The organism is Streptomyces poriticola (assembly GCF_036689765.1).
Taxonomy (GTDB): Bacteria; Actinomycetota; Actinomycetes; order Streptomycetales; family Streptomycetaceae; genus Streptomyces; species Streptomyces poriticola.
The window spans coordinates 1-114,063 of the sequence record NZ_JBAGKH010000009.1 but is presented as its reverse complement, the minus strand read 5'-3'; the positions used below and the strand labels follow the sequence as shown (position 1 = coordinate 114,063).

General features: G+C 72.0%; 104 protein-coding genes, 5 tRNA genes, 1 pseudogene and 1 riboswitch (1 of these 111 only partly in view). Of the genes and pseudogenes, 78 read left to right on the top strand and 32 right to left on the bottom strand.

Annotated elements, in window-relative coordinates; all coding sequences use genetic code 11:
• Positions 1 to 585 carry the 3' portion of a 3-isopropylmalate dehydrogenase gene (locus V5O46_RS15785; protein WP_332885225.1) on the top strand. Its footprint begins 459 nt before the window's first position, so the window shows 585 of its 1,044 coding nt (coding positions 460-1,044); its start codon lies off the left edge, out of view; the stop codon is at positions 583 to 585.
• Between the two features lie 259 nt (positions 586 to 844).
• Positions 845 to 1,933 carry a branched-chain amino acid aminotransferase gene (locus tag V5O46_RS15780; RefSeq protein WP_332885224.1) on the top strand — a complete coding sequence of 363 codons (1,089 nt, stop codon included), beginning with the start codon at positions 845 to 847 and terminating at the stop codon, positions 1,931 to 1,933.
• Positions 1,934 to 1,947: 14 nt separating this feature from the next.
• Here V5O46_RS15780 and V5O46_RS15775 read toward each other — a convergent pair whose 3' ends face one another.
• On the bottom strand, positions 1,948 to 3,399 hold the full coding sequence (locus tag V5O46_RS15775) for a cytosine permease (protein WP_332885223.1): 1,452 nt from the start codon (positions 3,397 to 3,399) through the stop codon (positions 1,948 to 1,950).
• 146 nt (positions 3,400 to 3,545) lie between these two features.
• Here V5O46_RS15775 and ureA point away from each other — a divergent pair, with 146 nt between their 5' ends.
• The 7 genes from ureA (at position 3,546) to V5O46_RS15740 (ending at position 12,066) form a co-directional block, all read left to right on the top strand.
• Positions 3,546 to 4,250: an urease subunit gamma gene (gene ureA, locus V5O46_RS15770; RefSeq protein WP_332885222.1), complete on the top strand. Its 705-nt coding sequence runs from the start codon at positions 3,546 to 3,548 to the stop codon at positions 4,248 to 4,250.
• Positions 4,247 to 5,956 (top strand): urease subunit alpha, encoded by a 1,710-nt coding sequence (locus tag V5O46_RS15765; protein ID WP_332885221.1) that lies wholly within the window; start codon positions 4,247 to 4,249, stop codon positions 5,954 to 5,956. Before ureA ends, V5O46_RS15765 begins: the two co-directional genes overlap by 4 nt.
• A gap of 60 nt (positions 5,957 to 6,016) precedes the next feature.
• Positions 6,017 to 7,054 (top strand): agmatine deiminase family protein, encoded by a 1,038-nt coding sequence (locus V5O46_RS15760; RefSeq protein WP_332885220.1) that lies wholly within the window; start codon positions 6,017 to 6,019, stop codon positions 7,052 to 7,054.
• Between the two features lie 19 nt (positions 7,055 to 7,073).
• Positions 7,074 to 7,700 (top strand): TetR/AcrR family transcriptional regulator, encoded by a 627-nt coding sequence (locus V5O46_RS15755; RefSeq protein ID WP_332885219.1) that lies wholly within the window; start codon positions 7,074 to 7,076, stop codon positions 7,698 to 7,700.
• Between the two features lie 603 nt (positions 7,701 to 8,303).
• Positions 8,304 to 9,908, top strand: coding sequence for a citramalate synthase (gene cimA / locus V5O46_RS15750; protein ID WP_332885218.1), 1,605 nt, complete (start codon positions 8,304 to 8,306; stop codon positions 9,906 to 9,908).
• Positions 9,909 to 9,984: 76 nt separating this feature from the next.
• A complete protein-coding gene (locus V5O46_RS15745; protein WP_332885217.1) occupies positions 9,985 to 11,334 on the top strand; it encodes a hypothetical protein in 1,350 nt (449 codons plus the stop codon).
• A gap of 528 nt (positions 11,335 to 11,862) precedes the next feature.
• Entirely contained in the window at positions 11,863 to 12,066 is a 204-nt protein-coding gene (locus V5O46_RS15740) for a hypothetical protein (protein ID WP_332885216.1), read from the top strand.
• Here the strand turns inward: V5O46_RS15740 and V5O46_RS15735 are convergent.
• On the bottom strand, positions 12,053 to 12,616 hold the full coding sequence (locus V5O46_RS15735) for a YceI family protein (RefSeq protein WP_332885215.1): 564 nt from the start codon (positions 12,614 to 12,616) through the stop codon (positions 12,053 to 12,055). The two genes, V5O46_RS15740 and V5O46_RS15735, sit on opposite strands and share 14 nt — an antisense overlap.
• 161 nt (positions 12,617 to 12,777) lie before the next feature.
• Between V5O46_RS15735 and V5O46_RS15730 the strand changes: the two genes are divergently transcribed.
• Positions 12,778 to 14,082: a glycosyltransferase gene (locus tag V5O46_RS15730; protein ID WP_332885214.1), complete on the top strand. Its 1,305-nt coding sequence runs from the start codon at positions 12,778 to 12,780 to the stop codon at positions 14,080 to 14,082.
• A 219-nt stretch (positions 14,083 to 14,301) separates the two neighbouring features.
• Here V5O46_RS15730 and V5O46_RS15725 read toward each other — a convergent pair whose 3' ends face one another.
• Entirely contained in the window at positions 14,302 to 15,192 is an 891-nt protein-coding gene (locus tag V5O46_RS15725; RefSeq protein ID WP_332885213.1) for a DMT family transporter, read from the bottom strand.
• Between the two features lie 13 nt (positions 15,193 to 15,205).
• A complete protein-coding gene (hpnR, locus tag V5O46_RS15720; protein ID WP_332885212.1) occupies positions 15,206 to 16,702 on the bottom strand; it encodes a hopanoid C-3 methylase HpnR in 1,497 nt (498 codons plus the stop codon).
• A gap of 216 nt (positions 16,703 to 16,918) precedes the next feature.
• Between hpnR and V5O46_RS15715 the strand changes: the two genes are divergently transcribed.
• The 3 genes from V5O46_RS15715 to V5O46_RS15705 all read left to right on the top strand — a co-directional run bounded on the left by V5O46_RS15715 (position 16,919) and on the right by V5O46_RS15705 (position 19,831).
• The gene (locus V5O46_RS15715) at positions 16,919 to 17,725 is read left to right on the top strand and encodes an SDR family NAD(P)-dependent oxidoreductase (protein ID WP_408649003.1); all 807 of its coding nucleotides are present in this window, start codon (positions 16,919 to 16,921) and stop codon (positions 17,723 to 17,725) included.
• A gap of 267 nt (positions 17,726 to 17,992) precedes the next feature.
• Complete coding sequence (locus V5O46_RS15710) at positions 17,993 to 19,576, top strand: acyl-CoA carboxylase subunit beta (RefSeq protein WP_332885211.1); 1,584 nt, start codon at positions 17,993 to 17,995, stop codon at positions 19,574 to 19,576.
• Positions 19,577 to 19,633: 57 nt separating this feature from the next.
• The gene (locus tag V5O46_RS15705; RefSeq protein ID WP_332885210.1) at positions 19,634 to 19,831 is read left to right on the top strand and encodes an acyl-CoA carboxylase subunit epsilon; all 198 of its coding nucleotides are present in this window, start codon (positions 19,634 to 19,636) and stop codon (positions 19,829 to 19,831) included.
• 386 nt (positions 19,832 to 20,217) lie between these two features.
• Here the strand turns inward: V5O46_RS15705 and V5O46_RS15700 are convergent, their stop codons facing one another.
• The 8 genes from V5O46_RS15700 to V5O46_RS15665 form a co-directional block, all read right to left on the bottom strand.
• Positions 20,218 to 20,799 (bottom strand): GTP-binding protein, encoded by a 582-nt coding sequence (locus V5O46_RS15700; RefSeq protein WP_031224757.1) that lies wholly within the window; start codon positions 20,797 to 20,799, stop codon positions 20,218 to 20,220.
• Positions 20,780 to 21,352 (bottom strand): DUF742 domain-containing protein, encoded by a 573-nt coding sequence (locus tag V5O46_RS15695; protein ID WP_332885209.1) that lies wholly within the window; start codon positions 21,350 to 21,352, stop codon positions 20,780 to 20,782. Before V5O46_RS15695 ends, V5O46_RS15700 begins: the two co-directional genes overlap by 20 nt.
• A gap of 94 nt (positions 21,353 to 21,446) precedes the next feature.
• The gene (locus V5O46_RS15690; protein WP_004983065.1) at positions 21,447 to 21,860 is read right to left on the bottom strand and encodes a roadblock/LC7 domain-containing protein; all 414 of its coding nucleotides are present in this window, start codon (positions 21,858 to 21,860) and stop codon (positions 21,447 to 21,449) included.
• Positions 21,861 to 21,870: 10 nt separating this feature from the next.
• Positions 21,871 to 25,113 (bottom strand): sensor histidine kinase, encoded by a 3,243-nt coding sequence (locus V5O46_RS15685; protein WP_332885208.1) that lies wholly within the window; start codon positions 25,111 to 25,113, stop codon positions 21,871 to 21,873.
• 413 nt (positions 25,114 to 25,526) lie between these two features.
• Entirely contained in the window at positions 25,527 to 26,102 is a 576-nt protein-coding gene (locus tag V5O46_RS15680; protein ID WP_332885207.1) for a GTP-binding protein, read from the bottom strand.
• Complete coding sequence (locus tag V5O46_RS15675) at positions 26,083 to 26,481, bottom strand: DUF742 domain-containing protein (RefSeq protein ID WP_003973454.1); 399 nt, start codon at positions 26,479 to 26,481, stop codon at positions 26,083 to 26,085. The genes V5O46_RS15680 and V5O46_RS15675 overlap by 20 nt, the downstream gene beginning before the upstream one ends.
• Before the next feature lie 111 nt (positions 26,482 to 26,592).
• Entirely contained in the window at positions 26,593 to 27,006 is a 414-nt protein-coding gene (locus V5O46_RS15670; protein WP_332885206.1) for a roadblock/LC7 domain-containing protein, read from the bottom strand.
• A 9-nt stretch (positions 27,007 to 27,015) separates the two neighbouring features.
• Positions 27,016 to 30,726, bottom strand: a complete 3,711-nt coding sequence (locus V5O46_RS15665; RefSeq protein WP_332885205.1) for a sensor histidine kinase — start codon at positions 30,724 to 30,726, stop codon at positions 27,016 to 27,018.
• Positions 30,727 to 31,281: 555 nt separating this feature from the next.
• Between V5O46_RS15665 and V5O46_RS15660 the strand changes: the two genes are divergently transcribed.
• The 3 genes from V5O46_RS15660 to gltX all read left to right on the top strand — a co-directional run bounded on the left by V5O46_RS15660 (position 31,282) and on the right by gltX (position 33,905).
• The gene (locus V5O46_RS15660; protein ID WP_332885204.1) at positions 31,282 to 31,479 is read left to right on the top strand and encodes a hypothetical protein; all 198 of its coding nucleotides are present in this window, start codon (positions 31,282 to 31,284) and stop codon (positions 31,477 to 31,479) included.
• Positions 31,480 to 31,642: 163 nt separating this feature from the next.
• Positions 31,643 to 32,428 carry a fumarylacetoacetate hydrolase family protein gene (locus tag V5O46_RS15655; protein WP_332885203.1) on the top strand — a complete coding sequence of 262 codons (786 nt, stop codon included), beginning with the start codon at positions 31,643 to 31,645 and terminating at the stop codon, positions 32,426 to 32,428.
• Complete coding sequence (gene gltX, locus V5O46_RS15650) at positions 32,421 to 33,905, top strand: glutamate--tRNA ligase (protein WP_332885202.1); 1,485 nt, start codon at positions 32,421 to 32,423, stop codon at positions 33,903 to 33,905. The genes V5O46_RS15655 and gltX overlap by 8 nt, the downstream gene beginning before the upstream one ends.
• A gap of 60 nt (positions 33,906 to 33,965) precedes the next feature.
• On the opposite strand, the gene V5O46_RS15645 is transcribed toward gltX, so the two are convergent.
• The gene (locus tag V5O46_RS15645) at positions 33,966 to 34,250 is read right to left on the bottom strand and encodes a hypothetical protein (RefSeq protein WP_332885201.1); all 285 of its coding nucleotides are present in this window, start codon (positions 34,248 to 34,250) and stop codon (positions 33,966 to 33,968) included.
• Positions 34,251 to 34,717: 467 nt separating this feature from the next.
• Between V5O46_RS15645 and V5O46_RS15640 the strand changes: the two genes are divergently transcribed.
• From V5O46_RS15640 to V5O46_RS15620, 5 genes are all read left to right on the top strand, one after another.
• A tRNA-Gln gene (locus V5O46_RS15640) sits at positions 34,718 to 34,789 on the top strand.
• Positions 34,790 to 34,810: 21 nt separating this feature from the next.
• Positions 34,811 to 34,883: transfer RNA gene (locus V5O46_RS15635), tRNA-Glu, on the top strand.
• 29 nt (positions 34,884 to 34,912) lie between these two features.
• Positions 34,913 to 34,985, top strand: a tRNA-Glu gene (locus tag V5O46_RS15630).
• Positions 34,986 to 35,005: 20 nt separating this feature from the next.
• Positions 35,006 to 35,077 (top strand) — tRNA-Gln (locus tag V5O46_RS15625).
• A 28-nt stretch (positions 35,078 to 35,105) separates the two neighbouring features.
• Positions 35,106 to 35,178 (top strand) — tRNA-Glu (locus V5O46_RS15620).
• An 81-nt stretch (positions 35,179 to 35,259) separates the two neighbouring features.
• Here V5O46_RS15620 and V5O46_RS15615 read toward each other — a convergent pair.
• A complete protein-coding gene (locus tag V5O46_RS15615) occupies positions 35,260 to 35,904 on the bottom strand; it encodes a MerR family transcriptional regulator (RefSeq protein ID WP_332885200.1) in 645 nt (214 codons plus the stop codon).
• A gap of 82 nt (positions 35,905 to 35,986) precedes the next feature.
• Between V5O46_RS15615 and V5O46_RS15610 the strand changes: the two genes are divergently transcribed.
• A complete protein-coding gene (locus V5O46_RS15610; RefSeq protein ID WP_332885199.1) occupies positions 35,987 to 36,511 on the top strand; it encodes a DUF4188 domain-containing protein in 525 nt (174 codons plus the stop codon).
• A gap of 114 nt (positions 36,512 to 36,625) precedes the next feature.
• Here the strand turns inward: V5O46_RS15610 and ndgR are convergent, their stop codons facing one another.
• Positions 36,626 to 37,342 carry an IclR family transcriptional regulator NdgR gene (ndgR, locus tag V5O46_RS15605; RefSeq protein WP_332885198.1) on the bottom strand — a complete coding sequence of 239 codons (717 nt, stop codon included), beginning with the start codon at positions 37,340 to 37,342 and terminating at the stop codon, positions 36,626 to 36,628.
• A 196-nt stretch (positions 37,343 to 37,538) separates the two neighbouring features.
• Here ndgR and leuC point away from each other — a divergent pair, with 196 nt between their 5' ends.
• From leuC to V5O46_RS15585, 4 genes are all read left to right on the top strand, one after another.
• The gene (gene leuC / locus V5O46_RS15600; protein ID WP_332885197.1) at positions 37,539 to 38,969 is read left to right on the top strand and encodes a 3-isopropylmalate dehydratase large subunit; all 1,431 of its coding nucleotides are present in this window, start codon (positions 37,539 to 37,541) and stop codon (positions 38,967 to 38,969) included.
• Between the two features lie 6 nt (positions 38,970 to 38,975).
• The gene (gene leuD, locus V5O46_RS15595) at positions 38,976 to 39,569 is read left to right on the top strand and encodes a 3-isopropylmalate dehydratase small subunit (protein ID WP_332885196.1); all 594 of its coding nucleotides are present in this window, start codon (positions 38,976 to 38,978) and stop codon (positions 39,567 to 39,569) included.
• A 265-nt stretch (positions 39,570 to 39,834) separates the two neighbouring features.
• Entirely contained in the window at positions 39,835 to 40,065 is a 231-nt protein-coding gene (locus V5O46_RS15590; protein ID WP_332885195.1) for an SCO5555 family protein, read from the top strand.
• 136 nt (positions 40,066 to 40,201) lie between these two features.
• Complete coding sequence (locus V5O46_RS15585) at positions 40,202 to 40,861, top strand: HU family DNA-binding protein (protein WP_332885194.1); 660 nt, start codon at positions 40,202 to 40,204, stop codon at positions 40,859 to 40,861.
• 135 nt (positions 40,862 to 40,996) lie between these two features.
• On the opposite strand, the gene V5O46_RS15580 is transcribed toward V5O46_RS15585, so the two are convergent.
• The gene (locus V5O46_RS15580) at positions 40,997 to 41,200 is read right to left on the bottom strand and encodes a hypothetical protein (protein ID WP_332885193.1); all 204 of its coding nucleotides are present in this window, start codon (positions 41,198 to 41,200) and stop codon (positions 40,997 to 40,999) included.
• 9 nt (positions 41,201 to 41,209) lie between these two features.
• Positions 41,210 to 41,851: a 2-phospho-L-lactate guanylyltransferase gene (gene cofC, locus V5O46_RS15575; protein ID WP_332885192.1), complete on the bottom strand. Its 642-nt coding sequence runs from the start codon at positions 41,849 to 41,851 to the stop codon at positions 41,210 to 41,212.
• 154 nt (positions 41,852 to 42,005) lie between these two features.
• On the opposite strand from cofC, the gene V5O46_RS15570 reads away from it, so the two are divergent.
• From V5O46_RS15570 to V5O46_RS15560, 3 genes are all read left to right on the top strand, one after another.
• Complete coding sequence (locus V5O46_RS15570; protein WP_332885191.1) at positions 42,006 to 42,824, top strand: lysophospholipid acyltransferase family protein; 819 nt, start codon at positions 42,006 to 42,008, stop codon at positions 42,822 to 42,824.
• On the top strand, positions 42,821 to 43,831 hold the full coding sequence (locus tag V5O46_RS15565) for an NAD(P)H-dependent glycerol-3-phosphate dehydrogenase (RefSeq protein ID WP_332885190.1): 1,011 nt from the start codon (positions 42,821 to 42,823) through the stop codon (positions 43,829 to 43,831). The genes V5O46_RS15570 and V5O46_RS15565 overlap by 4 nt, the downstream gene beginning before the upstream one ends.
• 94 nt (positions 43,832 to 43,925) lie before the next feature.
• Positions 43,926 to 45,083 (top strand): D-alanine--D-alanine ligase family protein, encoded by a 1,158-nt coding sequence (locus V5O46_RS15560; protein ID WP_332885189.1) that lies wholly within the window; start codon positions 43,926 to 43,928, stop codon positions 45,081 to 45,083.
• A 223-nt stretch (positions 45,084 to 45,306) separates the two neighbouring features.
• Here V5O46_RS15560 and V5O46_RS15555 read toward each other — a convergent pair whose 3' ends face one another.
• Entirely contained in the window at positions 45,307 to 45,540 is a 234-nt protein-coding gene (locus V5O46_RS15555; RefSeq protein WP_053137604.1) for an Lrp/AsnC family transcriptional regulator, read from the bottom strand.
• Positions 45,541 to 45,784: 244 nt separating this feature from the next.
• Here V5O46_RS15555 and V5O46_RS15550 point away from each other — a divergent pair, with 244 nt between their 5' ends.
• Both V5O46_RS15550 and thiD read left to right on the top strand, forming a co-directional pair.
• Positions 45,785 to 46,753 (top strand): thiamine-phosphate kinase, encoded by a 969-nt coding sequence (locus V5O46_RS15550; protein WP_332885188.1) that lies wholly within the window; start codon positions 45,785 to 45,787, stop codon positions 46,751 to 46,753.
• Positions 46,750 to 47,547 (top strand): bifunctional hydroxymethylpyrimidine kinase/phosphomethylpyrimidine kinase, encoded by a 798-nt coding sequence (gene thiD, locus V5O46_RS15545; RefSeq protein WP_332885187.1) that lies wholly within the window; start codon positions 46,750 to 46,752, stop codon positions 47,545 to 47,547. Before V5O46_RS15550 ends, thiD begins: the two co-directional genes overlap by 4 nt.
• Positions 47,548 to 47,705: 158 nt before the next feature.
• Here the strand turns inward: thiD and rpmB are convergent, their stop codons facing one another.
• Positions 47,706 to 47,891 carry a 50S ribosomal protein L28 gene (rpmB, locus tag V5O46_RS15540; RefSeq protein WP_003993230.1) on the bottom strand — a complete coding sequence of 62 codons (186 nt, stop codon included), beginning with the start codon at positions 47,889 to 47,891 and terminating at the stop codon, positions 47,706 to 47,708.
• A gap of 266 nt (positions 47,892 to 48,157) precedes the next feature.
• Between rpmB and V5O46_RS15535 the strand changes: the two genes are divergently transcribed.
• The 9 genes from V5O46_RS15535 (at position 48,158) to mutM (ending at position 57,431) form a co-directional block, all read left to right on the top strand.
• The gene (locus tag V5O46_RS15535; protein ID WP_332885186.1) at positions 48,158 to 49,927 is read left to right on the top strand and encodes a DAK2 domain-containing protein; all 1,770 of its coding nucleotides are present in this window, start codon (positions 48,158 to 48,160) and stop codon (positions 49,925 to 49,927) included.
• 81 nt (positions 49,928 to 50,008) lie between these two features.
• A complete protein-coding gene (gene recG, locus V5O46_RS15530) occupies positions 50,009 to 52,270 on the top strand; it encodes an ATP-dependent DNA helicase RecG (RefSeq protein ID WP_332885185.1) in 2,262 nt (753 codons plus the stop codon).
• Positions 52,271 to 52,426: 156 nt separating this feature from the next.
• A complete protein-coding gene (gene rsmD / locus V5O46_RS15525; protein ID WP_332885184.1) occupies positions 52,427 to 53,014 on the top strand; it encodes a 16S rRNA (guanine(966)-N(2))-methyltransferase RsmD in 588 nt (195 codons plus the stop codon).
• Positions 53,015 to 53,040: 26 nt separating this feature from the next.
• The gene (coaD, locus tag V5O46_RS15520; RefSeq protein ID WP_332885183.1) at positions 53,041 to 53,520 is read left to right on the top strand and encodes a pantetheine-phosphate adenylyltransferase; all 480 of its coding nucleotides are present in this window, start codon (positions 53,041 to 53,043) and stop codon (positions 53,518 to 53,520) included.
• A gap of 122 nt (positions 53,521 to 53,642) precedes the next feature.
• Positions 53,643 to 54,707, top strand: coding sequence for a cell division initiation protein (locus V5O46_RS15515; protein ID WP_332885277.1), 1,065 nt, complete (start codon positions 53,643 to 53,645; stop codon positions 54,705 to 54,707).
• A gap of 125 nt (positions 54,708 to 54,832) precedes the next feature.
• The gene (locus tag V5O46_RS15510) at positions 54,833 to 55,477 is read left to right on the top strand and encodes a YceD family protein (RefSeq protein ID WP_332885182.1); all 645 of its coding nucleotides are present in this window, start codon (positions 54,833 to 54,835) and stop codon (positions 55,475 to 55,477) included.
• Between the two features lie 2 nt (positions 55,478 to 55,479).
• On the top strand, positions 55,480 to 55,653 hold the full coding sequence (gene rpmF / locus V5O46_RS15505) for a 50S ribosomal protein L32 (protein ID WP_332885181.1): 174 nt from the start codon (positions 55,480 to 55,482) through the stop codon (positions 55,651 to 55,653).
• A 7-nt stretch (positions 55,654 to 55,660) separates the two neighbouring features.
• Complete coding sequence (rnc, locus tag V5O46_RS15500) at positions 55,661 to 56,485, top strand: ribonuclease III (protein ID WP_332885180.1); 825 nt, start codon at positions 55,661 to 55,663, stop codon at positions 56,483 to 56,485.
• Between the two features lie 85 nt (positions 56,486 to 56,570).
• Entirely contained in the window at positions 56,571 to 57,431 is an 861-nt protein-coding gene (mutM, locus tag V5O46_RS15495) for a bifunctional DNA-formamidopyrimidine glycosylase/DNA-(apurinic or apyrimidinic site) lyase (protein ID WP_332885179.1), read from the top strand.
• A 25-nt stretch (positions 57,432 to 57,456) separates the two neighbouring features.
• On the opposite strand, the gene V5O46_RS15490 is transcribed toward mutM, so the two are convergent.
• Positions 57,457 to 58,674 carry a CAP domain-containing protein gene (locus tag V5O46_RS15490; protein WP_332885178.1) on the bottom strand — a complete coding sequence of 406 codons (1,218 nt, stop codon included), beginning with the start codon at positions 58,672 to 58,674 and terminating at the stop codon, positions 57,457 to 57,459.
• A gap of 251 nt (positions 58,675 to 58,925) precedes the next feature.
• Here V5O46_RS15490 and V5O46_RS15485 point away from each other — a divergent pair, with 251 nt between their 5' ends.
• The 4 genes from V5O46_RS15485 to V5O46_RS15470 all read left to right on the top strand — a co-directional run bounded on the left by V5O46_RS15485 (position 58,926) and on the right by V5O46_RS15470 (position 65,344).
• Entirely contained in the window at positions 58,926 to 59,207 is a 282-nt protein-coding gene (locus V5O46_RS15485) for an acylphosphatase (RefSeq protein WP_332885177.1), read from the top strand.
• Between the two features lie 379 nt (positions 59,208 to 59,586).
• Positions 59,587 to 59,790, top strand: coding sequence for a hypothetical protein (locus V5O46_RS15480; protein ID WP_184764132.1), 204 nt, complete (start codon positions 59,587 to 59,589; stop codon positions 59,788 to 59,790).
• Positions 59,791 to 60,067: 277 nt separating this feature from the next.
• Complete coding sequence (gene smc, locus V5O46_RS15475; RefSeq protein ID WP_332885176.1) at positions 60,068 to 63,703, top strand: chromosome segregation protein SMC; 3,636 nt, start codon at positions 60,068 to 60,070, stop codon at positions 63,701 to 63,703.
• A 225-nt stretch (positions 63,704 to 63,928) separates the two neighbouring features.
• On the top strand, positions 63,929 to 65,344 hold the full coding sequence (locus V5O46_RS15470; protein ID WP_332885175.1) for a sugar porter family MFS transporter: 1,416 nt from the start codon (positions 63,929 to 63,931) through the stop codon (positions 65,342 to 65,344).
• Between the two features lie 76 nt (positions 65,345 to 65,420).
• On the opposite strand, the gene V5O46_RS15465 is transcribed toward V5O46_RS15470, so the two are convergent.
• Together V5O46_RS15465 and V5O46_RS15460 are read right to left on the bottom strand one after the other, a co-directional pair.
• Positions 65,421 to 66,392, bottom strand: coding sequence for an LLM class flavin-dependent oxidoreductase (locus V5O46_RS15465; protein WP_332885174.1), 972 nt, complete (start codon positions 66,390 to 66,392; stop codon positions 65,421 to 65,423).
• A gap of 70 nt (positions 66,393 to 66,462) precedes the next feature.
• Positions 66,463 to 67,932: a cytosine permease gene (locus V5O46_RS15460; protein WP_332885173.1), complete on the bottom strand. Its 1,470-nt coding sequence runs from the start codon at positions 67,930 to 67,932 to the stop codon at positions 66,463 to 66,465.
• A 191-nt stretch (positions 67,933 to 68,123) separates the two neighbouring features.
• Between V5O46_RS15460 and ftsY the strand changes: the two genes are divergently transcribed.
• Positions 68,124 to 69,332: a signal recognition particle-docking protein FtsY gene (gene ftsY, locus V5O46_RS15455; RefSeq protein ID WP_332885172.1), complete on the top strand. Its 1,209-nt coding sequence runs from the start codon at positions 68,124 to 68,126 to the stop codon at positions 69,330 to 69,332.
• A 200-nt stretch (positions 69,333 to 69,532) separates the two neighbouring features.
• On the opposite strand, the gene V5O46_RS15450 is transcribed toward ftsY, so the two are convergent.
• Positions 69,533 to 70,198: a bifunctional DNA primase/polymerase gene (locus V5O46_RS15450; RefSeq protein WP_332885171.1), complete on the bottom strand. Its 666-nt coding sequence runs from the start codon at positions 70,196 to 70,198 to the stop codon at positions 69,533 to 69,535.
• Positions 70,199 to 70,655: 457 nt separating this feature from the next.
• Between V5O46_RS15450 and nsdA the strand changes: the two genes are divergently transcribed.
• From nsdA to ffh, 5 genes are all read left to right on the top strand, one after another.
• Complete coding sequence (gene nsdA, locus V5O46_RS15445) at positions 70,656 to 72,149, top strand: transcriptional repressor NsdA (RefSeq protein WP_332885170.1); 1,494 nt, start codon at positions 70,656 to 70,658, stop codon at positions 72,147 to 72,149.
• A gap of 317 nt (positions 72,150 to 72,466) precedes the next feature.
• Positions 72,467 to 73,759, top strand: a complete 1,293-nt coding sequence (locus V5O46_RS15440) for an ammonium transporter (protein ID WP_332885169.1) — start codon at positions 72,467 to 72,469, stop codon at positions 73,757 to 73,759.
• A complete protein-coding gene (locus V5O46_RS15435; RefSeq protein WP_006346309.1) occupies positions 73,756 to 74,094 on the top strand; it encodes a P-II family nitrogen regulator in 339 nt (112 codons plus the stop codon). The genes V5O46_RS15440 and V5O46_RS15435 overlap by 4 nt, the downstream gene beginning before the upstream one ends.
• 23 nt (positions 74,095 to 74,117) lie before the next feature.
• Positions 74,118 to 76,676: a [protein-PII] uridylyltransferase gene (locus V5O46_RS15430; protein ID WP_332885168.1), complete on the top strand. Its 2,559-nt coding sequence runs from the start codon at positions 74,118 to 74,120 to the stop codon at positions 76,674 to 76,676.
• A 221-nt stretch (positions 76,677 to 76,897) separates the two neighbouring features.
• A complete protein-coding gene (ffh, locus tag V5O46_RS15425; protein ID WP_332885167.1) occupies positions 76,898 to 78,448 on the top strand; it encodes a signal recognition particle protein in 1,551 nt (516 codons plus the stop codon).
• Between the two features lie 296 nt (positions 78,449 to 78,744).
• Here ffh and V5O46_RS15420 read toward each other — a convergent pair whose 3' ends face one another.
• Positions 78,745 to 79,362 (bottom strand): hypothetical protein, encoded by a 618-nt coding sequence (locus V5O46_RS15420; protein WP_332885166.1) that lies wholly within the window; start codon positions 79,360 to 79,362, stop codon positions 78,745 to 78,747.
• Positions 79,363 to 79,460: 98 nt separating this feature from the next.
• Positions 79,461 to 80,318, bottom strand: a complete 858-nt coding sequence (locus V5O46_RS15415) for an SAM-dependent methyltransferase (RefSeq protein ID WP_332885165.1) — start codon at positions 80,316 to 80,318, stop codon at positions 79,461 to 79,463.
• 209 nt (positions 80,319 to 80,527) lie between these two features.
• On the opposite strand from V5O46_RS15415, the gene proS reads away from it, so the two are divergent.
• From proS to V5O46_RS15325, 18 genes and pseudogenes are all read left to right on the top strand, one after another.
• On the top strand, positions 80,528 to 81,943 hold the full coding sequence (proS, locus tag V5O46_RS15410) for a proline--tRNA ligase (protein ID WP_332885164.1): 1,416 nt from the start codon (positions 80,528 to 80,530) through the stop codon (positions 81,941 to 81,943).
• A 261-nt stretch (positions 81,944 to 82,204) separates the two neighbouring features.
• Positions 82,205 to 82,801 carry a hypothetical protein gene (locus V5O46_RS15405; RefSeq protein WP_332885163.1) on the top strand — a complete coding sequence of 199 codons (597 nt, stop codon included), beginning with the start codon at positions 82,205 to 82,207 and terminating at the stop codon, positions 82,799 to 82,801.
• 229 nt (positions 82,802 to 83,030) lie between these two features.
• Complete coding sequence (gene rpsP, locus V5O46_RS15400) at positions 83,031 to 83,447, top strand: 30S ribosomal protein S16 (protein WP_332885162.1); 417 nt, start codon at positions 83,031 to 83,033, stop codon at positions 83,445 to 83,447.
• A gap of 2 nt (positions 83,448 to 83,449) precedes the next feature.
• The gene (locus tag V5O46_RS15395) at positions 83,450 to 83,689 is read left to right on the top strand and encodes an RNA-binding protein (RefSeq protein ID WP_003973401.1); all 240 of its coding nucleotides are present in this window, start codon (positions 83,450 to 83,452) and stop codon (positions 83,687 to 83,689) included.
• Between the two features lie 79 nt (positions 83,690 to 83,768).
• Complete coding sequence (gene rimM / locus V5O46_RS15390; protein WP_332885161.1) at positions 83,769 to 84,320, top strand: ribosome maturation factor RimM; 552 nt, start codon at positions 83,769 to 83,771, stop codon at positions 84,318 to 84,320.
• A complete protein-coding gene (trmD, locus tag V5O46_RS15385; protein WP_332885160.1) occupies positions 84,320 to 85,153 on the top strand; it encodes a tRNA (guanosine(37)-N1)-methyltransferase TrmD in 834 nt (277 codons plus the stop codon). The genes rimM and trmD overlap by 1 nt, the downstream gene beginning before the upstream one ends.
• Before the next feature lie 135 nt (positions 85,154 to 85,288).
• Positions 85,289 to 85,639 (top strand): 50S ribosomal protein L19, encoded by a 351-nt coding sequence (rplS, locus tag V5O46_RS15380; RefSeq protein WP_189700817.1) that lies wholly within the window; start codon positions 85,289 to 85,291, stop codon positions 85,637 to 85,639.
• A gap of 45 nt (positions 85,640 to 85,684) precedes the next feature.
• Positions 85,685 to 86,398, top strand: a pseudogene (lepB, locus tag V5O46_RS15375) (signal peptidase I); the annotation flags it as partial.
• Positions 86,399 to 86,582: 184 nt separating this feature from the next.
• Positions 86,583 to 87,671: a signal peptidase I gene (gene lepB / locus V5O46_RS15370; protein ID WP_332885159.1), complete on the top strand. Its 1,089-nt coding sequence runs from the start codon at positions 86,583 to 86,585 to the stop codon at positions 87,669 to 87,671.
• Positions 87,559 to 88,563, top strand: a complete 1,005-nt coding sequence (gene lepB / locus V5O46_RS15365) for a signal peptidase I (RefSeq protein WP_332885158.1) — start codon at positions 87,559 to 87,561, stop codon at positions 88,561 to 88,563. Before lepB (V5O46_RS15370) ends, lepB (V5O46_RS15365) begins: the two co-directional genes overlap by 113 nt.
• 86 nt (positions 88,564 to 88,649) lie before the next feature.
• Positions 88,650 to 89,420: a signal peptidase I gene (gene lepB / locus V5O46_RS15360; protein ID WP_332885157.1), complete on the top strand. Its 771-nt coding sequence runs from the start codon at positions 88,650 to 88,652 to the stop codon at positions 89,418 to 89,420.
• Positions 89,410 to 89,934 carry an NUDIX hydrolase gene (locus V5O46_RS15355; RefSeq protein ID WP_332885156.1) on the top strand — a complete coding sequence of 175 codons (525 nt, stop codon included), beginning with the start codon at positions 89,410 to 89,412 and terminating at the stop codon, positions 89,932 to 89,934. The genes lepB (V5O46_RS15360) and V5O46_RS15355 overlap by 11 nt, the downstream gene beginning before the upstream one ends.
• 56 nt (positions 89,935 to 89,990) lie before the next feature.
• Positions 89,991 to 90,299 carry a DUF2469 domain-containing protein gene (locus V5O46_RS15350; RefSeq protein WP_003993268.1) on the top strand — a complete coding sequence of 103 codons (309 nt, stop codon included), beginning with the start codon at positions 89,991 to 89,993 and terminating at the stop codon, positions 90,297 to 90,299.
• A 109-nt stretch (positions 90,300 to 90,408) separates the two neighbouring features.
• Positions 90,409 to 90,780 carry a YraN family protein gene (locus V5O46_RS15345; RefSeq protein WP_332885155.1) on the top strand — a complete coding sequence of 124 codons (372 nt, stop codon included), beginning with the start codon at positions 90,409 to 90,411 and terminating at the stop codon, positions 90,778 to 90,780.
• Complete coding sequence (locus V5O46_RS15340; protein WP_332885154.1) at positions 90,780 to 92,411, top strand: YifB family Mg chelatase-like AAA ATPase; 1,632 nt, start codon at positions 90,780 to 90,782, stop codon at positions 92,409 to 92,411. Before V5O46_RS15345 ends, V5O46_RS15340 begins: the two co-directional genes overlap by 1 nt.
• Positions 92,408 to 93,586, top strand: coding sequence for a DNA-processing protein DprA (gene dprA, locus V5O46_RS15335; RefSeq protein ID WP_332885153.1), 1,179 nt, complete (start codon positions 92,408 to 92,410; stop codon positions 93,584 to 93,586). Before V5O46_RS15340 ends, dprA begins: the two co-directional genes overlap by 4 nt.
• Positions 93,587 to 93,861: 275 nt before the next feature.
• The gene (gene whiG / locus V5O46_RS15330; RefSeq protein ID WP_332885152.1) at positions 93,862 to 94,704 is read left to right on the top strand and encodes an RNA polymerase sigma factor WhiG; all 843 of its coding nucleotides are present in this window, start codon (positions 93,862 to 93,864) and stop codon (positions 94,702 to 94,704) included.
• Between the two features lie 105 nt (positions 94,705 to 94,809).
• Entirely contained in the window at positions 94,810 to 95,367 is a 558-nt protein-coding gene (locus V5O46_RS15325; protein WP_332885276.1) for a TetR/AcrR family transcriptional regulator, read from the top strand.
• 97 nt (positions 95,368 to 95,464) lie between these two features.
• On the opposite strand, the gene V5O46_RS15320 is transcribed toward V5O46_RS15325, so the two are convergent.
• Positions 95,465 to 96,118 (bottom strand): murein hydrolase activator EnvC family protein, encoded by a 654-nt coding sequence (locus V5O46_RS15320; RefSeq protein ID WP_332885151.1) that lies wholly within the window; start codon positions 96,116 to 96,118, stop codon positions 95,465 to 95,467.
• Positions 96,119 to 96,389: 271 nt separating this feature from the next.
• Between V5O46_RS15320 and rpsB the strand changes: the two genes are divergently transcribed.
• The 9 genes from rpsB to V5O46_RS15275 all read left to right on the top strand — a co-directional run bounded on the left by rpsB (position 96,390) and on the right by V5O46_RS15275 (position 106,413).
• Positions 96,390 to 97,313 (top strand): 30S ribosomal protein S2, encoded by a 924-nt coding sequence (gene rpsB, locus V5O46_RS15315; RefSeq protein WP_332885150.1) that lies wholly within the window; start codon positions 96,390 to 96,392, stop codon positions 97,311 to 97,313.
• 162 nt (positions 97,314 to 97,475) lie between these two features.
• Positions 97,476 to 98,312: a translation elongation factor Ts gene (tsf, locus tag V5O46_RS15310; protein ID WP_332885149.1), complete on the top strand. Its 837-nt coding sequence runs from the start codon at positions 97,476 to 97,478 to the stop codon at positions 98,310 to 98,312.
• A gap of 201 nt (positions 98,313 to 98,513) precedes the next feature.
• The gene (pyrH, locus tag V5O46_RS15305; RefSeq protein WP_332885148.1) at positions 98,514 to 99,272 is read left to right on the top strand and encodes a UMP kinase; all 759 of its coding nucleotides are present in this window, start codon (positions 98,514 to 98,516) and stop codon (positions 99,270 to 99,272) included.
• Positions 99,273 to 99,413: 141 nt separating this feature from the next.
• Positions 99,414 to 99,971 carry a ribosome recycling factor gene (gene frr, locus V5O46_RS15300; RefSeq protein WP_189981158.1) on the top strand — a complete coding sequence of 186 codons (558 nt, stop codon included), beginning with the start codon at positions 99,414 to 99,416 and terminating at the stop codon, positions 99,969 to 99,971.
• A complete protein-coding gene (locus tag V5O46_RS15295) occupies positions 99,971 to 101,179 on the top strand; it encodes a phosphatidate cytidylyltransferase (RefSeq protein ID WP_332885147.1) in 1,209 nt (402 codons plus the stop codon). The genes frr and V5O46_RS15295 overlap by 1 nt, the downstream gene beginning before the upstream one ends.
• A 107-nt stretch (positions 101,180 to 101,286) precedes the next feature.
• Entirely contained in the window at positions 101,287 to 102,393 is a 1,107-nt protein-coding gene (rlmN, locus tag V5O46_RS15290; protein WP_332885146.1) for a 23S rRNA (adenine(2503)-C(2))-methyltransferase RlmN, read from the top strand.
• Between the two features lie 41 nt (positions 102,394 to 102,434).
• A riboswitch (TPP riboswitch) is annotated at positions 102,435 to 102,540 on the top strand.
• Positions 102,541 to 102,665: 125 nt separating this feature from the next.
• Positions 102,666 to 103,709, top strand: coding sequence for a thiamine ABC transporter substrate-binding protein (locus V5O46_RS15285; RefSeq protein ID WP_332885275.1), 1,044 nt, complete (start codon positions 102,666 to 102,668; stop codon positions 103,707 to 103,709).
• Positions 103,685 to 105,355: an ABC transporter permease gene (locus V5O46_RS15280; RefSeq protein WP_332885145.1), complete on the top strand. Its 1,671-nt coding sequence runs from the start codon at positions 103,685 to 103,687 to the stop codon at positions 105,353 to 105,355. The genes V5O46_RS15285 and V5O46_RS15280 overlap by 25 nt, the downstream gene beginning before the upstream one ends.
• 2 nt (positions 105,356 to 105,357) lie before the next feature.
• Positions 105,358 to 106,413, top strand: coding sequence for an ABC transporter ATP-binding protein (locus V5O46_RS15275; protein WP_332885144.1), 1,056 nt, complete (start codon positions 105,358 to 105,360; stop codon positions 106,411 to 106,413).
• 125 nt (positions 106,414 to 106,538) lie between these two features.
• On the opposite strand, the gene V5O46_RS15270 is transcribed toward V5O46_RS15275, so the two are convergent.
• The 6 genes from V5O46_RS15270 to V5O46_RS15245 all read right to left on the bottom strand — a co-directional run bounded on the left by V5O46_RS15270 (position 106,539) and on the right by V5O46_RS15245 (position 112,379).
• On the bottom strand, positions 106,539 to 107,255 hold the full coding sequence (locus V5O46_RS15270) for an LAETG motif-containing sortase-dependent surface protein (protein WP_332885143.1): 717 nt from the start codon (positions 107,253 to 107,255) through the stop codon (positions 106,539 to 106,541).
• 222 nt (positions 107,256 to 107,477) lie between these two features.
• Positions 107,478 to 107,885, bottom strand: a complete 408-nt coding sequence (locus tag V5O46_RS15265) for a VOC family protein (protein ID WP_332885142.1) — start codon at positions 107,883 to 107,885, stop codon at positions 107,478 to 107,480.
• A 106-nt stretch (positions 107,886 to 107,991) separates the two neighbouring features.
• The gene (locus V5O46_RS15260) at positions 107,992 to 109,530 is read right to left on the bottom strand and encodes a hypothetical protein (protein ID WP_332885141.1); all 1,539 of its coding nucleotides are present in this window, start codon (positions 109,528 to 109,530) and stop codon (positions 107,992 to 107,994) included.
• Complete coding sequence (locus tag V5O46_RS15255) at positions 109,512 to 110,279, bottom strand: ABC transporter ATP-binding protein (protein ID WP_332885140.1); 768 nt, start codon at positions 110,277 to 110,279, stop codon at positions 109,512 to 109,514. Before V5O46_RS15255 ends, V5O46_RS15260 begins: the two co-directional genes overlap by 19 nt.
• Before the next feature lie 208 nt (positions 110,280 to 110,487).
• Positions 110,488 to 111,879, bottom strand: a complete 1,392-nt coding sequence (locus tag V5O46_RS15250; RefSeq protein WP_408649002.1) for an aspartate aminotransferase family protein — start codon at positions 111,877 to 111,879, stop codon at positions 110,488 to 110,490.
• Positions 111,864 to 112,379 carry an Lrp/AsnC family transcriptional regulator gene (locus V5O46_RS15245; protein ID WP_332885138.1) on the bottom strand — a complete coding sequence of 172 codons (516 nt, stop codon included), beginning with the start codon at positions 112,377 to 112,379 and terminating at the stop codon, positions 111,864 to 111,866. Before V5O46_RS15245 ends, V5O46_RS15250 begins: the two co-directional genes overlap by 16 nt.
• Positions 112,380 to 112,544: 165 nt before the next feature.
• Here V5O46_RS15245 and V5O46_RS15240 point away from each other — a divergent pair, with 165 nt between their 5' ends.
• On the top strand, positions 112,545 to 113,984 hold the full coding sequence (locus V5O46_RS15240) for a gamma-aminobutyraldehyde dehydrogenase (RefSeq protein ID WP_332885137.1): 1,440 nt from the start codon (positions 112,545 to 112,547) through the stop codon (positions 113,982 to 113,984).
• Positions 113,985 to 114,063: the final 79 nt, after the last annotated feature.

The following is a 114,063-nucleotide window of genomic DNA, read 5'->3' as shown; positions in this document are numbered from 1 at the left end:
GTGTCCGTCAACACCGCCTACGGCGTCGAGCGTGTGGTCCGGGACGCCTTCGCCCGGGCGCAGGCCCGCCCGCGCAAGAAGCTCGCCCTGATCCACAAGAACAACGTGCTGACCTTCGCCGGGCACCTCTGGACGGACGTCTTCAACCGGGTGGCCGCCGAGCACCCCGAGGTCACCACCGAGTACATGCACGTCGACGCGGCCACCATCTACCTGGTCACCCAGCCCGAGCGGTTCGACGTCATCGTCACCGACAACCTCTTCGGTGACATCGTCACCGACCTCGCCGCGGCCGTCTCCGGCGGCATCGGCGTCGCCGCGAGCGGGAACATCAACCCGTCCGGCGAGTTCCCGTCCATGTTCGAGCCCGTGCACGGCTCGGCCCCGGACATCGCCGGCCGGGGCAAGGCGGACCCCACCGCCACGGTGCTGTCCGTCGCCCTGCTGCTGCGCCACCTCGGCCTCGACGCCGAGGCGGCCCGCATCGAGGACACGGTCGCCGCCGACCTCGGCGAGCGCGTCGGAAAGCCGGCCCGCTCCACCTCCGAGATCGGCGACGCCCTCGCCGTACGAGTAGCCGGCTGACACCCGCCGCGCACTCGATCGACAACCAATCGAAGCCGTCGGGTTCCAAAAACAAGGCGCCCGGCGGCTTTCACCTGTCCCCGCCGGGTGCGACCATCGACCTGGGCCGCATTCACCCCGTTTCACCCGTCACGGGCCTCGCGCGATAATCGGACGCGGAGCCGCGACATCAGGGAATGCTCGGACGTCCTAGTACTGGCCACCGGCCGTACGGGTGTGACCGCGGCCAGTCACGACAACCGGTGAAGGACATCAATCCATGACGACGCCCACGATCGAGCTCAAGCCCTCCGCCCACCCGCTCTCGGACGCCGAGCGCGCAGCGGTCCTGGCCAATCCCGGATTCGGCCGCCACTTCACCGACCACATGGTGACGATCAAGTGGACCGAGGGCCGGGGCTGGCACGACGGCCAGCTCGTTCCGTACGGCCCGCTCTCCCTCGACCCGGCCACCATGGTCCTGCACTACGCGCAGGAGATCTTCGAGGGGCTGAAGGCCTACCGCCGGCCCGACGGGTCCGTCGCCACGTTCCGTCCGGAGAAGAACGCCCAGCGCTTCCAGGCCTCCTCCCGCCGGCTCGGCATGCCCGAGCTGCCGGTGGAGACCTTCATCGAGGCATGCGACGCGCTGGTGCGGCAGGACCAGGCCTGGGTTCCGGCGCACGGTGGCGAGGAGTCCCTCTACCTGCGGCCTTTCATGATCGCGACCGAGGTCGGGCTGGGCGTGAAGCCCGCCAACGAGTACCTGTTCCTGGTCATCGCCTCCCCGGCCGGCGCCTACTTCCCCGGTGGCGTCAAGCCGGTCTCCATCTGGGTCTCCGAGGACCGGGTCCGTGCCGTCCCCGGGGGCATGGGCGACGCCAAGACCGGCGGCAACTACGCCGCGTCCCTGCTGGCCCAGGCCGAGGCCGCCGCCAAGGGCTGCGACCAGGTCTGCTACCTCGACGCGGTCGAGCACCAGTGGGTCGAGGAGCTCGGCGGCATGAACCTGTACTTCGTGTACGGCGACAGGATCGTCACCCCCTCCCTCACCGGCTCCATCCTGGAGGGCGTCACCCGCGACTCCCTGCTCACCGTCGCCCGCGACCTCGGCTACCGGGCCGAGGAGGGCCGCATCTCCGTCGAGCAGTGGCAGCGGGACGTGGAGAACGGCAGCCTCACCGAGGTCTTCGCCTGCGGTACGGCCGCCGTCATCACCCCGGTCGGCACCGTCAAGCGGGCGGGCGCCGAGTGGCAGCAGAGCGGCGGTGAGCCCGGCGAGGTCACGATGAGGCTCCGCCGGGCCCTGCTCGACATCCAGCGCGGTACGGCCGAGGACAGGCACGGCTGGATGCACACGCTGGGCTGAGCCCCCGAAGGCACTCAGGTCCCGCCGGCGACGGCAGTGAGGGCCGCCCCGGACCCGGAACCCGGTTCCGAGGCGGCCCCGCCGCTTTCCCGGGGCGGGGTCAGCAGCAGATACAGCGCCCCGCCCACCAGCCCCGACAGCAGGAAACTGCAGTCCACCCCGCCGGTGAGCGCCAGCAGCGGGCCCTCGTACGACGGCAGCGACACCGCCAGCACACCGACGACCGCGCCCGCCGCCCAGGAGAAGGTCGCCTGGAGGTTCCACCCGGCCCGGAACCAGTAGGCGCCGCCGCGCGCCCGGCGGTTGAAGACCTGGAGGGCGTCGGCGTCGTACCGCCCGCCGCAGCGGACGAAGCCGATGAGGGTGATCACCGCCCAGGGCGTGCCGATCGCGGTGAGCAGCAGCACGAAGGACGTCATCGCGGACTGTGCGTCCCAGGCGTAGTGGCCGGCGAAGACACAGGCGGTGGCGACCACGGCGACCGCGTAGGTCGCCCGGGCGCGGGAGGCGCGCGGCACGATCGCGTCCAGGTCCAGGCCCATCGAGTACAGCATCAGCCCCGCGTTGCCGACCGAGCCCGCGGAGGCCGCCAGCAGCAGCGGTACCAGGTACCACGCCGGGGCGGCGTCGACCAGCGGACCGGCGTAGTCCAGCGCGGCGCGGGCGGCGTACGAGGTGAAGGTGCCGAAGAGCTGCGGTACCAGCAGGCCCAGCATCAGCCCCAGCCAGGTGGCGTGCAGCACCCGTCGGGAGGAGTGCCGGGCGGGGGAGATGTAGCGGGTGTAGTCGCCCAGGAGGGTGATGAAGGCGATCGGCCCGGACAGTCCGGCGGCCACCGCCGCGAGCAGCCAGGTCGGCCAGAATCCGTCCAGCAGATAGCCGCCGGTCTCCGGCAGTGCCCCGGCGGTGAAGTCGGGGGCGTAGGCGATCACACCGAGCAGCAGCAGCGCCGTCATGCCGATCGCCAGTACCCGGGAGAGGGCGAGCAGCACCCGGTAGCCGTACACCGCGCCCGCGACCGTGGCCGCGGCGAGCAGCCCGTAGACGATCCCGTACGACAGCCCGTCCTGCGGCAGCCCGAACAGCCGACCCAGCACGCCCACCATCACATCGCCGCCGATCCACACGGTCAGCGCGGTGTAGCCGAGGGCCAGCAGCAGCCCGACCACCGAGCCGACCAGCCGTCCGCGCACCCCGAACTGGGCGCCGGACGAGGTCGACAGGTTGGTGCCGGTGCGCAGCGAGATCAGCGCCAGCGGCGCGGTGAACACCACCCCGACCACCGTGCCGGCCAGCACCGAGCTGACCGACGCCCACCAGCCGAGGCCGAAGGACGGCGGCAGCCAGCCGAAGACGACGACCCCCAGACAGAGGTTGGAGCCCAGCAGGATCGAGACGAGGTCCCGCGGTCCGCTGGTGCGTTCTTCCTCGGGGATGGTGTCGACTCCGCGCTGTTCGATCGGCATGGCTGGTCTCCTTCGACGGCCGCCAGGGTGATTGAGCGACGCTCAATGTGACCCTTGTCCTGGCTCGCAGTCAATGGTTGGTTTGCTGCGATCCAATGTTTAGAGTGATGCTCTAAAGCCAGGCAAGCCCAAGGAGGTGCCCCGCCGTGCGACTGACCCCCACGGAACGTGACCGGCTGCTGCTGTTCTCGGCCGCCGAGCTGGCCCGGGCCCGCCGGGCGCGCGGCCGGCGGCTCAATGTGCCGGAGGCGACGGCGCTGATCGCCGACACCGTGTGCGAGGCCGCCCGCGACGGCGCCCGGCTCGCCGAGGCCGTCGAGCGGGCCCGCTCGGTGCTCGGCCCGGACGACGTGCTGCCGGGCGTCGCCGACGTGGTCACCGAGGTACATGTCGAGGCCGTCTTCGACGACGGGTCCCGGCTCGCGGTCGTCACCGACCCGATCGGCGGCGGGCAGGGCGAGCGGGCGCCGGGCGCGCTGCTGCCGGGCCCGGAGCACGACGAGCCCGAGGCTGCGGTGCGGATACCGGTCACCAACACCGCGGCCGTGCCCGTCTCGGTCACTTCCCACTTCCACTTCTTCGAGGCCAACCCGCGCCTGGACTTCGACCGCGGGGCCGCCTACGGCATGCGGCTCGCCGTCCCGGCCGGGTCCTCCGTGCGCTTCGGGCCCGGCGAGCGGGCCGACGTCGGGCTGGTGCCGATCGGCGGCGACCGGATCGCGATCGGCTTCGCGGGTCTGGTCGACGGGCCGCTGGACGCGCCCGGCGCCCGCGAGGAGGCACTGCGCCGCGCCGCCGCCTGCGGCTACCTCGGCGTACCGGACACCAGCGAGCAGGAGGTCGAGCGATGAGCCGTCCCGGAGGCCACCCCGCCGAAGCCCGCCGACTCACCGCGTACGAGTACGCGGCCACCCACGGCCCGCGCGCCGGTGACCGCGTCCGCCTCGGCGACTCGGGTCTGACCGTCCGCGTGGAGTCCGACTCGCAGCGCTACGGCGACGAGTTCCTCGCCGGCTTCGGCAAGACCGCCCGCGACGGGCTCCACCTCAAGGCCGCCGCCGTCCGCGAGACCTGCGACGTCGTCGTCAGCAACGTGCTGGTGATCGACGCGGCGCAGGGCATCCGGAAGGTGTCGATCGGCATCCGCGAGGGGCGGATCTGCGGCATCGGGCGGGCCGGCAATCCCGACACCCTCGACGGCGTCGACGTCGTGGTCGGCACCGGCACCTCCATCGTCTCCGGCGAGGGGCTCATCGCCACCGCCGGGGCCGTCGACACCCACGTCCACCTGCTGTCGCCGCGCATCATGGAGGCGTCGCTGGCCTCAGGCGTGACCACGGTCATCGGCCAGGAGTTCGGTCCGGTGTGGGGCGTCGGCGTCAACTCCCCCTGGGCACTCGAGCGCGCGTTCGGCGCCTTCGACGCCTGGCCGGTCAACATCGGCTTCCTGGGCCGGGGTTCGTCCTCCCACGACGCCCCCCTGGTCGAGGCCCTCGCCGAGGGCGGCGCCTCCGGGTTCAAGGTGCACGAGGACATGGGCGCCCACACCCGCGCCCTGGACACCGCGCTGCGCGTCGCCGAGGAGCACGACGTCCAGGTCGCCCTGCACAGCGACGGTCTGAACGAGTGCCTCTCGGTCGAGGACACCCTCCGTGTCCTGGAGGGCCGCACCATCCACGCCTTCCACATCGAGGGCTGCGGCGGGGGGCACGTCCCCAACGTGCTGAAGATGGCGGGCGTGCCGAACGTCATCGGCTCCTCCACCAACCCCACCCTGCCCTTCGGCCGGGACGCCGTCGCCGAGCACTACGGCATGATCGTCTCAGTCCACGACCTGAAGACCGACCTGCCGGGCGACGCGGCCATGGCCCGCGACCGGATCCGGGCCGGCACCATGGGCGCCGAGGACGTGCTGCACGACCTGGGCGCGATCGGCATCACATCGTCGGACGCGCAGGGCATGGGCCGCGCCGGTGAGACCGTGCGCCGCACCTTCGCCATGGCCGGGAAGATGAAGGGCCAGTTCGGCGCCGACGGTGACGACGACAACGCGCGCGTGCTGCGCTACATGGCCAAGCTGACCATCAACCCCGCCATCGCCCACGGCCTCGCCCACGAGGTCGGCTCCATCGAGGTCGGCAAGCTCGCCGACATCGTGCTGTGGCGGCCCGAGTACTTCGGCGCCAAGCCGCAGCTGGTGCTGAAGGCCGGCTTCCCGGCGTACGGCGTGGTCGGCGATCCGGGCGCGGCCACGGACACCTGCGAACCCCTGGTGCTCGGCCCGCAGTTCGGCTCGCACGGCGCCACCCCCGCCGAGATCTCCGTCGCCTTCGTCGCCCGGGCCGCCGTCGACCAGGGACACGACACCATGCCGACCCGGCGCCGCCGGGTCGCCGTGCGCGGCACCCGCGGCATCGGCCCGGCCGACCTGCGGCTGAACTCCCGCACCGGACAGGTCGACGTCGACCAGCGCACCGGGCTGGTCACCCTGGACGGCGACCCGCTGCGGTCCGACCCGGCCGACGCGGTCTCCCTCAACCGTCTGTACTTCCTCTGACCTTCACGGCTTCCTCCGACCCTCACGACTTCCCCTGACCTTCACGGACGAGGACCTCACATGTCTGCTGCCGCCGACGGCTTCCGCATGCCCCCCGAGTGGGCCCCGCACGCGCGCACCTGGATGGCCTGGCCCGGCCCCAACCCCACCTTCGAGGACCCCGGGGACCTGGCCGCCTCGCGGACCGCCTGGGCGTCGGTGGCCCGCGCGGTGCGCCGCTTCGAACCGGTGACGGTGGTGTGCGGTCCGGGCCAGTCGGCCGAGGCGCGGGCGCTCCTCGGTGAGGACGTCGACACGGTCGAGCGCGAGCTGGACGACGCCTGGATGCGCGACATCGGCCCGACCTTCCTGACCGACGGTCACGGGGAACTCGCGGCCGTCGACTGGACGTTCAACGGCTGGGGCGCCCAGGAATGGGCCCGCTGGGAGCACGACGCGAAGATCGGTGCCCATGTCGCCGACCTCGCGGGGGCCCGGACGTACACCTCGAAGCTCGTCAACGAGGGCGGCGGCATCCATGTCGACGGCGAGGGCACGGTGCTGCTGACCGAGACCGTGCAGCTCGGCCCCGAGCGCAATCCGGGCTGGACCAGGGAGCAGGTCGAGGCGGAGATCCACGCCCACCTCGGCACCCGCAAGGCGATCTGGCTGCCCCGCGGCCTCACCGCCGACTATCCCCCGTACGGCTTCGGCACCCTCGGTCACGTCGACATCGTCGCCGCCTTCGCCGGACCCGGCGTGGTCGTCGTCCACCTTCAGCCCGACCCCGCCCACCCCGACCACGAGGTCTCCCGGGAGGCCGTCGGCATCCTCCGGGCCGCCACCGACGCCCGCGGCCGTCGCCTGCAGGTCGTCGAGGTCCCGGCCCCGACCGTCCTGGAGGCCGACGGCCACTGGGCCGACTACTCCTACATCAACCACTACGTCTGCAACGGCGGCGTGGTGCTCTGCGCCTTCGACGACCCGCGCGACGAGATCGCGGCCGGTATCCTCCGCCGCCTGTACCCACAGCGGACGGTGACCCCGGTGGACGCGCGTACGATCTTCGCGGGCGGCGGTGGCATCCACTGCATCACCCAGCAGCAGCCGAAGGTCTAGAGCAACACGGGAGCAGCAGATGGCCGGTGCGCGCAGGCCGGCGCCGCCGCGGGAGGACGTCCTGGTCGCCGCGATGGAGATGATCGCCGAGCGCGGTCTGGAGAAGCTCACCATGGCGGCGCTCGGCCGTGCCGTCGGCATGAGCAGCGGCCATCTGCTGTACTACTTCCACTCCAAGGACGAGCTGCTGCTGCAGACCCTGGAGTGGAGCGAGGGCCGGCTCGGCGCCGAACGGGCCCGGCTGCTCACCCGCGCCGCGACCGCCCGCGACCGTCTCGACGCCTATGTCGACCTGTACGTCCCCGACGGCCACCGCGATCCGCACTGGACGCTGTGGCTGGAGGTGTGGAACCACTCGCAGAACGCCGACGACGACGCCCGGGACCGGCAGGCCGCCATCGAGGGTGCCTGGCACCGCGACCTGGTGGCGCTGCTCGCCGAGGGCGTCTCGCGCGGCGAGTTCCGCGCCGTCGATCCCGACCGCTTCGCGGCCCGGCTGCGGGCCCTCCTCGACGGGTTCTCCATCCACGTCGCGATCGGGCTGCGCGGCACCGACCGGGAGCAGACCCTCGGCCATGTACGGGACTTCCTCGACGACGGGCTGGTCCGGGACGGCGACGACGGGCTGGTCCGGGACGGCGGCTGAGCCCGCCCGTCCGGGCCGGCGTCCCGCATCGAGCCGAACGCCGGCTCCGGGTCGCCCTCGCCGTCCGGCTGGCGGTGTGGTTTGCAGGCCGGCGTGGACCAGCGGGCAGCCCTGGGTGATCAGCGAGCCGCGGTCCGCGCCGCCGACGGCGGCGGCACTCCGCCCGTCCGCGGCGGTTCCGCCGACGGCGGCCCGTGCGGTGCCGGGCGCCGAGGCGAGGAAGAGCAGCCCGCCGGCGGCTCCCAGGACGGATCCGCGACCGAAGCCGAGGCCGTGCACACTCCCATGAACGGCGGAGGCCCCCTGGCCCGCATCGTGAGACGGTCTGCGGACGCCGGGGCGAACTGTGGTTGACTTCCCCCGTGCTCTCGTTCGCCATGATTATTGGCAGCAGGCGCGCCGGTCCGCAGTGACCGCCACGTACGACCAGGTACGGGTGGACACCGTCGTCCTCGACCCGCGCGCAGACCTCTCGCACCCGCGAGAGGTTTTTCGTTTTTCCCGGCCCACCTTCAGCCGGGGAGAGAGCGCGAGGGATCATAGAAGGACGGTGGAGCCGGTCATTCCGGTTAGACCGAGATCCAACACAGGAGCCTTCAGATCATGACCGCATCCAGCGAGCTCGACGATTCCTTCCACGTCTTCGACACCACCCTGCGCGACGGCGCGCAGCGCGAGGGCATCAACCTCACGGTCGCGGACAAGCTGGCCATCGCCCGGCACCTGGACGATTTCGGCGTGGGCTTCATCGAGGGCGGCTGGCCCGGTGCCAACCCGCGGGACACCGAGTTCTTCGCCCGCGCCCGGCAGGAGATCGACTTCAGGCACGCCCGGCTGGTCGCCTTCGGCGCCACCCGCCGCGCAGGGGCGAAGGCCGCCGACGACCCGCAGGTCAAGGCTCTCCTGGAGTCCGGGGCGCCGGTGATCACCCTGGTCGCCAAGTCCCACGACCGGCATGTCGAGCTGGCGCTGCGCACCACGCTCGACGAGAACCTGGAGATGGTCCGCGACACCGTCTCCCACCTCACCGCACAGGGCCGCCGGGTCTTCGTCGACTGCGAGCACTTCTTCGACGGCTACCGCGCCAACCCCGAGTACGCCAAGGCGGTCGTCCGCACCGCGTCCGAGGCCGGCGCGGACGTCGTCATCCTCTGCGACACCAACGGCGGCATGCTCCCGGCGCAGATCCAGGCCGTGGTCTCCACCGTGCTGGCCGACACCGGCGCCCGGCTCGGCATCCATGCCCAGGACGACACCGGCTGCGCGGTCGCCAACACGCTGGCCGCCGTCGACGCGGGCGCCACCCATGTGCAGTGCACGGCCAACGGCTACGGGGAGCGGGTCGGCAACGCCAACCTGTTCCCCGTCGTCGCGGCGCTGGAGCTGAAGTACGGCAAGCGGGTGCTGCCCGAGGGCCGGCTGCGCGAGACGACCCGGATCTCCCATGCCATCGCCGAGGTCGTCAACCTCACCCCCTCCACCCACCAGCCCTACGTGGGCCTGTCCGCCTTCGCGCACAAGGCGGGCCTGCACGCCTCCGCGATCAAGGTCGACCCCGACCTGTACCAGCACATCGACCCCGAGCAGGTCGGCAACACCATGCGGATGCTGGTCTCCGACATGGCCGGCCGCGCCTCGATCGAGCTCAAGGGCAAGGAGCTCGGCATCGACCTGGGCGACGACCGCGAGCTGGTCGGCCGGGTGGTCGAGCGGGTCAAGGAGCGGGAGCTCAAGGGCTACACCTACGAGGCCGCCGACGCCAGCTTCGAGCTGCTGCTGCGTGCCGAGGCCGAGGGCGCCCCGCTGCAGTACTTCCGGACCGAGTCCTGGCGGGCCATCGTCGAGGACCGCCCCGACGGCACCCATGCCAACGAGGCGACCGTCAAGCTGTGGGCCAAGGGCGAGCGGATCGTCGCCACCGCCGAGGGGAACGGGCCGGTCAACGCGCTGGACCGGGCGCTGCGCGTCGCGCTCGAGAAGATCTACCCGCAGCTCGCCAAGCTGGAGCTGGTCGACTACAAGGTCCGCATCCTCGAGGGCAAACACGGCACCCAGTCCACGACCCGGGTGCTGATCTCGACCTCCGACGGGACGGGGGAGTGGTCCACGGTGGGCGTCGCCGAGAACGTGATCGCCGCCTCCTGGCAGGCCCTGGAGGACGCGTACACCTACGGACTGCTGCGGGCGGGCGTCACCCCGGCCGAGTGAGCGGCGGCGTCCCCGGGAGCGAAGGAATTTCCCGGGGACGATGTCCCATTTCCGGCTGTTCGGGTACTTTCGAAGTATGAAGGGCACGCTGGTACGGCTTCTCATGCGCCTCCTGATCGTGCCGGTCGCCGCCGCCGTGGCGGTCCTGACGGTCGGCACGTCGGGCGCGCACGCGGCCACCGACCTCTCCGAGGTCGCCGACTCCCTGCGCACGAGTCCCGTGTACGTGGACCCGGCCGCCTCCGACCTGCTCTCGGAGGCGGACGCCGACGCGCTCGCCGACAAGATCGAGGACGCGGACGAGCCGATCTTCGTCGCGGTCCTGCCGTCCGACTACCCGACGCAGAACCTCTTCCAGAACCTGCGCACCGAGACCGGGATCACCGGCCTGTACGGCATCCGGCTGGGCGACGAGTTCGACGCGCGGGCGGACAGCAGCGTGCTGAGCCGCCAGGGCGTGCAGAACCTGGTCACCGCCGCGCAGGGCGCGGGCGACGCCAAGGCCCAGTTGAACGACTTCGTCGACGACGCGCTGCGCAGCAACCTCGGCGGCACCGCCCCCAGCGGCTGGAGCGAGGGTTCCGGCACGCAGGGCGTGTCGGTCACCGGGCTGATCACCACCGGCGCGCTGCTGGCCGGCGCGGGCGCAGGCGCGTACGCCATCGTGCGGCGCAACCGCCTCCGTCACGAGCAGGAGCAGCGGCAGGCGCTGGAGAAGCTGCGCGTGGTCGTGGACGAGGACATCACCGCCTTCGGCGAGGAGCTGGACCGCCTCGACTTCCACCCGGCGGAACCGGGCGCCGACGACGCCATGCGCGACGACTACGAGCGTGCCCTGGACGCCTATGAGCAGGCCAAGACGCTGATGGCCGAGGCCGGGAAACCGGAGGACGTGCGGGGCGTCACCCAGGCCCTGGAGGAGGGCCGGTTCGCGCTCGTCCGGCTCGCCGCCCGCCGCGAGCAGCGCCCGCTGCCCGAGCGCCGGCCGCCCTGCTTCTTCGACCCCCGGCACGGCCCCTCGGTCGCCGATGTCACCTGGACGCCGCCGGGCGGCGCCACCCGTGAGGTGCCGGTCTGCGAGGCCGACCGGACCCGGCTGTCCGAGGGGATGGACCCGATGGTCCGCGAGGTGGACACCGAGTCCGGCCGCCGCCCCTACTGGGACGCGGGCCCGGCCTACGGCCCCTGGGCGGGCGGCTACTTCGGCGGCGGCATCCTGCCCGGGCTGCTGATCGGCACCATGCTCGGCAGCATGATGGCCACCCCGTCCTACGCGGCCGACTACGGCTCCGGCTACGGCGACTTCAGCGGCTACGAGGGCGGTGACGTCTCCGGCGCCGACTTCGGCTCCGGCGACTTCGGTGGCGGGTTCGGCGGCGGCGACTTCGGCGGGTTCGGCGGGGGCGACTTCGGCGGCGGGTTCTGACGCGCGGCGGCGCGGCCTACGCTCCCCCCCCATGACCGAGGCGGACGGGGCGAGTGCGGTGGAGCCGGACGGGCCGGAGCCGGACGGGCCGGAATCCGACCGGTCGGAGTCCGACGGGCCGGAATCCGGCGGGACGCGGGCCTTCTCCTCCGCCGGTGAACTCGACGCCTGGCTCCTGGACCTCCCGGCCCCGCACCCCGGACTGCGGGTGCGGGTGGCGAAGAAGGCCTCCGGAGTGCCGTCCGTCACCGCCGCCGGGGTCGACGACGTCGCTCTGTGCCACGGATGGATCACGGGGCACCGCAAGGGGCTGGACGGCACGCACTTCCTCCGGCGGATCACCCCGCCGCCCCGGCAGCCTCTGGTCGCTGGTCATCGTCCGGCGGGTGGAGGAGCTGACCGCCGACGGGCGGATGCGGCCGGCCGGGCAGGCCGAGGTGGACGCCCGCCCGCGCGGGTGGACGGACGCGGTGGGGTGCGGCGTACGCCGCACAGAAGGAGCCCGAGGTTCCGCCGGACCTCGCGGCGGTGCCGGCGGCGGAACCTCGGGCCGGGGCGCGGTTCGAGGCGCTGGACCGGACGGAGCGGTACCGCGTCATGCTCGGTGTGCTGCGTGCCCGCACGGCACAGGCGCGGGCGGCACGGGGGACGGGCGGCCGTCGCGAGGCTGGCGGCGGGGGAGTGATGCCGCCCGCCGACAGCCCTGTGGTCACCGCTCTCAGGTGTTCCTGATCGCCGAGATGTCGAAGTTCAGCTTGATCTTGTCGGAGACCAGCACGCCGCCCGTCTCCAGGGCCGCGTTCCAGGTCAGGCCCCAGTCCGAGCGCAGGAGCTGCGTCTTGCCCTCGAAGCCCACGCGCTCGTTGCCGAACGGGTCCTTGGCGACGCCGTTGAACTCCAGGTCGATGGTGATCGGGCGGGTGGTGCCGACGATCGTCAGGTCGCCGGTGATGCGGTAGTCGTCGCCGCCGAGGGCCTCCGCGGAGGTGGACCGGAAGGTCATCCTGGGGAACTCGTCGATCCTGAAGAAGTCGGAGCTCCTGAGGTGGCCGTCGCGGTCGGCGTTTCCGGTGTCGATGCTCTCCATCGTCACGTCGAGGGAGGCGGTGGACTTGGCCGGGTCGGCGCCGTCCAGGTGCAGGGTGCCGGTGAAGTCGCGGAACTGGCCCTTGACGTTGGTGACCATGGCGTGCCGGGCGACGAAGCCGATCGTGGTGTGCACCGGGTCGAGGGTGTAGTCGCCGGTCAGGGCGGCGAGGTCGGGGTTCACGGACGTGCCCATGGCGATCTCCTGGTGTGCTCGGGTGCGGACTCCTGATGAATATTTCATTGAAGCTTCAACGAAGCTCTCGAGGGGCGACGATAGGCGTTTTCCGTTCAACTTTCAACGGTGTCTGTGGTGTTTCGCGGTTGGATCACCCGCCCGGGTGGTACTCGGCGGGCGTGTCCTCGATCGCCATCCTGGTCGAGCTGATGCGCGTCGGCACGTCAGGCGGCCACATCAAGTGCTGGGAGCGCTTCGCGGAGAGTGCCGCCCGGCTGCCGGGGCCCGTGTCCGGAGTGCCCGCCGGGCAGCGGCTGGACCTCACCGTCTACTTCCTCGGTGACACCGAGCGGGTGGAGACCCTTGCCCCGCATGTACGGTTCGTCATGCTGCGGCCCGTGTTCAGCAGCGCCGCCCTGATGTCGGCGGCCGGCGCCGAGGACGTCACCGACCTCGCTCCGTACCATCCCCGGCTGGCCGCACTGCTGCCCCGGCACGACGTCTGGCACCTCACCCACAGCTTCGCCTACGCCGCCACCGCCACCCGGCTCGCCCGACGCCTGCCCCGCAGACCGCGGCTGGTCGCCTCGGTGCACACCGATGTGCCCGCGCTGGTCGCCGTGTACGCCCGGTACCTCGCCGGCCGGTGGCTGCCCGCCGCCGACCGGGCGCCCGCGCGGCTGATCGCCGACCGGGCCGCCCGGCAGGCGGAGAGCCGGATGCGGCGGCGGCGCGACCGGCTGCTGCGCGACTGCGAGCAGGTGCTGGCGCCGACCGCGGCCGGACGCGAGGATCTTGCCGGCACTGTCGGTGCCGACCGGATCCGGCCACTGCGCCGTGGGCTCGACCGTCAGCGGTTCCGCCCCGACCCCGGCGCCCGGGCCCGGCTCGTCCGCGACCACGGCGTCCCGGCCGACCGGCCCCTGGTGCTGTTCGCCGGCCGCCTGGACGCCTCCAAGGGGGTGCCGCTGCTGACCGAGAGCATGCGGCTGCTGCGCGAGCGGGGCCGCGGCGCACACCTGGTGACCGCGGGAGCGGGCACCGAGGCGGGCGCGGTACGCCGGACCCTCGGGCCCGACGTCACCCTGCTCGGCCCGCTCCCGCAGGAACGGCTCGCCGAGGTGTACGCGGGCTGCGACGTCTTCGCCTTCCCCTCCCGCACCGAGACCGTCGGCAACGTCGTAGCGGAGGCCATGGCGAGCGGTCTCGCGGTCGTCCTGCCGGAGGGCGCCGCTACCACCACCTGGCTGGCCGAACCCGGCCACGACGGCGTCCTCGTCCCGGGCGACGACGCCCGTGTCTGGGCCGACGCCCTGTGCGCGCTGGTCGACCAGCCCACGCGGCTCGCAGCGGTACGCCGCCGAGCCGCGGCCACGTCCCGCGACCACCACCCGACCTGGGACCGCGTCCTGGCGGAGGACCTCCTCCCCGCCTGGCTCCCGACCGCCGCAGGCCACCCCAGCGGCACCCCGATCGTGGCGTGACGGCTCCTGCGGGCCTCGCCGGCCCGTGCGGACGCCCCCCGCTCCCGGACCCTTCCCTCCCCCCCCACGCCCGAGGATCCGGCCCCGCCCCGGCGCTCTCGGCGGCGCCGCACGACGGTGCCACCCGCGCGCCGGTGCCGCGCGCCCGTGCCGTGCGGGCGGGCGGTCGCTGCGGGACGGTGGCGCCGTAGCCGTTCCGCCGGTGCCGGCGCAGGTCCCTCATGGTGTCCCCGCCGCCCGCGCCCGCTGGTCCCCGTGCAGCGCCGCCACCAGGGGGGACGAGTCCAGGCTCGCGATCCCTGCGGCGACCAGGGCGAGGCCGGTCACCGTCACCGCGGTGACCGGCCAGCCGCTGTGCACCGCCTCGCCGAAGACCAGGACGCCCACGGTCACCGCCACCACCGGCTCGGTCGCGTCGATCACCGTCATGCTCGCGGCCAGCGGACCCTGCTGGAAGGCGCTCTGGATCAGCAGCAGCCCGCCCACGCTGGCGACCACCAGCGCGTAGGTCTGCCAGGCGGCCAGCGCCGCGGGTACCCCGTCCCGCAGATGCTCGACCGTCACCGCGAGCAGCACCGACTGGGTGCCCATGAGCGCGCCCGCCGCCAGCGCCACCGCCGACGCGCGCCAGGGACCGGACGGGAGCAGCCGCGCGACCGCCAGCGCGGCCCCGACCAGGGCCGCGGTCGCCCCCACCACCAGCACCCAGGACAGCCAGCCCGCCGACGTCGGGTGCCCGCCGTGCGGGCGGGCCGACGCCAGCGCCAGGGCCAGCCCCGAGGCCACCGCCAGCGTGCCGAACCACTCGCGCACGCCCAGCCGCATCCGGTACAGCCGCGCCGACAGCGGCACCGCGAACACCAGCTCCGTCACGATCAGCGGCTGCACCAGGCTCAGCGGCCCGAACGCCAGCGCAAGCGACTGGAAGCCGTACGCCAGCACCGCCAGCCCGATCCCGCACCGCCACATCCGGTCCCGGACCAGATGGCCCAGCAGTCGCGGGGACAGCGACTCCTCGTCCGGCCGCGCCCCGGCGGCCCGCTGCTGCAGCACGCCCGCGACCGCGAAGCACACGCCCGCCGCGAGCGAGGCGAGCACCGCGACGGTCATCGGCGCCGTGTGCTCACTCGTTCGCCCCGCGGCTCCTGGCCTGCGTCCCCCCGCGGGTGTGGACGTACAGCCGGCGCCGGTCGCCGACGTCGACGCGCTGCGGCAGCGGCAGCTCGTAGCGGACCGGCATCGCGTGGTCGGCGAGCTGCCGCCGCGGGTTGTAGACGGTGTTGAACTTCCACAGCATGCGGGCGAAGTTGGTCTGCCCGTGCAGCAGGTTGCGGCCCAGCACCCGGGCCGCCCCGAACGCCGTCCGCAGCCCCAGGTGCTTGCGGTTGATCACCGCCTGGGTACGGACCAGCTCCTCGTAGAAGCGCTCCAGCGGCAGCGTGGTGGGGACCACGGCGTGCTGGATGTCGAACAGCCGGTAGTCCCGGGTGGTGAGCCGGCGGGACTCGGTGTGCCAGATCTCCGTGCCCGGGTACGGCGTCATCACCGTGAAGTGGACGATCTCCGGAACCGACAGCGCGAACTCACGGACGACGCGGAAGCGCTCCTCGTCCCAGGCCGGATCCACGATCAGGTTGATCGCGACCTGGATGCCGATACGCCGAGCAGTCTCCAGCGCCTTGAAGTTCTCGTCCGGGCTGATCCGCTTGCGGAACAGGTCGAGCCCCTCGGCGTCGATCGCCTCCATCCCGAGGAACATGTAGCGCAGTCCCAGCCGTGCCCACCGCTCGAACACCTCCGGATGGCGCAGCAGCACATCGCTGCGGGTCTCCAGGTAGTACCGCTTGCGGATACCGCGCCGCTCCACCTCCGCCGCGATGGCGTCGCCGTGCTCGGGCCGGATGAAGGCCACGTCGTCGACGATGAAGACGTTCGGCTCCCGGATCCGGGACAGGTCCTCGGCCGCCGCCTCGGGGGAGGCCTTGCGGTAGCTGCGGCCGTAGAAGGTCCACGCGGAGCAGAACGAGCAGTCCCAGGGACAGCCCCGGGTGAACTCGATCGAGGCGCAGGGATCCAGCTCGCCGATGAAATAGCGGCGGCGGTTGCGCATCAGGTCCCGTGCCGGGAGCGGGTCGTCGATGCTGTGCAGCATCAGCGGCGCCGGCCCCCGGCCGGCTGCGGTGATGATGCCCGGCACCCCGTCCGCCCCGCCGTCCCGCACCGCCTGCAGCAGCGGCGCGATCGCCGGTTCCCCCTCGCCCCGGACCACCGCGTCGACCGCGCCCGCCGCCTGCCGCAGCACATCCTCGGCGACGAAGGAGACGCTGTGCCCGCCGAAGAAGACGAAACAGCCCGGGACCTCCCGCTTCACCGCCGCGGCGAGCGCGATCGCCTCGGGGATGTTCGCCAGGTAGTTCAGCGAGATGCCCAGTGCCTCCGGCCGGAACGACCGCACCTCGGAGCGGAGCCGCGCGAGGCTGAGCACCTGAAGGTCCACCACCCGCACCTCGTGTCCCGCGTCCCGCGCGGCCCCCGCCACCCGTTCGAGGCCCAGGGGTTCCAGCCGGAGGAAGATCTCGGAGTACATCAGGGCACTGGGATGGACGAGCAGCACACGCATGGGGTCACCTCGTCACGGGTCGGCGACGCACCGGAACGACGGAGAACCGGAACGAAGAGGAGGTATCCCCTACCTATCCCGGCAAACCAGGACAGCGCACCGCCCATACCGCCGCCTGGCGCACCCGCCCGCCCCTCACGGTGGACTCGGCGCGCCGGACACCGGCCGATGTGATTGGGTCCAGGCATCCGAGCACCCCGCCCGGGAGACCGTCTCGTGACCCAGTCAGCCTCGCTGTCCACCGCCCCGTCCCCCTCCGCGCGCCGCACCGGAACCGGCGACCGGCCGATCGCGCTGGTCACCGGCGCCTCCTCCGGCATCGGCGCCGCCACGGCCCGCCGCTTCGCCGCCGGCGGCTGGCGGCTGCTGCTCAGCGGACGCGATCGGCCCCGCCTGGAGCGCACCGCCGCCGACACCTCCGGTACCGCCCTGCCGGTGGACCTGGCCGCCCCCGACGGCCCGCACCGGCTCGCGGAGTCCGCGCTGGCCTCGGCAGGCCGGATCGATCTCCTGGTGGCGGGCGCCGGCATCGGCTGGGCCGGCCCCTTCACGGAGATGCCCGGCGCCGCCCTGGACGAGGTGCTGACCGTGAACCTGACCGCCACGCTCCGCCTCGTGCACGAGGTGCTGCCCGCCATGGTGGCGGCCGGGCGCGGCCACGTGGTCCTCGTCGGTTCCGTCGCCGGGGTGGTGGGAGTGCGCGAGGAGGCGGTGTACTCCGCCAGCAAGGCCGGCGTCGCCGCGTTCGCCGAGGCGCTGCGCCAGGAGCTGCGCGGGACCGGCATCCGGGTCACCCACGTGGTGCCGGGGCCGGTGGACACCGCCTTCTTCGAGCGGCGCGGCACCCCCTACCAGCGGTCCCGGCCCCGCCCCACCCCGCCCGAGCGGGTCGCCGACGCCGTCTGGCGCGCGGTCGCGCGGGGCCGCCACGACGTCCATGTCCCCGCCTGGCTGGCGCTGCCCGCCCGGGTCCGCGGCATCGCACCCGGTCTGTACCGCCGACTGCTGCACCGGTTCGGGTGAGTGCGGGCCGTACCGCTACGCTCTGCCCGACGGCGCCGCGCGTCGCCGGCCGCGCCGCCCGTCACTCCGGTGACGGTATGAGCACCTACGAATGTGAGGTGACTCTCAGGTGGCATCTTTGTGTAACCCCTACAACGGGCAGGCCCTGTGAGCAGTCGAAACGGCTGCACGCCCCAATGGTTCTGTTCAGGGGTACCAGGAAAACACTCCGGAGACTGTACGGAGTCGACGGCTGGCATTCCTTGGTCGACTTCGTAAGGTCACTACATGACCTTTTTGGATGAGGCGCCGGGCGAGCCTTCGGACGCGCGCGGACGAGTGGCCGAACTGCACGAGATCCGTGCGCAGGCGCTGGCGGGGCCGAGCGAGAGGGCGACGCAGGCGCAGCATGCCAAGGGCAAGCTGACCGCGCGTGAGCGCATCGGACTCCTCCTCGATGCGGGATCCTTCCGCGAGGTCGAGCAGCTGCGCCGGCACCGGGCGACGGGCTTCGGCCTGGAGGAGAAGAAGCCCCACACCGACGGTGTGGTCACCGGCTGGGGCACGGTGGAGGGGCGGACGGTCTTCGTCTACGCCCACGACTTCCGGATCTTCGGCGGCGCCCTGGGCGAGGCCCACGCCACCAAGATCCACAAGATCATGGACATGGCCATCGCGGCGGGCGCCCCGCTGGTCTCCCTCAACGACGGTGCGGGCGCCCGGATCCAGGAGGGCGTCTCGGCTCTCGCCGGCTACGGCGGCATCTTCCAGCGCAACACCAAGGCGTCCGGGGTCATCCCGCAGATCAGCGTCATGCTCGGCCCCTGCGCCGGCGGCGCCGCCTACAGTCCCGCACTGACCGACTTCGTGTTCATGGTCCGCGAGACCTCCCAGATGTTCATCACCGGCCCGGACGTGGTCAAGGCGGTCACCGGCGAGGAGATCACCCAGAACGGCCTGGGCGGCGCGGACGTGCACGCCGAGACCAGCGGCGTCTGCCACTTCGCCTACGACGACGAGGAGACCTGCATCGCCGAGGTCCGCTACCTCCTGTCGCTGCTCCCGCAGAACAACCGGGAGAACCCGCCGCGGGCGGAGTGCACCGACCCCGCCGACCGCCGCTCCGACGTCCTGCTCGACCTGGTTCCCGCCGACGGCAACCGCCCCTACGACATGGCCAAGGTCATCGAGGAGATCGTCGACGACGGCGAGTACCTGGAGGTCCACGAGCGCTGGGCCCGCAACATCATCTGCGCGCTGGGCCGGCTGGACGGCCAGGTCGTCGGCATCATCGCCAACCAGCCGCAGTCCCTGGCCGGTGTCCTGGACATCGAGGCGAGCGAGAAGGCCGCGCGCTTCGTCCAGATGTGCGACGCCTTCAACATCCCGATCATCACCCTCCTCGACGTGCCCGGCTTCCTCCCCGGCGTCGACCAGGAACACGGCGGGATCATCCGGCACGGCGCGAAACTGCTGTACGCCTACTGCAACGCCACCGTGCCGCGGATCTCGCTGATCCTGCGCAAGGCCTACGGCGGCGCCTACATCGTGATGGACAGCCAGTCCATCGGCGCCGACCTCACCTTCGCCTGGCCGACCAACGAGATCGCCGTGATGGGCGCGGAGGGCGCCGCAAACGTCATCTTCCGCCGCCAGATCGCCGAGGCCGAGGACCCCGAGGCGATGCGCCAGACGATGGTCAAGGAGTACAAGGCGGAGCTGATGCACCCGTACTACGCGGCCGAGCGCGGACTGGTCGACGACGTGATCGACCCCGCGGAGACCCGCGAGGTGCTGATCTCGTCGCTGACGATGCTGCAGACCAAGCACGCCGACCTGCCGTCCCGCAAGCACGGCAACCCCCCGCAGTAACGCAGCGGACCCGCCGCGGCAACCCCGCGGACTCCTCTCTCACGGAGACTGACACCCATGAACCTCCCTGCTGACATCCGGGTCGAGAAGGGGCACGCCGAGCCCGAGGAAGTCGCCGCCATCACGGCCGTCCTCCTGGCCCGTGCGGCCGCCCGTCCCGCCGAGACCGCTCCGGCCCACCGCGGCCGGGTCCGCGCGGGCTGGCGCCGCCTCGAGCGCGAGCCGGGCTTCCGCGCCCCGCACAGCTGGCGCTGACCCCACGACGCGAAGAGGGGCCCCTCCGTCAAGGAGGGGCCCCTCTTCGCGTTCCGAAGGGGCGCGGGGAACCGCGCGACCAGCCACACACGGGCTGCACCCATCATGCAAACCGCCCCCGGCAGCCCAGCGGCCGCGGGGGCTTGCGCAACCCTGCGCTACGAGGCGCCTGCCCCGGAGGGGGTACCTCCAGCGCCCACCTGTGCCGCCCTGGAGGCACCGCCCAGGCCGTTCAGGCACGGCTGTCCGCAGGTGGGGGCCAAGCAGGTCGGGCGAAGTCCGCTGCGGTTCGGCAGCGCCGTGAAGGGGCGCGGGGAACTGTGCGACCGGCCACGACGGCGCCGCAGACGGGCGACGGCACGGGCGCGGCACTGCCGGCGGAGCGCTCAGCGCAGGCGCGCCATCAGCGCGTGCTCGACGAGGGTGATCAGCGTCGACTTCGCGTCGGCCCGGTGCCGCGCATCCGTCGTGATGATCGGCGTGTCGGGACCGATCTGCAGCGCCTCGCGCACCTCGTCGGGGTTGTACGGCTGATTCCCGTCGAACCCGTTCAGGGCGATCACGAACGGCAGCCCGGAGTTCTCGAAGTAGTCGACGGCGGGGAAGCAGTCGGCGAGCCTCCTCGTGTCGACCAGCACGACCGCGCCGATGGCGCCGCGCACCAGGTCGTCCCACATGAACCAGAAGCGGTCCTGGCCGGGCGTGCCGAACAGGTACAGGATCAGGTCCTGGTCGAGCGTGATGCGGCCGAAGTCCATGGCGACCGTGGTGGTCGTCTTGTCCCCGGTGTGGGTGAGGTCGTCGATGCCCGCCGAAGCAGACGTCATGACGGCCTCTGTGCGCAGCGGGTTGATCTCCGAGACGGCGCCGACGAACGTGGTCTTGCCCACGCCGAAGCCGCCCGCCACCACGATCTTCGCGGAGGTGGTGGAGCGGGAAGGACCGCCGCTAGAGCTTGCGAAGTCCACTGAGCACCCTTTCGAGCAGTGTCACGTCTGGCTGGCCGCCGGCGCTCTCGTCGCCGCCGGGCTGATGGATGGCGACCAGTCCCGCCTCCGCCAAGTCGGCGACGAGGATCCTGGCCACGCCGAGAGGGATGGTCAGCAGCGCCGAGATCTCGGCCACCGACTTGATCTCACGGCAGAGGTTGCAGATCCGCTGATGCTCGGGCAACTGGCCCTGCATCTGGTGCGGCTGCGCGGTGGTGTGCACCAGCGCCTCGATGGCGAGCTGGTACCGCGGCTTGGTTCGGCCGCCCGTCATGGCGTACGGACGTACCAGGGGGTTGTTCGCCGCCCCGGCGGGCGCCGGCTCGGGGGTGCGGCGCTGCGGCTGCACCGGCTGGATGCGAGGTGCATGCGGCTGGTCGTACGGTGAAGGGCCGGGGCCCTGCGGGGCGTACGGCTGCCGGTGGCCGGGCGTGGAGGGGAAACCGTACGGGTTCGACGAGCCGTCGTTCTGGCCCTGGCCAGGGCCGTACGACCAGTTGCCCGAAGACGAACCGCCTGGGGGTGTTGCCACTTTCTCCTCCTCCGACTGTGCCTGGCATCCATCGCTGTGGAGCCGCGTCCCGAAACCTTACGGCCACGGGACGCCGAAACGCACCGCCCGCTCGTTAGTTGAGAAGGCTCCCCTGGAGCTCCGCACGCAGGTCGGGCGTCAGGACCGTACCGGCACGGTCCACCAGAAGGGCCATTTCGTACCCGATGAGGCCGATGTCCGCCTCCGGGTGTGCCAGAACCGCGAGCGAGGAACCGTCGGAGATGGACATGATGAAGAGGAATCCCCGCTCCATCTCCACAACCGTCTGGTTCACGCTGCCGCCCTCGAAGATGCGCGAGGCACCGGCGGTCAGCGAGGTCAGACCAGAGGCGACGGCCGCGAGCTGATCTGCGCGGTCGCGCGGGAAGCCTTCGGACATCGCCAGAAGGAGTCCGTCGGCGGAGACCACCACCGTGTGGGACACCCCCGGGGTGTTGTCCACGAAGTTGGTGATCAACCAGTTCAGGTTCTGTGCCGCCTGGCTCATCGGGCTCACACTAACGCTCCTGGTTGTAGGTGCTGTCAGGGCCGAAGCCCTGGCCGTTCGTTTCACTGCCTGCGCTGCGGCCCCGTTGGACACCGCGCCGCAGGTTGCTCAGCCTGCCCCGGACGTCCTCCGGGGCGCGGGAGACCTGGGGGCCTCCCTGGGGGGTGGTTTCGGCGGAACCCTCGACCAGATTGGCCTTGGGCACCCGCCGCGGCAGTCCGGAGGAGGTCACCCCGCCCGCCTTCGGCTTCCGCAACGACGAGGCCTGCTGCCAGCGGTCGTCGTTCGCCGAACGCCAGCCGCTGTCGCCGTTGCTCTCCGGAGCGGAGGCCGGCGCCTCGCGGTCCACGTGCCGTGCGTCGCCCGGGCCGCTCGCGGGGGATCCGCGGCGCGGCAGCCCGGCGTCGGTCAGCGCGTGTCCGGCGGAGGGGTCCGGTCCCGGACGGCGGTCGAAGCCTACGCGGTCCGCCTCGTTCACGTCAGCGGCCTGCGCGGACTCCGTTTCCGGAGCATCCGCAGGGTACTGGGCCGGGTAGCCGTTCGGGTAGCCGTTCTGCTGCGGCCAGTCGTCCTGCTGGCGGCGCTGACCGAAGCCCGGGAAGCCGTCCGCCGCGGTGTGCGCGGTGTGCGCCTCCTGCGCCGGGTCCCGGTACGAGGGCTCGGGGTAGCCGCCGTTGGGGGCGTAGGACCCGCCCTGCGGCATACCGCCGTCGGGAGCGTAGTACCGCTCGTCGTACGTCTGCTCCCCGTAGGCCTGCTGCTGCGGCTCGTCGTACGCCGCCTGCTGCTGCTCCTCGTACGGCACCGAGCGGTCGTACGCGCCGGACTGCTCCGGGTAGCCGCCGTCGTCGTAGGGCTGCTGTGCGGTGAACCGGTCCTGGCCGCCCTGCGTCTCGTCGGTCTCCGGACCGTCGGTCGGTCCGCCGTGCGTCTGGGCCTCCAGCGCGGCGCGGCGTCCCCCGCGCATCAGGGAGCGGCCGACCGGGTCCAGTTCGCGGATGTCGTCGGGGACCTCGGAGTAGCGGCTGTCGTCGAAGCCCAGCTCCGCGGCGGTCCGCATCGGCTGGCTGTAGTCCTCGCCGCCGTGGAAGTTCTGCTCCGGGATGATCTGCGAGACGGTGAACTCGTCGCGCTCCATGGGCGCCTCGCCGCCACCGCCGTGGGTGATCGCGTCCGGGAGCATGACCAGCGAGGTGGTGCCGGCCTGCTCACCGGAGGGGCGCAGCTGGACCCGGATGCCGTGCCGGTCGGACAGCCGGCCGACCACGAACAGGCCCATGCGCTGGGAGATCGCGGCGTCCACGGTCGGCGGGTTGGCGAGCTTGTGGTTGATGTCCGCGAAGTCCTCGGCGGTCAGGCCGATGCCCTTGTCGTGGATCTCGACCATCACCCGGCCGTCGGGGAGACGGGTCGCGGTGACGCGGACCTTGGTCTGGGGTGAGGAGAACGTGGTGGCGTTCTCCAGGAGCTCGGCCAGCAGGTGCACGAGGTCGGTCACGGCACGGCCGTGGATGTCGGCCTCCGGCACGCCGGACAGCTCGATGCGCTCGTACTGCTCCACCTCGGAGGAGGCCGCGCGCAGCACGTCGACCAGCGGGACCGGCTGGTCCCAGCGGCGGCCGGGCTCCTCGCCGGCGAGGACCAGGAGGTTCTCGCCGTTGCGGCGCATACGGGTGGCGAGGTGGTCCAGCTTGAAGAGGTTCTCCAGCTGGTCCGGGTCGGCCTCGTTGTTCTCCAGGTCGGTGATCAGGGTCAGCTGGCCCTCGATCAGCGACTGGTTGCGGCGCGAGAGGTTGGTGAAGATCGCGTTGATGTTGCCCCGCAGCAGGGCCTGCTCGGAGGCGAGCCGCACCGCCTCGCGGTGGACCTGGTCGAAGGCGCGGGCGACTTCGCCGATCTCGTCGGTCGAGGTGATCGGGATCGGCGCCACCCGGGTGTCGACCCGGCCGGGGTCGGTGCGGGAGAGCTGGTCGACCAGCATCGGCAGCCGCTGCTCGGCGATTCCGAACGCGGCGTTGCGCAGCTGGCGCATGGCGCGGCTCATCTGCCGGGCCACCATGCCGGCCAGGATGAACGCGGCCAGCAGCGCGACCACGACGATGGCGCTGGTGACGTAGGTGTCCTGCTCGGCGTCGTCGGCGATCTGGGCGGCCTCGGTCACCGCCCGGTCGGCCAGGTCGGCCTCGATGGTGCGGTAGGCGTCGAACTTGAGGGTGTTGACGGCCCACCAGTTGTCCGGTGTGATGCCCTGCTTCGCGAGGTCCGCCCGCGCGCTCTCCTCGGTGGACTCCAGCCGGGCCACCTCCGAGATCATCGTCGTCGGATTGGTGGGCGGCGGCACGTAGTCCGGATCGGCGGCCTTGGCCTCCTTGGCCATGGCCGCGCCGTCGTCCTTGAGCTGCTGCTCGGCGTCCTCGAGCTTCTTCGCGTCCGCCTCGGTGCCACCGCCGATGTACTCCTCGATGGCGATGCGCTCCAGATAGGCGTACGAGGAGAGGGCGACCCGCTGGCTGGCCAGGTGGCTGGGGTCGGGGCCCGGCTTGACCAGCAGCTGCATACCGATGGACCGCTGCAGGGAGAGCGCGGCCTTGGTCAGCGAGATGGCGTAGACGGTGCGGCCGTAGGAGGTGATGTTTCCGGTGCCCAGACCGAGCTCGTTGGCGAACTCCATCAGCGGGTGGGCGACCTGGACGTAGCCCTCCTGGGTCTCCACGCCCTTGAGGTTGGTGGTGTAGGCGGCGGCGCGCAGCGACTGGAGCTTGGGCTCCTGCTCGCGGAAGAGCTTCAGCCGGCGCTCCAGGCCGGGCTTGTCCGGCATGCTCTGCGCGGCCTCGTCGAAGGCGTCGGCGGCCTCGTCCGTCGCCTGCCGCACCTGGGTGACGGTCTGGTCGTCCTTCTTGCCCTGCAGCAGCGGGGCGGCGGACGCGTCACGCTCGACGTAGAGGGCGTTGGCGTAGGTGAGGGAGGCCCGCACCAGGCGTGCGGTGTTCTCGGCGTCCTCGGCGTCCTGCCAGGTGTCGATCGAGCTCTTCACCTGGAAGCCGCCCATGACGAGGCCGACCAGCACGGGTATGAGCAGGATCGCGTTCAGCCTGGTGGCCACCCGCCAGTTGCGGGGGGTGAACCGGCCGCCGCTCGGCTCCGGTTCGGCCGCGGGTTCCGAGCCGGACACGGGGGCGGGCGCCGCTGTGCGCGGCGGCGGGGTGAAGTTGCCCCGGGCCGACGGCTCGGGACCGTTCGTGCTTCGCCTCACTCGACCAACAACCTCTCGGCGCTCGGCACCTACGTCGTGCCGCAGTGTCTCAGAGCCCCCTGCGCCATCGAGTACGAGCTACCGCTGAGTACGTCTTCGGCCATGGGGCAGTTCTGGCATTCCAGCACGACGACCTGCGCTCTTCCAAACAGTGGGATCGGGCGCAACAAGGCCGCGCAGGGCCCAGATAAAACGGTCATAAAGAGCGAGGGCCGTCAAATGGCGGGGCGTTCGTGAGCGCAGTGAGACCGGATGTGCGCGACGCGTGGCGGTACCACCGGATTCCTCTGCCGAAACGTTATGAACACCGGAGCCGGCCGTGTCAAAGGACACAGCTCGGCCCCGGTGCCGGTGCCGACAACTGCCGTACGCCGCTTCCCACTTGGTCGGCTCTTGATCGATTTCCCGGTCGGCTACCGCAGCCGGGCCATCAGCGCGTGCTCGACGAGGGTGATCAGCGCCGACTTCGCGTCCGCGCGGTGACGGGCGTCGGTGGTGATGATCGGGGTGTCCGGGCCGATCTGCAGCGCCTCGCGCACCTCGTCCGGGGTGTAGGGCTGCTGGCCGTCGAAGCCGTTGAGCGCCACGACGAACGGCAGGCTGCTGTTCTCGAAGTAGTCGACGGCGGGGAAGCAGTCGGCGAGCCTCCTCGTGTCGACCAGCACGACCGCGCCGATGGCGCCGCGCACCAGGTCGTCCCACATGAACCAGAAGCGGTCCTGGCCGGGCGTGCCGAACAGGTACAGGATCAGGTCCTGGTCGAGCGTGATGCGGCCGAAGTCCATGGCGACCGTGGTGGTCGTCTTGTCCCCGGCGTGCGTGAGGTCGTCGATGCCGGCGCTGGCGGACGTCATGACCGCCTCTGTGCGCAGCGGGTTGATCTCCGAGACGGCGCCGACGAACGTGGTCTTGCCGACGCCGAAACCGCCGGCCACCACGATTTTGGCGGAGGTGGTCGCCCGGCCTCCGTCAGAGCTTGCGAAGTCCACTGAGCACCCTTTCGAGCAGAGTCACGTCCGGCGCACCGCCGTTGTTCTCGTCGCCGCCCGGCTGGTGGATGGCGACCAGGCCGGCCTCGGCGAGGTCCGCGACCAGGATCCGGGCGACGCCGAGAGGCATCGCCAGCAGCGCCGAGACCTCGGCGACCGACTTCACCTCCCGGCACAGATGGCAGATGCGCTGGTGCTCGGGAAGCAGCCCCATGAGCGCTGCCGGGTCGGCCGTCGTACTGATCAGTGCCTCTATGGCGAGCTGATAGCGCGGCCGTGTCCGGCCGCCGGTCATCGCGTACGGACGTACCAGCGGCTGGTCGCCCTCGTCCTCGTACGGCTCCGCGTACGGATCATGAGAGGCGGTGGGCGGGGTCATGAATCCTCCGGGCGGGACAGCAAGTCGGTCAGTCGTGCCGTCTAGGGGGGCCGGTGGGGGGATTGTGGCGGCCGGACGGTGATTTGGTGAGACGGGTGGTGCCGGGGCCGATCAGTGGAGCAGACTTCCCTGTAGTTCCGCACGGAGGTCGGGCGTGAGCACCGCGCCCGCGCGGTCGACGAGGAGTGCCATTTCATAGCCGACGAGGCCGATGTCGCACTCCGGGTGGGCGAGGACGGCCAGGGACGAGCCGTCCGAGACGGACATGAGGAAGAGGAACCCGCGTTCCATCTCGACGACCGTCTGCGCGACGTTGCCGCCGTCGAAGATCCGGGACGCCCCGGCGGTCAGCGAGGTCAGCCCGGAGGCGACGGCCGCGAGCTGGTCGGCGCGATCCCGCGGGAACCCCTCGGACATCGCCAGAAGGAGTCCGTCCGCCGACACGACGACGGTGTGGGACACCCCCGGGGTGTTCTCCACGAAATTCGTGATCAACCAGTTGAGGTTCTGTGCCGCCTGGCTCATCGGGCTCAACTATCGCTCCTGCTGGTGAGAGGGGTGCGGGAAGCTGCCGGTCTGGTGGGGACCGGCCTGACGCCCCTGTGCGATACCCCGACGGAGATTGGTCAGTCGGCCGCGCACGTCGTCGGGCGCGCGCGAAACCTGCGGACCGCTGTTGTGCGCCTGCTGCTCGGCCGTGCCCGGGACGAGGTTGGCCCGGGGCACCCGGCGCGGCAGACCGGAGGTGGTGACCCCGCCCGCGGAGGGCTGCCGCACCCGCTCGGCCTGCCGGACGAGATCGTCGTTCGGCGAGCTGCGCCAGGAGGAGGCGGCGGTCTGCTGGGGAGCGGAGGGCGACGGTGCGGCCGCAGGGGGCTGCGGCTGCTGCTCCGGGGCGGGTGCCGGGCCGTTGCCCTGCATCCGCGCCCGGCGCTCGCCGTGGAACCAGTTGGTCTCCAGCGTGTCGTACAGCGGCGTACGCCCGTCGCCGGGACCGGACGCCGGGGGCAGCGCCTCCGGCTCGTGCCGGGCGGGACGCTGCTGGGGGGCCTGGGGGGCCTGCGGGCGCTCGAACTGGCCCGTGGAGCCGTTGTCGTACGCCTGCGGAGCGCTGAACTGCCCGGGACCGCCCGGAGCGGGCGAGCCGTGCCCGGACGGACCGCTCTGGCCGCCGGGCGTGCCGAAGACGTCCGGGCGGACGAACGGGCCGGTGCCCTGAGCGGAGTCGGCGTCCTGACGCCCGAACCGGTCGCCGTCCCCGGGACCGCCCGCGCCGTCGCGCCCGAACTGGTCCCTGTACGCGGCCCCGTTGGAGTTGGCACGGGTATCGGCGTCCGGCCGGGGGTGACCGGCCGGTGAGCCGGGGCCCTGCTGCCGGTCGAAGCCCGGGACCGCCGGGAGCTCCGCGGTCGCGCCCGGACCCTGCCGGTCGTCGACGCGCGGGATGCGGGAGGTGCGGGAGACGTCCGGCTCCTCGTGGCCGCGCGGGGCGTCCAGCGAGCCGCGCGGCACCGGCGGCTGCGCGTTCTCGTCGCTCCAGCTGGGCACGCGGGGCTGGGTGTTCCCGCCGCCGGGCAGCTCGGCCCGCGGCGCACCGTGCGGCGGCAGCTGCGGGCGGCGGCCCTGCTCGGCGTCGCCACCGGAGCGGTCCTTGCGGTGGCGACGCTGCGGGGCGGCCGGGCCACGGCCGCCGCCGAAGGCGTCCTGACCCTGGGACTCGTTCAGGCCGGCGGCCTGCAGGCCCTGTGGGGCGGCCGGCGCCTGACCGGCACCGGCGCCCGCGCCGGCCGGGGACGGGCGGTTCTGCTGCTGCGGGGGCGCTGCCGGGGCCTGCGGTCCACGGGCACCGCCCGGGGCGCCCGGACGGCCCGGACCGTCCCGGCCGGGCAGAGCGGCACGCGGACCCTGACCGGCGCCGAGCCGGCCACCGCCGGACGCACCGGCGCCGAGGGCACCGCCGTTCCCGGGCGCACCGGCGCCCAGCGAACCGCCGCCCTGGCCGCCCGCGTTGCGCCGGGCCGCCGCGGCACCGGCCGCGGCCTGCGCGGCGGCCGGACCGCCGGAGCTCTGCTGACCGGGCTTGCCCTGCGGCTTCTTGCCGCCCTGGGCGACATCGACGGGCAGCATGACCAGCGCGGTCGTGCCACCGGAGTCGGACGGGCGCAGCTGGATACGGATGCCGTGCCGTTGCGACAGCCGGCCGACCACGAACAGACCCATGCGGCGGGAGACGGAGACGTCCACGGTGGGCGGCGAGGCGAGCCGCTCGTTGATCGCCGCGAGGTCCTCGGGCGACAGGCCGATACCGGTGTCGTGGATCTCGATCAGCACCCGGCCGTCGGGCAGCGCGTGGCCGGTGACCTTGACCTTGGTCTGCGGCGAGGAGAACGAGGTGGCGTTCTCCAGCAGCTCGGCGAGCAGGTGCACGAGGTCGTTGACGACCCGGCCGGCCACCTGGGTGGTCGGCACCGCGGCCAGCTCGATCCGCTCGTACTGCTCCACCTCGGAGGCCGCAGCGCGCAGCACGTCGACCAGTGGAACCGGCCGGGTCCAGCGGCGCCCCGGCTCCTCACCGGCGAGGACGAGGAGGTTCTCGCCGTTCCGGCGCATGCGGGTCGCGAGGTGGTCCAGCTTGAACAGCGAGGACAGCTGGTCCGGGTCGGCCTCGCGGGACTCCAGTTCGGAGATCAGCGACAGCTGGCGCTGGATCAGACCCTGGGAGCGGCGCGAGAGGTTGGTGAACATCGCGTTGACGTTGCCCCGCAGCAGCGCCTGCTCGGCGGCGAGGCGGACCGCCTCGCGGTGCACGTCGTCGAAGGCGGCGGCCACCCGGCCGATCTCGTCCCGGGAGTGCACACCGACCGACTCCACCGAGGTGTCGACGTCCTGCGGGTCGGACTCGGACAGCTGCTTGACCAGCTCGGGCAGCCGGTCGGAGGCGACCTTGGTGGCGGTGTCCTCCAGCCGGCGCAGCGAGCGGATCATGGACCGTGCCACGACGAACGCGCCGACCAGCGAGACACCGAGCACGATGAGGATCAGCGCACCGGAGATGATCGCCTCGCGCTCGGAGGTGCTGCGCAGCTCGCGGGCCTTCTGCTCCATGTCCTCCAGCAGCGAGCGCTCGATGTTCGACATCTGCTGGATCTTGGTGGAGCTGTCGTCCAGCCAGTCCTGGTACGACCGCTTGTCCTGCGACTTCAGACCGCTGGCGTCGGCGAGGGCCCGGCTGGCGTACTGGTCGGTGGCCTCGATGGTCGGGTTGCCCTGGTCGATGGGCCGCAGCAGCTCCTCGGCGCCTTCGCCGTAGATGCTGGTGAAGCTGCGGATGTCGGACCGCTGACCCTGCAGGGCGGCCTCGGCGTAGAGACGGTCGTTCTCGGAGAGCTCGCCGTAGGTGGAGTTGCTGGCGGGCAGCGCCGCCGCGATCACCGCGCGCTGGACGGAGGCGTACTCCTTGGCCGAGGAGAAGGCGGCCAGGGCGCGCGTGCGCTGGATCATCTCCGGGTTGCTGGTGGCCTCCGCCATGTCCTGCGAGAGGTCGAGCAGGTTGGTGATCAGGCGGTGGTACGCCTCGACGGTCTGGGTCGAGTTGCCCTTGGCGTCGTAGGCGGTGCTGCGGATCTTGTTGAGGCCGTTGAGGTCGCGCGCGAGGCCGACGACCGTCTCGCGGACGCCGTCGAGGTTGCCCTCCTTGCTCGCCTCGTCGATCGCCTCGGAGCTGGCGAGGAAGTTGTCGCGGGCCCGGTCGGTCTTCTCCCGGTCGCCCTTGATGGCGATCGCGCTGGCGCTGGAGTCGTGGGCCAGCGGGCCGGCGGACTGGTCGCGCTCCTCCTGGAGGGCGGCGGCCAGTTCGGTGGCCTGCTGGGTCATCTCCGTCAGCAGCCTCATGTTGTCGAGCTGCTGGATGTCCTCCATGGACTCGTTGATGCGCAGCGCGCCCAGCGAGGTGGCCGCGACCACCGGGAGCGCGAGCAGTGACACCAGACGGGTGGAGATGCGCCAGTTGCGCAGGGCTATTCGCGGGCCGGGTCCGGCCGGTCCCTTCGGCGGCCTCACCGAGGGCGCCGCGGGCCCCGCCGGGTCCGATGCCGACCCGCTGCCGGACCGCTCGCCGCTGTCACCGGCCGTGGCCGGGCCCTGGTTCTGGGCGTGCTGGGGCGAGGAGCTGACGGCCATGGGGCCGGTCCCGCCGTGCTCCGGCTCCGCCGAAGCGCTGCCATCCCTCTTGAAACGTCCCTGCACTAGCGTCGCAACCTCTGGACCAGGCGCCTCGCCGCGCGAACGGCAAGACACGGTGTCGGCGTCATAGGGGCGCCCTGAATTCGCCCCCGTGGTGGTCGTAGGTGACCGGCGCTGGCTTCCCCCTTCGTGCCGCCACTCTCGGCGCTTCTCTGCGCCCCCTGTGCGCCGGCTCGATCCTGCGGCGGTCCGTGGAATTCCAGCACAGTGCCGGATCTCCAACAAGGCCCGCGAGCCAGGCCGTGACATCCGTGACACGACGTGAGGAGCGAGTCACCGGCCGTAGAAAGTGATCTCCCGCAAACCGGACGTAATTCCGCGAGTCGTCGCCGGGCGCGCGGTGTCCCAGTCGCCATGATCAGGAGCGGAATGCGGGCTTCAGTGGTCCAATGTCCGTTTCGTTGCGGTGCACTGCAGGTCTGAATTGACCGATTTGATCCTCGGGGAGTGAGCAAACTCACACCCAGAACGCGGGACCTGCCGCGATCGGCGGGGAAGCGCGTGTTTAGCCTGACGCTTTACAGGAAGCGCCACTCTGACCAAAGGTCTCGTACAACCGTGAAGACGACGATGATGTTCCACCAGATCGCGAATCCGCGCCGCACGACGCTGGCCCACCTGGACGACGCCGACGACCTGTGGACCCCGGAGCACCCGGAGCACCCGGAGCACCCCGTCGAGCTCCCCGCCCAGACCGCCAACCCCCGGCGCACCGTCCTGATGGAGATCCCCGTCGCGGCCCTCGCCGCAGAGTAGTACGCCCTCCTGGCCGCGTACTGCCGCTGCCGGTAGACCCCCTGCATCCTCCGACCGGTAGTACGTCCGCCACCCGCCAGGTGTTCAGCGAGGCGCCCGTCTCCTGCCGCGTTAGCCTGGAGCGTCAGACTCCAGCCGCTTCAGTCAAGGGGCCAAGCAACCCGTGCGCATCGCCAGGTTCTCCATCGACGGCAACGTCGCCTTCGGCGCGGTCGAGGGCGACCAGCCGGACGAGCTCGTCCTCGACATCATCAAGGGCATCCCGTTCGCGGACTTCGAGCTCTCCGGCACCAAGGTCCCGCTCAGCAAGGTGCGGCTGCTGCCGCCGGTTCTCCCGAACAAGGTGGTCGCCTTCGGCCGCAACTACGCCGAGCACGCCCGCGAACTCGGCAACGAGGTGCCCGACGCCCCGTTCGCCTTCCTCAAGCCGTCGACCTCGGTCATCGGCCCCGGTGACGAGATCCAGTACCCCTCCTTCTCCGAGGAACTGCACCACGAGGCCGAGCTCGCCGTCGTGATCGGCCGGATGTGCCGCGAGGTCCCGCGCGACCGCGTCGGCGACGTGATCCTCGGCTACACCTGCGCCAACGACGTCACCGCCCGCGACATCCAGAGGCGCGAGAAGCAGTGGGCCCGGGCCAAGGGCTTCGACACCGCATGCCCGCTCGGCCCCTGGGTGCAGACGGACCTCGGCCTGACCGCCGCGTCCGACCTGACGATCCAGCTCACCGTCAACGGACAGCAGCGCCAGCTCGGCCGCACCAGCGAGATGATCCACTCCATCGAGGACCTGGTCGTCAACATCTCCGAGGCCATGACGCTGCTCCCGGGCGACGTGATCCTCACCGGCACCCCGGCAGGGGTCGGCCCCCTCAACGTCGGCGACGAGGTCGCCGTCACCATCGAAGGCATCGGCACTCTCACCAACAAGGTTGTCAAGCGTGGCTAGCGCACCCGCCTCTCCCGTCCGCGTCCGTTTCTGCCCGTCGCCGACCGGCAACCCCCATGTGGGCCTGGTCCGCACCGCCCTGTTCAACTGGGCGTTCGCCCGGCACCACGGCGGCACCCTGGTCTTCCGTATCGAGGACACCGACGCGGCCCGCGACTCCGAGGAGTCGTACCGGCAGCTGCTCGACTCGATGCGCTGGCTGGGCTTCGACTGGGACGAGGGCCCCGAGGTCGGCGGCCCGCACGCGCCGTACCGCCAGTCGCAGCGCATGGACCTCTACAAGGACGTCGCGGCCAGGCTCCTCGATGCCGGCCACGCCTACCACTGCTACTGCTCCCAGGAGGAGCTGGACAGCCGCCGCGAGGCCGCCCGCGCCGCCGGTCGCCCGTCCGGCTACGACGGCCACTGCCGTGAGCTCACCGCCGCCCGGGTCGAGGAGTACCGGGCCCAGGGCCGTGAGCCGATCGTCCGCTTCCGGATGCCCGACGAGACGATCACCTTCGCCGACCTGGTCCGCGGCGAACTGACCTTCACCCCGGAGAACGTTCCCGACTACGGCATCGTCCGCGCCAACGGCGCCCCGCTGTACACGCTGGTCAACCCCGTCGACGACGCCCTGATGGAGATCACCCACATCCTGCGCGGCGAGGACCTGCTCTCCTCCACCCCGCGCCAGATCGCGCTGTACAAGGCGCTGATCGAGCTGGGCATCGCCAAGGGGATCCCGGCCTTCGGCCATCTGCCCTATGTGATGGGCGAGGGCAACAAGAAGCTCTCCAAGCGCGACCCGCAGTCCAGCCTCAACCTCTACCGGGAGCGCGGCTTCCTCCCCGAGGGCCTGCTCAACTACCTCTCCCTGCTCGGCTGGTCGCTCTCGGCCGACCAGGACATCTTCACCATGGACGAGATGGTCGCGGCCTTCGACATCTCCGATGTCAACCCCAACCCGGCCCGCTTCGACCTGAAGAAGTGCGAGGCGATCAACGGCGATCACATCCGCCTGCTGGACGTCAAGGACTTCACCGAGCGCTGCCGCCCGTGGCTGAAGGCCCCCTTCGCCCCCTGGGCGCCGGAGGACTTCGACGAGACCAAGTGGCAGGCGATCGCCCCGCATGCGCAGACCCGCCTGAAGGCGCTCTCCGAGATCACCGACAACGTCGACTTCCTGTTCCTGCCGGAGCCGGTCGAGGACGAGGCGTCCTGGAACAAGGCGATGAAGGAGGGCTCGGACGCGCTCCTGCGCACGGCGCGGGAGAAGCTGGACGCCGCCGACTGGTCGTCCTCCGAGTCCCTGAAGGAGGCCGTCCTGGCCGCCGGCGAGGCACACGGCCTCAAGCTCGGCAAGGCACAGGCCCCCGTCCGTGTCGCCGTCACCGGCCGCACGGTCGGCCTGCCCCTCTTCGAGTCCCTGGAGGTCCTGGGCAAGGAGAGGGCGCTGGCCCGCATCGACGTGGCGCTGGGGAGACTGGCTGCGTGACCTGACGCACAACCGAGGGGCGGCACCCGGAACTCCGGGTGCCGCCCCTCGGTGTGTCGGTCACTGTGCGTCGGCTTCGTCGACCAGGTAGGCGCTCTCGTCGAAGATCTCCAGTACCACGACGACCATGATCGCGCCGGCCACCATGTACTCCAGCATCACGCCGGGGGCGACGTACGCCTTGCGCAGGTGCTCGTCCGGGCCGAGCTGCGCGGTCGAGGTCTTCCGGAACGGGTCGCGCGCCAGTATGCGCACGGCCGTGTCCAGCTGGGCCCGGCGCTCGTCGGGCAGGGCGTCGTACGTCGCGCGGGCCTCGACGGTGAACTGGACGCGGTACTCGCTCATGGCCCCAGTGTGCCAGCAGCGCCACGCCGCCGTCCGGGCCTCCTGCCCGTACCGGACGGCCTCACCGTCACCCGCCGGCGCGCGGTGCCGTGCGGCTCCGGCCGCACCGTCCAGGAACGCGAGCCGCGCGTCCCTCGGCGCCCGCGACCGGTTCGAGAGCGTGCTGGGCGCCGCCGAGGCGGCCCGTCTCCAGGCCCGGGGCGGGTCCCTTCCCCGCCGCCTGCGACGCCCTCCGCCCCGTCCCGCGGGAGGTCGCCCGCGCCGAGGGCCGTCCGAAGGCCGACGGCCGGGCCGCGGCGGATCGCGTCGCTCGCCGAACTCCCCGCGCTCCTCGGTGGCGATACCCGTTTTGGAGCCCCGTCCACCTTCGGGTAATGTTCTTCCTGCGCCGCCGGGGAGCGGGCCGGAAGGCCGGTAACCGGGAGCGCACTACTAGAACAAGATCCCCTCCGGGGCTTGCGTTCCAGTGGCCTATGGTGTAATTGGCAGCACGACTGATTCTGGTTCAGTTAGTCTTGGTTCGAGTCCAGGTAGGCCAGCTCGCAGAGCTTATCTGCAAAGCCCCCGTTGTGTAGCGGCCTAGCACGCCGCCCTCTCAAGGCGGTAGCGCCGGTTCGAATCCGGTCGGGGGTACGGTGATCTCTCACGAGGTGATCGCTAGGGCCCCCGTTGTGTAGCGGCCTAGCACGCCGCCCTCTCAAGGCGGTAGCGCCGGTTCGAATCCGGTCGGGGGTACTGACTGGTCTAAACCACATTGGTCTATGGTGTAATTGGCAGCACGGCTGATTCTGGTTCAGTTAGTCTTGGTTCGAGTCCAGGTAGACCAGCTCGGACCTGCGGAAACGCAGTGTCCACGCCCCCGTTGTGTAGCGGCCTAGCACGCCGCCCTCTCAAGGCGGTAGCGCCGGTTCGAATCCGGTCGGGGGTACGCGATCGGAAAGCCCCCCGCCTCAAGCGGGGGGCTTTCCGCGTTCGGCTTCCACCGACGGCCCGCCGGGTGCCGTGCCGCTCACTCGATGCCGAACCGCCGCGCCGACTCCTCCTCCTGAGCCAGCCGGTGCAACGCCCGCAGCACCGGCTCGAACAGCACCGCCGCGGCCACCGCCGCCTCCACCCGCTCCGCCTCCGAGGCGTACGACTGCAGCAGATCCAGATCCTGCCGGGCCACCCGCTGCATCAACTCCGCGTACGGCGCCATCAGTTCGGCGTCCACCGGGTAGCCCAGCCGGCGCAGCGCGGCCACCGCCGTCACCAGCGACCGGTGCACGGGGGAGAGCGGGGCGAGCTCCCGTGCACGCTCCCAGCCCACCGTCCCCAGCAGCCGGTCCACCTCTGCGCGCGCAGCGGCCACCGCCGGATCCGCCTGGTCCGGCTCCGGATCCTGCGGCAGCGCCCACAGTGCCGCGCCCAGCCGCATCGTGCGGCCCAGCGACTCGTCGTCCACGTGCGCCAGCACCTGCCGCGCCGTCGCCACCGGCACCCCGCCCACCTGGATCAGCGCCCGCACCAGCCGCAGCCGCCGCAGATGCCCCGCGTCGTACTCGGCCGTCGTCGCGTTGACCCGCCGGCCCGGAGCCAACAGGCCCTCGCGCAGGTAGTACTTGATCGTCGCGGTGGACACACCGCTGCGCTTGCTCAGCTCGGCCAGCCGCATCCCTTGCGCCCCTTCTCGGACAACGGCACTATCCAAGCATGGCGCACTTGGAGAGTGCCGCTCACCAACAAGAGGGGATGTCATGCCGCGCAGAACCGTCATCACCGGCCGTACCACCGCCGACGCCGAGGGAGACGTGGTCGTCCTGCTGATCGGCATGCGCATCAACCGCTTCTGGGCGGTGCACCACTGGCTGCCGGTGTTCTGGGCCATGCCGCGGATGCTGCGCGAGCTGGCCCGGGACCCCGAGCGCGGCCTGCTCGGACATGTGCTGCTCACCGCCTCGCCGCGGACGTACTACGTCGTCCAGTACTGGGAGTCGAAGGAGAAGCTCTACCGGTACGCCCACTCGCCCGACATGTTCCACCACCGGGCCTGGGCGGTCATCAACCGCAAGGAGCGGGCGGGAAAGGTGCGCGGGCACGTCGGGCTGTGGCACGAGGCGTACGTGGTGCCCGAGGGGTCGTACGAGGCGATCTATGCGGACATGCCCGCCTTCGGCCTGGCTGCGGCGCACGGGCAGGTGCCGGTCGAGCGCCGCGGACGGCGGGCGCGGGACCGGTTCGGGTACCGGTCGGCGAAGGCTGCGGTGTCCGAGGGGTCGTGAGGCAGGAGATGCGGGGCGGGGGCGCGGAGGCCGGAGCGGGGGCCCAGGGCGTCCCCGGGCCGGCCGGGGGAGGGCCCGCCGCGGCGTTGAGGCGGCCCGTCCCGGTGCACGGCGTCAGCCCGAGCGGCGCAGCGCCTCGGAGAGACGGCCGGCGGCGTCGATGACCGCCTGGGCGTGCATCCGCCCCGGGTGCCGGGTCAGCCGCTCGATGGGGCCCGAGACCGAGACCGCCGCCACCACGCGGTTGGACGGGCCGCGCACCGGCGCGGAGACGGAGGCCACACCGGGCTCCCGCTCGCCGATGGACTGGGCCCAGCCCCGGCGCCGTACGCCCGACAGGGCCGTCGCCGTGAAGCGGGCACCCTGCAGACCGCGGTGCAGGCGCTCCGGCTCCTCCCAGGCCATGAGGATCTGCGCCGAGGAACCTGCCTTCATGGTGAGCGTCGAACCGACCGGGACCGTGTCCCGCAGGCCGGACAGCCGCTCCGCCGCGGCGACACAGATGCGCATGTCGCCCTGGCGGCGGTAGAGCTGTGCGCTCTCGCCCGTGACATCGCGGAGGTGGGTGAGCACCGGGCCGGCCGTGGCCAGCAGCCGGTCCTCGCCCGCTGCCGCCGCGAGCTCGGACAGGCGCGGGCCGAGGATGAACCGGCCCTGCATGTCGCGCGCCACCATGCGGTGGTGCTCCAGTGCCACGGCCAGGCGGTGGGCCGTGGGTCGTGCCAGTCCGGTGGCACCGACCAGACCCGCGAGGGTGGCCGGACCGGACTCCAGAGCGCTGAGGACGAGTGCCGCCTTGTCCAGAACGCCGACGCCGCTACTGTTGTCCATGCAACGATACTTGCGTCTCACTCTGTGAAACGCAAGTTCAATTTTCCGTGGAACGCGCCACCCTTGGTGTCACGAAGTCACAACGGCCCGTGGACGTGAGGGCCTGGCGGCGGACGCCCGGATCCCGGGGCGCCGGCGACGCCTGATCAAGATCTCTAGTTGGGTCGGCGCACGTTCGCCGGCCGGAGGGAAAGCGATGGGTAGGACACTCGCGGAGAAGGTCTGGGACGACCATGTCGTCCGGCGCGCCGAGGGCGAGCCCGATCTCCTCTTCATCGATCTGCACCTGCTGCACGAGGTGACCAGCCCGCAGGCCTTCGACGGCCTCCGCAAGAGCGGCCGGAGCGTGCGCCGGCTCGACCTCACCATCGCCACCGAGGACCACAACACCCCGACGCTCGACATCGACAAGCCCATCGCGGACCCGGTCTCCCGGGCCCAGCTGGAGACGCTGCGCAAGAACTGCGCCGAGTTCGGCGTCCGGCTGCACCCGCTGGGCGACGTCGAGCAGGGCGTCGTGCACGTCGTCGGCCCGCAGCTGGGCCTGACCCAGCCCGGCACCACCGTGGTCTGCGGCGACTCGCACACCTCCACGCACGGTGCCTTCGGCGCGCTGGCCTTCGGCATCGGCACCTCGCAGGTCGAGCATGTGCTGGCCACCCAGACGCTGCCCATGACCCGCCCGAGGACCATGGCGATCACGGTCGACGGCGAGCTGCCCGACGGCGTCACCGCCAAGGACCTGATCCTGGCGATCATCGCGCGGATCGGCACCGGCGGCGGCCAGGGCTACGTCCTGGAGTACCGCGGCGAGGCCATCGAGAAGCTCTCGATGGAGGCGCGGATGACCATCTGCAACATGTCGATCGAGGCCGGTGCCCGCGCGGGCATGATCGCCCCCGACGAGACCACGTTCGCCTACCTCAAGGGCCGCCCGCACGCCCCGCAGGGCGAGGAGTGGGACGCCGCGGTCGCGTACTGGAAGACGCTGCGCACGGACGACGACGCCGAGTTCGACGCCGAGGTCGTCATCGACGCCACCGAGCTGGCACCGTTCGTCACCTGGGGCACCAACCCGGGGCAGGGGGCACCGCTTTCGGCCGCCGTCCCCGACCCCGCTTCGTACGAAGACGCTTCGGAGCGCTTCGCCGCCGAAAAGGCCCTGGAGTACATGGGCTTGGCGGCCGGGCAGCCGCTGCGCTCCATCAAGGTGGACACCGTCTTCGTAGGTTCCTGCACCAACGGGCGCATCGAGGACCTGCGCGCCGCCGCCGACATCCTCAGGTCCCGCAAAGTCGCCGACGGCGTACGGATGCTGGTCGTCCCCGGCTCCGCGCGGGTCGGTCTGCAGGCCGTCTCCGAGGGCCTGGACGTGGTCTTCAAGGAGGCCGGCGCCGAATGGCGGCACGCGGGCTGCTCCATGTGCCTGGGCATGAACCCCGACCAGCTGGCCCCGGGCGAGCGCTCCGCCTCCACGTCCAACCGCAACTTCGAGGGCCGGCAGGGCAAGGGCGGACGCACCCACCTGGTGTCCCCGCAGGTCGCCGCCGCCACCGCGGTCCTGGGTCACCTGGCCGCCCCGGCCGACCTCACCGCCGCCGACGCCCCGACGCCCGCTGGAGTCTGAACAGCCATGGAAGCATTCACCACGCACACCGGCCGGGCCGTCCCGCTGCGCCGCAGCAACGTCGACACCGACCAGATCATCCCCGCCCACTGGCTCAAGAAGGTGACCCGGGACGGGTTCGAGGACGGGCTGTTCGAGGCCTGGCGCAAGGATCCGGAGTTCGTGCTCAACCGGCCCGAGCGGGAGGGCGCCACCGTCCTGGTGGCCGGCCCCGACTTCGGCACCGGCTCCTCCCGTGAGCACGCCGTCTGGGCGCTGCAGAACTACGGCTTCCAGGCCGTGATCTCCTCCCGCTTCGCCGACATCTTCCGCGGCAACTCGCTGAAGAACGGCCTGCTCACGGTGGTGCTGGAGCAGCGGACCGTGGACGCGCTGTGGGAGCTCACCGAAGCCGACCCGCAGGTGGGGATCACCGTCGACCTGCAGGCTCGCGAGGTGCGCGCCGAGGGCATCACCGCCTCCTTCGAGCTGGACGAGAACTCCCGCTGGCGGCTGCTGAACGGCCTCGACGACATCTCGATCACGCTGCAGAACGAGGCCGACATCGCCGCGTACGAGGCACGCCGCCCCTCCTTCAAGCCCCGGACGGTCCAGGCCTGACCGCAGACCTCGCGCACGGTCGAGTTTCGGCCACCCCAACACCCCGGCTGTACCCCCGATCGGCCCGATCGGGGGTACAGCCTTCTTTGCGTCCCGTCGCTCGCGCGGGTGGCCCGGCAAGACGCCAACTTCCCATGTCACAGTGGTGGTTGCGCCGGTGGCCGCGGCCGGTGCGGCGGCCCGCGACGGTGGCCCGGCGGGCTGTCCGGGCCGCCAGTTGCCCCCTGCGCAGGCGACAACTCGCCCCAGATGGCACAATCTGTGCATGGAACACGACGGCCAACTCGAGCTCTATGAGGCGGTCGCGGTCCGGCTCAAGGAAGCGCACGCGAAGGTGCGCGCACTGCAAGTCCCGGAGGGCGTACGGATGGCGCTGACCCGGAAGCTGCTGGTCATTACGGCCGCGGCCAAGCACGATCTCGCCGATGCGGCAAGGCGGCTGGAGCGGTTCACGGCCGATCTCGACGCGGGTCGGCTCCCTGACGAGGAGCGCTGAGCGCGCGAAGACGGTCGAGTCCGTTGCGGCACAAGGGTGATTAGCCCGTTTCGTGTTTGATTTGCGGTATATATCTGCCTAACGTGCGAAAAAGCTTGAACATTCTCGTTCTGGCAAGGTCTCCGAAGGGGAAGACGTGAACAAGGCGCAGCTCGTAGAAGCGATTGCCGACAAGATGGGCGGGCGGCAGCAGGCCGCCGACGCCGTCGACGCGGTACTGGACGCCATCGTCCGCGCGGTGGTCGGCGGCGACCGGGTCTCGGTCACCGGCTTCGGTTCCTTCGAGAAGGTGGACCGCCCCGCCCGCTACGCCCGCAACCCTCAGACGGGCGAGCGGGTTCGGGTCAAGAAGACCTCGGTACCGCGCTTCCGCGCGGGGCAGGGCTTCAAGGACCTGGTCAGCGGCTCGAAGAAGCTCCCGAAGCACGACATCGCGGTGAAGAAGGCACCCAAGGGCAGCCTCTCCGGCCCGACGCCCACGATCGCCAAGGCCGCGGGCAAGAAGGCCGCCGCCAAGAAGACCACGGCCAAGAAGGCCGCCGCCAAGAAGACCACGGCGGCGAAGAAGGCCGTGGCGAAGAAGACCACCGCCGCGAAGAAGACGGCGGCGAAGAAGGCCACCACGGCCAAGAAGGCCGCCACCAAGAAGACCGCGGCGGCGAAGAAGGCCACCACGGCCAAGAAGGCCACCGCGAAGAAGGCCCCGGCCAAGAAGGCCACGGCCAAGAAGGCGCCCGCCAAGAAGTCGACGGCGCGCAAGACCACCGCCAAGAAGGCCACCGCCCGCAAGAAGTAGCAGGCGGCAGCGCACAGGGGCACTCACACGCCGGGCCGGACTCCCGCACGGAGCCCGGCCCGCGGCCTGTCCGGACACCCTCCGGCCCGGGACGACCGCGGCCCCCGCGGGCCGGTCACGGCCGCCGCCGGCCGGTCAGAGCGTCTGCAGGGTCACCAGCGTGATCCGGCGCCCCTCGCCCTCCCCCTCGGTCTCGATGCGCACCCGCTGCCCCGGCCGCAGCAGCCGCAGGCCGCCCGCGTCGAACGCCGCCGCGTCGAAGGGCACGGGAGTGCCGTCGTCGAGCAGCACCTGCCCGCTGCGGCTGTCCGGGTCGTACGTGTATGCGGTCGCCTGCATGACGGCAGCCTACTGCTCGGGGATCAGCAACCGCGCGGCGGCAGCGGCCGTATGCGCCCCCACCCCCAGAGCCAGCGCCGCCCGCAGATCCGCACCGGTGTCGACGTCCTGCCGAACCGAATCCACCGAGTCGAGGGCCAGTTCCACCGCCCCGCCGGTGCGGTGGCGGTCCCGGGAGTCCGCACCGAAAGCCGGGCCCAGATCGTGCCCCGGGGCGGCGGTCAGCAAAGTCGTGCCGATCCCGGCGGCGTCCGCGAGAAATGCGCGCGGGAATTTTCCGGCCGCCTCGAGTACCCGTGCCAATTCCGTCGGGCGAAGTGCCGGAAGGTCGGCGTTCAGCGCCGCCACGGGACTTTTCGGGTGCGATCCGCGGACGGCGCGGGCCGCGTGGGCGAGCGCCGCGTTCAGACCTCCGGCGGCCGGTTCGTCCGTGACGAGACCGGCGCCCAGCGCGGCCAGTGCCCGGCCGGCCCGGCCGTCGCCCGTGACGACCGCCACATCCGCGACCGCCGGGCAGGCCAGCGCCGCCGCCACCGTGTCCAGGGCGAACGCCAGCGCGAGACTCGGCCGCACCCCGTCGTCCGCCGTGTCCGCCAGTCTGCTCTTGGCCCGGGCCAAGGGCTTCACCGGCACGACCAGGGTCCACTGCACGAGTGTTCCGTCCCTCCCTTGTCGCGGCCATTGTCCCCCGGGGCATCCGGCAACCGCGCGGCCGGGGCGTACCGTGTTCTCGACAGACCGGCGGCTCGGGGCGACACTTGTGCGGCCCCCCGGCCCCGTCCAGGCCCTAGAGGAAGGTGTCCGCGTGCCCCGCCGCAGAATCGGCTTCTGGTACCGCTTCGCCGCGGTGATCTGCAAACCGCCGCTGGTGGTTCTGATCAAGCGGGACTGGCGGGGAGTGGAAAACATTCCGGCCGACGGCGGATTTATCACCGCCGTGAACCACAATTCGCACATCGACCCCTTCGCGTACGCGCACTTCCAGTACAACACCGGACGGGTGCCGCGATTCCTGGCGAAGAGCGGCCTTTTCAGGAAGGGGTTCGTGGGCGCCGCGATGCGGGGCACCGGGCAGATCCCCGTCTACCGGGAGAGCACGGACGCGCTCAGCGCCTTCCGGGCCGCCATCGACGCCGTGGAGCGCGGCGAGTGCGTCGCCTTCTACCCCGAGGGCACCCTCACCCGCGACCCGGACGGCTGGCCCATGACCGCCAAGACGGGGGCCGCGCGCGTCGCCCTGCAGACCAGGTGCCCGGTCATCCCGGTCGCCCAGTGGGGCTGCAACGAACTGCTGCCGCCCTACGCGAAGAAGCCGAACCTGCTGCCGCGCAAGACCCACCGTGTGCAGGCCGGTCCGCCGGTCGACCTCTCCCGGTTCTATGGCCAGGAGATGACTGCGGAGGTGCTGAAGGAGGCCACCGAGGTGATCATGGCCGCCATCACCCGCCAGCTGGAGGAGATCCGCGGCGAGAAGGCGCCGGACACCCCCTACGACCCGCGCCGGGAGCGCATCGAGCAGCGGCGCCGCACCCAGGCGCAGACGCAGACCCACGAACGGACCCGGGCCGGGGAGCAGGACCGGACGCAGATGCACGGGAAACAGGCAGAAGGGCAGGGCACGTGAGCAACCCCGTCAAGGCGGCCGTCTTCGGCACCGGATCGTGGGGCACCGCCTTCGGCATGGTCCTCGCCGACGCGGGGTGCGAGGTCACCCTGTGGGGACGCCGCCCCGAACTGGCCGACGCCGTCAACTCCACCCGCACCAACCCGGACTACCTGCCCGGCGTCGAACTGCCCGAGAACCTCCGGGCCACCACCGACGCCGCCGAGGCCGCGGCCGGCGCCGACTTCACCGTCCTCGCCGTGCCCTCCCAGACGCTGCGCGGCAACCTCGCCGACTGGGCGCCGCTGCTGGCCCCCCGCACCGTCCTGGTCTCGCTGATGAAGGGCGTCGAGCTCGGCTCCGCGATGCGGATGAGCGAGGTGATCGAGGACGCTGCCAAGGTCGGCCCCGACCGCATCGCCGTGGTCACCGGCCCCAACCTGGCCCGGGAGATCGCCGCGCGGATGCCCGCCGCCGCCGTGGTCGCCTGCCCCGACGAGACCGTCGCCCGCCGGCTGCAGACCGCCTGCCACACCCCGTACTTCCGCCCCTACACCAACACCGACGTCATCGGCTGCGAGCTGGGCGGCGCGGTGAAGAACGTGATCGGCCTCGCCGTCGGCATCGCGGACGGCATGGGCCTCGGCGACAACGCCAAGGGCTCCCTCATCACCCGCGGCCTGGCCGAGACGACCCGCCTCGGAGTCGCGCTCGGCGCCGACCCGCTGACCTTCTCCGGACTCGCGGGTCTGGGCGACCTGGTGGCGACCTGCTCCTCGCCGCTGTCCCGCAACCACACCTTCGGCACCAACCTCGGCAAGGGCATGACCCTGGACGAGACCATCGCGGTCACCAGGCAGACCGCCGAGGGGGTCAAGTCCTGCGAGTCGGTGCTGGACCTGGCCCGGCGGCACGGTGTGGACATGCCGATCACCGAGACGGTCGTCGGCATCGTGCACGAGAGCAAGCCCCCGGTGGTGGCGCTCAAGGAGCTGATGTCGCGCAGCGCGAAGCCCGAACGACGCTGAGCGACCCCGCCCCGGCCGGCCATTGGGCCTGCGGGGTGCTTCCGCCGTGCCGACGCTGTCTAGGGGCCCTACGGGCGGGTACGCTCATCGCGATATGAGCACCGAGAACCTCCCCCAGAGCCCCGAGCCGCCGCCTCGCAAGCCGCGTGTGGCCGTCGTGTTCGGCGGGCGCAGCTCCGAACACGGGATCTCCGTGGTCACCGCCGGCGCCGTCCTCGCGGCCATCGACCGGACCCGGTACGACGTCCTGCCGATCGGCATCACCCAGGACGGCCGCTGGGCCCTCACCGCCGACGAACCGGAACGGATGGCGATCACCGACCGGCGCACCCCCAGCGTCGACCAGCTCGCCGAGTCCACCGAGGGCGGCGTGGTGCTCCCCGTCGACCCGGCCGACCGCGAAGTCGTCTACAGCGAGCCCGGATCGGTGCCCAAGGCGCTCGGCGAGGTCGACGTGGTCTTCCCGGTGCTGCACGGCCCGTACGGCGAGGACGGCACCCTGCAGGGCCTGCTGGAGCTGTCCGGCGTGCCCTACGTGGGTTCGGGCGTGCTCGCCTCCGCCGTCGGCCAGGACAAGGAGTACATGAAGCGGGTCTTCACCTCCTTCGGGCTCAAGGTCGGCCCGTACGTGGTGATCCGGCCCCGCGAGTGGGAGCAGGACCGTTCCGCCGCCCGCAGGAAGATCGTCGACTTCGCCGGTGAGCACGGCCTGCCGCTGTTCGTGAAGCCCGCGCGCGCGGGATCCTCGATCGGCATCACCAAGGTCGACGATCTCGCCGGCCTCGACGAGGCGGTCGCCGAGGCACAGCGTCACGACCCGAAGATCCTCGTGGAGGCGGCGCTGCGCGGTCGCGAGATCGAGTGCGGGGTGCTGGAGTTCGAGGACGGCCCGCGGGCCTCCGTACCCGCCGAGATCCCGCCGCCCGAGGCGCACGCGTACTACGACTTCGAGGCCAAGTACATCGACTCCACGCCCGGCGTGGTGCCCGCGCCGCTCACGCCCGAGGAGACCGCCGAGGTGCAGCGGCTCGCGGTCGAGGCGTTCGACGCGGCCTCCTGCGAGGGCCTGGTCCGCGCGGACTTCTTCCTCACCGAGGACGGCGAGTTCGTGATCAACGAGATCAACACGCTGCCCGGCTTCACCCCGATCTCGATGTACCCGCAGATGTGGCAGGCCAGCGGGGTGAGCTACCCGGAGCTGGTGGACCGGCTGGTGCAGGCCGCACTGCGCCGGTCGACAGGCCTGCGCTGACCCTCGCGGAGCAAGGAAGGCGGTCCCCTCGGGGACCGCCTTCTTCGCGCGCCCGCCGCTCCGCCGCGGCCGCAGTATGATCAGCGGGTTCCGAGACCGCCGGGTCCGGGTTCCGCCACAGCTTCGTGACCTTCGCACCGGGTGTGCCAGGGCCGGGAACCGCGGCCGCCGCACCGTCGTCTGCGGTGACGCGGACAGCCACCGCCGAACGGGCAGACGGGGGTCAGAGATGGACGACCGGGCAGGTCAGGGTGCGGGTGATGCCGTCCACCTGCTGGACCTTGGCAACCACCATGCGACCCAGGTCGTCGACGGTGTCGGACTGGGCGCGCACGATGACGTCGTAGGGTCCGGTGACGTCCTCGGCCTGGATCACCCCGGGGATCTTGCTGATCGTCTCTGCGACGGTCGACGCCTTGCCGACCTCCGTCTGGATCAGGATGTACGCCTGTACCACGGAACCTCCAGGGCGGCCACAAGGATCATGGGGGGAGAAGGAACGCCACGGTATCGCGTCGCCGCGTGCCGCGGGGAGACCCGTGGGGTGCGCGACTCGCGCGCCGGGGTGCGAGGACGACGGGAGTTGACGGCCGGGGCGACTGCGGTGATGGTCGCATCGACCACAGCGGTCACTTCGACCGTAGCGAGGACACACATGACGCGCGACCGGGCACGGACCGGGCCGGAAGGGGAGTAGGGCAATGAAGGGCACGGTTGGTGAGCTCGGGGAGTTCGGGCTCATCAGGGAGCTCACCTCCCGTCTCACGGCCACCCCGGCGGTCCGGGTGGGCCCCGGCGACGACGCCGCAGTGGTCGCCGCCCCCGACCGCCGGGTGGTGGCCAGCACCGACATCCTGGTGGAGGGCCGGCACTTCCGCCGCGACTGGTCCACCGCCTACGACGTGGGCCGCAAGGCGGCGGCCCAGAACCTCGCCGACATCGCCGCCATGGGCGCCGTGCCGACCGCACTGCTGCTCGGCCTGGTGGTGCCCGCCGAACTGCCGGTGACCTGGCCGACCGAGCTGATGGACGGGCTGCGCGACGAGTGCCAGGTCGCCGGCGCCTCCGTGGTCGGCGGCGACGTGGTCCGCGGCGACACCATCACCGTGTCCATCACCGCCCTCGGCGATCTGCGCAACCAGGAGCCGGTGACCCGGGCCGGCGCCCAGCCCGGCGATCTCGTCGCGGTGACCGGCTGGCTGGGCTGGTCCGCCGCCGGGTTCGCGGTGCTGTCCCGCGGCTTCCGCTCGCCGCGCGCCTTCGTCGAGGCGCACCGCCGCCCGGAGCCGCCGTACCACGCGGGTCCAGCCGCCGCCGGGCTCGGGGCCACCGCGATGTGCGACGTGAGCGACGGGCTGATCGCAGACCTGGGCCACATCGCCGAGGCCAGCAAGGTCCGGATCGACATCCGCTCCGGCGCGATCGACATCCCGTCCCAGATGAACGACATCGGCCAGGCCGTCGGCGTCGACCCGATGCAATGGGTGCTGACCGGGGGAGAGGACCACGCCATCGTCGCGACCTTCCCGCCGGACGTGAAGCTGCCCGCCCGCTGGAAGGTGATCGGCGAGGTCCTCAACCCGTCGGCGCTGCCCCAGGTGACCGTCGACGGGGCGCCGTGGACCAGCAAGGGCGGCTGGGACCACTTCGGCGGGGAGATCGAGTCGTGAGCGCGCCGCCGAGGGTGCTGACGGTGGCCGGGTCCGACTCCGGCGGGGGCGCCGGGATCCAGGCCGACCTCAAGACCATGCTGGCGCTCGGTGTGCACGGGATGAGCGTGCTCACCGCGGTGACCGCGCAGAACTCACTGGGCGTGCAGGGCGCCTGGGAGCTGCCGGTGGAAGCGGTCCGCGCCCAGTACCGCAGCGTCGTCGACGACATCGGTGTGCAGGCGGTCAAGACCGGCATGCTCGCCTCCGCGGAGCTGGTGGAGGCGGTCGCCGAACTGCTCGCGGGCACCGGCGCACCGGTCGTCGTCGACCCGGTCGGCGTCTCCAAGCACGGCGACGCGCTGCTGGCGGCCTCCGCCCTGGACTCGATGCGGACGAAGCTGCTGCCGCTGGCCACCGTGGCCACCCCGAACCTGGACGAGGTGGCCCAACTCGCCGGGGTGCGGATCGAGTCGGAGGACGGGATGCGCCGCGCCGCCGCGGCAGTGCTGGCGTACGGTCCGCGCTGGGCGCTGATCAAGGGCGGTCATCTGCCCGGCGAGGCCGTCGACCTGCTCACCGACGGTGCCGAGGAGCACTGGCTGCGGGCGCCGCGCCATGACAACCGGCACACCCATGGCACCGGCTGCACCCTGGCCTCCGCGATCGCCGCCCACCTGGCGAAGGGGCGGCCCGTGCCGGAGGCGGTGGCGGCGGCCAAGGAGTACGTCACCGGGGCCATCGCGTCCGGGTTCCCGCTCGGCGCGGGCATCGGCCCGGTCGATCACGGCTGGGCGCTCGGGCGGAGCCGCTGACTCCGCAGCGCCGGGGTGCCCGGTGCCGCGGACGTCCGCCCGGTGCCGACGACGCCCGCCCGGTCCACGGACCGGGCGGGCACAGCAAAGAGCCGGCCCACCCGAGGTGGACCGGCTTTCGCAGCGAACCAGCAGTGGCCGCGCGCTGTTCCTGAGCGTCAGCGCGAGACCTTGCCGGCCTTGATGCACGAGGTGCAAGCGTTCACGCGCTTCGGCGTCCCGCCGACCACGGTACGCACACGCTGGATGTTCGGGTTCCAGCGGCGGGACGTACGGCGGTGCGAGTGCGAGATGTTGTTGCCGAAGCCCGGCCCCTTGCCGCAGACGTCGCAGTTGGCAGCCACGGGTCACTCCAAAGACTTCAGATGCACTTACGGTTGATCCCGGCATGCCGGGATCAAGATCTGCGGTCCATGCGGACGGTTCGAGACCTGAGTGGCGGTGCCAGGGGAAAGCCCGATCAGGATCGGGCAACCGGAGCAGCATACAACGGCTGCGTCCGTACAACGAAACTACCATGGCGGACCGGGGCCCGCCCCGGCCCTCTTCCGGCAGGCACCGCCCCACGGTCTACGCTGCGTGGCACGTCCAGCAGCTCAGGGAGGCGCAGGTGGCGCAGGTGCCGCAGAGATTCCTCGACGCTCTGGCGGTGCGCACCTGGTGCGGCCTGGCGCTGGCGGCGCTCGGCCGTGCGCGCGAGGAGATCGACGCGATCAACGTCTACCCGGTCGCCGACGGGGACACCGGCACCAACCTCTACCTGACCGTGGAGTCGGCGGCCGCCGCCGTCGAGGCGGTGTTCGCCGCGTACGAGGTGGACGGGGTCGACGGGGTGGACGGGCCGGAGGAGCCGTCGGCGAGGGCCGGCGGACCCGGCGCGGAGCAGGCGCCCGCCCGGTCCGGTCCCTCCCTCGCCGACGCCGCGCGGGCGATGGCGCACGGGGCGCTGATCGGAGCCCGCGGCAACTCCGGCACGATCCTGGCGCAGCTGCTGCGCGGCATGGCCGAGGTGCTGGCCGCCGACGGCGAGGGCGCTCACACCGACGGAGCAGGGCTGCGGCGGGCGCTGCGGCGCGCCGCCGACTCCGCCAGGCAGGCGGTGGCGCACCCGGTCGAGGGCACCGTCCTGACGGTCGCCTCGGCCGCCGCCGACGCGGCCCACACCGGTGAGGGCACCGCGGAGGACTGCGGAGCCGTGGCCCGTGCCGCCTACCGGGGCGCCTGCGCAGCGCTCGCCGAGACCCCCGGACGGCTGCCCGTCCTGGAGCGTGCGGGCGTGGTCGACGCGGGCGGGCAGGGCCTGGTGACCGTGCTCGCGGCGCTGCTGGAGACGTTCACGGGTGAGGCGCCGGCAATCGCGCCCCACGCGCGCGTGGGGCGCGGCACGCTGCACGGCGCCCCCGCCGCGCTCGGCCCGGACGACGCGGGTGCCTGCGGCGGCGCGGGCGGGCCGGCGTTCGAGGTGATCTACCTCCTGGAGGCGGAGGACCCGGCCGTCGCCCGGCTGCGCGAGCGGCTCGACGCCCTCGGCGACTCCCTGGTCGTGGTCGGCGGCGACGGGCTGTGGAACGTCCATGTGCACGTCGACGACGCGGGCGCCGCCGTGGAGGCCGGCGTCGAGGCCGGGCGGCCGTACCGGATCCGGATCACCCACTTCGGGCAGGACGACGCGCACACCACCGGCGCCGGGCGCCCGCCCCGGGAGCCGGCCGAGCGCGCCCGGCGGGCCGTGGTCGCCGTGGTGCCCGGCGAGGGCCTGGCCGGGCTGTACGCCGAGGCCGGTGCGACCACGGTGCTCGCCCGGCCCGGCGAGCCGCCCGCCAGCGGAGAGCTCGTCGAGGCCGTACGGCGCGCCCACGCGCGCGAGGTCGTGCTGCTGCCGAACGACGCCGAACTGCGCCACACGGCCGCCGCGGCGGCCGAGCAGGTCAGGACGGAGGGCGTCCGGGTGGCCCTCATCCCGACCCGCTCCGCGGTCCAGGGCATCGCGGCCCTCGCCGTGCACGAACCCGACCGGCGGTTCGACGAGGACGTGGTCTCGATGACGTCGGCGGCCGGCGCCACCCGGTACGGCGAGGTCACCGTCGCCGAACGGCAGTCGTGGACCACGGCCGGCATCTGCCAGGCCGGGGACGTCCTCGGGCTCATCGACGGCGACGTGGCCGTGATCGGCCCGGACGTCACCGCCACCGCCGAGACCGTTCTGGACCGGATGCTCTCGGCCGGCGGCGAGCTGGTCACCCTGGTCCTCGGCGACGGTGCCCCCACCGCCGCCGCCGACCGGCTCCAGGCCCGGGTCCGGGAGGCCTACCTCGCCGTGGACACCGTGGTGTACCGGGGCGGCCGGCAGGGGGCGCTGCTCCTCATCGGGGTGGAGTAGCAGCGGTTTCGGCTCGGGCGGCGGCGACGCGCGCCCGGCGGGGAGCTCGCCGTCTGCCGGTTGTCAGTGGCGTGGTGTGGAATGGATCTCGTGCCAGCACTGCGAGAACCACTGGACCGACCCCTGAAGTCGGTGCTCGGCCCCGCCACCGCGAAGGTGATGGCCGAGCACCTCGGCCTGCACTCCGTGGGCGACCTCCTCCACCACTACCCGCGGCGGTACGAGGAGCGTGGCCAGCTCACCCACCTCGCCGACCTCCCGATGGACGAGCACGTCACCGTGGTCGCCCAGGTCGCCGACGCCCGGCTGCACAGCTTCGCCTCCGCCAAGGCCCCGCGTGGCCGGGGCCAGCGGCTGGAGGTGACCATCACGGACGGCAGCGGCCGGCTCCAGCTGGTCTTCTTCGGCAGCGGCGTGCACAAGCCTCACAAGGAGCTGCTGCCGGGCACGCGCGCGATGTTCGCGGGCAAGGTCTCGGTCTTCAACCGCCGCCTCCAGCTGGCCCACCCGGCGTACGAGCTGCTGCGCGGCGATCCGGACGGCGCCGGTGACGGCGACAGCGCCGCGGAGACGGCGGAGACGGTGGAGGGCTGGGCGGGTGCCCTGATCCCCATCTACCCGGCCACGGCCAGGCTGGAGTCCTGGAAGATCGCCAAGGCCGTCCAGACCGTGCTGCCCGCCGCCCGGGACGCCGTGGACCCGCTCCCCGGTTCCCTGCGCGAGGGCCGTGGCCTGGACCCCCTCCCCGAGGCCCTGCTCAAGATCCACCGCCCGCACACCAAGGCGGACATCGCCACCGCCCGCGCCCGGCTGAAGTGGGACGAGGCCTTCGTCCTGCAGGTCGCCCTGGCCCGCCGCCGGCACGCCGAGACCTTGCTTCCCGCCGTCCCCCGCAGGCCCGCGCCGGACGGACTGCTGGCCGCTTTCGACGACCGCCTGCCGTTCACCCTCACCGACGGCCAGCAGAAGGTCTCCCGCGAGATCTTCGACGACCTCGCGACCGACCACCCGATGCATCGCCTCCTCCAGGGCGAGGTCGGCTCCGGCAAGACCCTGGTCGCCCTGCGGGCCATGCTCGCCGTCGTCGACGCCGGCGGGCAGGCCGCGATGCTCGCCCCCACCGAGGTGCTCGCCCAGCAGCACCACCGCTCGGTGGCCGAGATGATGGGCGAGCTGGCCGAGGCGGGGATGCTCGGCGCCGCCGAGCACTCCACCAGGGTGGTGCTGCTCACCGGGTCGATGGGTGCCGCCGCCCGGCGTCGGGCACTGCTCGACCTGGCCACCGGCGAGGCCGGCATCGTCATCGGCACCCACGCGCTGATCGAGGACACGGTGCGGTTCCACGACCTGGGCCTGGTGGTGGTGGACGAGCAGCACCGCTTCGGCGTGGAGCAGCGCGACGCCCTGCGCGGCAAGGCCCACTCCCAGGGGGCGAGGCGGTCACCGCACCTGCTGGTCATGACCGCCACACCCATCCCGCGCACGGTCGCCATGACGGTCTTCGGTGACCTGGAGACCTCCGTCCTCGACCAGCTCCCGGCCGGCCGCTCGCCGATCGCCAGCCATGTCGTCCCGGCCGCGGACAAGCCGCACTTCCTGGCCCGCGCCTGGGAGCGGGTGCGCGAGGAGGTGGCGGGCGGCCACCAGGCGTACGTGGTCTGCCCCCGGATCGGCGACGAGGAGGATGCTCCGGGGAAGCGGAAGTCCCCGGAGGACGAGGCGGAGAAGCGCCCGCCGCTCGCCGTCCGCGACATCGCCGAGCAACTCGCCGAGGGCCCCCTGCAGGGCCTGTCCGTCGAGGTGCTGCACGGCAGGATGCAGCCCGACGACAAGGACGCCGTGATGCGCCGGTTCGCCGCCGGTGAGACCGACGTACTGGTCGCCACGACCGTCATCGAGGTGGGGGTCAACGTGCCCAACGCCACCGCGATGGTGATCATGGACGCGGACCGCTTCGGCGTCTCCCAGCTCCACCAGCTGCGCGGCCGGGTCGGCCGCGGCTCCGCCCCCGGGCTGTGCCTGCTGGTCACCGAGATGCCGGAGGCCGCCGACGCCCGCCGCCGGCTCGACGCGGTCGCCTCCACCCTGGACGGCTTCGAGCTCTCCCGCATCGACCTCGAACAGCGTCGCGAGGGCGATGTGCTGGGCCAGGCCCAGTCCGGCGCCCGTACGTCCCTGAAGGTCCTCGCGGTCATCGAGGACGAGGAGATCATCGCGGAGGCGAGACAGGAGGCGGCGGCAGTGGTGGCCGCCGATCCGGAGCTGAGCAGCCTGCCCGGCCTGCGGACGGCCCTGGAAGCGCTCCTGGACGACGAGAGGGAGCAGTACTTGGAGAAAGGGTGAGAAGGGGCGAGAAGGGGCGAGAAGAGGTGACAAGGAGTGAGAGAGGCTGGGGGAGACCGACCGGGGACGCGGGCCCGTGAATCCGTATGCGGCTACCGCCGCGCGCGGGCGACCGGCCACACTGAACCTGAGAACCGCCCACGACAAGGACCCGACATGACCCGCGTGATCGCCGGCGAAGCCGGCGGACGCCGCCTGCAAGTCCCACCGGGGACAGGCACCCGCCCCACCTCCGACCGGGCCCGCGAGGGCCTGTTCTCCACCTGGCAGTCCCTGCTCGGCCGCCCCCTGGACGGTGAGCGGGTCCTCGACCTGTACGCCGGTTCCGGGGCCGTCGGCCTGGAGGCCCTCTCGCGGGGCGCGAGCCACACCCTGCTCGTCGAGGCCGACGCGCGGGCCTCCCGCACCGTCCGGGAGAACGTGAAGGCGCTCGGCCTGCCCGGCGCCGAGGTCCGGGCCGGCAAGGCGGAGCAGATCATCCGCGCCGCCCCGCCGCAGAGCCCCTACGACCTCGTCTTCCTGGATCCGCCGTACGCCGTCACCGACGACGATCTTCGGGAGATTCTGCTCACACTCCGCTCCCAGGGGTGGCTCGCGGACGAAGCTCTCGTCACCGTGGAGCGCAGCACCAGAGGCGGCGAATTCCGGTGGCCGGACGGCTTCGAGGCGATCCGGGCCCGGCGCTACGGCGAGGGAACGTTTTGGTACGGTCGCGCCGCCTCTACGTGCGAAGACGCACGATGACCGGACCGGAGAGCGAGGGATCACAAGTGCGCCGCGCCGTCTGTCCCGGGTCGTTCGACCCGATCACCAACGGACACCTCGACATCATCGCCCGTGCCTCCAGGCTCTACGACGAGGTCTATGTCGCGGTGATGATCAATCAGGCCAAGCGGGGCCTGTTCGAGATCGAGGAGCGGATCGAGCTCATCCGCGAGGTCACCGCCGAGTACGGCAATGTGCGCGTGGAGGCCTTCCACGGGCTCCTCGTCGACTTCTGCAAGCAGCGCGACATCCCGGCCATCGTCAAGGGCCTGCGCGCGGTCAGCGACTTCGACTACGAACTGCAGATGGCCCAGATGAACAACGGCCTCTCCGGTGTAGAGACCCTCTTCATCCCCACCAACCCGACCTACAGCTTCCTGTCGTCCTCCCTGGTCAAGGAGGTCGCGACCTGGGGTGGCGACGTCTCGCACCTGGTGCCCCCGGCCGTCCTGACCGCCCTCGGCGAGCGGCTGAGGAAGGACTGACACACCGCTCGGCGGACCCGCGGAAGGTGACGATCCGTCACTCGGTGTCCCGCGGCCACCCACGGGCCGTACAGTCGTGGCGTCCGTCTGACAACACAGCTGTGGAGAGTGGCGAGCACACGGTGGACGTGCAGAAGAAGCTCGACGAGATCGTCACCATGATCTCCGGCGCCCGCGCCATGCCCATGTCGGCCTCGTGCGTGGTCAACCGCGCCGAACTGCTCTCGATGCTCGACGAGGTACGGGCCGCGCTGCCCGACTCCCTCGCCCAGGCCCAGGAGCTGATCGGCGACCGGGACCACATGGTCACCCAGGCCCGCGCCGAGGCCGAGCGGATCATCGGGGCCGCGCACGCCGAGCGCGGCTCGCTGATCTCCGACACCGAGGTGGCCCGCAGGTCCCGGGCGGAGGCCGACCGCATCCTCACCGAAGCCCGCCGGGAGGCCGAGGAGGTCCGTGCCGAGGCCGACGACTACGTCGACTCCAAGCTCGCCAACTTCGAGGTCGTCCTCACCAAGACCCTCGGCTCCGTCGGCCGCGGCCGCGAGAAGCTCCTCGGCACCGGTCCGGGCCTGGACGAGCGGGGCTACGAGGACGACGACGCCCCCGAGCGCAGCCACGACCCGGAGACCCTGCGCCGCGACGCCGACGCCTATGTCGACACCAAACTGGGCGCCTTCGAGGCGGTCCTCGCCAAGACCCTGGAGGCGGTGGGCCGGGGCCGCGAGAAGCTGCACGGCCGGATCGCCACCGACGACCTCGGCGCCCTCGCCGACGACGCCACCACCGTCCAGCACGCCAGCGACGCCGACTACCTCGCCGACCTCGCGGCGCTCGCCGGCACCCCGGCCGAGCCGCAGCAGCGCCCCGCGGTGCCCGCCCAGCAGCCGTACGACACCCAGGAGACCTACGCGGCCGCCCAGGCCTACCCGCCGCAGCCGGCCACCGACCCCTACGGCTACCAGCAGGGCTACGCCCCGCAGGACCCGTACGGCTACCAGCAGGCCGACCCGTACGCCGCCTACCAGGGCTACGACGCCCAGCAGGGCTACGCCCAGCCGGAGCCCCAGGGCCACGCTCCGGCGCAGCAGCCGGCCCTCGACGAGACCAGCCTCTTCGACACCAGCATGATCAGCGCCGAGCAGCTGCGCCAGTACGAGCAGCAGCGCTACGAGCAGGGCCGCTGAGGCCGGATTGGGCCGAGAGCGAAAGGTCCAGTATCCTGGCTCTTCGGTCGCGCGTACATCCGCGATCAACGCTGCCCGGGACACCGTGGGCGGCGCCCCCTGAGCCCGGAAGACCGAAAGCAGGAATGGCTCTGAACGCCCGCCTCGACCACCGCAACCCCCTCGTGATCGACACACACGAGCTGGGTCGGCGGCCTGGTGCGCTGCAGCGCCTGACCCGCACGGTCGACGCTCCCAAGGACTTCGGCATCAAGTCGGTCGTCGGAGTGCCGGAAGGTGCTCCGGTGGAGCTCGAGCTCCGGCTGGAGTCGGTCATGGACGGTGTGCTTGTCACAGGCACCGGCCGTGCGCGCGCCGAGGGGGAGTGCGTAAGGTGTCTGGAGCCGGTCGGGCTGGAGCTCGAAGCGGACTTCCAGGAGATGTTCTCGTACCCTGACGCCGACGACCGGGGCCGCGTGATCGCGGAACCGGGCGACGACGCCGAGGACGACGAGGACAGGCTCTTCGTCGAGGACGGCCTGATCGACCTCGAACCCGTGCTGCGTGACGCGGTGGTGCTCGCACTGCCGATGCAGCCGGTGTGCCGGGAGGACTGCCCCGGGTTGTGCGCCGAGTGCGGAGCACGGCTCGCGGACGACCCGGAGCACCACCATGACGCCGTCGACATGCGTTGGGCGGCATTGCAGGGACTCGCCGACACCATCAGGGACGGCGAGAAGGACGAGAAGAGCGGCGCCGAACGGGGCGTCGACGAGAAGCAGGAGAAGTAGCCGTGGCTGTTCCGAAGCGGAAGATGTCGCGCAGCAACACGCGCCACCGCCGGTCGCAGTGGAAGGCTGCGGTCCCCACCCTGGTTGCGTGCGAGCGCTGCCACGAGCCCAAGCAGCAGCACATCGCGTGCCCGTCGTGCGGCACCTACAACAAGCGCCAGGTCCTCGACGTCTGAGCGGCTGGTGAGAGGCACTGTGTCCACGCCAAAGAACAAGACTCCCCGCGCGAGTGGGGGTGCTCCGGCGGACAACCAGGCCTCGTCCCACACGCTTCTGGAAGGGCGGCTCGGCTACCAGGTCGAGTCCGCCCTTCTGGTGCGAGCGCTGACCCACCGTTCCTACGCGTACGAGAACGGCGGTCTGCCGACGAACGAGCGGCTGGAGTTCCTCGGGGACTCCGTGCTCGGCCTCGTCGTCACGGACACGCTGTACCGCACCCACCCCGACCTGCCCGAGGGCCAGCTGGCCAAGCTGCGGGCCGCGGTGGTCAACTCGCGTGCGCTGGCGGAGGTCGGCCGTGGGCTCGACCTGGGCTCCTTCATCCGGCTCGGCCGCGGTGAAGAGGGCACGGGCGGCCGGGACAAGGCGTCCATCCTCGCCGACACCCTGGAAGCGGTGATCGGCGCGGTCTATCTCGACCAGGGCCTCGACGCGGCCTCCGAACTGGTGCACCGCCTGTTCGACCCGCTGATCGAGAAGTCCTCCAACCTCGGCGCCGGCCTGGACTGGAAGACCTCCCTGCAGGAGCTCACCGCGACCGAAGGGCTCGGCGTCCCCGAGTACCTGGTCACGGAGACCGGCCCCGACCACGAGAAGACCTTCACTGCTGCCGCCCGCGTCGGAGGCGTCTCGTACGGCACCGGCACCGGCCGCAGCAAGAAGGAGGCGGAGCAGCAGGCCGCCGAGTCCGCATGGCGGTCCATCCGGGCCGCGGCGGACGAGCGCGCCGAGGCGGCGGCCGAGGCCGCCCGGTCGAACGGTGCCGACGCACCGTCCGCCTCCGCCTGACACTCCGCACCACACGCGTCCCGAGCGCCCGCCCCGCCCTGGGGCGGGCGCTCGGGACGTGCCCGTACCGCCCGTGGGGGAGCGCATGCCCGAGTTGCCCGAGGTCGAGGTCGTACGGCGGGGCCTGGAGCGGTGGGTCGCCCACCGGACCGTCGCCGACGCCGATGTGCTGCACTCACGCGCGGTGCGCCGGCATCTCGCCGGCCCCGACGACTTCGCACACCGCCTGAAGGGCCGTCGCGTCGGCATCCCCCGCCGCCGCGGCAAGTACCTGTGGCTGCCGCTGGCGGACACCGGCCAGGCGGTCCTGGCCCATCTCGGCATGAGCGGCCAGCTGCTGGTCCAGCCGCACGAGGCCCCCGCCGAGAGACACCTGCGCGTCCGGGTCCGCTTCGCCGACACCCTCGGCACCGAGCTCCGCTTCGTCGACCAGCGCACCTTCGGCGGTCTCTCGCTGCACGACACCACCCCCGACGGGCTGCCCGACGTCATCGCGCACATCGCCCGCGACCCGCTGGACCCGCTCTTCGACGACGAGGCCTTCCACCGGGCGCTGCGCGGCAGGCGCACCACGATCAAACGGGCGCTGCTCGACCAGTCACTGATCAGCGGCGTCGGCAACATCTACGCGGACGAGGCGCTCTGGCGCGCCCGGCTGCACTACGAGCGCCCCACCGCGACACTCACCCGCCCCCGCAGCCTCGAACTCCTCGGCCATGTGCGGGACGTGATGAACGCCGCCCTCGCGGTCGGCGGCACCAGCTTCGACAGCCTGTACGTCAACGTCAACGGCGAGTCCGGCTACTTCGAGCGGTCGCTCGACGCCTACGGCCGCGAGGGCCTGCCCTGCCGCCGCTGCGCCACCCCGCTGCGCCGCCGCCCCTGGATGAACCGCTCGAGCTACTACTGCCCGAAGTGCCAGCGCCCGCCGCGCAGCACGGCCTAGCACCGCCGTCGTCCGTTCGCAGACGTCAGTAGCCGAAGTTCTGCGTCCACCACGGGCCGCCCGACCCGAAGTGCACGCCCACACCCAGGGTCCGGAACTCGCAGTCGAGGATGTTGTCCCGGTGGCCGGCGCTGTTCATCCAGGCGTCCATGACGGCCTGTGCGTCGGCCTGGCCGCGGGCTATGTTCTCGCCGCCGAGGTTCGATATCCCGGCCTTCTCGGCGCGGTCCCACGGGGTCGCCCCGCTGGGATCGGTGTGGTCGAAGAAGCCCTGCTGGGCCATGGCCCGGCTGAAGTCGCCGGCCAGGCCGGCGAGGGCGCTGTTCGCGGCCAGCGGGCTGCAGCCGGCCTTGGCCCGCTCGTCGTTGACGAGCTTGAGCACCTGCGCCTCGGCCGCGGCCTCCCGGGACACGGTCACCGGGGCGCTCGGCTGTACCGGCTGCTGCGTGGCCGTACGGGACGGCGAGGGTGTGGACTCCTGCTGCGGCTTCTCGGCGGGGGGCGTCCGGGGCTGGGCAGGCACCTTGGGCTCGGCCGGTTCCTGGGTCCTCACCGGGGCCTCGCTCGATGCGGAGGACGCCGACGGCGCCTCGGAGGAGGCGTCCGACGGAGACGAGGAGGGCGAGGACGGCGAGGCCGACGGGGAGGGCGAGGCCGAGGGGGAGATGGAGCGGTCGGTGCCGCGGCTGGTGCCCGCGTCGGCGCCGCGTCCGCCGTCGACGCTGCCGGAGGCGCCGCCCTGCTCGGTGGCGGTGTTGGTCGGCCGGTCCGCCGACTGCACCCGGTCGTCGCTGCCGCCGCCCGAGCCGAGCCGGTAGTTCTCCAGGCCGGGCACCACGCCCGTGGCCACCGCGACGGTGCCGAGCGCGACGGCGGCGGTGGCGCCGAGCAGCCCCGTGCGCACCGGTGCCGTGGTCCTCCGCCTGCGGCGCCGGTGGGACCCGCCGTGCCCCGTCCCGGCGTCGGGGGTGAACCCCTCACCGGTGAAGGCGACGGTGTGCCCGGCCTGCGGTGCGCCCTGGCCCCTGGTGCCGTCCGGGCCGAACAGGTAGGCGTCGCTCCGCGCCTGGACCTCGGCGTAGGCCTCGGGGTTCAGGTACGGGGCGATCCCCATCGAGGCGTCGTCCCCCGCGGCCGGGTCCAGCGGGTCGTGGCCCCGTGCCCCGGAGCCCTCGGTGTGGTCGACCCCCGTGGCGCGGCCCTTGGCGGCGCGGCCGGCGGCGGAGCGTCGGTGGCGTCCCATGTCCTGGCCTTCCTCGTCCCTTGCGGTCGATCGTCCCGGCGACGGCCCCTCGGCCGAATCGTCCCCGCGATCTTCCCGGGAGCTTTCCGTGATCTCCCTGCGGCCGACCTGCGGTCGAAATCGTCCTCGCGATCATCACCGAACTCACACGATCGAGTGAGTTTCATATGAGATTCATTGGGTCGGGACGCTACCGCATGGCGCCGGGGGCGGAAGTGTTCTGAGTGACATCCGCCCGTTAGGTTGCACTCATGAGCGAGGATGTACGGCTGGTCGCCTGGGTGCGCGGACGCGTCCAGGGTGTGGGTTTCCGCTGGTTCACGCGGGCACGGGCCCTGGAGCTCGGAGGTCTGAGTGGCTTTGCTCTCAATCTGGACGACGGGCGCGTCCAGGTGGTGGCGGAGGGCCCGCGGGAGCGCTGCGAGGGCCTGCTCGACTGGCTCCAGGGTGACGACACGCCCGGGCGCGTGGACGGCGTCACCGAGATCTGGGACACACCTCGCGGCGGTTACGACGGCTTCGCCGTCCGCTGATCACCCGCGTCCCGGCGCCCCGGCGGCCCTCGGCGGGCCCGCCAGCCCGGGGTGCCGGACGGGAGAACGAGCAGGTGGTTGCCGAGAAAGGCTTGCCATGCAGGGCTCCGCACGACAGGATGATCGCCACGCCCCGAGGGGCCCGCAGGAGCCGCAGCGCCGCCGAGTCCGGCCGCGCGCCCCCGGGTGACCCGTCAATACGGGGCGTGATCGTGTTGACCGTCAAACTTTTTGGTGAGACGCTGAAAGCCCCGCGCACCTTAGCTGTTTGGCATGGTTGAACGGCAGCAAGAACTCAAGAGTGCCAAGCACCGCGGGTGCGAATCCCTCACGACCCACACCGCATCGGTCGGTCACTCATTGTGGAGGACCATCCATCATGGCAAAGGCGCTTCTCGGTTACGTCGGCGGCTCCGACCCGCGACTCCTCGCCGAGATGCGACGGCTCCAGCAGCGCGTCCAGGACCTGGAATCCGAGCTCGGACGCATCCAGGCCGAGAACGACGCGCTGACGGCTGCCGCTTCTCACGACAGGATCATGGAGAGCGTTGACGCACACCAGGCGGAGCCTGCGCTGACCTGATCACTGCATCGCTCCACGACGGCACGAGCAGTGGTTGGGCTGCCCGTACAACCGCTCAGTTGTCAGAGTTGCAAGGGACGCTTCGGCGTCCCTTCTTTCTTGCCCGCTGCCCGGTGCCCGTGCCGCGGCCTCGCCCGCCCCGCCGCGACGCGTTCCTTTCCCCACGCATCCTTTCAGCTTCTTTAACGTCTGATGTGCCCTGCGCGTTCACCGGTGAAACCGCGGGGATCCAAGGGTTCATGGAGTGAGACAACCCCGGCGGGTAGAGTCCGGCGGCGTGCACCTGAAGGCCCTGACCCTCCGCGGGTTCAAGTCGTTCGCCTCCGCGACCACGCTCCGGTTCGAGCCGGGGATCACCTGCGTCGTCGGCCCGAACGGCTCGGGCAAGTCCAATGTCGTGGACGCGCTCAGCTGGGTCATGGGCGAGCAGGGCGCCAAGTCGCTGCGCGGCGGCAAGATGGAGGACGTCATCTTCGCCGGCACCACCGGCCGCCCGCCCCTCGGCCGCGCCGAGGTGTCGCTGACCATCGACAACTCCGACGGCGCGCTGCCCATCGAGTACGCCGAGGTCACCATCACGCGGATCATGTTCCGCAACGGCGGCAGCGAGTACCAGATCAACGGCGACACCTGCCGACTGCTCGACATCCAGGAACTGCTCTCCGACTCCGGCATCGGCCGCGAGATGCACGTCATCGTCGGCCAGGGCCAGCTCGACTCCGTGCTGCACGCCGACCCCATGGGCCGCCGCGCGTTCATCGAGGAGGCGGCCGGCGTCCTCAAACACCGCAAGCGTAAGGAGAAGGCGCTCCGCAAGCTGGACGCGATGCAGGCCAACCTCGCGCGCGTCCAGGACCTCACCGACGAGCTGCGCCGCCAGCTCAAGCCGCTCGGCCGGCAGGCCGCGGTCGCCCGCCGGGCCGCCGTCATCCAGGCCGACCTGCGCGACGCCCGGCTGCGGCTCCTCGCCGACGACCTGGTCCGGCTGCGGGAGGCGCTCCAGGCCGAGATCGCCGACGAGGCCGCCCTGAAGGAACGCAAGGAGGCCGCCGAGCAGGAGCTGGGCAAGGCCCTGCGGCGGGAGGCGCACCTGGAGGACGAGGTGCGCCGGCTCACCCCGCGGCTGCAGCGCGCCCAGCAGACCTGGTACGAGCTCTCCCAGCTCGCCGAGCGCGTGCGCGGCACGGTCTCGCTGGCCGACGCCCGGGTGAAGAGCGCCACCTCCGCGCCGCCCGAGGAGCGCCGGGGCCGCGATCCGGAGGACCTGGAGCGCGAGGCCGCCCGCGTCCGCGAGCAGGAGGCCGAGCTGGAGGCCGCGCTGGAGGCCGCCCAGCGCGCCCTGGAGGACACCGTCGCCCACCGCGCCGAGCTGGAGTCCGAACTGGCCCGCGAGGAACGCCGGCTGAAGGACGCCGCGCGCGCCATCGCCGACCGCCGCGAGGGCCTGGCCCGGCTCAGCGGCCAGGTGGGCGCCGCCCGTTCGCGTGCCGCGGCGGCCCAGGCCGAGATCGAACGGCTCGCCGCCGCCCGCGACGAGTCCCAGGAGCGGGCCGTCGCCGCCCAGGAGGAGTACGAGGCGCTCAAGGCCGAGGTCGACGGCCTCGACGCCGGCGACACCGCACTGGCCGAGCAGCACGAGGCCGCCAGGGCACGGCTCGCCGAGGCGGAGGCCGCACTGGGCGCCGCCCGGGAAGCGCTGACCGAGGCCGAGCGACGGCGCGCCGCCACCCAGGCCCGGCACGAGACCCTCGCCCTGGGACTGCGCCGCAAGGACGGGACGGGGGCGCTGCTCGGGGCGAAGGACCGGCTCACCGGGCTGCTGGGCCCGGCAGCGGAACTGCTGACGGTGACACCCGGCTACGAGGTGCCGCTGGCGGCGGCCTTCGGCGCGGCGGCGGACGCGCTCGCGGTCGCCTCGCCGTCCGCGGCGGCCGAGGCGATCCGTCTGCTGCGGAAGCAGGACGCAGGGAGGGCCTCGTTGCTGTCGGCCGGGACGGAAGCGCCCCGAGAGGGCGCAGGGCCGTGTCCGTCATGCGGCCGGCACCGCACGGGCGCGTCCTGCCTCGGCGCACCCGCTGACGACGGGCGGCCTCCCCGGACCGGCTCCTGCGACGCACGACCCGCGGAGCAGTTCGTCCGCGGCCCCGCCGACCTGATCCCCGCCGTCCACCGCCTCCTGCGCGGCATCGTGGTCGTGGACACCCTGGAGGACGCCGAGGAGCTGGTCTACGCCCACCCGCAGCTCACCGCCGTGACCGCCGAGGGCGACCTCCTCGGCGCGCACTTCGCGCACGGCGGCTCCGCCGCGGCGCCCAGCCTGCTGGAGGTGCAGGCCTCCGTCGACGAGGCCGCCGCCGAGCTGGAGGAGCTGGCCGTACGCTGCGCCGAGCTGACGGACGCCCAGCGCGCGGCGGCCGAGCGGCGCACGGAATGTGCCGCCCTCGTCGAGGAGCTCGGAGAGCGCCGCCGGGCCGCCGACCGGGAGAAGGCCGCCGTCTCCCAGCAGCTCGGCCGGCTCGCCGGCCAGGCACGCGGCGCCGCAGGGGAGGCCGAGCGCTCCGCGGCCGCCGCGGACCGGGCACAGGAGGCGCTGGACAAGGCGCTCATGGACGTCGAGGAGCTCGCCGAGCGGCTGGCCGTCGCCGAGGAGATGCCGGTCGAGGAGGAGCCCGACACCGCGCGGCGCGACCGGCTCGCCGCCGACGGGGCCAACGCCCGGCAGACCGAGATGGAGGCCCGCCTCCAGGCCCGTACCCACGAGGAACGGGTCAAGGGACTGGCCGGACGGGCCGACTCCCTGGACCGGGCCGCCCGCGCCGAACGCGAGGCACGCGCGCGTGCCGAACGGCGGCAGGCGCGGCTGCGCCACGAGGCGGCCGTCGCCGGGGCCGTAGCCTCCGGAGCCCGCCAGCTGCTTGCGCACGTCGAGGTCTCCCTGACCCGCGCGGACGAGGAGCGCACCGCTGCCGAGGCCGCCAAGGACCGGCGGGAGCAGGAGCTGACCGCAGCCCGCACCGAGGGGCGCGATCTCAAGGCGGAGCTGGACAAACTGACGGACTCGGTCCACCGGGGCGAGGTGCTCGGCGCGGAGAAGCGGCTGCGGATCGAGCAGCTGGAGACCCGGGCGCTGGAGGAGCTCGGGGTGGAGCCGGAGGGGCTGGTGGCCGACTACGGTCCGTGGCAGCCGGTGCCGCCCTCCCCGCCCGCCGAGGGCGAGGAGCTCCCGGAGGACCCGGCGCATCCGCGCAACCTCCCCCGGCCGTTCGTCCGTGCCGAGCAGGAGAAGCGGCTGAAGGCCGCCGAGCGGGCCTACCAGCAGCTCGGCAAGGTCAATCCGCTGGCCCTGGAGGAGTTCGCGGCGCTGGAGGAACGGCACAAGTTCCTCAGCGAGCAGCTGGAGGACCTCAAGAAGACCCGCGCCGACCTGCTCCAGGTGGTCAAGGAGGTCGACGAGCGGGTCGAGCAGGTGTTCACCGAGGCCTTCCGCGACACGGCCCGTGAGTTCGAGGGCGTGTTCGGCAGGCTCTTCCCCGGTGGCGAGGGCCGGCTGGTGCTGACCGATCCCGACAACATGCTCACCACCGGTGTGGACGTCGAGGCCAGGCCGCCGGGCAAGAAGGTCAAGCGGCTGTCCCTGCTGTCCGGCGGGGAGCGGTCGCTGACCGCGGTGGCCATGCTGGTGTCCATCTTCAAGGCACGGCCCAGCCCGTTCTATGTGATGGACGAGGTCGAGGCCGCGCTCGACGACACCAACCTGCAGCGGCTGATCCGGATCATGCAGGAGCTGCAGGAGGCCTCGCAGCTGATCGTGATCACCCACCAGAAGCGCACGATGGAGGTCGCCGACGCGCTGTACGGCGTCTCCATGCAGGGCGACGGTGTGTCGAAGGTCATCAGCCAGCGCCTGCGCTGAGCCGTGGGCCTTCCAACACCCGTCTCGCACCGTCTCACCTCCAGTCATTCAAGAAGTGAACACAACTTCTCTCCCTGTGGTCGGTCAACTCACACGGTTCCCGCTATTGACTTCGAAACTTGAAGCCATAGTCTCTCCGACGTTGCTTTTACCTTCAGGTACCTTCAGGTGGACCTCGAAGGGCGAACCACCCCGGCAGCGTTGCCGGATGCCCGAGGAGTACACGTGACCAGCACCACGCAGGCACCCCCCACAGGAGCCCGAACGGCTCACCCCGATCATCTCGGGCATGTCATCTTCATCGCGGCGGCGGCCGCGATGGGCGGCTTCCTCTTCGGCTACGACAGCTCCGTCATCAACGGTGCCGTCGAAGCCGTCCGGGACCGCTACGACGTCGGCTCCGCTGCGCTGGCCCAGGTCATCGCCGTCGCCCTGATCGGCTGCGCGATAGGCGCCGCGACCGCCGGACGCATAGCCGACCGGATCGGCCGCATCCGCTGCATGCAGATCGCCGCGATCCTGTTCACCGTCAGCGCGGTCGGCTCCGCCCTGCCCTTCTCCCTGTACGACCTCGCCTTCTGGCGGGTCGTCGGCGGCTTCGCCATCGGCATGGCCTCCGTGATCGGCCCCGCCTACATCGCCGAGGTCGCCCCGCCCGCCTACCGGGGCCGGCTCGGCTCCTTCCAGCAGGCCGCGATCGTCATCGGCATCGCCGTCTCCCAGTTGGTCAACTGGGGTCTGCTGAACGCCGCCGACGGCGACCAGCGCGGTGAGCTGATGGGGCTGGAGGCCTGGCAGGTCATGCTCGGAGTGGAGGTCGTACCGGCCGTCCTCTACGGCCTGCTGTCCTTCGCCATCCCCGAGTCCCCCCGCTTCCTGATCTCCGTCGGCAAGCGCGAGCGCGCCCGCGAGATCCTCACCGAGGTCGAGGGCCGGGACATCGACCTGGACGCCCGGGTCGCCGAGATCGAGACCGCCATGCACAGCGAGGAGAAGTCCCGCTTCAAGGACCTGCTCGGCGGCAGCTTCTTCTTCAAGCCGATCGTCTGGATCGGCATCGGCCTGTCGGTCTTCCAGCAGTTCGTCGGCATCAACGTCGCGTTCTACTACTCCGCGACGCTGTGGCAGTCGGTCGGCGTCGACCCTTCGGACTCGTTCTTCTACTCCTTCACCACGTCGATCATCAACATCGTCGGCACCGTGATCGCGATGATCTTCGTCGACCGCATCGGACGCAAGCCGCTCGCGATCATCGGCTCGGTCGGCATGGTGATCGGCCTGGCGCTGGAGGCCTGGGCCTTCTCCTCCCTGGCCGACGGCCAGCTCCCGGCCACCCAGGGCTGGGTCGCGCTGATCGCCGCCCACCTGTTCGTGCTGTTCTTCGCGCTCTCGTGGGGCGTGGTCGTCTGGGTCATGCTCGGCGAGATGTTCCCGAACCGGATCCGGGCCGCCGCCCTCGGCGTCGCCGCCTCCGCGCAGTGGGTCGCCAACTGGGCCATCACCGCGACCTTCCCGTCGCTGGCCGACTGGAACCTCTCGGCGACCTACCTGGTCTACACGGGCTTCGCGGCGCTCTCCATCCCGTTCGTCCTGAAGTTCGTGAAGGAGACCAAGGGCAAGTCCCTGGAGGAGATGGGCTGAGCCCGTCCACCGGCCCGGGGAGAGGAGCCAAGTCCCCGCTGCCCCTCTCCCCGTATCCCCGGCGTGCTGCCCCGGCTCACTTCCCGAGCCGGGGCAGCACGCCGTCGCAGAACAGCCGCAGACTGCGCCACCCCTCCTCCACCGGCATCCCGCCGGCCAGCGGATGCAGCACCAGGCTGTCCAGCCCCAGTGCCACGCACTCCTCCGCCGTGACCACCCGGTACACGCCCTCCGCGCGCAGCTCGTCCACCGTCGTCGCAGCCGACCCCACCGCCGACCGGTTCCCGCCGGACTGCCACCCCGCGTACGTCCGCGCCTCGTGCAGGAGGTGCCCGCCGTGCTCCGCCCACACCCGGTCCGGGTCCTCGGCGACATGCAGCAGCGGCGTCTCGGGCTCGGGCATCATCACCCAGCCCTCGGTGCCGTACTCGGCGAGCCGCTCCTCGTAGTACGTGCGCAGCCCGGGCAGATGCGCGCTGGGGAAGAACGGCAGGCCGAACCGGGCGGCCCGGCGCGCGGCGGCCTGCGAGGCGCCGCCGACCAGCAGCGGGGGGTGCGGATCGGAGTACGGGCGCGGCGTGATCCGCACCCTGCGGCCGCGGTGGGTGAACTCCTCGCCGGTCCACGCCGCCAGAAGCGATTCCAGCAGCTCGTCCTGGAGCCGGCCGCGCCGCGCGAAGTCCACCCCGAACTGGGCGTACTCCTCGGGGCGGTAGCCGATGCCGACGACGGTCACCAGCCGGCCGCCGCTGAGCAGATCCAGCACCGCGATGTCCTCGGCCAGCCGCAGCGGGTCGTGCAGCGGGCCGATGGCCGCCGACACCGTCACCGTCAGCCGCCGGGTCGCGCCCAGCACCGCGCCGGCGAGGACGAACGGCGAGGGCAGCCAGTTGTCCGCCGCGCCGTGGTGCTCCTCGGTCTGGACGGTGGTCACCCCGCGGGCATCGGCGTAGGCGGCCATCTCCAGGGCGGCCCGGTAGCGGGCGCTCAGCGAAGCCCGGGTCGCCGAGGGCTCCACCAGGTTGAACCGTACGACCGTGACAGGCATGGCGAACGTCCCCCTTCACCGGCGGGTGGTGGAGTGACGTTAGCTGACGGAGCGTCAGACAGCCAGAGCGTCAGACAGCCAGGGTTGCGGGCTCCTCGGTCTGTTCGGCCCGCCCGGCCGGTGTGGCGGACGGGGCCGGGACGGCCACGGGCGGCTTGGGCAGTACCAGGTACAGCAGACCGGAGATCACCACCGTCGCCACCCAGCCCAGGCCGTACTCGCCGACGACGTTGTTCGTGGCCAGCGGACCGGTGAACCAGTCCGACGTGCTGAACATCAGGCCCGCGGCCAGCCCCACCGCCCAGGCGGCGCACGCCGCGGGGGAGAAGCCGCCGCGGTACCAGTACGCGCTGGTACGTCCGGTGTCGGCCATGGCCGCGCCGTCGTACTCCGTGCGGCGCAGCATGTCCGCGCCGAAGACGCCGACCCACGCGGAGAAGGCGACCGCCAGCAGTGACAGGAAGGCGATGAACGAGCCCATGAAGCTGGTCGCCACCAGCATCAGCACACCACCGAAGACCAGTGAGATCAGCGCGTTGACCGACACCGCCCAGTGGCGCGGCACGGTGAAGCCCAGGGTCTGCGCGGTGAAGCCCGCCGAGTACATCGACATCGAGTTGATCAACAGCATGCCGATCAGCGCGATCAGCAGATACGGCACCGCGAGCCAGGTCGGCAGGATCTCGCCGAGGAAGGAGACCGGGTCGGCGGCCGACGCCAGATCCGGCGTCGAGACCGCCATCACCATGCCCATCAGCACCATCGGAAGGACGACGACTCCGGCACCGCCCACGGTCACGCCCACGATGCCCTTGGAGGAGGCCGTGCGCGGCAGGTACCGGGTGAAGTCCGGGGCGGACGGGATCCAGCTGACCCCGCCCGCCGCGATCAGTCCCACACCGGTGATCATCGCGGCCACCGGTCCGGCGGACCGGTCGAAGACCGCCGACCAGTCGGTGTCCACGACCAGATGGCCCAGCACCAGCACCGAGAACGTGCCGAACAGGTAGGTCGCGTACTTGTTGCACTTCTGCACGGCGTTGATGCCCAGGCCCGAGATCGCGAAGGTCGCCACGACGAAGGCGAGCAGCATCACCATGTCCAGCACGCTGTTGGAGCGGATGCCGAACACGATGTCCAGCACCGTGAGCATCGCGTAGGCGCCGACGACCGCGTTGATCGTCTCCCAGCCCCAGCGCGCGACCCAGATCAGCGAACCGGGCAGCAGATTGCCGCGCTGGCCGAACACCGCGCGGGACAGCGCCATGCCGGGCGCCCCGCCGCGCTTGCCCGCGATGCCGATCAGGCCCACCAGGCCGTACGAGACGACGGGCGCCGCGCCGGACACGACCAGCGCCTGCCAGAAGTTGAGCTGGTAGGCGACCACCAGGCCGGCGCCCATGGTGAGCAGCAGCACGCTGATGTTGGCGCCGACCCAGGTCGGGAACAGCTCCCGCACCCGGGCCGTGCGCTCGGCGTCGGGTACCTGCTCGATGCCGCGGGTTTCGAGTGCGCCTTCGGACTCGGCGGTTCTGCTCATGTGGGGGGACCGTGCCTCAGGGGTGTGGAGAAGGGCCGGACGGAACTCTACGCGCGTTGATGCACGTTGCGCCATCGTACTTTGATCTGACTTCTGGCCTGAAGGGGTCTTTGTCCCTGGGCGGAAGTCATGAGCGGCGTCCGCCCGGGGTCGGCGTGAGTCCGGCGGCCATGGCCGATACTGGACGCGTTATGGACATCGTCATCCTTGCTGTAGTCATCGCCGTGGTCGTGATCGGCGCGCTCGGCGGGCTGGTGGTGGGCAGTCGCCGCAAGAAGCAGGTGCCCCCGCCGCCGCCGGCCGCCCCCGACCTCACCGCCCCTCCGGCCGAGCCGCACGTCGGCGACGAGGCCGAGACGCCGCGCGACGAGCCGCGCCGCACGATCGAGGAGGTCGACCTCCCCGACGGGGGTACCGCCACCGTCGCGGAACCGCCTGTCGTCGAAGAGCTCGAGGTCCCCCAGCTGGAGGTCCCCGAGCCCACCGCCGGCCGTCTGGTCCGGCTCCGTTCCCGTCTGTCCCGCTCCCAGAACGTGCTCGGCAAGGGGCTGCTCGCGCTGCTGTCGCGCGAGCACCTGGACGAGGACACCTGGGAGGAGATCGAGGACACGCTGCTCACCGCCGACGTCGGCGTGCAGCCCACCCAGGAGCTGGTGGAGCGGTTGCGCGAGCGTGTGAAGGTGCTCGGCACGCGCACCCCCGAGGAGCTGCGGGGCCTGCTCCGCGAGGAGCTGATCACGCTGGTCGGCGCCGACCTCGATCGCACCGTCAGGACCGAGCCGGAAGCCAGCAGGCCCGGCATCGTGATGGTCGTGGGTGTCAACGGCACCGGCAAGACCACCACCACCGGCAAGCTGGCCCGGGTGCTGGTCGCCGACGGCCGCAGCGTCGTGCTGGGCGCGGCCGACACCTTCCGGGCCGCCGCCGCCGACCAGCTGCAGACCTGGGGCGAGCGGGTCGGCGCCCACACCGTGCGCGGCCCGGAGGGCGGTGACCCGGCCTCCGTCGCCTTCGACGCGGTCAAGGAGGGCAAGGAGATCGGCTCCGATGTGGTGCTCATCGACACCGCCGGCCGGCTGCACACCAAGACCGGGCTCATGGACGAGCTGGGCAAGGTCAAGCGCGTGGTGGAGAAGCACGCGCCGCTGGACGAGGTGCTGCTGGTACTGGATGCCACCACCGGCCAGAACGGGCTGATCCAGGCCCGGGTCTTCGCCGAGGTCGTCGACATCACCGGCATCGTGCTCACCAAGCTGGACGGCACCGCCAAGGGCGGCATCGTGGTGGCCGTCCAGCGCGAGCTGGGAGTGCCGGTCAAGCTGATCGGGCTCGGCGAGGGCGCGGACGATCTGGCGCCGTTCGAACCGGAGGCGTTCGTCGATGCGCTGATCGGGGACTGAGGTCGCCCGCGGGCTGTCCTGCGAGTACGCCCGCCACCGCGAAGCGCCCGCCCCCCCCGCATGTCGGGGGACGGGCGCTTCGCGGTGGCGGGAGCTCGCACGCCGGGTGCGGTTGCGCGGGGCCGGGGGGGGTGCGCAGCCCGGTGACGGCGGGGCCCCGGGAGGGGGGAGGCGCGATCGCCCGCGACCGGCGCCGGGGGCTACGCCCGGGAACGGTGAGCCACGTACGCCAGTGTGCCCAGGAGGAGGCGGGCCTCCGGGGGCCTGGTCGCCGAGTCGAGGGCCGGGGGACGGAGCCAGCGCGCCGGGCCGTGGCCGCCGCGGTCGGAGGGCGGGGCCGTGAGGTACGTACCGGGGCCGAGGCCGGTGAGGTCGAGGGCGGCCGGGGTGTCCCAGCCCATGCGGTACAGCAGCTTGGGCAGCTCCGCGGCGGCGCCGGGGGCGACGAGGAACTGGGCGCGGCCCCTCGGGGTGACGATGACTGGGCCGAGCGGGAGGCCCATGCGCTCCAGCCGGGTCACGGCCAGCCGCCCTGCGGCCTCGGCCACCTCGACCGCGTCGAAGGTCCGCCCGACCGGCAGCATCACCGAGGCGCCCGGCACCTCGGCCCACGCCCGGGTCACCTCGTCCAGCGTCGACCCGGCGGGGATCTCGGGCGCGAAGTCCAGCGGGTGCGCCCCCGGCACCCGGCAGCCGCGCCGGCCGCAGGAGCAGGCGCCGTCAGCGGCCCGCGCCCCCGGCACCACGTCCCAGCCCCACAGTCCCGTGAACTCGGCCACCGCGGTGCACTCCGACGAGCGGCCACGGCGGCGCCCGCCGGTCCTGAGGTCGCGGATGCCCCGACTGCTGCCGATCGTGAAGCCCATACCCCCTCCAACGGGTCCGACGCACGGACGGTTACGCAGCGGACGCGTGACGTGACGCTCTGTTTCCGACTCTGTTTCCCCTCCCCAGCGCCGCGCGGTTCAGGCAGCGCCCGGAAGCGCCCCGGGTGGTGTGGTCGGGGATGCGCGCCCCGGTGTGCATCGCCGCACCCACTCCCCGCTGGCCTATGTCAAGTGAATCGCGAGGACGTCGTCGCGGGTTCATTCGAAGGGGTGGCGAATGGTGGCGTTTCCGCGATCGTCGTGGCTGAGCGGGTGATCGTAGGATTACTTTGTGTGTGCAGGGCCTCGGGGCACATGCACGTGTGGGTATGCCAAAGGCAACTCGGCTCTCTGTTCGAAGAGTGAGAATCGCCGGACGGAGGGCTACGACACCGGCATTCTGATAGGGCTTGGCGCACTCGGCGACAGGCGGTCGGCAGGGAATGGGGGCGTTCCAGTGAGCGGCAACGGCGGAAGCGGTTCGGGCGCCGGCAGCGCCACGCACGCTGACAAGCGCCCCAACGAGCTGCTCACCTCGTGGTTCGTGCGCAGCGGCTGGTCCAAGGGCGAGCTGGCCCGCCAGGTCAACCGCCGTGCACGCCGGCTCGGTGCCGGCCACATCTCCACCGACACCTCCCGGGTCCGCCGCTGGCTCGACGGCGAGAACCCCCGGGAACCGATCCCCCGGATCCTGTCCGAGCTGTTCTCCGAGCGCTTCGGCACCGTCGTCTCCGTCGAGGAACTGGGCCTGCGCGCCTCCCGCCCGTCACCGTCCGCGACCGGCGTGGACCTCCCCTGGACGGGCCCGCAGACCGTGGCCCTGCTCAGCGAGTTCTCGCGCAGCGACCTGATGCTGGCGCGGCGTGGCTTCCTCGGGACCTCGCTGGCCCTCTCCGCGGGCCCGTCCCTCATCGAGCCCATGCAGCGCTGGCTCGTCCCCGCCCCCGCGGCTCCGGCCGGGGAGCCCGAGCCGGTGCCCGCCTCGCGTGCCCGCGGCCGGCTCTCCCGGCCCGAGCTGGAGCTGCTGGAGTCCACCACCGTGATGTTCCGGAGGTGGGACGCCCAGTGCGGCGGCGGCCTGCGCCGCAAGGCCGTCGTCGGCCAGCTGCACGAGGTGACCGACCTCCTCCAGGAGCCGCAGCCCGGCCCCACCCGGGCCAAGCTGTTCAAGGTCGCCGCCGAGCTGGCCGAGCTGGCCGGCTGGATGTCGTACGACATCGGGCTGCAGCCCACGGCGCAGAAGTACTTCGTCCTCGCCCTGCACGCCGCCAAGGAGGCCGGCGACCGCCCCCTCGGCTCCTACATCCTCTCCAGCATGAGCCGCCAGATGATCCACCTGGGCCGGCCCGACGACGCCCTGGAGCTGGTCCACCTCGCGCAGTACGGCAGCCGGGACTGTGCGAGCCCGCGCACCCAGTCCATGCTGTATGCGATGGAGGCCCGCGCCTACGCCAACATGGGTCAGCCCAGCCGCTGCAAGCGCGCCGTGCGGATGGCCGAGGACGCCTTCGCCGACGCCGCCGAGTGGGACGAGCCGGACCCCGACTGGATCCGCTTCTTCTCCGAGGCCGAGCTCCACGGCGAGAACTCCCATTCCTTCCGCGACCTCGCCTATGTCGCGGGCCGCAGCCCCACCTACGCCTCTCTCGCCGAACCGCTGATGGGCCGCGCCGTGCAGCTGTTCCGCGAGGACGACGAGCACCAGCGCTCCTACGCGCTGAACCTGATCGGCATGGCCACCGTGCACCTGCTGCGGAGAGAGCCCGAGCAGAGCACGGCACTCGTCACCGAGGCCATGGGCATCGCCAAGAAGGTCCGCTCCGAGCGCGTCAACACCCGCATCCGCAAGACCGTCGACACGGCCGTACGCGATTTCGGGGATCTCGCCGAGGTCGTCGATCTCACCGAGCGCCTCTCCGGCGAACTGCCCGAGGCCGCCGAGGCGGTCTGAGACCCGCCGCCACCTCGAGCCCCGGCCGCGGCCGGCCCTCCCGAACTGCCCGACTCGGCTCCCCCATGCCAGGTCATCGGAAGGCCGCCGCGGCCGGCCCCGTCCCCCCAGGTTGCGCCACGATAACGATCGCGGGGGCCGGTATCCGGCAGTTCACCGAGGCGTAACACACACCGCGTCTTCGTCACGGCGGCGAAACAACGCGGGGCTTCCGCCGAAACGGCGCTGCGCCAATCTCGTGCCCCATAACCGGCCCACCCCTCACCCCGCTCAGGCTTCCCGCACGGGGCCGTATCCACGACGAGGAGATACCGGCATTGAACGGCACAGATACCGGATTCGTATTGATCAGTGCAGCGCTCGTCATGCTGATGACGCCTGGGCTGGCCCTGTTCTACGGCGGCATGGTCCGCTCCAAGAGCGTCCTCAACATGCTCATGATGTCCTTCATCTCGCTGGGCATCGTCAGCATCCTGTGGGTGCTCTACGGACACTCCCTCGCCTTCAGCGGTGACTCCGGCGGATTCATCGGCAACCTCGACATGATCGGGCTGAAGGGCGTCAACGCCGACAGCGTGATGGAGAACTTCGCCGGGGAGAACATCTCCGTCTTCGCGTTCTCCCTCTTCCAGATGCTGTTCGCGGTGATCACCGCCGCCCTGATCAGCGGTGCCCTCGCCGACCGCGTCAAGTTCGGCTCATGGATGGTCTTCATCGCCCTGTGGGTCACCGTCGTGTACTTCCCGGTCGCGCACTGGGTCTGGGGCGGCGGCTGGCTCGCGAACCTCGACCCGGCCGTGATCGACTTCGCCGGCGGTACCGCGGTCCACATCAACGCCGGTGTGGCCGGCCTCGCCGCCGTGCTCGTCGTCGGCAAGCGCATCGGCTTCAAGAAGGACCCGATGCGGCCGCACAACATGCCGCTGGTCCTCCTCGGCACCGCCCTGCTCTGGTTCGGCTGGTTCGGCTTCAACGCCGGCTCCGAGCTCGGCGTCGACGGCACCACCGCCCAGATGGCGATCAACACCCAGGTGGCGACCGCCGCGGCCGTCATCGGCTGGCTGATCTACGAGCGCATCCGTCACGGGGCGTTCACCACCCTCGGCGCCTGCTCCGGTGCCGTGGCCGGCCTGGTCGCCATCACCCCCTCCGGCGGCAGCGTCAACGTCTTCGGCGCCCTGCTCATCGGCGTCGTCGCCGGTGCCGTCTGCTCCTGGGCCGTCAGCCTCAAGTACAAGCTCGGCTACGACGACTCCCTCGACGTGGTCGGCGTCCACCTGGTCGGCGGTGTCCTGGGCACCCTCATGGTCGGCTTCCTCGCCATCGGCGGCGTCGGCGGCTTCGACCAGTTCGTCTCGCAGGCCATCGGTGCCTTCGCGGTCATGGGCTACACCTTCGTGGTGACCCTGATCCTCGCCTTCGCGCTGCAGAAGACCATCGGCTTCCGGGCCTCCGAGGAGGACGAGGTCGGCGGTATCGACCAGGCCGCCCACGCCGAGACCGCCTACGACTTCAGCGGCGCCGGCGGCGGGGCCGCCCGTACCGCCGCGGCGGCCACGGCCGCCCCGGGTGCCGCAGCCCAGGCCGAGAGCAAGAAGGTGGACGCATGAAGCTCATCACCGCCGTCGTGAAGCCGCACCGGCTCGACGAGATCAAGGAAGCGCTCCAGGCCTTCGGAGTGCACGGACTCACCGTCACCGAGGCCAGCGGATACGGCCGGCAGCGCGGCCACACCGAGGTCTACCGGGGCGCCGAGTACACGGTCGACCTGGTGCCCAAGATCCGCATCGAGGTGCTGGCCGAGGACGACGACGCCGAACAGCTCATCGAGGTCGTCGTCAAGGCGGCCCGAACGGGCAAGATCGGTGACGGAAAGGTCTGGTCCGTCCCCGTCGACACGGCGGTGCGGGTCCGGACCGGCGAGCGCGGCCCGGACGCGCTCTGACACGACAGAACAGGAGTCGCCGGGTGACGAGTACGGATGTGACCAACGGAGCAGAGGACTCGGGACCCGGCGGCTACGCGGCGGCCCGGCTGCACCTCCTCACCGAGGGGGAGCAGTCCGGGCCGCCGCGCCGCAGCGCCCTCGCCGGTCTGACCGACGACTGGCTCGCCGGGCTCTTCGCCGCCGCGGGCGGGGTGCGCGGCACGGCCCTGGTCGCCGTCGGCGGCTACGGGCGCGGCGAGCTCTCCCCGCGCAGCGACCTGGACCTGCTCCTGCTGCACGACGGCGCCGACCCCGCCGCGGTCGCCGCCCTGGCCGACCGCCTCTGGTACCCCGTCTGGGACCTCGGCCTCGCCCTCGACCACTCGGTGCGCACCCCGGCCGAGGCGCGGAGAACAGCGGGGGAGGACCTCAAGGTCCACCTCGGACTGCTGGACGCCCGGCACCTCGCCGGCGACCTCGGCCTCACCGCCGGCCTGCGCTCCGCCGTCCTCGCCGACTGGCGCAACCAGGCCCCCAAACGCCTCCCCGAACTGCAGGAGCTGTGCGCCGAGCGCGCCGCCCGCCAGGGCGAACTGCAGTACCTGCTGGAACCCGACCTCAAGGAGGCCCGCGGCGGACTGCGCGACGCCACCGCGCTGCGCGCCGTCGCCGCATCCTGGCTCGCCGACGCCCCGCGTGAGGGCCTTGCCGACGCCCGGCGCCGGCTGCTCGACGTCCGTGACGCCCTGCACCTGGCCACCGGCCGCGCCACCGACCGGCTCGCCCTCCAGGAGCAGGACCAGGTCGCCGCCGAGCTGGGCCTGCTCGACGCCGACACCCTGCTGCGCCAGGTCTACGAGGCGGCTCGGGTCGTCTCGTACGCCAGCGACGTCACCTGGCGCGAGGTGGGGCGAGTGCTGCGGTCGCGGTCGGTGCGCCCGCGGCTGCGCGCCATGCTGGGCGGCGGGAAGTCCGGCCCCGAGCGCTCACCGCTCGCCGAGGGCGTGGTGGAACAGGACGGCGAGGTGGTGCTCGCCCGCACCGCACGGCCCGAGCGCGACCCCGTCCTCCCGCTGCGGGCCGCCGCGGCCGCCGCCCAGGCCGGGCTCCCGCTCTCGCGGCACGCCGTACGGCGCCTGGCCGCGACGGTGCGCCCGCTGCCCGCGCCCTGGCCCGCGGAGGCCCGCGAACAGCTGGTGACGCTGCTGGGATCCGGCCGGCCCACCGTCGGGGTGTGGGAGGCGCTGGAGGCGGAAGGGCTGATCACCCGCCTGCTGCCGGACTGGGAGCGGGTCCGCTGCCGCCCGCAGCGCAACGCCGTGCATGTGTGGACCGTGGACCGGCATCTGATCGAGACCGCGGTGGCCGCCTCGGCGCTCGCCCGCCGGGTACACCGCCCCGACCTGCTGCTGGTCGCCGCGCTGCTGCACGACATCGGCAAGGGCTGGCCCGGGGACCACTCCGTGGCCGGCGAGACCATCGCCAAGGACGTGGCCGCCCGCATCGGCTTCGACGGCGCGGACGTGGGCGTCGTCGCCGCCCTCGTCCGCCACCACCTGCTGCTCGTCGAGACCGCCACCCGGCGTGACCTGGACGACCCCGCCACCGTGCGCGCGGTCGCCGAGGCCGTCGGCACCCAGGGGACCCTGGAGCTGCTGCACGCGCTCACCGAGGCCGACGCCCTGGCCACCGGACCGGCAGCCTGGTCTTCCTGGCGCGGCTCGCTCGTGGCCGACCTGGTGAAACGGGTCTCGGCGGTGCTCTCGGGCGACCCGCTGGAGGACCCAGAGGCCGCCGCGCCCACCGCCGAGCAGGAACGGCTCGCCGTCGAGGCCTTCCGCACCGGCGGCCCGGTCCTGGCGCTGCGGGCGCAGGCCGAGCCGCCCGCAGCCGGGAAGGACGTCTCCGCCGTCCCCGCGGCCGGGCTTGCCGCCGACCCGGAGCCGCTCGGCGTCGAGCTGCAGATCGCCGTGCCGGACCAGCCGGGCGTGCTGCCCGCGGTGGCCGGGGTGCTGGCCATGCACCGGCTGACCGTCCGTACGGCGGAGCTGCGCGCCCTGCCGCTGCCGGACGGCGTCGAGGATTCCGACGCCTCAGCCGCACCAGTTACCTCAGCCTCCGCCGCATCAGCTGCCTCCGTCGGCTCAGCCGGATCCGATGCCGCCGACGGCTCCGTGCTGCTGCTCGACTGGCGCGTCGCCGCCGAGTACGGCTCGCTGCCGCAGGCCGCCCGGCTCCGCGCCGACCTGGTCCGGGCACTTGACGGCTCCCTGGACATCGCCGGGCGGCTCGCCGAGCGGGACGCCGCGTATCCGCGGCGCAGGGGGGTCGTCGCACCGCCGGCCCGGGTGACGGTCGCCCCGGCGGCCTCCCGGCACGCCACGGTGATCGAGGTCCGTGCCCAGGACGCCCCCGGGCTGCTGTTCCGCATCGGGCGGGCGCTGGAGGGCGCGGGGGTGCGGGTGCGCAGCGCCCACGTCTCCACGCTGGGGGCGAACGCCGTGGACGCCTTCTATGTGACCGACGGCTCGGGTGCTCCGCTTCCGGGCGAGGAGGCGGCGGCCGTGGCGCGGACGCTGGAGGACATGCTGCGGGGATGACGCCGAAGCGCCCGGGCGGTGACCAAGGCGTCCCCGGCCACCGCCGGCGTGGTCCGGCGGGCGGTCTGTCACGGGCCGGCGGGGACGCGGACGTGGTCCCCGCCGACGCGCGGCTACGGTCCCTGCGCGCTGACCTCAGCGGGCAGGGACGATTTGGTTGCGGGGCCGGATACTCTGGAGGGCAGCCCAAACTGTCGCCGACTCCAAGGACCGACGCCGCCGTGTTCGATACCCTCTCCGACCGCCTGCAAGCGACCTTCAAGACCCTCCGGGGCAAAGGTCGGCTCAGCGAAGCGGACATCGACGCCACGGCCCGCGAGATCCGCATCGCGCTCCTCGAGGCGGACGTGGCCCTGCCGGTCGTGCGGACGTTCATCAAGAGCGTCAAGGAGCGCGCCCTGGGCGCCGAGGTCTCCAAGGCGCTGAATCCCGCCCAGCAGGTCCTCAAGATCGTCAACGAGGAGCTCGTAGAGATCCTCGGCGGCGAGACCCGGCGTCTGCGCTTCGCCAAGCAGCCGCCGACGGTGATCATGCTGGCCGGTCTGCAGGGCGCCGGTAAGACCACCCTCGCGGGCAAGCTCGGCCGGTGGCTCGCGGAGCAGGGCCACTCGCCGCTGCTGGTCGCCGCCGACCTGCAGCGTCCGAACGCCGTGAACCAGCTCAGCGTGGTGGCCGAGCGGGCCGGCGTGGCCGTGTTCGCCCCGGAGCCGGGCAACGGGGTCGGCGACCCGGTGAAGGTCGCCAAGGACTCCATCGAGCATGCGAAGGCCAAGGTCCACGACATCGTGATCGTGGACACCGCCGGCCGTCTCGGCATCGACCAGGAGATGATGCGGCAGGCGGCCGACATCCGGGACGCCGTCTCGCCCGACGAGATCCTGTTCGTCGTCGACGCGATGATCGGCCAGGACGCCGTCAACACCGCCGAGGCCTTCCGCGACGGCGTCGGATTCGACGGTGTGGTGCTCTCCAAGCTGGACGGCGACGCCCGCGGTGGTGCCGCGCTGTCGATCCGGCAGATCACCGGCAAGCCGATCATGTTCGCGTCGAACGGTGAGAAGCTCGACGACTTCGACGCCTTCCACCCGGACCGGATGGCCTCCCGCATCCTCGACATGGGTGACCTGCTCACCCTGATCGAGCAGGCGGAGAAGACGTTCAGCCAGGAAGAGGCCGAGAAGATGGCCTCCAAGCTGGCGTCCAAGAAGGGCCAGGACTTCACCCTGGACGACTTCCTGGCCCAGATGGAGCAGGTCCGGAAGATGGGCAGCATCAGCAAGCTGCTCGGCATGCTGCCCGGCATGGGGCAGATGAAGGACCAGATCAACAACCTCGACGAGCGCGACGTGGACCGCACCGCCGCCATCATCAAGTCGATGACCCCGACCGAGCGCCAGGACCCGGCGATCATCAACGGCTCGCGCCGCGCCCGGATCGCGCGCGGTTCCGGTGTCGAGGTCAGCGCGGTCAAGGGGCTGGTCGAGCGGTTCTTCGAGGCTCGCAAGATGATGTCGCGGATGGCCCAGGGCGGCGGTATGCCGGGCATGCCGGGGATGCCGGGCATGGGTGGCGGTCCCGGCCGGCAGAAGAAGCAGCCGAAGAAGGCCAAGGGCAAGCAGCGCTCCGGCAACCCGATGAAGCGCAAGCAGCAGGAGCAGGAGGAGGCCGCCCGGCGCGCCGCGGCTGCGGAGAGCGGCGGTGCCTTCAGCCTGCCGCAGCAGGGCGCCAAGGACTTCGAACTGCCTGACGAGTTCAAGAAGTTCATGGGCTGACGGCCGGATCCGGTACGTGTACGGCACCGGGGTGCCCTCCCCTCGCGACGGGGCGCCCCGGTGCCGTACACGCGCGTACCGCGGCCGGGTCACCGGCCGAGCGGCTCGGCACCGCCCGCATGCCCTTCCCCGGCGGGCACACCGGTGCCGGCCATGCGCCCGGCCGGGCGCGGGGGACCCCTCGGAGGACCCGCCACGCCGGAACCGGAACCAGTCCGCCCGGGACAGCGGCCGCCCGGGACAGCGGCCCGGAAACCCGGGTGCGCGGTCCCGGTCCGTACCTGGCCGACGGCGCGTCAGGACGGCTCGAACGTCCAGATGTAGGGCTCGCCGTCCTCCTCGGACCAGTGGACCGCCACACTCGTGGCGTCCGCCGGGATCACGTACGTCTCGCAGAAGACATGGCTCTCGCCCGGATTCCAGCTCTCCACCTCATAAGGGTTCTCGCAGCCCGGGGCCGACTCGGTGGCGCCGATGAGGACCGCGCCGCGCCGGCCGCCGGCGAAGACCGCGGTGGCGTCGTCGACGTCGGCCGTACCGGTCAGCGCGGGCCCGCCCCTGTGGGTGTACCTCACCTGCGCGACGGCCAGCACCTTGCCCTTGGCGTCCTCGGGGTCGGCGACCGCCTCGGCGGCCTCCTCCTCCGTGCCGACCTCGACCTTCTCCGCCACGATCTCGTACGTGACCTCGCCGGGCTCCTCCGCGACCGTGCCCGTCGCACTCTCACCGGCGGCCAGGGCACCGCCGGAGGCCGGCTCGGACGGCGAGGCCCCGGCCCGCGCCGACGCCGTCCTCCCGGCAGCGCCCTTCGCGTCGGCGGGGTCGTCCTCCTCACCGCCCCCGCAGCCGGTGAGGGCGAGCGCAAGGACGGCGACGGGCGCGGCGAGACGCAGCGCGGTCTTGTGGTGCGGCACAACAGCTCCTGTGGGCAGACGCGTTCGGTCCCCGAACGGTGGATCAGGCTAGGGGGCGTCCACCCCCGCAGGCGAACCCGGAGCCGCTTCGCCGCCGGTCAGGGCGTGCGCGCGATCAGATAGCGGAAGACGTTCGGCATCCACACCGTGCCGTCCGCGCGCTGGTACGGATGCAGCGCCTCGGCGAGTTCCTTGTCGACCTGCGCCCCGTCCGTCGCCGCGATCGCCGCGTCGAACAGGCCCGTGGACAGCAGCCCGCGCACCGCGCTGTCGGCGTCGGCGTAACCGAACGGGCAGGCGACGCGGCCGGAGCCGTCCGGCCGCAGACCGGCCCGGTGGGCAGCCTCCTCCAGATCGTCGCGGAGAGCCGGACGCCAGCTGCCCGCGCGGCGCAGCGGATCCGCGAGCTTGGTCGCCACCCGCAGTACGGAGGTGGTGGCACACCGCTCCGGCGGCCCCCAGCCGGCCAGCACCACCGGCGCCCCGCGCTCGGCGAGCGGCGCCGCCTCCGCCAGCAGCCCGGCCGGACCCCCGGAGTCGCCGACCGGACAGCCGATCGGCTCGAAGGCGGTCACCAGGGTGAACGGGGGTGCCTGCGGGGCGTCCGCGCGGCGCGGCGGGCCCTCGACGATCCGCCCGCCGCCCCGCGCGCGGGTGTCCCACGCCGGAGGCAGCAGCCGCTCCCGCGCCAGGGCCACGCGCTCCGGCGCGCCGTCGTCGACCCCGGTGACCTCGGCGCCCCGCGAGGCGGCCATCAGCAGGGCCAGCCCGGAACCGCAGCCCAGCCCCAGCAGTCTCGTGCCGGGTCCCACGTCCAGTCGCTCGTAGACCGCCTCGTAGAGCGGCACGAGCATCCGCTCCTGGATCTCGGACCAGTCACGCGCGCGTGCACGCCGGTCCGCGCGGGGCGGGGCCCCCGCGTGCGTGAGATGCCGGCGCACGAGCGTAGGTGTCATAGGAAAGCGCCCCAATCGACGAGAGTTCGCAAGGTGTTGCCGCGGTGCCCGGGTGCCGTGGCCCCGTGCGGTGCGCTCGCACTCCCCCCGTAAGCCAGGAAACTCCGGGCTCGCCGTGGCGTCCAGTGGTAGCGGCGACCGGTTTGCCCGGTCCGCGGCCACATGGCGAGATTTCACATTCCGGCAACCTGCGCCCGTACCATCGCGCCATGGCCAAGGCACCCGTGCTCACGCCCAGGGCGGACGACTACCCGCGCTGGTACCAGGACCTGATCGGCAAGGCCGAACTGGCCGACAGCGGACCGGTGCGCGGCACCATGGTCATCCGGCCCTACGGCTACGCGCTGTGGGAGCGCATGCAGCAGGAGATGGACACCCGCATCAAGGCCGCGGGCGCCGACAACGCCTACTTCCCGCTGTTCATCCCGCAGGGCCACCTGACCCGGGAGGCCCAGCACGTCGAGGGCTTCGCCCCCGAGCTGGCCGTCGTCACGCACGGCGGCGGCAAACAGCTGGAGGAACCGGTGGTGGTCCGGCCCACCTCCGAGACCATCGTCAACGAGTACTTCGCCAAGTGGGTGCAGAGCTACCGCGACCTGCCCCTGCTGATCAACCAGTGGGCCAACGTGGTGCGCTGGGAGATGCGCCCCCGGGTGTTCCTCCGTACGAGTGAATTCCTCTGGCAGGAGGGCCACACCGCCCACGCCACCTACGAGGACGCCCGGGACTACGCCGCGCACATCCACCGCGAGGTGTACGCCGACTTCATGGAGAACATCCTCGCCATCGACGTCGTCGCCGGCCGCAAGACCGCGAGCGAACGGTTCGCCGGCGCCGTCAACACCCTCACCCTCGAAGGGATGATGGGCGACGGCAAGGCGCTCCAGCTGGGCACCAGCCATGAACTCGGCCAGAACTTCGCCAGGGCGTTCGACACCCGGTACCTGTCGAAGGAGGGCCGCGAGGAGTACGTCTGGCAGACCTCCTGGGGCTCCTCCACCCGCATGGTGGGTGGCCTGATCATGTCGCACGGCGATGACAGCGGGTTGCGGGTGCCGCCCCGGCTCGCCCCCGTCCAGGTGGTCGTGCTCGCGGTCAAGGGCGAGGAACAGGTTCTGGCCAAGGTCCGCGAGCTCGGCGACCGGCTCACGGCGGCCGGGCTGAGGGCCCGTGTCGACGATCGCACGGACACCCCCTTCGGGCGCCGCGCCGTCGACTGGGAGCTCAAGGGTGTGCCGGTACGGATCGAGGTCGGCCCCCGCGACCTGGAGAGCGGCACCGCGACCCTGGTCCGCCGGATCCCGGGCGGCAAGCAGCCGGTCCCCCTTCAGGCGCTCGCCGAACTGCTCCCAACGGTGCTCGAGGAGGACCAGGCACTGCTGCTGCGTCAGTCCCGGGAGCGCCGCGAGGCCCTCACGTCCGACGTGTCCTCCGCCGAGGAGGCCGCGGCGGCCGCGGCCGCGGGCGGCTGGGCGCGGTTGCCGTGGGCGGCGCTCGGCGAGGAGGGCGAGGCCCGACTGGCCGAACACGCGGTGACCGTACGGTGTCTGGTCGCCGAGGACGGGTCGGTGCCGGACGCCGACGACGCACCGGGTAACGTCGCGGTCGTGGCGCGCGCTTACTGAAGAAGAGACCTTCCGGCGCAGGACACGGCCGAAACGCCTCTTGCGCACCGGCGGCCCCCGCCATCCGGGCCCGCCCACCGCCGCTACGCGCGGGCGCGTACTGCGGACTACGCACCACCTTGGTACGAGGTGCGAGGCTTCTCCGCAGATCAGCGCACCCGCCCTCGTCGGGACGCATCAACGAAAACTGACGGGTAAGAGCAAATTATTTGGGATGCCCCGGAATAGGAACACAGTGGCACCCCTGCTCGTTCTCATTACGTGAGCACGACACCACCTGTTCTCGCCGCAGAGCTGGCGCAGGCGTGGGCCGACATTCAGCGGCACCACTCCGAGCTGCCCGATCTTGCCGCGCCCGAGTCCCTGATCGGAGAGTCGTCGTCCGCATGCGGGCACGAGCTCTCCTTCGAGCGACTGCTCCATGAGGCAGTCCACGGCATCGCCGCCGCGCGCGGAGTCCGCGACACCTCCCGCGCCGGCCGCTACCACAACCGCCGGTTCCTCGCGATCGCCGAGGAGCTGGGCCTGGACCACCCCGAGGAGCCGCACCCGAGCAGCGGCTTCTCACTGGTCACGCTCAGCCCCGAGGCCAAGCGCCGGTACCGCCCGACGATCGAACGCCTCCAGCGAGCCCTGAAGGCCCACACCGCCGCGACCGAGACGGACTCGGCCCGCACCTTCCGCGGTCCGGCCGCCCGCCACGGTTCCTCCGGCGGCGGGGTGCGGGTCAAGGCGGTCTGCGACTGCGGCCGCAATGTGCGGGTCGTCCCGTCCGTCCTGGCCCAGGCCCCGATCGTGTGCGGCGGCTGCGGCAAGCCGTTCCGCATCCCGGAGGCGGTGGGCGCGGCGGCAGGCTGACACGCGACCGGCATCTCGTGGCTGCCGGTCGCCGGCCGGGGAGCGGGACACCGACGCTCCCCGGCCCGGGGCTGCCCGCACGGTGTGGCACAATGTCTAGCTGTACTCGACAGTCGCACAGGATCCCTCTCTCCTCCGGCTGACGCGTCCATCGGGCATTCGGGTACCGCAGCCCCACGCGGCATTCCCGCCGTGCCCAACCACGTCAAATCCAGGAGAACCCACTCCCGTGGCAGTCAAGATCAAGCTGAAGCGTCTGGGCAAGATCCGTTCGCCTCACTACCGCATCGTCGTCGCCGACTCCCGCACCCGCCGTGACGGCCGGGCGATCGAGGAGATCGGCAAGTACCACCCGACGTACAACCCGTCGGTGATGGAGGTCGACTCGGAGCGCGTGGCCTACTGGCTCTCCGTCGGTGCCCAGCCGACCGAGCCCGTGCTCGCCATCCTGAAGAAGACCGGCGACTGGCAGAAGTTCAAGGGCGAGCCCGCCCCGGCGCCGCTGCTCCAGCCGGCCGAGAAGTCGGCCCGCCCGTCCTTCGAGGCGCTCGCCGGCGACGACGAGGGCAAGGGTGAGGCGATCACCCAGAAGAAGAAGGCTGAGAAGAAGGACGAGGCTGCCGCCGAGTCCGGCGCCGAGGCCTGAGCATGCTCGAGGAGGCTCTCGAGCACCTCGTGAAGGGCATCGTCGACAACCCTGACGATGTGCAGGTCGCCTCGCGCAACCTGCGCCGCGGTCGCGTGCTCGAGGTCCGGGTCCACCCGGACGACCTCGGCAAGGTGATCGGCCGCAACGGCCGCACCGCACGCGCACTGCGCACCGTCGTGGGCGCCATCGGCGGCCGGGGCGTCCGCGTCGACCTCGTCGACGTGGACCACGTCCGCTGACGCTTCGCAACACCGGCTCGGGCCGGGGAGGGCCATGGCCGTCCCCGGCCCGTAGTCGTATGACAGGAGATCACACACCGTGCAGCTGGTAGTCGCTCGCATCGGCCGGGCCCACGGCATCAAGGGCGAGGTCACCGTCGAGGTGCGCACCGACGAGCCGGAACTGCGGCTCGCCCCCGGCGCCGTCCTGGCCACCGACCCCGCCTCGGCCGGACCGCTCACCATCGAGACCGGCCGCGTGCACAGCGGCCGCCTCCTGCTGCGCTTCGAGGGCGTACGCGACCGCAACGCCGCCGAGGCGCTGCGCAACACCCTCCTCATCGCCGACGTCGACCCGGACGAACTGCCCGAGGAGGAGGACGAGTACTACGACCACCAGCTGATCGACCTCGACGTGGTCACCGCCGACGGCACACCCGTCGGCCGGATCACCGAGATCGCCCATCTGCCCACCCAGGACCTGTTCGTCGTGGAGCGGGCCGACGGCAGCGAGGTCTACGTGCCGTTCGTCGCCGAGATCGTCACCGGGATCGACCTGGAGGAGCAGCGCGCGGTCATCGACCCGCCGCCCGGTCTGATCGACGACCGCGCCGAGATCGCCTCCTCCCGCGAGGGTGAGGAAAAGGCGTAATGCGGCTCGACGTCGTCACGATCTTCCCCGAGTACCTGGAGCCGCTGAACGTCTCCCTCGTCGGCAAGGCACGCGCGCGCGGACAGCTCGACGTGCACGTCCACGACCTGCGGTCCTGGACCTACGACCGGCACCACACGGTCGACGACACGCCCTACGGCGGCGGCCCCGGCATGGTCATGAAGACCGAGCCCTGGGGCGACGCCCTGGACGCGGTCCTGGCCGACGGCTACGAGACCGGCTCGCACGAGCCCGCCCTCATCGTGCCCACGCCCAGCGGCCGGCCCTTCACCCAGGAGCTCGCCGTCCACCTCTCCGAGCGCCCCTGGCTGGTCTTCACCCCCGCCCGCTACGAGGGCATCGACCGCCGCGTCGTCGACGAGTACGCCACCCGGATGCCGGTGTACGAGGTGTCCATCGGCGACTACGTCCTGGCCGGCGGCGAGGCGGCGGTCCTGGTCGTCACCGAGGCCGTGGCCCGGCTGCTGCCCGGCGTGCTCGGCAACGCCGAGTCCCACCGCGACGACTCCTTCGCCCCCGGCACCATGGCCAACCTCCTGGAGGGGCCCGTCCACACCAAGCCGCCCCGGTGGCGCGGCCGGGGCATCCCGGACGTGCTGCTCAGCGGCCACCACGGGAAGATCGCCCGCTTTCGCCGGGACGAGGCCCTGAAGCGGACGACAGCCCACCGGCCCGACCTGATCGAGCGGTGCGACCCCAAGGCCTTCGACAAGAAGGACCGCGAGATGCTCTCCGTCCTGGGCTGGGAACCGGACCCGGCGGGGGAGCCGTACGGCCGATTTTGGCGCAGGACCGACGGCGTGGAAGAATAGGGCGCTGCTGTGCGCCCGTCCGGCGTGCGCCCCTGCCACAGGGGGACACGACGCCCGTCCCGACCCGCACAGCCCTGATCCAGAACACCGAGATTCCGTTGATGACCTGTGGCATCAGCGAGGAAAGCAGACGAAATGTCTCACCTGCTCGACACCGTCGACGCCGCGTCGCTGCGCACCGACGTCCCCGCCTTCCGTCCGGGCGACACGGTCAACGTGCACGTCCGCGTCATCGAGGGCAACCGCTCCCGTGTGCAGCAGTTCAAGGGCGTGGTGATCCGCCGCCAGGGTTCCGGCGTGCGCGAGACCTTCACGGTCCGCAAGGTCTCCTTCTCCGTCGGCGTCGAGCGCACCTTCCCGGTGCACACCCCGATCGTGGAGAAGATCGAGCTCGTCACCAAGGGTGACGTCCGCCGTGCCAAGCTGTACTACCTGCGCGACCTGCGCGGCAAGGCAGCGAAGATCAAGGAGAAGCGCGAGAACTGAGCGCACTCCGGCGCGTCCACCGGAGCCGGATAGCATCTGGCCCCGATGGACACCCACACGCAGCACACGGAGCGCGACCGCTCCCCCCGCCCTGCCGGGACCGAGACGACCTCGGGTCCGGAGGACCGGGAGGGACGGTCGCGTTCCGCGTTGCCGACCCGGATCGCGGACGCGGTGCCGGGCGGTCGGGGCACCCTGGGGCTGCTGACCGTGCTGGTGTTCCTGCTGCTGCTCGCCACGTTCGTGCTGCAGCCCTTCCGGATCCCCAGCGGATCGATGGAGCCCGGATTGAGGATCGGCGACCGCGTTCTCGTAAACAAGTTGGCGTACCGTTTCGGGGACCGGCCGCAGCGGGGCGACGTCGTCGTGTTCGACGGCACCGGGTACTTCGGGCACGGCGCCTACATCAAACGCGTTGTCGGGGTGAGCGGTGACCATGTGGTCTGCTGCGACGAGGAGGGGAGGATCCGGGTGAACGGCCGGTCCGTCGACGAGTCGGCATTCCTCCACCCCGGCGACCGCCCCTCCGCGGTGCGCTTCGACGTCGTGGTGCCCGACGGCAGGCTGTTCGTCCTCGGCGACCACCGGGCCGACTCCAGCGACTCCCGCGCCCACCTCGGCTCGCCGGGCGGCGGCATGATCCCCGAGGACGAGGTGATCGGCCGCGCCGACTGGATCGTGTGGCCCCTCGGCCACGCCACCCACCTCGACCGCCCCGGTGCCTACGCGCGCGTGCCCGCCGCCGAGGACACCCAGGGGGCCGCAGGTGCCGCCCAGGAGCTCGAGGGTGCCGTCCAGGGGCATGCGGAGGACTCCCCGGGGCAGGCGGGGGCCGCCCACGGCGGTGCGACGGGCACCCGCGGGCCCGTGGGGGCGGTTCAGGGGGACGCGTGGGGCACCCGAGGCCACGCGGCGGTGGGTCAAGGCGACGCGGGGGCCGCCCATGGGTAACCGCGGCAAGCCCCGCGGAGCGCCCAGCAGCCCCGCGGAGAACCTGCTGCCCACCGGCACCCGGCGGGCCGGCGGGCCGGGTGCCGGTGGCCGCAGCCGCGCGGAGCGGCGCAAGCTCCAGCGCAAGGTCAAGCGGCGCCGCAGGCGCAGCGCGGTCAAGGAGATACCGCTCCTCGTCGGCGTCGCCGTCCTGATAGCCCTGGTGCTGAAGACCTTCCTGGTGCAGGCCTTCGTGATTCCGTCCGGCTCCATGGAGCAGACGATCCAGATCGGCGACCGCGTCCTGGTCGACAAGCTCACTCCGTGGTTCGGCTCCGAGCCGCAGCGCGGGGACGTCGTCGTCTTCCGTGATCCGGGCGGCTGGCTCCAGGAGGAACAGACGCCCGTCAAGGACGACCCGGTCGTCATCAAGCAGGTCAAGGAGGGCCTCGCGTTCATCGGCCTGCTGCCCTCCGACGATGAGAAGGACCTGATCAAGCGGGTCGTCGGGGTCGGCGGCGACCGAGTCCGCTGCTGCGACCAGCAGGGCCGCGTCACCGTCAACGGCGTCCCTCTGGACGAGGACTACCTGTACCCCGGCGACGACCCGTCCAAGGACGCTTTCGACGTCACCGTCCCCGAGGGGCGGCTCTGGGTCATGGGCGACCACCGGTCCAACTCCGCCGACTCCCGCTCCCACCAGGAGACCGACTTCGGCACGGTCTCCGAGGACGAGGTGGTGGGCCGGGCCATGCTCATCGCGTGGCCGCTCAGCCACTGGGCCACACTGGAAGAGCCGAAAACATTTGCTTCCCTGCCCGACGCGGGCTCCGGGACGACCGCCTCTTCCGCACCGTCGCATAGGGTTGCCCCCTACGATCCGAACGAGATGATCCAGCTCCCGACCCCTGCGGAACTCCCGCTCGTTATGGGAGTGGTGGGCCTGCACCGTGCACGGAGCAGGCGGTCGCACAGAGTAAGGAGTTGGCGTGGGGGATGTGGCGGTTGGCGCACGGTCCGGACACGGCGGCGAGGAGGACCGCGGACACCCCGTGGAGGCGGCTGCCCCGGCCGCGGACGGCGCCTCGACCTCAGAGAGTGACTACGCGGCGACCGAGGACGGCGCGGTGACGGACGAGCGGCACGACGACCAGCGGCCCGGCAGCGGCGGCGGAGCGGGCGACGGCACACCCCCGCCTCCCGGGCCGGCGAAGAAGCAGCGCTCCTTCTGGAAGGAGCTGCCGATCCTGATCGGTATCGCGCTGGTACTCGCGCTGCTGATCAAGACCTTCCTGGTGCAGGCCTTCTCCATCCCGTCCGCCTCGATGCAGAACACCCTCACCGAGGGCGACCGCGTCCTGGTCGACAAGCTGACGCCGTGGTTCGGCTCCGAGCCCGATCGCGGCGAGGTCGTCGTCTTCCACGACCCGGACAACTGGCTGGCCGGTGAGCCCACCCCCGACCCGAACGCCCTGCAGACCTTCCTGAGCTGGATCGGCCTGATGCCGTCCGCCGAGGAGAAGGACCTGATCAAGCGGGTCATCGGGGTCGGCGGCGACACCGTCGAGTGCCAGGGAACCGGCCCGGTCAAGGTCAACGGCAAGGCGCTGAACGAGCCGTACGTCTACCCCGGCAACACCCCGTGCAGCGTCGACGACCAGGGCGGCCAGTTCAACGTGACGGTGCCCGAGGGCTACATCTGGGTCATGGGCGACCACCGGCAGAACTCCCGCGACTCGCGGTACAACACCGCCGACAAGCACAACGGCATGGTGCCGGTGGACGAGGTCATCGGGCGCGCGATCTTCGTCGCCTGGCCGGTCACCCGCTGGCACACGCTGCCCGTGCCCGACACCTTCGACCAGGCCGGACTGAACGACCAGGCGGCGGCTGCCCGCCTGCTCTCGACCGCACCGCAGGGCGCGGCGCTGGTTGCCGCGGTACCCCTGGTCCTCTGGCGCCGGCGGCGGACCACGGCGGCCCGGCAGCACTGAGCGGGCCCTGAGACCCGTCCGACCGGGCCGACCGTGCGGCAGACGGGGCTGACCGTGCCGGGTACCGCCGGGTAGGGTGCGGACCCATGGGTGGCGAGAGTACGACGCGTACGGGCCCGCACGGCAGGGCGCGCACGGGCGGGGCGGGCGGCCGGACCGGACAGCGGCTGTCCAACCTGGCCGTGGCACTGGGGCTGGTGCTGTTCCTGGGGGGTTTCGCCTGGGGAGCGGTGGTCTACCGGCCGTACACCGTGCCCACCACGTCGATGACGCCGACCATCGCGGCCGGTGACCGGGTCCTGGCCGAGCGCATCGACGGCTCCGACGTACGCCGCGGCGATGTCGTCGTCTTCACGGACACCACCTGGGCCGACGCCCCGGTGATCAAGCGTGTCGTCGCCGTCGGCGGTGACACCGTCTCCTGCTGCCAGGACGGCGGGCTCAAGGTCAACGGCAAGAAGATCGAAGAGCCCTACCTCGGCGCCGACGGCTCCGCCGAGAGCAGCTCGTTCCCGGAGGTGACCGTCCCCGAGGGGCGGCTGTTCCTGCTCGGCGACGAGCGCCACGGCTCCGTGGACTCCAGCGCCCACCTCACCGACGCGGCCGGCGGCACGGTGGCGCGGGGCGCCGTGCAGGCCCGGGTGGACGCCGTGGTCTGGCCCATGGACGGCATGCTGGACCGCCCCACCGGCTTCGAGCCGCTCGGCGGCCTCTCCGTGCCGGGCCCGCTGCGGACGGTCACCGCGCTGATCGCCGCGGGCGCCGCGCTGATCCTCGGTGGAGCCGCCTACGGCCCGTACGCCAAGCGCGCCGCCGCCCGTGCCCGGACCCGTACGGAGCCCGCCGATGCCCGCTGAAGCGAGGCGGGCGGGGCAGGACACCTACCAGGGCGGGATGCGCCGGGTCGCCCGCGTGGTCCTGCTCGACCCCGACGACCGCATCCTGCTGCTGCACGGCCACGAGCCGGACGACCCGGCCGACGACTGGTGGTTCACGCCCGGCGGCGGCGTGGAGGGTGACGAGACCCGTGAGCAGGCCGCCCTGCGGGAGCTCGCCGAGGAGACCGGCATCACCGAGGTCGAGCTCGGCCCGGTGCTCTGGCAGCGCCGGTGCTCCTTCCCGTTCGCGGGCCGCCGCTGGGACCAGGACGAGTGGTACTACCTGGCCCGAACGGCGCAGACCACCACCGTCGCGGCCGGCCTGACCGAGCTGGAGCGGCGCAGTGTGGCGGGAGCGCGCTGGTGGACGTGCCGGGAACTGGACCGGGCACATGAGACGGTGTATCCGACCAGACTCGCCGGGCTGCTGCGCACGCTGCTCGACGAAGGTCCCCCGGCCGGGCCGGTGACCCTGGACACCGAAATCGTCTAGCGGCTCACGGGACTGGCGCACAATGGGGGGATCGCACGGCTGAAGGGGAACATGCCATGAGCGCCGAGGACCTCGAGAAGTACGAGACCGAGATGGAGCTGAAGCTCTACCGGGAGTACCGCGATGTCGTCGGTCTGTTCAAATACGTGATCGAGACCGAGCGACGCTTCTACCTGACCAACGACTACGAGATGCAGGTGCACTCGGTCCAGGGTGAGGTGTTCTTCGAGGTGTCCATGGCCGACGCATGGGTGTGGGACATGTACCGGCCGGCTCGGTTCGTCAAGCAGGTGCGCGTCCTCACGTTCAAGGACGTGAACATCGAGGAGCTGAACAAGAGCGACCTGGAGCTCCCGAGCGGGTGAGCGGCACGCCCGTTCGAGTGATGGGGTTTTCCACAACCGACGAGTAGCCCACCAAGATCACACCCATGGTCCGGGATGCCCGACCGTTGGCACCGGAGGTGGTGCCGACATGAACACCCAACGGGCACGCAGCGCACTCGGCAGGTACGGCGAGAGCCTGGCCGCACGACGGCTGACCGAAGCCGGAATGACCGTGCTGGCGCGCAACTGGCGCGGCGGCAGGACCGGTGAGATCGACATCGTCGCCCGCGACGGCGACGTCCTGGTCGTCTGCGAGGTGAAGACCCGCCGCGCGGCGGCCTTCCAGCACCCGATGGCCGCGGTCACCCACGGCAAGGCCCAGCGCCTGCGCGGACTCGCCGAACGCTGGGCCCAGACCCACGGCGGAGCGCCACCCGGCGGCATCCGCATCGACCTCGTCGGCGTCCAGCTGCCCCGCCGCGGCGCGCCCGTCGTGGAACACGTCCGGGGGGTGGCGTGATGGGATTCGCACGAACGTGCTCGGTGGCGCTGGCCGGCGTCGAAGGGGTGGTCGTCGAGGTCCAGGCCGGCCTGGAGCCCGGCGTGGCCGCCTTCACCCTCGTCGGACTGCCGGACAAGAGCCTGACCGAGAGCCGGGACCGGGTCCGCGCCGCCGTGGTCAACTCCGGGGCCGAATGGCCGCAGAAGAAACTGACCGTCGGCCTGAGCCCCGCCTCGGTGCCCAAGAGCGGCAGCGGATTCGACCTCGCCGTCGCCGGCGCCGTCCTCGGCGCCGGCGAGCGGATCGACCCACGGGTGCTGGCCGACATCGTGATGATCGGCGAACTCGGCCTGGACGGCCGGGTGCGGCCGGTACGCGGCATCCTGCCCGCCGTCCTCGCCGCGGCCGACGCCGGCTACGAACAGGTGGTCGTCCCCGAGAGCGCCGCCGCGGAGGCCTCCCTCGTCCCCGGCGTCTCCGTCCTCGGCGTCCGCAGCCTGCGCCAGCTGATCGCGATCCTCACCGACGAGCCCGTACCCGACGAGGACCCGGACCGGCACGGACACCCCGATCCCCTCCTGGCCGGTCTGCGCGTACCCGGCTCCGGTGCCGCCACCGGACTGCACAGCACCGCGACGGCGGCTGCCCGGGACGACCCCGCCCATGACCTCGCAGACATCGTCGGCCAGCTCTCGGCGCGCACCGCCGCCGAGGTCGCCGCGGCCGGCGGGCACCACCTCTTCCTGGAGGGACCGCCCGGCGCCGGCAAGACGATGCTGGCCGAACGGCTTCCGGCCGTCCTGCCCCCGCTCACCCGGCAGGAGTCACTCGAAGTCACAGCCGTGCACTCGGTGGCCGGACTGCTGCCCCCCGGCAAACCGCTGATCGACACGGCCCCCTACTGCGCCCCGCACCACTCCGCCACCATGCAGGCCCTCGTCGGCGGCGGCCCCGGACTGGCACGGCCCGGAGCCGTCTCCCTCGCACACCGCGGCATCCTCTTTCTGGACGAAACCCCAGAATTCAGCCGCCAGGCGCTGGACGCCCTGCGCCAGCCCCTGGAGAACGGCCACGTCGTCGTCGCACGCAGCGCAGGCGTCGTCCGCTACCCGGCCAGGTTCCTGATGGTGCTCGCCGCCAACCCCTGCCCCTGCGGGCGCTTCTCCCCGAACGACGGCCTGTGCGACTGCCCGCCCTCCGCCATCCGCCGCTACCAGGCCAGGCTCTCCGGCCCCCTGCTCGACCGCGTCGACCTCCGCGTCGAGGTCGACCGCGTCACCCGGACCGAACTCACCGCGAGCGGCAGCCGCGGCGAGTCCACCGCCACGGTCGCCGACCGGGTGCGCGACGCCCGGGAACGGTCCGCGGCCCGTCTCACCGGCACCCCGTGGCGCAGCAACAGCGACATCCCCGGTCGCGAACTGCGCAGCCGCTGGCACGCCGCCCCCGGCGCCCTCGACGAGGCGGAGCGCAACCTCGAACGGGGCGCGCTCACCGCCCGCGGTCTCGACCGCGTCCTCCGTGTCGCCTGGACCGTCGCCGACCTCGCCGGTCACGACCGGCCCGACGCGGGAGACGTCGCCCTCGCCCTGCAACTGCGCACCGGCGTGCCCCGAGGCGTTCCCATGGCCATCGGAGCCCTGACATGACCGCCACCGGCACCACCGGCACCACGCACACCGACGGCGACGCCCTGCTCGACCGGATCTTCCTCACCCGCGTCCTGGAACCCGGTGACGAGACCGGCGGGCGATGGCTGCGCGAGTTCGGCCTACCGGAGGTGATCCGGCGGCTCCGGGAGGGCGGGCCCGCCCTGCCGGGGGCGAGCGAGCGCCGCTGGGCCGGGCTCCGCGCCCGTGCCCGGCAGGCCCGGCCCCGCCACGACCTCGCCGTCGCGCAGGCTGCCGGCGTACGCTTCGTGACCCCGCGAGCCGCCGAATGGCCCGGCCAGCTCGACGACCTCGGCGACGCCCGGCCCCTCGGACTCTGGGTGTGCGGCCTGCCCGACCTGCGGATCTGGGCCCTGCAGTCGGTCGCCGTGGTCGGTGCCCGCGCCTGCACCGAGTACGGCGCACACATGGCCACCACCCTTGCCGCCGGCCTCGCCGAGCGCGGCTGGGTCGTGGTCTCCGGCGGCGCCTACGGCATCGACGGCGCCGCACACCGGGGCGCCCTCGGTGCCGGCGGCGCGACCGTAGCCGTCCTCGCCTGCGGTCTCGACCGGCCCTACCCGCGCGGCCACACCCGGCTGATCGGCAGAATCGCCGAGCAGGGCCTCGTGATCGGTGAACTGCCGCCCGGTGACCATCCCACACCCAGCAGATTCATCCTCCGCAACCGAGTGATCGCCGCACTGACCCGCGGCACCGTCGTCGTCGAGGCCGCCCACCGCAGCGGCTCGCTCGTCACCGCACGAGCCGCCCGACGCCTGGGCCGGCACACCATGGGCGTACCCGGCCCGGCCACCAGCGGGCGCTCGGCCGGCGTGCACGAGCTGCTGCGCGGCGAGGCCGAACTCGTCACCGACGCCGCCGACGTCGTCGAACTGGTCGGCGCGATCGGCGAACTCGCCCCGGAACGGCGCGGCCCCGTGCTCCCCAGCGACCTGCTGGCACCCCGCGCCCGGCAGGTCCTGGCCGCACTCCCGGCACGCGGAACCGCTGCCGCGCCCGAGCTCGCCCGCCGCGCACAGACCACCGAGGAGGACGCCGTCGCGAGGCTGTACGAGCTTCGAGCACTCGGTTACGTCGAACGACACGACGACGGCTGGAAGTTGACACGCCAGGCCATGATGTCGGCGCGCGGCGGACCGAGCCCGTGCTGACCGAGTGTGTTCGGCCGTCCGGGGGAACCCCCGACGGCCTTGGGAATTCCCGCAGTTGGGCGATTCGAGTGATCACTCACAGCGATCGGGTCACCCGGGCGGTCCGCCCCGCGGAACGTATCTGCGCCCGCCCCCGACCCGCTCTTCGCTCACCGCCACGGTCCAGTCACGCTACGCTCACGAAGGCCCCTCGCAGACAGGACCGATCCGGACACCCGACCAGCACGCACGGCATCCCCATCACGGCAGAACGGCAGAACGGCACAAGGCGACGAATGCCCCAGCACACCTCCGGGCCCGACCGGGCGGCCTTCCCCCCAGCCGCCCGCGACGGTGGCAGCGTGCGGCCGCCCGCCCCCTCGACGCTCGACGAGCTCTGGCGGTCGTACAAGACGACGGGGGACGAGCGGCTGCGGGAGCAGCTGATCCTGCACTACTCGCCCCTCGTCAAGTACGTGGCCGGCCGGGTGAGCGTGGGGCTGCCGCCCAACGTCGAGCAGGCCGACTTCGTCTCGTCCGGGGTGTTCGGGCTGATCGACGCGATCGAGAAGTTCGACATCGACCGGGAGATCAAGTTCGAGACATACGCGATCACCCGGATCCGGGGCGCGATGATCGACGAGCTGCGGGCGCTGGACTGGATCCCGCGCTCCGTCCGGCAGAAGGCGCGGAGCGTGGAGCGGGCCTACGCCACGCTCGAGGCGCGGCTGCGGCGCACCCCCTCGGAGAGCGAGGTGGCCGCCGAAATGGGCATCCCGGTGGAGGAACTCCACTCCGTGTTCAGCCAGCTGTCCCTGGCCAACGTGGTGGCGCTGGAGGAGCTGCTGCACGTCGGGGGAGAGGGCGGGGACGGTCTGAGTGTCATGGACACCCTGGAGGACACCGCCGCGGACAACCCCGTCGAGGTGGCCGAGGACCGGGAGCTGCGACGGTTCCTGGCACGGGCCATCAACACCCTCCCCGACCGGGAGAAGACCGTCGTCACGCTGTACTACTACGAGGGGCTCACCCTCGCCGAGATCGGCAATGTGCTGGGCGTCACCGAGAGCAGGGTCAGCCAGATCCACACCAAATCCGTTCTGCAGCTGCGGGCCAAGCTGGCCGGATTCGGGCGCTGAGCCACCCCGGAGCGGGCAGCGACGACCGTAACCGCGTGGAGTGACTCCCGTCGCCGCGAGTGCGTCCGTACAGTGGTTGACGTGCCAAGGATTCGAGCGGCCTCCGTGGCCGAGCACCGGTCGATGCAGCGTGCCGCCCTGCTGGACGCGGCACGCTCCCTGCTGTCCGAAGGCGGGACGGAGGCGCTGACCTTCCCCGCCCTCGCCGAGCGGACGGGCCTGGCCCGGTCCTCCGTCTACGAGTACTTCCGGTCGCGGGCGGCCGTCGTCGAGGAGCTGTGCGCCGTCGACTTCCCGGTCTGGGCCGCCGAGGTCGGCGCGGCGATGGACGGCCAGGACACCCCCGAGGGCAAGGTCGAGGCGTACGTGCGCAAACAGCTCGACCTGGTCGGCGACCGGCGGCACCGGGCCGTGGTCGCCATCTCCGCCAGTGAGCTGGACGCCGGCGCCCGGGAGAAGATCCGTGCCGCGCACGGCGGCCTGGTCGCGATGATCGTCGAGGCACTGGGGGAGATGGGCCACGACCGGCCCATGCTCGCGGCGATGCTGCTCCAGGGCGTCGTCGACGCGGCCGTCCGCCGCATCGAACTCGGCGCGGCGGAGGAACCGACCGAGGTGACGGAAGCGGCGGTCGCCATGGCCCTGCGGGGGGTACGCGGCTGAAGGGTCTGAGCTTCCGCCTGGGCCCCTCCCTCCCCCCTCCCCCTCCCCCTGCGCCCACTCTCAGTCCCCGCCCCGGCCCCGCCCGCGCCCCGGCCCCTCACCGGGGAACCGGGACTCCCGCGACCGGCAGCAGTCGCGACGGCCCTCCGTTCAGCAGCCGGAGCGGGAGGAGCGAGAGCGGGTCGAGGTAGCTCGACCCTCTCAGCAGCCCCCAGTGCAGGCACGACGTCGCGCAGTGCGCACTCCGACCTGGTTCCGCTCCCGCGTCCGGCGCCGCCCCCGCCACGGTGCCGACCACCTGTCCCGCCGCCACCTGCTCGCCCCTCTCCACCCGGGGGTGTACGGGCAGGTAGGTCGTCCGCAGCGGCGGTGCTCCGGTGCCGGTGAGCTCCACCGCGACCACGCCGCGTCCGGCCACCCGGCCGGCGAAGGACACCCTTCCCGGAGCCACCGCCCGTACCGGTGTGCCGGGCGGGGCCGCCAGGTCGACTCCCCGGTGGCCGGCGCCGTACGGCGTGGCCGGCGGGGTCCAGCCCCGCAGGATCGCGGGTGGCAGGGGGCCCACCGGCCAGTTGCGGGCCACGGCTGGTACGGCCGGGTCCCGGGCCCGGCCTGCCTCGGTGGCCGCGGTCCTGGCCGCCGGTGCCTGTGTCGGCACCGGCGGCAGGGACGCGTACGGTCCCAGGATCAGAGCCAGGGCCAGGGCCGGAACCGGCCGGACGGTCGCGGTCACCCATTGCCTCGTTCGCATGGGAGAACGGTCCCGTACCGGGGCCGTCCCCGGCGGTGGCCTGTGGAGTACTCGCCGGTTGTGGACAGCGGCGTCACCCGGGGCCCGCGGGTCCCGTACACTTCTGATGGCGACCCGGGTCACCGGGTCGACTTCGCACGCCCCGATACGAGGCCACCCGAGCTCGTATCAGCGCCCCTCGGTCCCTTGTGGCACGGCGCGTCGTGGGCGTCAGGCGCGGGAGCCGTCCGGTCCCCGCGGCACAACCGAGAAACTCAAGGAGAGTACGGCCATGGCCGTCGTCACGATGCGGGAGCTGCTGGAGAGCGGCGTCCACTTCGGTCACCAGACCCGCCGTTGGAACCCGAAGATGAAGCGCTTCATCTTCACCGAGCGCAACGGCATCTACATCATCGACCTGCTCCAGTCGCTGTCGTACATCGACCGCGCCTACGAGTTCGTCAAGGAGACCGTCGCCCACGGCGGCACGGTCATGTTCGTCGGTACGAAGAAGCAGGCGCAGGAGGCCATCGCCGAGCAGGCCACCCGCGTCGGCATGCCCTACGTCAACCAGCGCTGGCTGGGCGGCATGCTCACCAACTTCTCGACCGTCTACAAGCGTCTGCAGCGCCTCAAGGAGCTCGAGCAGATCGACTTCGAGGACGTGGCCGCCTCCGGCCTCACCAAGAAGGAGCTGCTGGTCCTCTCCCGCGAGAAGGCCAAGCTGGAGAAGACCCTCGGCGGTATCCGCGAGATGCAGAAGGTGCCCAGCGCCGTCTGGATCGTGGACACCAAGAAGGAGCACATCGCGGTCGGCGAGGCCCGGAAGCTGAACATCCCGGTCGTCGCCATCCTCGACACCAACTGCGACCCCGACGAGGTCGACTACAAGATCCCGGGCAACGACGACGCCATCCGCTCCGTCACCCTGCTCACCCGTGTGATCGCCGACGCCGTCGCCGAGGGCCTCATCGCCCGCTCCGGCGCCGCCGGTGAGGGCAAGGGCGAGAAGGCCGCGGGCGAGCCGCTCGCCGAGTGGGAGCGCGACCTGCTCGAGGGCGAGAAGAAGGCCGAGACGGAGGCGGCCCCGGCCGCTGCCGAGGCGGAGAAGCCGGCCGAGGCGGAGAAGCCGGCCGAGGCCGAGAAGCCCGCCGAGGCCGAGAAGCCGGCCGAGGCCGCCGCCGAGGCCCCGGCCGCCGAGGGCGAGCAGGCCTGACCGCCCCTCAGCGTCAGCGATGACGGCGGGAGCGGGTGACATGAAGTCCGCTCCCGCCGTTCACCCGTAGGTCAGCGGCGCGTGGGAGATCTGCATCTACATGTGGATCGCAGCACCCGCAGATCTTCGATCCTCCAGACTTCGAGAAAGATTCACAGACTCATGGCGAACTACACCGCCGCCGACGTCAAGAAGCTCCGCGAGCTCACGGGCGCCGGCATGATGGACTGCAAGAAGGCGCTGGACGAGGCCGAGGGCAACGTCGACAAGGCCGTCGAGGCGCTCCGCATCAAGGGCCAGAAGGGCGTCGCCAAGCGCGAGGGCCGCTCCGCCGAGAACGGCGCGGTCGTCTCGGTCCTCGCCGACGACAACTCCTCCGGCGTCCTGGTCGAGCTGAAGTGCGAGACGGACTTCGTCGCCAAGGGCGACCGGTTCCAGGCCGTCGCCAGGACCATCGCCGAGCACGTCGCCAAGGCCGCCCCGGCCGACCTGGAGGCCCTGCTCGCCTCCGAGATCGAGCCCGGCAAGACCGTCCAGGCGTACGTCGACGAGGCCAACGCCAACCTCGGCGAGAAGATCGTCCTGGACCGCTTCGCGCAGTTCGCCGACGGCTACGTCACCGCGTACATGCACCGCACCATGCCGGATCTGCCCCCGCAGATCGGTGTGCTCGTCGAGTTCGACAAGCCCAACGCCGAGGTCGCCAAGGGCGTCGCCCAGCACATCGCCGCCTTCGCGCCGCAGTACCTCTCCAAGGAGGACGTCCCGGCCGAGGTCGTCGAGAACGAGCGCCGTATCGCCGAGGAGACCACCCGCGCCGAGGGCAAGCCCGAGGCCGCCCTGCCGAAGATCGTCGAGGGTCGCCTCAACGGCTTCTTCAAGGACGCCACGCTGCTCGGCCAGCCGTACGCGCTGGACAACAAGAAGTCCGTCCAGAAGGTGCTGGACGAGGCCGGTGTCACCCTGAAGCGCTTCTCGCGCATCAAGGTCGGCATCTGAGTCCGTACCGCGACGGACGCACGACCCCGGTAGGGTCGACAGCAGTCGTCCGCGTTGTCCGCGTATGCCGCCGCGCACACGCGCGTGGCGGACGACAGCAGATCTGACGAAGGAGGCCATTGCCGCGCACGGGTTGCGAACCACCCCACCGGCAATGGCCTTCTTCGTATGTGTGACCCACGTAAAAGAGGCGAGATCTCCATGACCACCAAGGCCGAGAAGAGCGACGACGGCAAAGTACGCGGCCGGTTTCTGCTGAAGCTGTCCGGAGAGGCCTTCTCCGGCGGCGGGGGCCTGGGCGTCGACCCCGACGTGGTGCACGCCATCGCACGCGAGATCGCGGCAGTCGTCCGGGACGGCGCGCAGATCGCCATCGTCATCGGCGGCGGCAACTTCTTCCGCGGTGCGGAACTGCAGGTGCGCGGCATGGACCGGGCACGCTCCGATTACATGGGCATGCTCGGCACGGTGATGAACTGCCTCGCCCTCCAGGACTTCCTGGAGAAGGAGGGCGTGGACTGCCGGGTGCAGACCGCCATCACCATGGGCCAGGTCGCCGAGCCCTACATCCCGCTGCGCGCCGTGCGCCACCTGGAGAAGGGCCGCGTGGTCATCTTCGGCGCCGGCATGGGCATGCCGTACTTCTCCACCGACACCACCGCCGCCCAGCGCGCCCTGGAGATCGACGCCGAGGCACTGCTCATGGGCAAGAACGGTGTGGACGGGGTCTACGACTCCGACCCGAAGACCAACCCGGACGCGGTGAAGTTCGACGCGCTCGGCTACGGCGAGGTCATCACCCGCGACCTGAAGGTCGCCGATGCCACCGCCGTCACGCTGTGCCGCGACAACAGGCTCCCCATCGTGGTCTTCGAGCTCCTGAAGGAGGGCAATATCGCCCGCGCCGTCAAGGGTGAGAAGATCGGCACGCTGGTGGGTGACCAGGGCAGCCGGGACTGACCTGAGCACCACGTTGCCCGGCCGGGGGATGGACAATGTCCTGCCGGTCGGGAACCGTGCAGGAAGAAGACGCGACGCAGCCGGCCGCCGCCCCGACCTGGAACCGCAGCCGGGCCTACTCAAGACACGCAGGAGCAAGTGGTGATCGAAGAGACCCTCCTCGAGGCCGAGGAGAAGATGGAGAAGGCCGTCGTGGTCGCCAAGGAGGACTTCGCCGCGATCCGCACCGGCCGTGCGCACCCGGCGATGTTCAACAAGATCGTGGCCGACTACTACGGCGCCCTGACGCCGATCAACCAGCTGGCCTCGTTCTCCGTGCCCGAGCCGCGGATGGCCGTGGTGACGCCGTTCGACAAGAGCGCGCTCCGCAACATCGAGCAGGCGATCCGCGACTCCGACCTGGGCGTCAACCCGAGCAACGACGGCAACATCATCCGGGTGGTGTTCCCCGAGCTCACCGAGGAGCGGCGCCGCGAGTACATCAAGGTCGCCAAGGGCAAGGGCGAGGACGCCAAGGTGTCCATCCGCTCCGTGCGCCGCAAGGCCAAGGACGCCATCGACAAGCTGATCAAGGACGGCGAGGTCGGCGAGGACGAGGGCCGCCGTGCGGAGAAGGAGCTCGACGACACCACCGCGAAGTACGTCGCCCAGGTGGACGAGCTCCTCAAGCACAAGGAAGCGGAACTGCTCGAGGTCTGATGAACGACTCTTCCTGGGGCGCGCCGCCGCAAGCCGGGTACTGGGGCACCACCGAGCAGGTACCTGGCCAGGGGTATGTCCAGGGAGCCGCCACGGCGGGTCCCGCGTACGATGCGCACAACGCGCAGCACACTCGCCCCATGCCCATCGTGCCCGAACACGGCGGAGCCCAGGATGACCACCGGGACGACCCGAGGGCCGCTCGGCTGAGCGGCCCTCTGTTCCGGGACGAGACGTTCCCCGAGGGGACGTTCACGGCCGGGACGGTCCCGGACGGAACGTTCCGCGACCAGACCTCGCCGGCGCAGCCCCACCCGGTGGCGCCGCAGAATCCGGAGCCCATGCCCGACGCCTCGCAGCCGGCGACCCCGTCGCAGCCGGCGCCGCAGAAGAAGAGCGCGGGGCGCGACCTGGGCGCGGCGATAGGGGTCGGGGTGGGACTCGGCGCGGTGATCGTCGCGTCGCTGTTCGTCGTGAAGGCCGTGTTCGTCGGCGTGGTCGCGGTCGCGGTCGTGGTGGGCCTGTGGGAGCTGACCAAGCGGCTGAAGGAACGCAGGGACATCAGGGCGCCGCTGGTTCCGCTCGCGCTCGGCGGCGCCGCGATGGTGGTCGCCGGGTATGTGCGGGGCGCCGACGGCGCATGGGTCGCGATGGCGCTGACGGCGCTGGCGGTGCTGGTCTGGCGGATGACCGAACCGCCGGAGAACTATCTGCGCGACGTCACGGCGGGCGTCTTCGCCGCGTTCTACGTGCCGTTCCTCGCCACGTTCGTCGCGATGATGCTGGCCGCGGACGACGGTCCGTGGCGGGTGCTGACGTTCCTGCTGCTGACCGTGGTGAGCGACACCGGCGCCTACGCCGTCGGCTGGCGCTTCGGCCGGACCAAGCTCGCCCCGCGGATCAGCCCCGGCAAGACCCGCGAGGGCCTGCTCGGCGCGGTCGCCTTCGCGATGGCCGCGGGCGCGCTGTGCATGCAGTTCCTGATCGACGGCGGCCAGTGGTGGCAGGGCCTGCTGCTCGGCCTCGCGGTCGCCGCCAGCGCCACCCTGGGCGACCTCGGCGAGTCGATGATCAAGCGGGACCTGGGCATCAAGGACATGGGTTCCCTGCTTCCGGGCCACGGCGGCATCATGGACCGGCTGGACTCCCTGCTGCCGACGGCGCCGGTGGCGTGGCTGCTGCTGGTGGTCTTCGTCGGGTCCGGATAGGTGAACGATCTTCGCCGGGCCGGTCTGACCTGTGCTTTCCCTGCCCGGGTGACGTTGTCCACAGGGTGGCGGGTCCTGCCGTGCGGGTCTGCGACACTGGTAGGGCCATGCCTAAGCCCGGAGAACTCACTTTCGTCGCCCCGCGCGGAGCCAAGAAGCCGCCGCGGCACCTCGCCGACCTGTCGCCCGCCGAGCGCAAGGAGGCGGTCGCCGCCGTCGGTGAGAAGCCGTTCCGCGCCAAGCAGCTCTCGCAGCACTACTTCGCGCGGTACGCGCACGACCCGCAGCAGTGGACCGACATTCCGGCCACGTCCCGCCTCCGGCTCCAGGAGGCGCTGCTTCCCGAGCTGATGACGGTCGTGCGCCATCTGTCGACCGACCAGGGCACCACCCGCAAGACCCTGTGGCGGATGGTCGACGGGACCCTGGTGGAGTCCGTGCTCATGCGCTATCCGGACCGGGTCACCATGTGCATCAGCTCCCAGGCGGGCTGCGGCATGAACTGCCCGTTCTGTGCCACCGGCCAGGCGGGTCTGGACCGGAACCTGTCCACCGCAGAGATCGTGCACCAGATCGTCGACGGCATGCGGGCGCTGCGCGACGGCGAGGTCCCCGGCGGCCCGGCACGGCTGTCCAACATCGTGTTCATGGGCATGGGCGAGCCGCTCGCCAACTACAACCGCGTCGTCGGCGCCATCCGCCGCCTCACCGATGCCGAGCCCGACGGCCTCGGTCTGTCCCAGCGCGGCATCACCGTCTCCACCGTCGGCCTGGTCCCGGCCATCCACCGGTTCGCCGACGAGGGCTTCAAGTGCCGCCTCGCGATCTCGCTGCACGCGCCCGACGACGAGCTGCGCGACACCCTCGTCCCGGTGAACACCCGGTGGAAGGTGCGCGAGGTGCTGGACGCCGGGTTCGAGTACAGCGCCAGGTCCGGGCGCCGGCTGTCCATCGAGTACGCGCTGATCCGGGACATCAACGACCACGCCTGGCGGGGCGACCGGCTCGGCCGGCTGCTGAAGGGCAAGCCGGTCCATGTCAACCTGATTCCGCTCAACCCCACCCCCGGTTCCAAGTGGACCGCCTCCCGCCCCGAGGACGAGAGGGCGTTCCTCGAGGCCATCGCCGCCCACGGGGTGCCGGTGACGATCCGGGACACCCGAGGGCAGGAGATCGACGGGGCGTGTGGTCAGCTCGCCGCGAGCGAGAGGTAATCTGACCGGCGTGAGAACAACTTCATACACCTGACATCGTCACTTTCCGACAGGGGAGCGCCACAGCGCTGAGAGTGCGGCACCGGCCGCAGACCCTCCGAACCTGGCCCAGGTCATTCTGGGTAGGGAGATCGGTCATCACTCGAGCTGTTGCGCCCTGTCCGGGGCTCCTGACGGAGCACCGGGCGGGGCCGCGTCTTCTCCTGGTCTCCCAGGAGGAATCAGTGAGCAACACCAGCAAGCGTCTCGCGGCGGCCGTCGCCGCCCTCGGCATGGCCGGCGGGCTCGCCGCCTGCGGGTCGTCCGACGGGGACGGCGGGAAGGCGTCCGGCGACACCCGGACGGTCACCCTCGTCAGCCATGACTCGTGGGCCGCGTCCGAGGACGTCATAGCCGAGTTCGAGAAGAGCTCCGGCTACCAGGTCGAGGTCCTGGAGGACGGCGACGCCGGGCAGGCCGTCAACAAGGCGATCCTGACCAAGGACAACCCGCAGGGCGACGTCTTCTTCGGCGTCGACAACACCCTGCTCTCCCGGGCACTGGACAACGGACTGTTCCAGCCGTACGAGGCGAAGGGCTCCGACCTGATCCTCCGGGAGTACCGCGCCGACCAGGACCGGAACCGCGTCACCCCCGTCGACACCGGCGACATCTGCGTCAACTACGACAAGGCGTACTTCAGCGAGCGCAAGCTGACCCCGCCGGACTCCCTGGACGATCTGATCAAGCCGGAGTACAAGAACCTCCTCGTCACCGAGAACGCGTCAACCTCCTCGCCCGGCCTCGGTTTCCTGCTCGGCACCGCCGCCCAGTACGGCGACGAGGGCTGGCCGGACTACTGGAAGAAGCTGAGGGCCAACGGCGTGAAGGTCGTCGACGGCTGGGAGCAGGCCTACAACGAGGAGTTCTCCGGCTCGGCCGGCGGCAAGCAGGCCGGCGGCGACCGCCCGCTCGTCGTCTCCTACGCCTCCTCCCCGCCCGCAGAGGTGATCTACGCCGATCCGCAGCCGGACACCGCGCCCACCGGCGTCGCCACCGGCACCTGCTTCCGGCAGGTGGAGTACGCCGGCCTGCTGAGCAACGCCGCCAATCCCGAGGGCGGCAAGGCGCTCATCGACTTCCTGATCAGCAAGCGGTTCCAGGAGGACATGCCGCTCAACATGTTCGTCTACCCGGTGGTCGAGGGAGCGCAGATCCCCCAGGCCTTCGAGGACCACGGGCCGCAGGCCGAGGATCCGCAGACCATGGACCCGGCAGAGATCGCCGAGCACCGCGACGAGTGGGTCAAGTCGTGGACGTCGCTCGTACTGAAGTAGCCACGCGCGGACGCCGCACGGGGAACGCGGCGCGGCTCGCCCTGATGGCCGGGCCCGTCGCGTTCTTCGCGGTGTTCTTCGCCTACCCGGTCGCCGCGATCGTCGCGCGCGGCCTGCGCGTGGACGGCGCCTGGCAGCTCGGCCGGATCGTCGAGGTCGCGGCGGAGCCCGGCATCCGGGAGGTGCTGTGGTTCACCACCTGGCAGGCGCTGGCCTCCACCGCGCTCACGCTGCTGATCGCACTGCCCGGCGCGTATGTCTTCGCCCGGCTGGACTTCCCCGGCAAGCAGGTGCTGCGGGCCGTGGTCACCGTGCCGTTCGTGCTGCCCACGGTCGTGGTCGGCACCGCGTTCCTGGCGCTGGTCGGGCGCGGCGGACTGCTCGACGGCCTGTGGGGCGTACGGCTGGACACCACGGTCTGGGCGATCCTGCTCGCGCACGTCTTCTTCAACTACGCCGTCGTGGTGCGCACCGTCGGCGGACTGTGGTCGCAGCTCGACCCGCGGCAGGAGGAGGCCGCGCGGATGCTGGGCGCCTCGCGCCTGCACGCCTGGCGCACGGTCACCCTGCCCGCGCTCGGCCCCGCCGTGGCCGCCGCCGCGCTGATGGTGTTCCTGTTCACCTTCACCTCCTTCGGCGTCGTCCAGATCCTCGGCGGGCCCACCTTCGCCACCCTGGAAGTGGAGATCTACCGGCAGACCTCGCAGGTCTTCGACCTGTCCACGGCCGCCGTGCTGACCCTGGTCCAGTTCGCCGCGGTCGGCGCAGTTCTCGCCGTGCACGCCTGGACCGTACGCCGCCGGGAGAGCGCCCTGCGGCTGGTGGACGCGGCCGTCACCGCCCGCCGGCCGCGCGGTGCCGGGCAGTGGGCGCTGCTCACCGGGGTCCTGGCCACCGTCGCCGTGCTGATCCTGCTGCCGCTCGGGGTGCTGGTCGAGCGTTCGCTGGGCGCCGCGGGGCTCGGCTACTACCGGGCGCTGACCCGTAAGGACGGGGGTGCCTTCCTCGTACCGCCGATCGAGGCCGTCGGCAACTCACTGCAGTACGCCGTCGCCGCCACCGCCATCGCCGTGCTGATCGGCGGTCTCGCCGCCGCAGCGCTGACCCGCCGGGACGCGGGCCGCTTCGTGCGCGGCTTCGACGCGCTGCTGATGCTGCCGCTCGGGGTGTCCGCGGTGACCGTCGGCTTCGGGTTCCTGATCGCGCTCGACGAGCCGCCGCTGGACCTGAGGTCCTCCTGGATTCTCGTGCCGCTGGCGCAGGCACTGGTCGGCGTGCCGTTCGTGGTACGGACCATGCTGCCGGTGCTCCGCGCGGTGGACGCGCGGCTGCGGGAGGCGGCGGCGGTGCTCGGGGCGTCGCCCTGGCGGGTGTGGCGGGAGGTCGATCTGCCGCTGGTGCGGCGGGCACTGCTGATCGCGGCCGGGTTCGCCTTCGCGGTGTCGCTGGGGGAGTTCGGGGCGACCGTGTTCATCGCGCGGCCGGACAACCCCACCCTGCCGGTGGCGGTGGCGCGGCTGCTGGGCCGGCCGGGGGACATGAACTACGGCCAGGCGATGGCCCTGTCCACCATTCTCATGATCGTGTGTGCCGTGTCGCTGCTGGTGCTGGAGCGGCTGCGGACCGACCGGACCGGGGAGTTCTAGCCATGCCGTCGAGCCTGCCGAGCCTGCCGAGCCCGCCTAGCCTGCTCGGCCTCGAGGACGCCACCGTGCGCTTCGGTGGGCGCGCGGTGCTGGACGCCGTCGCTCTCGACGTCGCCGAGCACGAGGTGGTGTGCGTGCTGGGGCCGAGCGGCAGCGGCAAGTCCACGCTGCTGCGGGCGGTGGCCGGACTGCAGCATCTGGACGCCGGGCGGGTGCTGCTCGACGGACGGGACCAGACGGGCGTACCGGCGCACCGGCGCGAGGTCGGGCTGATGTTCCAGGACCACCAGCTGTTCCCGCAGCGGGACGTGGCCGGGAACGTCGCCTTCGGCCCCCGGATGCACGGCGCCTCCCGGGCCGAACAGCGGCGGCGCGTGACGGAGTTGCTGGAGCTGGTCGGGCTGCCGGACGCCGCGGACCGGGCGGTCGGCGCGCTCTCCGGCGGCGAGCAGCAGCGGGTGGCGCTGGCCCGCGCCCTCGCGCCCCGGCCCCGGCTGCTGATGCTGGACGAACCGCTCGGCCAGCTCGACCGCTCGCTCCGGGAGCGGCTCGTCGTCGAACTGCGGGAGTTGTTCGGCCGGCTGGGCACCACGGTGCTCGCCGTCACCCACGACCAGGGCGAGGCGTTCGCGCTCGCCGACCGGGTGGTGGTGATGCGGGACGGGCGGATCGCCCAGGCCGGCACACCGCTCGAGGTGTGGCAGCGTCCGGCCGACGCCTTCGTGGCCCGGTTCCTCGGCTTCGACAACGTGGTCGCGGCGACCGTCGCCGGGCCGGCCGCGGACACCCCGTGGGGCAAGCTGCCGGTCCCCGAGGACGCCCCGCAGGGCGACCGCACGGTGCTCGTGCGCCCCGCCGGGGTCCTGCTGGTCGCTGCCGACGCGGGTCTGCGCTGCACGGTCACCGCCCGCACCTTCAAGGGCACTCATGTCGCCGTGCACCTCCAGCCCGAGAACGGGCCCCGGCTGGAGGCGGCCTGCCCGCTGCGGGCTGCGCCGGAGGTCGGGGAACACGTCGGTGTGGAGTTCGACGCGGCGGAGACCGTCGTACTCGGCTGAGCACCCCGTCCGTACCCGGTCGAGTGGCCTGCGGGGCGACCGCCTCGCCCTGCAGGCCGGGCCGGCAACGGCGGTGGCCCGCCCCCGAGTCGGGGACGGGCCACTGTGCTGCCGGGGCGCGGGTGTCAGCGGTCGCTGCTCGCCCCGCGGCGGCGCATGCCGAAGAAGACGGCGCCACCGCCGGCCACTACCAGCGCGGCCGCGATGCCGGCGATCAGACCGGTGTTGGAGTCAGCCCCCGTCTCGGCGAGGTTGGACTCGCCGGCCGGTGACGGGGCGTTGCTGGAGGTGTCCGCGGGAGCGGTGCTCCCGCTCTCCGAAGCCGCCGGGGTCGACGGGGACGGGACCGGGGACTCGGTGTCCTCGGCCGGGGGCGCGGAGCTCTCCGACGGCGTCGGGGTCGGTGTCGGACTCGGCGACTCCTCCTCCTCGGCGCAGGCGGTCGCCGGGGTGACGAGGTTCGGCTTGATGTCCTCGTCGACGTAGGGCTCGGCCTTGACGTGGATGCGGTACTCGGTGTTCGGCTTCCAGTCCTCGGTGAAGGTGACGGTGGTGCCCTCGCGGGAGCCCTTGACCACCTCCTCGCCGACCTTCTTGGCGTCGGCGCCGTTGTTCTGCAGGTAGACGGTGATGGTGGCGGGGATCCCGGCGGGGTCCTTGTCGGTGACGGTGATGACGCCCTTGTCGCCGTCGCACACGGCGGCGGCGGAGAACTCGCTGATGTTGCAGGCGGACGCGGTGCCGGAGGCGGCGACCGCCAGGGCGAGCGAGGCGGACGCGACGCCGAGGGCGCGGACGCCACGGCGGGACGCGGTGCGGTTGAGTATGGACGGGACGGCCACGTTGGTCCTTTGCGGATGCCCGGATGCGGGGGGTGTGGACAGGGTGCTGACACGGCATCAGCACGCCCAGGAGTCCCACTGGTTTATAAGCGTTGCATAAGAAGTGTCAACGCATATGCCGGTCAAGAGGCTGGGCTTTGCCGTCTTATTAACCGACGGCACGTTTCGGCGCCGTCCGAGCGGCGGGACCTGCTCCTCCGGCTCCGGGCATCCGCCTGCCCGTCAGCCCTCCACCGCGGCCGGGTCCATCCAGACGACCTCCCAGGTGTGGCCGTCGAGGTCGTCGAAGGAACGGCCGTACATGAAACCCATGTCCTGGATCTTGTCGGACGCGGTGCCGCCGGCGGCCACAGCCTTCTGGAGCAGCTCGTCGACCTTCTCCCGGCTCTCCGCACTGAGCGCGATCAGCACCTCGCTGGTCTTCGAGGAGTCCGCGATCTCCTTGTCGGTGAACGTGGCGTAGAAGGGCTTGGTGAGCAGCATCGCGATGATGGTGTCACTGATCACGACGGATGCCGCGTTCTCGTCGCTGAACTGCGGATTGATCGAGTAGCCGAGCTCCGTGAAGAACTTCTTCGAGGCGTCGAGGTCGTTCACGGGCAGGTTCACGAAGATCATCTGCTGGTACACGGGTTCTCCCCATCGGTGTCGTGGTGCGCTGTCGTGCCGTTCGGAGGGGTAGACCCGGGGCGGGTGCGGAACTCATCGGTGCGCCGGGAGATTTCCGGGCTCTTCCTCACGCCACCGCCAGCGGCAGCGCCGCCAGCTCGGCGACGGCCAGGGTGAGCGGGCCGAACAGCGCCAGCAGTGCACCGGCCCGCAGTGCTGCCGCGCCGCGCAGCATCCCGGCGGGCGCGCCGAGGCGCAGGAGAGCGGCCGTGGTGTCGGCGCGGGCGTGCTTGGCCTCGACAGCGGCGGTGAGCAGCGTGGCCACCGCGCAGCCCGCCACGAGGAGGGCGCCGAGGGTGCTGAGCGGGCCGAACGTCGGGCCGTCCGCGGCGTAGACGGTCGTCGCCGCGTACGCGGCCGAGGCGACGGCGCAGACCACGCCGAGAGGGCGGCCGATGCGGGTCGCCTCCTCCATCAGTACCCGCCCGGCCAGCAGACGCAGGGCGCCCGGGCGAGCGGCCTGCAGCAGGCGTCCGCACAGGTGGGTGAGGCCCGGGCCGGCCAGGGCCAGGCCCAGGGCGGTCAGGGCCCAGCCGATGAGGACGCCGGCGGCGGGGGTGGCGTCTGCGGCCGTGGTACGGCTCGAGTAGGTCTCTGCCGCGAGGCCTGCGGCCAGGACCGCGATGCCCCAGGGGAGAGCGCTGAGGGGCTGGCGGCGGGGAAGGGGGACCGGAGTGCCGGGGATGCCGTCGGCTTCGGCCGGGGCGTGGGTCTCGCTCGCCTGCGCCGACAAGGTGCCTCCCTCGGCGGGGGGATCTCCAGGGCCCACCCGTGCCGTCGCGCCGGTACGACTGCCCACGTGCTCCGTCGCCCCGGCGGTACGACTGGCCGCCGGCTCCGTCGCCCCGGCGGTACCACTGGCCACAGCATCCGTCCGCCCGGCGGTACGGCTGCCCGCAGTATCCGCCCTCCCGGCGGTACGGCCGGCCGCGGGTTCCGCCGCCCCGGCGGTACGACTGCCCGCAGCCCCGGTGTCCTTGCGGGCGCCGAACCGGCCGAACCGCCCGTAGGCGCCGAAAGTCTCACGTGCCGCGAGTCCGTAGGCGCCGAAGCGGCCGTACCGGGGGGTGCGGTCGTCGCCGCGGGCCGGGCGGGGTTCGCGGGGCCGTAGCAGCAGGGCCACCGCCGCCGACGCGGTCAGCGGTACCAGCGCCAGCAGGGTCAGCGCCGCCGGGAGGGGAAGGGGCCGCCCGCTGCCGAGAGTGTCGGGGGCGGCGCCGTCGATGGGCAGCCCGGTCAGATCGCCTCGCAGATGCAGGAAGAACAGCAGCGCCAGCATCGAGCCGAGCGTGCAGGACAGTGCCGTGGTGGTCGCCGACACCGCCATCAGCCGGCCGGGGCCGAGACCGATCGCCGACAGCCCCGTGCGGGGCCGGGTGCCCGGGTCGGTGCGGGCCACCGCGACCGCGAACTGCACGCTGGCGGCGAGCGGAGCCGCGCACCAGGCCAGCCGGAGTGCAGCGGCGCCCGGTGCCTCGGGGTGGCTGATCGCGTACCCGAGAGCGCTCAGCAGCAGGAAGCCCGTGCCCGCGGAGGCCGCCGCGACCAGGAGACGGCGCAGCTGGACGGCGAGGTGGGCGCCCCGGGTCAGGCGGAGAGCGAGCACGCGGCGCGGCCTTCCGTGCCGGCGGCCCCGGAGGCCGTCGTGGTCTCGGCGACAGGCGGCAGGTGCACCGTCTTGACCCGGCGCCCGTCGAGCAGGGCCACCGTGCGGTCCGCGAGCGCCGCCGTCTCCGCGTCGTGGGTGGCGAGCACGACCGTGATGCCGTGCGAGCGGGCCGCCGTGGTGAGCGTGCGCAGCACATGGGCGCGGTCGGCCCGGTGCAGCGGCGCCGTCGGCTCGTCGGCGAACAGCACCGAGGGTGCCACGGCGAGGGCGCGGGCGATGCAGACCCGCTGGCGCTCGGCCTGGCGGAGCTCCTGGGGGCGGCGGCGGGCCCCGTCGCCGATGTCGAGCCGCTCCAGCCAGTCCAGGGCGAGCTGCCTGGCGCGGCGCCGGGGGGTGCCGCGCAGCATCAGCGGGAGCGCGGCGTTCTCCCAGGCGTTCAGCTCGGGGACGAGCACCGGCGCCGGGTCGATCCAGCCGAACCGGTCGCGCCGCAGCCGCTCCCGGCTGATCGGACCCATGGTGTGCAGGGGCACGCTGTTGAACCAGACCTCGCCGCGCTGCGGCCGGACCAGTCCGGACAGGCAGCCGAGCAGTGCCGTCTTCCCGCTGCCGCGCGGCCCGCTCACGGCGAGGATCTCGCGCTCCCGGACGCCGACCGAGACGCCTTGCAGCGCCGGGGAGCCGTCGTTGTGCTGGAAGTGCAGGGCGTGGGCCCAGAGCACGTCGTTGTCCGGCGGGGCCACCATGGGCGTACACCTCGGTTCTGATCCATGTCCCACGTCTCGTCCCCCCGGGGCCGGGGGTCCCCCGTCCGGGGGAACGAGGGCAGGGCCGATCGGTCACAGGGCACGCTAGGCAGGACGGGCCGGGAGGCCGGACAGCACGCGGCCCCGGGCCGCCGTTCTCACCCGAACGGACGGCACCGGGGCCGTTGATGATCATCCGGAAGGATGATCAGAGCTTCGTCCACGCCTCCGAGAGCGTCGCGCGCAGGATCTGCTCGATCTCGTCGAACGTCCCCTGGTCGGAGATCAGCGGCGGGGCGAGCTGGATGACCGGGTCGCCGCGGTCGTCGGCACGGCAGTACAGGCCGTTCTCGTACAGCTTCTTGGAGAGGAAGCCGTACAGGACCCGCTCGGTCTCCTCCTCGTCGAAGGACTCCTTCGTGGCCTTGTCCTTGACCAGCTCGATGCCGTAGAAGTAGCCGTTGCCGCGGACGTCGCCGACGATCGGCAGGTCGTGCAGCTTCTCCAGGGTGGCGCGGAAGGCGCCCTCGTTGTCCAGCACGTGCTGGGGCAGGCTCTCGCGCTCGAACAGGTCGAGGTTGGCCAGGCCCACGGCCGCGGAGACCGGGTGGCCGCCGAAGGTGTAGCCGTGCAGGAAGGTGTTGTCGCCCTTGTAGAACGGCTCCGCCAGCCGGTCGGAGACGATGCAGGCGCCGATCGGGGAGTAGCCCGACGTCATGCCCTTGGCACAGGTGATCATGTCCGGGACGTAGCCGAACTTGTCGCAGGCGAAGATCGTGCCCAGCCGGCCGAAGGCACAGATGACCTCGTCCGACACCAGCAGCACGTCGTACTGGTCGCAGATCTCGCGCACCCGCTGGAAGTAGCCGGGCGGGGGCGGGAAGCAGCCGCCGGCGTTCTGCACCGGCTCCAGGAAGACGGCCGCGACCGTCTCCGGGCCCTCGAAGAGGATCTGCTGCTCGATCTGGTCGGCGGCCCAGCGGCCGAAGGCCTCGGGGTCGTCGCCGTGGATCGGGGCGCGGTAGATGTTCGTGTTCGGCACCTTGTGCGCGCCCGGGACGAGCGGCTCGAAGGGGGCCTTGAGGGCCGGCAGGCCGGTGATGGACAGGGCGCCCTGCGGGGTGCCGTGGTAGGCGACCGCGCGGGAGATCACCTTGTGCTTGGTGGGCTTGCCGGTCAGCTTGAAGTACTGCTTGGCGAGCTTCCAGGCGGTCTCGACCGCCTCGCCGCCGCCGGTGGTGAAGAAGACCTTGTTCAGGTCGCCGGGAGCGTGGTGCGCGAGGCGCTCGGCCAGTTCGACGGCCTTCGGGTGCGCGTAGGACCACACGGGGAAGAACGCCAGCTCCTGCGCCTGCTTGGACGCGGTCTCGGCCAGCTCCGTACGGCCGTGGCCGGCCTGGACCACGAACAGGCCGGCGAGACCGTCGAGGTAGCGCTTGCCCCGGTCGTCGTAGATGTAGGTGCCCTCGCCCCGGACGATGGTGGGGACCGGGGAGTTCTCGTACGAGGACATGCGGGTGAAGTGCATCCACAGGTGGTCGTACGCGGACCTGCTGAGGTCCTTCTGACTGGCGCTGCTCACGGTTATCGGGTTCCCCACATGTAGGTCTGCTTCTTGAGCTTGAGGTAGACGAAGCTCTCGGTGGAGCGCACTCCGGGGACGGCCCGGATGCGTTTGTTGATGACGTCCAGGAGGTGGTCGTCGTCCTCGCAGACGATCTCCACCATCAGGTCGAAGGAGCCTGCGGTCATCACCACGTACTCGCATTCGGACATGGCGGTCAGCGCGTCGGCGACGGACTCCACGTCGCCCTCGACGTTGATCCCGACCATCGCCTGCCGTCGGAAGCCCACGGTGAGCGGGTCCGTGACGGCGACGATCTGCATCACGCCCTGGTCGAGCAGCTTCTGGACGCGCTGGCGCACGGCCGCCTCCGACAGGCCGACGGCCTTGCCGATGGCGGCGTACGGCCGGCGGCCGTCCTCCTGGAGCTGTTCGATGATGGCGAGGGACACGGCGTCCAACTGGGGACCGCCGTTCCTGGACTCGCGGGAGTCCCTGGGGTCTGCGCTTCGACTGGCCACGGCCACACTGTGCACGACGTCTCGACAGTTTCGCAAGCCCGGATCAATGAAATTCGTTGTTTGAGTCCACAAACCCTGCGGATTTCGCAATCGAGAGGTGATCGGGGGTGTTGAAAACGTCGGCTCTCCGATTAGGGTGGGTGTCTCAGTGATTGGACACCCGAACTTGGAGGGCCGGCAGTGAGCACCGAGCTGCGTCGTCTGCGCAATTACATCGACGGTGAGTTCCGGGACGCCGCCGACGGGCGGACCACGGAGGTGGTCAACCCCGCCACCGGCGAGGCGTACGCGACCGCTCCGCTGTCCGGGCAGGCGGACGTCGACGCCGCCATGAAGGCCGCCGCGGAGGCCTTCCCGGCCTGGCGCGACACCATCCCGGCGGAGCGGCAGAAGGCCCTGCTCAAGATCGCGGACGCGTTCGAGGAGCGTGCGGAGGAACTGATCGCGGCCGAGGTGGAGAACACGGGCAAGCCGACCGGGCTGACCCGCTCCGAGGAGATCCCGCCGATGGTCGACCAGATCCGCTTCTTCGCGGGCGCGGCCCGGATGCTGGAGGGCCGCAGCGCCGGAGAGTACATGGAGGGCCTGACCTCCATGATCCGCCGCGAGCCGATCGGCGTCTGCGCGCAGGTCGCGCCGTGGAACTACCCGATGATGATGGCCGTGTGGAAGTTCGCCCCGGCGCTGGCCGCGGGCAACACGGTCGTCCTGAAGCCCTCGGACACCACCCCCGCCTCGACCGTCCTGATGGCCGACATCATCGGCTCGGTCCTGCCCAAGGGCGTCTTCAACGTCATCTGCGGCGACCGCGACACCGGCCGGATGATGGTCGAGCACGAGACGCCGGCGATGGCCTCCATCACCGGTTCGGTACGGGCCGGCATGTCGGTCGCCGAGTCCGCGTCGAAGGACCTCAAGCGGGTCCACCTGGAGCTGGGCGGCAAGGCGCCGGTCGTGGTCTTCGAGGACACCGACATCGCCAAGGCCGTCGAGGACATCTCGGTGGCGGGCTTCTTCAACGCCGGCCAGGACTGCACCGCGGCCACCCGCGTGCTGGTCCACGAGTCGATCCACGACGAGTTCGTGAGCGCGCTCGCCAAGGCCGCGTCGGAGACCAGGACCGGTCAGCCGGACGACGAGGACGTCCTCTTCGGCCCGCTGAACAACCCCAACCAGCTCCAGCAGGTCACCGGCTTCATCGAGCGGCTGCCCGCCCACGCCAAGGTCGAGGCCGGCGGCCACCGGGTCGGCGACAAGGGCTACTTCTACGCCCCGACCGTCGTCTCGGGCCTGAAGCAGGACGACGAGATCATCCAGAAGGAGGTCTTCGGCCCGGTCATCACCGTCCAGTCCTTCCGCGACGAGGACCAGGCCGTCCAGTGGGCCAACGGCGTCGAGTACGCGCTGGCCTCCTCGGTGTGGACCAAGGACCACGGCCGCGCCATGCGGATGTCCAAGAAGCTCGACTTCGGCTGTGTGTGGATCAACACCCACATCCCGCTGGTCGCCGAGATGCCGCACGGCGGCTTCAAGAAGTCCGGCTACGGCAAGGACCTGTCGGCGTACGGCTTCGACGACTACACCCGCATCAAGCACGTGATGACGTCGCTGGACGTCTGACGGACCCGGTGTCCGCGCGGCCCCGGACGGGAGCTCCCCTCCGGGGCCGCGCGGTTCCACGGGCAGCATAGACACACTG

Excerpts from the sequence above, each read along its gene's own strand:
- V5O46_RS15780 (WP_332885224.1), top strand. The coding sequence starts at position 845 with ATGACGACGCCCACGATCGAGCTCAAGCCCTCCGCCCACCCGCTCTCG.
- V5O46_RS15775 (WP_332885223.1), bottom strand. The coding sequence starts at position 3,399 with ATGCCGATCGAACAGCGCGGAGTCGACACCATCCCCGAGGAAGAACGC.
- V5O46_RS15765 (WP_332885221.1), top strand. The coding sequence starts at position 4,247 with ATGAGCCGTCCCGGAGGCCACCCCGCCGAAGCCCGCCGACTCACCGCG.
- V5O46_RS15760 (WP_332885220.1), top strand. The coding sequence starts at position 6,017 with ATGTCTGCTGCCGCCGACGGCTTCCGCATGCCCCCCGAGTGGGCCCCG.
- V5O46_RS15755 (WP_332885219.1), top strand. The coding sequence starts at position 7,074 with ATGGCCGGTGCGCGCAGGCCGGCGCCGCCGCGGGAGGACGTCCTGGTC.
- cimA (WP_332885218.1), top strand. The coding sequence starts at position 8,304 with ATGACCGCATCCAGCGAGCTCGACGATTCCTTCCACGTCTTCGACACC.
- V5O46_RS15745 (WP_332885217.1), top strand. The coding sequence starts at position 9,985 with ATGAAGGGCACGCTGGTACGGCTTCTCATGCGCCTCCTGATCGTGCCG.
- V5O46_RS15735 (WP_332885215.1), bottom strand. The coding sequence starts at position 12,616 with ATGGGCACGTCCGTGAACCCCGACCTCGCCGCCCTGACCGGCGACTAC.
- V5O46_RS15725 (WP_332885213.1), bottom strand. The coding sequence starts at position 15,192 with ATGACCGTCGCGGTGCTCGCCTCGCTCGCGGCGGGCGTGTGCTTCGCG.
- hpnR (WP_332885212.1), bottom strand. The coding sequence starts at position 16,702 with ATGCGTGTGCTGCTCGTCCATCCCAGTGCCCTGATGTACTCCGAGATC.
- V5O46_RS15710 (WP_332885211.1), top strand. The coding sequence starts at position 17,993 with ATGACCTTTTTGGATGAGGCGCCGGGCGAGCCTTCGGACGCGCGCGGA.
- V5O46_RS15705 (WP_332885210.1), top strand. The coding sequence starts at position 19,634 with ATGAACCTCCCTGCTGACATCCGGGTCGAGAAGGGGCACGCCGAGCCC.
- V5O46_RS15690 (WP_004983065.1), bottom strand. The coding sequence starts at position 21,860 with ATGAGCCAGGCGGCACAGAACCTGAACTGGTTGATCACCAACTTCGTG.
- V5O46_RS15675 (WP_003973454.1), bottom strand. The coding sequence starts at position 26,481 with ATGACCCCGCCCACCGCCTCTCATGATCCGTACGCGGAGCCGTACGAG.
- V5O46_RS15670 (WP_332885206.1), bottom strand. The coding sequence starts at position 27,006 with ATGAGCCAGGCGGCACAGAACCTCAACTGGTTGATCACGAATTTCGTG.
- V5O46_RS15645 (WP_332885201.1), bottom strand. The coding sequence starts at position 34,250 with ATGAGCGAGTACCGCGTCCAGTTCACCGTCGAGGCCCGCGCGACGTAC.
- V5O46_RS15615 (WP_332885200.1), bottom strand. The coding sequence starts at position 35,904 with ATGCGGCTGGCCGAGCTGAGCAAGCGCAGCGGTGTGTCCACCGCGACG.
- V5O46_RS15610 (WP_332885199.1), top strand. The coding sequence starts at position 35,987 with ATGCCGCGCAGAACCGTCATCACCGGCCGTACCACCGCCGACGCCGAG.
- ndgR (WP_332885198.1), bottom strand. The coding sequence starts at position 37,342 with ATGGACAACAGTAGCGGCGTCGGCGTTCTGGACAAGGCGGCACTCGTC.
- leuC (WP_332885197.1), top strand. The coding sequence starts at position 37,539 with ATGGGTAGGACACTCGCGGAGAAGGTCTGGGACGACCATGTCGTCCGG.
- leuD (WP_332885196.1), top strand. The coding sequence starts at position 38,976 with ATGGAAGCATTCACCACGCACACCGGCCGGGCCGTCCCGCTGCGCCGC.
- V5O46_RS15590 (WP_332885195.1), top strand. The coding sequence starts at position 39,835 with ATGGAACACGACGGCCAACTCGAGCTCTATGAGGCGGTCGCGGTCCGG.
- V5O46_RS15580 (WP_332885193.1), bottom strand. The coding sequence starts at position 41,200 with ATGCAGGCGACCGCATACACGTACGACCCGGACAGCCGCAGCGGGCAG.
- V5O46_RS15560 (WP_332885189.1), top strand. The coding sequence starts at position 43,926 with ATGAGCACCGAGAACCTCCCCCAGAGCCCCGAGCCGCCGCCTCGCAAG.
- V5O46_RS15550 (WP_332885188.1), top strand. The coding sequence starts at position 45,785 with ATGAAGGGCACGGTTGGTGAGCTCGGGGAGTTCGGGCTCATCAGGGAG.
- recG (WP_332885185.1), top strand. The coding sequence starts at position 50,009 with ATGGATCTCGTGCCAGCACTGCGAGAACCACTGGACCGACCCCTGAAG.
- rsmD (WP_332885184.1), top strand. The coding sequence starts at position 52,427 with ATGACCCGCGTGATCGCCGGCGAAGCCGGCGGACGCCGCCTGCAAGTC.
- V5O46_RS15510 (WP_332885182.1), top strand. The coding sequence starts at position 54,833 with ATGGCTCTGAACGCCCGCCTCGACCACCGCAACCCCCTCGTGATCGAC.
- mutM (WP_332885179.1), top strand. The coding sequence starts at position 56,571 with ATGCCCGAGTTGCCCGAGGTCGAGGTCGTACGGCGGGGCCTGGAGCGG.
- V5O46_RS15490 (WP_332885178.1), bottom strand. The coding sequence starts at position 58,674 with ATGGGACGCCACCGACGCTCCGCCGCCGGCCGCGCCGCCAAGGGCCGC.
- V5O46_RS15485 (WP_332885177.1), top strand. The coding sequence starts at position 58,926 with ATGAGCGAGGATGTACGGCTGGTCGCCTGGGTGCGCGGACGCGTCCAG.
- V5O46_RS15480 (WP_184764132.1), top strand. The coding sequence starts at position 59,587 with ATGGCAAAGGCGCTTCTCGGTTACGTCGGCGGCTCCGACCCGCGACTC.
- V5O46_RS15465 (WP_332885174.1), bottom strand. The coding sequence starts at position 66,392 with ATGCCTGTCACGGTCGTACGGTTCAACCTGGTGGAGCCCTCGGCGACC.
- V5O46_RS15460 (WP_332885173.1), bottom strand. The coding sequence starts at position 67,932 with ATGAGCAGAACCGCCGAGTCCGAAGGCGCACTCGAAACCCGCGGCATC.
- ftsY (WP_332885172.1), top strand. The coding sequence starts at position 68,124 with ATGGACATCGTCATCCTTGCTGTAGTCATCGCCGTGGTCGTGATCGGC.
- V5O46_RS15450 (WP_332885171.1), bottom strand. The coding sequence starts at position 70,198 with ATGGGCTTCACGATCGGCAGCAGTCGGGGCATCCGCGACCTCAGGACC.
- V5O46_RS15435 (WP_006346309.1), top strand. The coding sequence starts at position 73,756 with ATGAAGCTCATCACCGCCGTCGTGAAGCCGCACCGGCTCGACGAGATC.
- V5O46_RS15415 (WP_332885165.1), bottom strand. The coding sequence starts at position 80,318 with ATGACACCTACGCTCGTGCGCCGGCATCTCACGCACGCGGGGGCCCCG.
- proS (WP_332885164.1), top strand. The coding sequence starts at position 80,528 with ATGGCCAAGGCACCCGTGCTCACGCCCAGGGCGGACGACTACCCGCGC.
- V5O46_RS15395 (WP_003973401.1), top strand. The coding sequence starts at position 83,450 with ATGCTCGAGGAGGCTCTCGAGCACCTCGTGAAGGGCATCGTCGACAAC.
- trmD (WP_332885160.1), top strand. The coding sequence starts at position 84,320 with ATGCGGCTCGACGTCGTCACGATCTTCCCCGAGTACCTGGAGCCGCTG.
- rplS (WP_189700817.1), top strand. The coding sequence starts at position 85,289 with ATGTCTCACCTGCTCGACACCGTCGACGCCGCGTCGCTGCGCACCGAC.
- lepB (WP_332885159.1), top strand. The coding sequence starts at position 86,583 with ATGGGTAACCGCGGCAAGCCCCGCGGAGCGCCCAGCAGCCCCGCGGAG.
- lepB (WP_332885157.1), top strand. The coding sequence starts at position 88,650 with ATGGGTGGCGAGAGTACGACGCGTACGGGCCCGCACGGCAGGGCGCGC.
- V5O46_RS15355 (WP_332885156.1), top strand. The coding sequence starts at position 89,410 with ATGCCCGCTGAAGCGAGGCGGGCGGGGCAGGACACCTACCAGGGCGGG.
- V5O46_RS15350 (WP_003993268.1), top strand. The coding sequence starts at position 89,991 with ATGAGCGCCGAGGACCTCGAGAAGTACGAGACCGAGATGGAGCTGAAG.
- V5O46_RS15345 (WP_332885155.1), top strand. The coding sequence starts at position 90,409 with ATGAACACCCAACGGGCACGCAGCGCACTCGGCAGGTACGGCGAGAGC.
- V5O46_RS15340 (WP_332885154.1), top strand. The coding sequence starts at position 90,780 with ATGGGATTCGCACGAACGTGCTCGGTGGCGCTGGCCGGCGTCGAAGGG.
- dprA (WP_332885153.1), top strand. The coding sequence starts at position 92,408 with ATGACCGCCACCGGCACCACCGGCACCACGCACACCGACGGCGACGCC.
- whiG (WP_332885152.1), top strand. The coding sequence starts at position 93,862 with ATGCCCCAGCACACCTCCGGGCCCGACCGGGCGGCCTTCCCCCCAGCC.
- V5O46_RS15320 (WP_332885151.1), bottom strand. The coding sequence starts at position 96,118 with ATGCGAACGAGGCAATGGGTGACCGCGACCGTCCGGCCGGTTCCGGCC.
- rpsB (WP_332885150.1), top strand. The coding sequence starts at position 96,390 with ATGGCCGTCGTCACGATGCGGGAGCTGCTGGAGAGCGGCGTCCACTTC.
- tsf (WP_332885149.1), top strand. The coding sequence starts at position 97,476 with ATGGCGAACTACACCGCCGCCGACGTCAAGAAGCTCCGCGAGCTCACG.
- pyrH (WP_332885148.1), top strand. The coding sequence starts at position 98,514 with ATGACCACCAAGGCCGAGAAGAGCGACGACGGCAAAGTACGCGGCCGG.
- V5O46_RS15295 (WP_332885147.1), top strand. The coding sequence starts at position 99,971 with ATGAACGACTCTTCCTGGGGCGCGCCGCCGCAAGCCGGGTACTGGGGC.
- rlmN (WP_332885146.1), top strand. The coding sequence starts at position 101,287 with ATGCCTAAGCCCGGAGAACTCACTTTCGTCGCCCCGCGCGGAGCCAAG.
- V5O46_RS15285 (WP_332885275.1), top strand. The coding sequence starts at position 102,666 with ATGGCCGGCGGGCTCGCCGCCTGCGGGTCGTCCGACGGGGACGGCGGG.
- V5O46_RS15275 (WP_332885144.1), top strand. The coding sequence starts at position 105,358 with ATGCCGTCGAGCCTGCCGAGCCTGCCGAGCCCGCCTAGCCTGCTCGGC.
- V5O46_RS15255 (WP_332885140.1), bottom strand. The coding sequence starts at position 110,279 with ATGGTGGCCCCGCCGGACAACGACGTGCTCTGGGCCCACGCCCTGCAC.